This window comes from Pedobacter caeni (assembly GCF_900129215.1).
Lineage (GTDB): Bacteria > Bacteroidota > Bacteroidia > Sphingobacteriales > Sphingobacteriaceae > Pedobacter > Pedobacter caeni.
Map to the genome: position 1 here is coordinate 1,613,540 of NZ_FQUQ01000001.1, position 93,916 is coordinate 1,707,455.

The following is a 93,916-nucleotide window of genomic DNA, read 5'->3' on the forward strand; positions in this document are numbered from 1 at the left end:
AGTTTAAATTCAGGCTGCTGAAGAAGTCGTTTATTTGACAGCGTATTTCGCTGTTTCAGGAGTCCTAAAAAATCTAAGGCTATGCTTTTATATTTAGGGTCTTCATCAGTTCTCGCGATTTTAGCAAAAAGTACTGCCGACTGATAATTTTGTTCATCATTCATCCCTCCTGCTATCGTTGAAGCGGTATTACCCGCATCATATGCCTTAGAAAACTGTCCTTCTCTGAACATTAACCATGCACTATCCAATAGTTTTTTCGTTCGCTTCAGATCTGAAATATCATTCGCTGCGCTAAGTTTTTTCGTCAGAGGTTTATAATCAAATCCATAGGTAAGCGCATAAATATATAAGGGCGGCAAGCCAAGCAATTTCCTTCTTTGATCTACCTCAGATTCTCCGGCAATCCGCCTGAAACCAGCAGCTTTCCCATTGCCGCTCCAGTTTACCTGGGTACCATAGCTTTGTTTATAGTTAAGATTGCATTTCACCCGATCGTACAGAAAAGCATAATTCTCCATAGTAAGTTGTCCTGAATGCTTAATCTGCTCCATCAGCCCCAATGCATATTGCTGAAAACTGACGTCATGATCAGCATGCTGTACCATCAGCCAGAGGTTATTTTGACCATCCCGGCCTATATCCGATAACTTCGGCCATCCGTATTCCTTTAATATCTTTTTTACTTCTTCCAGATTGTCCCTATCAGACTGATGGATCTGCTCATCAATAGTACGCTGCTCTTCTTTGTTTGTTGCCTGAATACGTGCGTATCTCAACCGCTGATCGTTTAAAGTCAGGAGATTAATCTTTTTTCGGAGCTGTGGATGCTTAAGCGATCCTTCATAATTACGTTCTCCTTCATAAGCCGCTTTGATCACCAAATCCCAATCTTTCCGGAATTTACTTCGCAGGTTTTCAAAATAAGGATCAGATGCTAACCAGTCGGCCTCCGTCCAACCCTTTTTTATTGAAATGTCCAGATAGTGAAATGCTTTCTCCTGTTGTCGAGCCAATGCATAAACACCCGCCGCTTTATAAGCGTTCAACTCATCAGGTTGTTCCAATTCAAATGCCCTTTCAAAATACAGAATCGCTTGTTTGTAGTCTTTCTGAAGATGGCATAAGCTTGCTCTGGCCACCAGTTCCTGATACTGAAGTCCCGGCTGTGCCTTTAAAAAAAGGCTACAACCCACCAATAGTACTATAAAAGCAAATCTCTTTTTCATTGTTCCGGCTTATTCAAATATACAGATAAGATTTTTTTACACTACCACGTAGGGGTAAACCTTCATTTCGTTGTCACACTTTAAAATAAGACAAAAATGAACATATTCTACAACACGAAAACGAAACCTTCTATTCCTTCTAACCGCTTTAAAACAGCTATTAAAGCATTCGGATTGGCCGGACTTTTAATAGCAGGCGGAAATAGTTTTGCCCAGGATGCCAAGCCTGGAAAGATCCATATTGGATTTGTATATCCACTCAGTACCAACGGAACACATGCTCCTTTAGATACCAACCGACTTTCTTTCCACCTTCTTGCTGGTGTCTCCTCAGTAGAAACAGGATTTTCCTTTGCAGGATTTTCTAATATCGTACGCAATGAAGCGAAGGGAATTCAATTTGCCGCATTCTCTAATCATATTGGTAAAAAAGCAGAAGGCGTACAAATCGGCGGTTTCGCAAATACCTATGGCGAAGGCCAGGGGGCTGCCTTTGCTGGATTCGGAAATATTTCCAGAGGAAATGTTAAAGGAGCTCAGTTTGCAGGATTCGGAAATATTGCAAAAGCAGTAGATGGCGCTCAGTTTGCAGGATTCTTCAACCAGGCGACTTCAGTTAAGGGTTCACAATTTGCGGGTTTCATGAACCATAGCAACAAAGATGTTTCCTGTTCTCAATTGGCCGGTTTCATCAATAAAGCCGAAAATGTGAACGGATCTCAGTTTGCAGGTTTCATCAACATCGCCAAAAAAGTAAAAGGAATCCAGGGTGCAGGCTTTATCAATATTGCAGACAGCAGCGACTACCCTATCGGCATCATTAACCTCATCAAAAAAGGAGAAAAAGGAATCAGTGTGACCACTGATGAAACCACGAGCACGATGCTATCTTTCAGATCTGGCGGAAAAGTATTGTACGGAATCATTGGTATCGGTTACAACTTCAAAAACAAAGATGAAGTCTATGCAATGGAAGCCGGTTTCGGTGCACATTGGTTCCAGGGTAAATCTTTCAGACTAAACACCGAATTAACGGGAATGTCAGTAGAAAGCTTTAAAGCCGGAGAATACTTCAAATCCTCTTTAAAAGTATTGCCTGCATTCAGAATCGGAAAACACTTCGAAGTCTTCGGAGGCCCTTCACTTAACTTCATCAGCACCAATACTGCTGAAGGCAGGGACTTACATACAAAGTTCATCCATACCTGGGGTAATAAATGGGGAAACAGTCTTCAGGCCTTATACATCGGTTATGGAGGTGGTATTCAGTTTATCCTTTAAAAATTCATTCAATGAATGGCTGTTCGCTTCTGCACAGAAAACGTACGGAAACGAACAGCAAAAAACCTAAAAAATACGCTTTAGAAAGCGGCAAATAACAAAAATCACTAAGGCATTTAATTTGGTTCAGACCATTACACACACAAAACATCAAACTATGAAAACAATCATTAGCGCCATGTTCATCGGTATCTTCCTGATGTCATGCTCAAAAGAAAAACTGACGGCAAATGGGGATAAAATCACTGAAACCAGAACCCCAGGAAACTTCAGCGGCGTAAACCTCAGCGGTTCAAAGAACATTCAGGTGACCTACGGAACTGACTATAAAGTGGATATCAAAGGTTCTTCCAACCTGATTCCCTATTTCAAAACGAAAATCATTGATGATAACCTTTACCTCTCTTATGATAAGGTGAGTGTACAACACGATGACCTGGAAGTTTTGGTCACCCTACCTCAGCTAAGAAATGCCTCCCTCAGTGGAAGCGGTAAAATCCAGGTTTCAGGTGCTTTTCCATTGATTGATAAATTGAAAACATCTGTTAGCGGTTCAGGGGAAGTCATTGCACAATCTGTTTTTGAGGTAAAAGAACTGTTAATGAACATTTCCGGTTCCGGAGCAATCAATCTGGAAAAAATCCTTGCACAGGAAGCTGATGTGGACATTTCAGGAAGTGGTGATGGTAAAATTAATGTTCGGGAAGAGCTAAAAGCCAGAATCAGCGGAAGTGGCACTCTTTACTATACCGGAAGCCCGGAAGTAGATTCAAAGATCAGCGGATCAGGGAAAGTCATTAAATTTTAACCCTTAGCGTCATGGCAACAATTACTTCCACCTGGCCAGACATCAGCTCCCTGTTCGGAGCAGCCAGAATCAATATATCAGATATTTACCATATCCAGGCAAAAGCGCCAAACATCGTGGCCTATGCCCTGCCGGCAGTCTTTTTACTCACTACCATTGAATTTGTCGTTTCCTATTTCGGGGAACACAAAACCTATGAAAGAAAAGAAACCATTGGTTCTTTGCTGGTTGGACTGGGAAATCTTGCCGTAAATATTGCCATGAAGGCTGTCCTTATATATGGAGCCATCTGGATTTATAATTTGTTGCCATGGCGAATGGAGATGAACTGGTGGACCTTAATCCCCTGCTTCATCCTGTATGATTGCTGTAGCTATTGGTCGCACCGCATCTCGCATTTCAACCGCTTTTTCTGGGCCACACATGTGGTACATCATTCTGCAGAACATTACAACCTGACAGTTGCGTTCAGACAAAGTTGGGTACAACACTTTAAAACGGTATTTTTTATTCCGGTAGCGATGATGGGTTTTCATCCGGTTATCTTCCTTGTGGCCAGTCAGCTGAGCACTTTATATCAATTCTGGGTGCATACTGAGGCGATCGGAAAATTGCACCCTTTTATAGAAAAGTATTTCGGCACCCCTTCCAATCACAGGGTTCATCATGGCAGTCAGGAGAAGTATCTGGATAAGAATTTTGGGGCGACTTTTATGATCTGGGATCAGATGTTCGGTACTTTTCAATACGAAGAAGAACAACCGATCTATGGCCTCACCACCCCTCTGGAGAACAAAACGAATCCTTTTGTCCTGAATTTCCATGAGTACCGGGACATGCTGGAAGATGTCCGCAGCAGTGATGGCATCCGCGAATGCTTGTTTTTCATCTTCGCCAGTCCGGGAAAGGTTTACAGACATAAACTACAACGTGATTCACAAAAAAACCTGGAAAAAGACAGGAACAATCATGCAAAAACAACAGCCATAGTATTGATGATTATGCTTTTATTAAATCAGGTGATCAGCGCTCAGCCAATTGTGGCAAATCCACCACTTCCCACCCCGACAGGCAAAAACCTGTTGTTCTTTCTGCAAAGGACTCCGGACACCAATACAGTGATCTATGAGCTCAACTTTAAAGATGACGGCACATTGGATCCGGAAGCCCCGGTTAAGGGCTCCTGGATCAGATATGAAGAGCAGGCACAGCTCAAAGAGCTGACTACAATAGAGAAAAATTTTGCCTATGGGGTAAAATGTAAAGCACTGGGTAATGACCAGTATGAGATCCGCCTGATGGCCTATAAAAAAATGCCATTGTATCTGCTTAAATCCGATCAGGACAACAAGTATCATATCTATATCAAAGATGAAGGCAAACACCTCCTGCTGAAAAGGGTTTTTGTAAAGGTAAACGGGGGGTCTTTCTGGTTTCCTAAAGTGACTTACATTGACCTGATTACTGCAAATTCAGAAAGTGGAAAAGAGATCTTAAAAAGAATTAATATTTAAAAGAACGGATCAGTATAGTAAAGGAAACCAATATATTTGAAGAAGAATCAGACAAGTGAAATTAACCGATCCCGTTTCCGGAGCCATACCGCAGATTTATGATGATGAAGCTTTTGAGCAGATGTTCAAAACGCATTATAAGGCCTTGCATGCTTATGCCAATGTAATGCTTAAAGATGATGACCTGGCAGAGGAAATCGTACAGGGCATGTTTTTAAAATTCTGGGAAAAGAGGGAGTTGTTAAACATCCAGACTTCCCTGAAAGCATACCTCTACAAATGCGTTTACCATGACAGCTTAAACCATCTTAAACACGAGAAAATAAAATTTAAACACCAGGAATTTAGTTACCATACCATGGATACACATCATGAATCCGCTTCGGCGAAAGTAGAGCTTACGGAACTGGAAGTTAACCTGAAAAGAGCATTAAATGAACTGCCGGAACAATGCCGGACGATATTTCAAATGAGCAGATTTGAAGAATTGAAATACCGCGAGATCGCAGATCAGTTAGGTCTGTCGATAAAAACAGTAGAAAACCAGATGGGCAAAGCCCTGAGGGTGTTGCGACTGAAACTCGCTGATTTCTTAACCCTCATTTTATTGGGGATCATGTATTATAAAGATTTTTTGAATTAAGCAAGAACAGCAATGACTGATGAATTATTGATAAAGTTTCTATTGAAGGAAACAAGTGAGGAAGAAAATACGGCCATTCAGGAATGGCTGGCTGCTGAGCCTGCGAACATTTCTCAGTTTATCGAATTCGAAAAAATCTGGGAAGCAAGTAAAACCCTCGCGCCAGCAAGTAAAGTGGACGAAGAACAGGCCTGGAATACTTTCAAAGAGAAAACGAAAAAACTGAATAAAAAGGAAGAAGCAGTAGTTCTTCCCCTGAAGAAAAATTATACCTGGCTAAAAGTTGCCGCAGTATTTGTTTTGGCCATTGGTGCATGGACACTTTATCAGCTGATGGCACCTGTTGCCTATACGGAACTAACTGCCAATAATGAAGTGCTCCTGAAAACCCTGCCCGATGGATCAGAGCTTACGATCAACAAAAAGTCACAACTGAGTTATGCCAGTGATTTTAAAAATGACCGGAGTGTACGCCTGGATTCAGGAGAGGTTTTCTTTAGCGTTGCACATGATAAAACACGTCCCTTTGTGATCAAGGCAGATCAGGTATCTGTTGAGGTAGTCGGTACTTCATTCAATGTAAAACACGACAAGAACCAGACGCAGGTTATCGTAGAAACAGGAATTGTAAAGGTCAGGTTAGGAAATGAAGAAATCAGGCTCATTAAAGGAGAAAGGGTTTCCATCAGTAATGTCACTAAAAAACTGATCAAAGAACAAAGTGAAGATCAGTTGTACAATTATTACCGCAGCAAACAATTTATCTGCACCGGAAATACATTAGCGGAAGTTGCACAGGTATTGAGCGAGGCCTACGGTGTAAAAATCACTGTTGATCCTGCAGCCCAACACCACACCTTTTACACCACTCTAAAATTAACCTCAATAGATGAGAATCTAAAAGTTATTTGTGACGCTTTAAATTTAACCCGCTCAGGTAACGAACAGGAAATTCTGTTGTCTAATAAAAAGTAATGAAGATCAAACTGACTATTCTGTGCCTTTTCTTATATGGAGCCGCCCATGCCCAAACTTCTGTTGTCAACTACCAGCAGAACCTTTCCAAACGCCTCAGCTTTGACATCAAACAGGAAAAGGTAAGTACGGTATTGGCTAAAATGAGTAAAGCGGGAGATTTCTACTTTGCCTATAACGGCGCTTTATTTTCGCAGGATAGTCTGGTAAACCTGAGTGTGAAAAATGCACCGGTAAGAGATGTGCTCGACAAAATCTTCAATGGAAAGGTCGATTATAAAGAAAATTCAGAATATATCATTCTCCGATATGCCGTAAACCACCTGACGATTGAACCGGAAAACATCACTACCGCCGAAAACCTGTACATGATCAGTGGATATGTAATTGATACTCAGACAGGAAAAAAGGTAAAACAAGCCAGTGTCTATGAAAAACGATTGTTACAGTCGACCTTAACAGACAATGATGGCTATTTCAGGTTACGTTTCAAAGGGGAACACAAAGAAGTGATCCTCAACGCAAGTAAGGAAACTTACAGAGATACTGCACTGGTCTTTCTTGCAGATATCACCATTAAACCGGAATCTTATGATGATCCGGACAAAGAAAAAGGCAGCATGTTTTCCAATGCGATTGAAGAGCTGGGAATTGGCCGGTTTTTCATTTCTTCTAAACAGCGGTTTCAGAACATGAACATTTCGGGTTTCTTCGCCAACACTCCATTTCAAACTTCTCTCACCCCCGGATTAAGCTCCCATGGGATGATGAGCTCTCAGGTGATCAACAAAGTCTCTCTTAATATCTTAGGTGGTTATACTGCAGGGGTAAATGGTTTCGAAATGGCAGGTTTGTTTAACCTCACCAAGGGAGATGTCAATAAATTTCAGGCTGCAGGTCTTTTCAATGCAGTTGGAGGAGCGGTGGATGGAATCCAGATTGCCGGACTGCATAACGATGTACGAAAGACGCTAAATGGCGTACAAGCTGGCGGATTGCTCAACCTCGTTAAAGGTGATGCAAAAGGGGTTCAGATTGCCGGGGCAATGAATATTGTCAGCGGAAATATGAAAGGTGTTCAGGCCGCAGGTCTGGTCAATATCGTGAGTAAAGAACACCATGGGGTACAGATTTCAGGTTTAGGAAATATCAATTCCAGAAGCTCGCATGGCGTATCCATCGGCGGTTTGGGGAACCTGACCTCAGGAACTTCTTCCGGAGTACAACTTGCAGGTTTGTTCAATTATGCCAAAAACAATACCGGGTTTCAACTTGCCCTGATCAACTTTTCCGATTCCTCTTCAGGAACAAGCCTTGGTCTTCTTAATTTTGTGGGAAATGGGTATCACAAAGTAAGCCTCTATGCTAATGAGCTGACCAATACCAACGTAGCATATAAAAGCGGAAATGCAAACTTATATAATGTCATCTTTGCGGGTAAAAACTTTTCAGATTCTGCAAGGGTAGAAACCTTAGGTCTTGGTTTCGGTCATGATTTTATCTTCAATAAAACATTATCTGTTGCTCCGGAACTGAGTTTTCAATATTTATACCTTGGCAACTGGAAATACAGCAATACGTTAACGAAGTTCCAGGTCAACCTTCAGATTCAACTCTTTAAAGGCTTTACCATATTTGGCGGTCCCTCCTATTCCTATTATAACAGCGATGCTCCTCCGGGATCAAGTGCCAAAGGTTACCGGCAGGAAGTTCCTCCCCGAAAACACCATACTTTTAGTGGAAATAACCAGGGATGGTATGGCTGGAATGCCGGAATCACGATTTTTTAAGTTCAGGAATCTCTATTCGTCAAGCACATTTCAGGTCAGCAGCTGAAGTAACTCTTTCAATCCTTCTGTAGCTTTCTTTTCAATTCTGATCACCTTTTTGCGGTCCCTTACCTCAGGAATCTTAGGATCAATGATATATCTCGGGCTTCCCGGAGGGACAAAATTGATCAGGCCTGCTGCCGGATATACGGCAAGGGAACTCCCAACCAGGACAAAAATATCTGCGGATTCACAGATTTCAGAAGCGGTTTCAATCATAGGTACCGATTCCCCAAACCAGACTACATGTGCACGCAGCTGAGATCCAAGTTCACATTGCTCCCCCATCTTTATTTCCCATCCGTTGATGGGATAAGTGAGCCTGTGATGCATGTCGGATTGAGAGCGGGTAATGACTCCATGTAAATGGATCACATTTGAAGAACCTGCCCTTTCGTGCAAATCGTCTATATTCTGGGTAATGATCTGAACATCATAGTGTTTCTCCAGTTCTACCAGGCCACGATGCGCATCATTAGGCTGAGCAGCCAGGACCTGTTTCCTCCGTTGGTTATAGAAATCCTGTACCACTTCCGGATTTCTCTTCCAGGCTTCAGGGGTGGCCACATCATAAACGTTAAACCCCTCCCATAATCCATCGGTATCCCTAAAGGTTTTTAATCCGCTCTCGGCACTAATTCCTGCACCCGTTAAGACGACTAATTTCTTCTTCATAAATTGTGTTCTTCCGATCAAATATAGCTAAAAAGCGCCAATTTGGGTTACGGAATAAGAGGGCACCAAAGGCACTGAGGTCGAATACAATCATGATCCAGGCGAACATTTGTAAGCCCATAACTGCTCCGATAAAGACGTGCATGAGCAAGACGGAGATCAATAATACGACCTGCATTTTGGGCCACCTGATCCAGATGAGCAAGGGGAAACCCAACTCTATAAACAAGGTACCCCAGGTCAATCCTGCCGAAACCCAGGAATAACTGGCCAGTGATTTCAGAAAGGGAGTTAGTCCGGTATAAAACTGCGGTTGGTTGATCGCCTGCCAGATGGCGGTTCCATTCATCCACTCCGCCCCTCCCAGCTTGGAATACCCTGCAGTAAAATAGACAATACACAAATGGACCTGTAACACCCGCAGGTAAAAGTTGAGCTGTTGGGGGTTGATGCTTTGTTTTTCTTTCCGGATGAGCTGATCGATCGAGCAGACCTTTTCAACAGGAAAAATTAAGGTATAAAAGAGTAAGGTAAAAAGAAATCCATCGAAGCCGAAAGCCAATAAGTTATAGCCGTTAAAAATCATCAGATGGATGAGCAAACAGATAAATGCACTGATCTTTGTCTTGAAACCAAACAATAAAAAACAAGCCGAAACTCCAAATATGACATACAGGATCGTCAGGAAAACGGATTCATTCCCGATGCCAAAAAACTCAATTACCTTGGGTAACGATAAAGTATAAGATACATCCAGCGGTTTCGTCAGCACATCCTGAATGATGCCATGCTGACTGAACAACATATCCAGCTGACCAAATTCTACAAATATTTTAGCAAGAATAGTGAGGGCAACACCAATACGCAAAACCGCGAGTTGTATGGCATGATTAAAGGTTACAGGTTTCATGATCTGAAGTTTATTTATAGGTGTAAGTTCCATTACAAATTTCCCGGAAACGGTTCGCTTTCCTAGACTTGCGGTACTCTGCCATGGTTGGAGGCATATATTCCCCAACGGATATATAAGTTGGCCCTGCATTGGGATATTTGGCAAAAATATAAGAAGCAACTACCCTGGACATTAATTCGTAGGCTTTGTGGTTCCTGAAGGTATGGAGCACCGAAGAAAACCGGCAGTCCAGAATATTTGTCCCTGTTCCGAAAGCATCTTGTTTCAGTTCTTTGCCGTCAATCAGGGTATAAGTTTTAACCACAGTCTGGTTGCCTACGTTGGGCGAAAAGAAACTGTAACCAAAACCGCCACCAGTCCAGGAGGAATACCTCAGCATCATCCCGTCGAACACCTGATTATCGCATACATTAGCCAATCCCGATCCCAATAGAACCACACAAAGGTGGAAGTAGAGGAAGCCTTTAAGTAATCTGTTTCGCATGATTATAGGATTTAAAAAAGGGAGCGGACCGAAGTCCGCCCCCCAATAGGGATGATACCGTTTATTTTCCGCCGCCTCTGGCTGCATTTAATTTAACAGACTGAACCGCCTTTTTAGTCAGATTGCTGTTCAATTGAGAAATCACGGCATTCTGAAGCTCTTTTCCGTTGGTAATCACTTTTACGGCAACGATCACATCAGAAGCTGATAAACCACCTTTAGCTCCGATTTTAGAGCCGCTTAATTTACCAATGGTTCCAATTGGGGCAGTACCAAACACTTTAGAACTGGAACGGCCACCTTTTGAAGTTGTGACCGTTAAACGGTAGGTAGAAGGATCTTCATTTTTAAGGGTGGCCAACACTTTATCTACTTCAGCTTGTGAGCTGGTGTTGATGATGATACCTTTAGCAGTTTCCTGAGCGTTTGCTGCTGTAGCTCCAAGCATCAGGAACAAACTTGCACAGATAGGGATAAGTAATTTTTTCATGGTTTTGGTTTTTAATGGTTAAATAAATTGATGAATTGATCTATAGATTCAACACATTAGTCGCAAAGCCGGAACAAAGGGAAACACGTTTAGGAATATTTTTTAAAATATTTTAGAAAAGGTCACTTAACAGCGATTAAGGCTGTTTTTTTTATCAAAAATAAATCCAGCAAAGTCAGGCCTGCGAACAAAATCAAGGCGATGCCCAGGCTTAAATACCAGCAATTTGATGAATTTTCAATACCATCGGTATTGCCGAGAACAATGGTTGCAGCCCAGAAATAAGGCAGCTGATACAACTGATCATTCTCCAGAAGAAAATCAAGTTTAGCCCGGTTTAAGGCTACGTCTTTAGGAATTCCCTCCTGCAGGTATTTATAGAACCGCTCGGTGAGCTGATAGGTAGTTTTATTGTCAACCTGCCATAGGTTGGTGAGCGTAGATGGCACACCGGCAGTCATAAATGCCCTGGCCAGACTAAACACGCCCTCTCCTTCGGCATGATAGCCAACCCCGGTATTACAGGCCGAGAGCACCAGGAGTGAAGTATGCGGGAAGCTCATCTTTTGAATATCTGAAAGGGAAACCGTAGAATCGGCCATATACAATACCGGATCCTTCCTGCTGCTGTCGGCAGCAGCATGGGCATAAATCTGTACAATCTCATACCTGCTCAGGTGATTTAGGAATCCGGCTCTTGTGGCAGCCCGGTTAATGATCAGCTTAGCGGATTTAAAATAGAGAACGATATTTTTAAGCGATTGATCTGCCCCGGGAAGAGCGGCCAGATTAAAGTTCTGGTTGTAAGCAGAAGGGGCAATTCCCAAAAAGTGATGCTCATCAACGGTCTGAATATTGATCTTTTTCATCATCACCCGCATGGAATGCACATAACTAAAGATATATTTCTTAGCCAGAAAGCTGCTCTTGTCTGAAGAATCCGATAACAAGGCATCAAAAGGGATAAACTGATCATCCAAAGACACGATCACCCGTCCTTCTGGCACTTTCAGCGGTGCAATCAGTTGCTGATATAAACGAAAGGCCACTTTTTCATAGGATCCGTAATATTGGTTCAGCAATGATTTATTGGAACACAGGTTGAGTAAGCTCTTGACGTCCTTCCCATAAGCCTGGTACGGAATCTTCAGCAGTTTCTGCTTTTCAGGAGATAAGAGCAAGGCATACTGGACAGAATCACCTGTAAAATACGCAATCAGGGATTGTTTCTGCTCCCGAAGCTTATTCTTTACCGAAGGGTAAGGGTATACAGAGTTGTCGTACTTGTATTGATAATATGTAGGATACTGCTCTTCCAATCCCCTGATAAATGACTCCCATTTGTCCTGTGAGTGCTGCCATTTATCCAATACCTGTTTATAAAGTGCATCATTTTTATTCATAGACAGGAGCTTCGTGCTCAATGTATATGTTTTTACCCGCAGCTGTCTTTCGACATTCCGGTCTTTTTCTGCCAGGTAATTCTCCGCAAAAAGTGCACAGAGTTTGTCGTTGAGCAATACAGCCCTGCTTTTTTCAAAAAAATAATACGCTTTTTCTATGTTTTGAAGCAGGTAGCACACTTCGATCGCTTCCTCATACATCTCTTTGGTTTTTTTACGCCAGATGAGTTTGGATTGCTCCCCATCCTGTTTCCACCTCATAATGTCTACCGCCTGATCTGCGATTTCGTAAGTCTTCAGCGCCATCATCAGTGTCTTCCTGTTTTTCTCTTTTCGATATAGTCCAAGCAGGGCTGCTCCCTTATTGGCCAATATGGTCGATACGAAGTAATCATTAGCGACCAACTTTAACATATCCTTAGTCAGATTGCTGTTAATGGCAGTATCACTGAAATTTAAAGGGAGGACATTCAATGCTTTCTGATAGCATTTCAATGCCTGATGAAAGTCATTATTCTTCCAGTATACCACCCCGATATTGGAATACAAACCTGCAATCTGGTAACTATCGCCAACTTTTTGAGCCATTTTCAGTCCTTCATTGTAATAGTAAACCGCCTTTTTCTTCTGGTTTAAACGGTGCAGGTAAACACGGCCAATTTCCAGCAGATCCCTGGAACATTGCTCCCAGTTCTCCTGGCTTTTATTCAATTCCAGCGACTGATGATAGAAGCTCAGGGCATCAGCGATTTTTCCGGATTTCTGAAGAAGATCTGCATATACGGAATAACTTGTTGCCAGATGCTCCGGGCTTGCCTCCTTCCCCTCCAATAAGGAGATTGCCTTTCTGACACAAACTTCAGCATCAGCAAACATCCCCATTTCAACTTCAGACTGTGCCTTTTGTGCCAATAATGGAGCCATGGCCATCCGGTCTTTGCGTTCTGCGGCAAAGAATAAGCCTTCATCCGCCTGCTCAATACTTTTCTCATAATCTCCGGTTTGGAAAAAAGAATAGGCCGTCTGTTCATAGGCCATAAAAACGATAAAATGCTTATCCGGATAATTGCGTCCCGATTCAATGCAGCGTCCAAAATAGTGATGAGACTCCTTTAGGAAATGAAGCTTTTTATAAAAAATGCCCAGGTTAAAGTAATTGTTGGTTAAAGAGGAAGGATCTCCCCCTTTTCCCATGTTTACCTTAACCGCTTCCTTAGTATAAATAATAGCGCGTTCCAAATCACCCGCCTTGTTATAAATATCCCCTATGCGGTGCACAATCTGGGCATATACCCCATTTTTTAAAGGATGACATTTGATAAATTCGTGCTGCAGTTCTTTTAAGTGCCCGATCTTTTGAGCATAACTATCGCTGGTATTTGTTTGGATGTCCACTATTTTATTGAGGATGTCCTGATCCGGAAGACATTGGCCGTTTAAGGCTAAAATTCCATAAAACATCAGCAACAACAACAAGGCACCCTTCCATAAAAAGCGTTTCATAAAAAGCCGGCTGTTTTATTTGATACAAGCGCCGTTGTGGATGTCTTTTTTCGCAAGGGCGGCATGGTTGACCAGAATCTGACCCGTATGATCGTCATTACTCATCACTTTAAGTGCGGCCAGAAAATCTGCTTTTTTGATATTCGGGATGTAGAGGCTTTTCTTACAATTCGCCCCGATGAGTCCTGTCGCAATGGCGGTCGCAAAAGAAGAGCCACTGATCAGGGTTGTTACCCGTCCCAGCTCCTCAAAAGGGAGTTTAAACTTCATTCCTTCTTTGGAAACCTCATCGGCAAGAACTCCAAGATCTACGTAATCCTTTGAGTAATTCTGGCTAAAACATACCGTACGCCCATCTGTGGTGGTCACAGTCACTACGCTATTGCTAACAGTACTGAGATGAGCAGGATAGAAATTATGGATGGCCAGGTTCCTCAGCTGTGAATCTGTTAACATCAGGCCATGTTCCAGAAAGTACAGCTGCTTTGCAATGGCATCATCTGCATCAATCTTATTCCCTGAGGCGGTGACAAAAAGAATCCCCTGTTTTCTGAGCACATTGCTGATCAGCTTTTTCAAATAAGGAACAGGAAGTTCATAGTAATAATAAAACCCCCAGCTGGCATTGATGAGCTGTGCACCTTTGGCGATTGCGAAATGAATGGCACAGATGATCCCAAAAAGATCTCCTTGTCCGTTTTTATCATGGGTTTTAAGGGGCATAATCTTTACCCTGTTCTCTTTGGCATGTTTAAACTCATTGATGATCAACTGACTGACCACCGTTCCATGCCTGCCGGCATGATCGTCCTTAAAATTTCCATTATCAGACACAAAATTCCAGCCTGTTTTTTGCGCTTTATAACAATCCCCCACAGCAGTTCCATCTTTTTCCTGCCATAAATAACCGGGATCTACAAGATCAGTATCTATTCCAGTGTCCAATACGGCAACGATGATTTCTTCTTTACGTTCATTGTTCCGCTCCTCAACAGCTTTCTTCAGCCCTTCCCGCTCCCTCGAAGATTCAGGAATGGTATTGAAAAAATTAAGGGAATATGATTCCCCGACGGTGGTTGACTTTGGCCCTGAGCCTGCCCTTACCGAATCGGTATTGACCAGGGTATGAATTCCTTTTGCCGACCATAACTGCACCGGAATCTTACAGTTTCCACAAGAACTGATCTTAATCCCATCGGGATTAAAACCGCTATCCCTAAAGGAAACTTTAATGATGTTGATGTCTGCCTGGGTGGGTACCTTTTTGAAATACAGTAAAATCTGATCCTTCCGGTAACTGCCGGCCAATAACCGCTCGGTCTTACTATTGGTCTTTTTAATCCAGACAGGATGATCTTTCCGCCTGGATGGTTCTTGTTGTTTAGTCATAAATAGGGATGTTTATAATTTTTGTAACCAAAATTTTGCTTCTTTACTTCCTGCCAGATTGCGGCGAACCACTTCCTGCAAGATCTTTTTCGCTGCTTCCCGATCTGTAGCCTTCCCTCTTTTCATTAAGGCTAAAGCCTGATAGAAAAGTCCGGGGTTGCTGTATAAACTGAAGGTCGATAAACGTTCAAATTGCTCAATCGCGGCGTCATACTTCTGGGTAACGAGATAGGTAATCCCTAAGTTTTTAACTGCCTCCGGCTCTGGCTGTGCTCCTCTGCTGAGGGATATAAAGATCTGCTCTGCTGCTTCATACTTTTTGGCGTTGAAAGCAGCAATCCCTTTCTGTAACTGATCTGCGCTTTCTTTTCCACCCATATTCAGTCCGAGTGTGCTAAAGTTGGCAGCAATATAGTTTTCAGACAATTGTTTTGCATTTTCTGCCGGCCGCCACAGGAACCAGCCAAGCACCAACAACACACAGGCCGCAGCGAGGTAAAATGAAAGTTTTTTAATCGAAATGCCGGATTTTAGCGGCAACGGAGGATGAGGTTCATCAGGAGCCGCTCCGGCCGACAGTTCCGCATAAAGCAGGGCAAATTCGGATCTTTTTTGCTTCTGCAGTTCCGTTCTGAGGGCTTCTCTCATCGCAATATATTCCGCAACCTCCTCTGCAAAGGCAGGGTCATCTACGCAGCGTTCCTCAAAGGATTGTTGCTCCTCCTTAGCAAGCGTTCCTTCAAAATAGGCTGCGATGAGATCTAATGAATTGTTCATTTTACGGTTTGTTCTATATTAACTTTCTTTTTCAATTTTTCCAGACACCTCAGCCGACTGGTCTTTACGACATCGGCAGAATTGTATTCCATAAATCCGGCAATATCCTTGTCGCTATACCCATCTTCAAAAAACAGCAGGATCTGCCTGCATTTCTCCCCAAGAGCAATCAACCTTTCCATCAGATAGTTTCGTTCTTCCTTCATCAACAGCTGTTGAATCGCTGTTCTTGCCTGATCAGGAAGTTCAAACACGAGACTATCTATAGGTATCGCCTGATTTACCTTCCCTTTATTAGTCGTATCTTTCCTTAAAAGGTCAACACATTTATTAGAAAATATTTTATAGCCATAAGATTTAAGGGCAGAACGCCCTTCAAAGCTACCTTTGATGATGTTATTGATGACACTGATGATGGTATCCGAGTATGCACTGGATGCATCTTCTTCGGAAATCCCATATTTTCTTACCCCTTGCCGGATAAAATAAAAGAAGCTTTTATACAGGTTCCCTTCAAAAATTCTTCGCTGTCCCCCACCTGCTTTCAAGCCCTCCACAATTGCCATATCTGAGTCTGCCCCCATAGTTCAGGATATAAAGCTTAATGTAAATAACTGGTTACACTATTGAAGTTAAGAAAAATAATCAGTGTAAAAAACAATAATAAAAGGAAGCTACATTCACTGATCATCAGACATTTAACAAATCAACAAAAGAACATTGCTAAATCGAAAAATCTTTTTGTAAAAATACCTGCATGTGCTCAGGTTGAGCAGATTGCAGGAAGTTGGGCAGATTGCAGGAATATGTCAATTGGTAGCCGGCGAGGAATTGATCAAAAAAAATCCCGGCTTCTCATGATTGCTCATGGGAATCCCGGGATTCAATAAGGTAGTATAAATTAAGCTACCCTTGTATTTGTTAAGCTCAAATAAGGATATCTGGCTTTAAGCATTTCAAAAGCACCAAACATTACTGATCCATAGACTAAAGTTCCATAAAGGAATTTCAGTTCAAAAGGAATAGCCGCTACCAAACAAGAGATATAACCTGCTACAGTTGGCGGATATAAGTTGGGAATATACATCGCACTGATATCGCTAACAATCCAGTGAACCACAACCGCAGCTACCGAAGAAGTAAGGAAAGTTAATGCAGTCACTTTATTCAACATCACTTTGCCCACAACCACCATCAGGATGAATGCAATATAAGTCCAGTACCATCCGTCATAGAAAAATCCATAACCGGAAGTTTTCGCGATAAAGAGATCACTCAATAATAAAACCGCTAATGGAAAAGCGAATGCCTTCACATTGTTGTTGAAATATGCCCCTCCGAATAAAGCAATAGCCCCTACTGCAGAGAAATTAGCGATCACTTTAAAGTCACCGGAAAATGGAGCTGCAACACGGATAATGCTGACAAAAATGATAATCAATAACAAGATTATCGTACGCGGATTGAATTTAGATTCAGACATGTTCATTTATAAATATACAACAAAGTTATATTTTTTCCACCGGATAATAAAACGGGTAAATTAATGAAATACAAACATTGCCGGGAAATAGTATTCCCCATAGGTAATGGTTTTATTCAATACTCCTGTCTTCGCATTATGGAAATACAGTTTATTAACCAGATAGTTTGCTCCGAAACCATCCTGAACGGTTCCTGTAACCAGCTCATCTGTCTTCGCATAATAGCCCAGGTTATTTTTATAAAACGACTGTTTATCCGGAGTGGTCACAAAAGGCTGATCCAGGGAAGCCTTATTTCCAGAGATATAGCGGTATAAGGTTTTTCCTCCACCCCAACTGTTAGCCTTAACCAGAAATACAGTATTTTCTGTGCTGGAAGCAGTAATCGGTGAAGCGTACCAGGTAGACCAGGTGGTATTTGGTGTGAATGGAAGTTCCACACTGTCGGTCGCTAAAGTTTTAGGGTCAGACTGGTAAAGGTATTTACCAGCGGTGTACCAAACGTTACCGTTTGGAGTCCTGGCAAAACCAAGAGTCACCCCTTTGATCTTTTTTGCTACCGAATAATCAGATACGTTGTAAATGATTGCGCCGTCAGACTGGGATAAGGCATACACATAATTTTCTGCCTTTAACATATCTCCGGTTTGTCCTTTAGCCCCCAGCAAACGCATGGTAGGTTTGTATGTTTTAAGGTTGATCAGGTAAATTCCATCACTACTGCTCAAAAGGCCATTGTTGTCATCTATCCCAACAAATGCACGCCAATCGTACTCTGAAGAGCCTGGAATTCTTCCCACTTCTTTCATCGTTTTCGCATCGGCAACCACCACAGGCCCTTTAGCTTTACTCACGACGTATAAATTATTTTTGAACATCGTACCAAACTGTACGGTAGAGGTCAGCGACTCAAATCCTTTTCCCGGATTTTCTTTCTGGAAAATGCTATCCTTTAAACTTGCAGACGCGGCATCAAAAAAGCTGACAGATCCGGTACCATGACCAAACCATCCTTCATTGATGATAAAAAATCCATCTTCATATTTCCCTTTTACCGGGTTTACTTCCGGTTCTGCCACAGCAGCGCTATCTTTCTTACATGAAAATAGTACAGCAGATAAAATTACTGCTGCTGCTATTTCCTTAAATCCTGTTATTCTCATTTATTATTGTAGTGTATTTGTTTATTTCGCTTTTATAAGGTTTATTTCGCTTTTACCAGGCTCAGGTCCTGAACACCGATCACTTCTGTAGACAGTTCACCTAACCAGCCCATATTTGCTTGTATTCCAGTCTGGATCTTGATGAAATCAATTCCACCCAATGCTACCGTTTTCTTGTCTTTATCCACTGCTTTTGCAATGTCAATCTTATCTCCACCCATGGTATTGTCCGCATAACCCCATGCAAACGGAGCGCTGGTGATATAAGTTGGAACGGTCATATTAATCCCTGTTGAAGGCAACAGAGAGCCTTTCAATGTATATTCATTTCCTGTTACCCATTCCGGAAAATAAGACTGTGTATGGTAGGTATTGGTTTTAACGACCCCTGATTTACCTTCGCTGTCTGTCCATGGTACATCTGCAGTAGCTGGTACTGGTCTTTTATAGGTCACGGAGTAATCACGTTTATAACCTGTCTTGTTAAACTCGCTGCCGGGAATTTCATACCAGGTATCATCTGCCAATCCGTTTCCGTTCTCATCCTGCATCACCCAGATAATTCCTGGCTCAGCAAAGTTGGGCATTGGATTTCCGTAAACGATGATGTCGTCTTTATCCACTTCGTTGATGACGGTATGGTCAAAACCAAGGACGATATAGCCACCCCAGGCGCCAAGGGTTACCATGCCTTTTTTACCCAATATCCCCTTAGCACTTTCCAGGTTTCCCGGTGCTTTGTTGATAAACTGTCCCGGTGCAGGAGAATATTCCAATAACCTGGTCACAAAACTATTACTGCCTGGTGAGGCCGGCACTGTTGGCACACCTACATTCACTGTATAAGAATAACTGAATACCGCCCCTTCTGCTGTTGCTGTATAATCAATTTTATAAATTCCGGACTTAGGTGGCGTAAATTCAAATGAACGTTCTGAGGTTTTAATTACCCCATCCAATTTCCAGCTGTGGGCAACCGTCACCCCGTTTTCTATACTGGCAGAGAATGAAGTTTTTTCGTTCACTTTTCCATTGATCGCCTTATCGGCAATGCTCATTTTTACGTTTGGAACGGGTTTTTCATCTTTGTCCTTCTTACATGCTGATAAAACGCTGAGGCTTAGCAGGGCAAGAACCAGGTAATGGTTAATTTTCATTAGTTTTTGCTTGTATTGATAATTGTTTTGTTCTGTTTGAAGAACTATTTTGATTGATTAAACGATTAATAACCGTATCTGAATGCAGCGAGTTTAGGCATAAGTCCTGCGTCAAAAGAGAATTTCTTTTTACCATCAGCGCTAAAGCAGAAGAATTGAGAAGCTTTGGAATCACCAATAAAAACATCCTGAGTTAATGGATTTACAGTTAATCCGTACGCTGCCCCAAGCTTGGTGTCATCTTTAATGAAATCTGATCCCACATCATTCGTAGCAAGGCTAAACTCCTTAAGGAAATAATTTGGCCAAGTGCTGATCGAGTAGGCTTTAGTACCATTAACCGCCAAAAACTCCAGGCTAGCCTTATCGTTTGAAGTGACTTTAGTATCAGTAACACTGCTTATTTTATCTACACTAGCTTTGATATCAGCGTAATTTCCTTTTGTAATCACAAACAGTTCTCCCGTTTTTGTAGCAGTAATATTAGTAGGGTTATATCCCACAGGAATGGATTTCGACTTAGTAAATGTATTCAAATCTACCACCGAGACAGAAGAATTGTCGGCAGTTCCATATTGAAAATGAGCAGAATTTACAACATATAGTTTATTATTGACAACAGCCATTTGCTCCAGGGCGCCACCAACGAGGACTCTGGATTCAATAGCCAGACTTGCCGTATCAATTTTAGTGATCTTGCCATCGTAGGAAGAAACATAAGCCTTATCTTTATTGAAGACCACATACCTTGGTAAGAAACCTTCTGTTGCATCCGAAAAAGGAATCCGTTTAATGGATTTTCCTGTAGCAATACTCATCACCTCCAGATAGGAGTCCTTTGCTGCCTTAGTAGTACCTAAAACCACACAATACAATTTGCTTCCATATTGCTGCAAATCATTGGCATTTGCACCAAGCGAAGTCGAATTCTGCTTTTTAAAATAATCCTTTTCCACTGTTTTCGTGGCAATATCATAATAACTGATGCTACTGTTATTGGTTCCGGGAAGATCCGAAAAGTAAGCTTCGTTCAGGACATAAACGCCGATGGTAGAAATAGGTCCAGGTACGATATCAGGCATTTTATCCTTCTTACAGGATGAAAATCCGGCCATAAGTACAGCGGCAAATGAAATCGATTTTAGAGTATTGTTTAGTTTCATGGTCTATATTTTTAATGTTTAGGTTTTATGATGTTTGTTATAATAATGATTTGCTTGTCTATGCTTATTTAACGAGACTCAGATCTGAGACGCTACTGATTTCTGTAGAAATTTCTCCTACCGCCTTCAGGTTTGCCTGAATACCAGTTTGGATTTTTATAAAATCTATGCCCGTTAAAACCACATTTTTTCCATCCTTATCTACTGCATTTGAAATGTCTATCGCATCTCCGGTAACCTGGTTATCTGCGTATCCTGATGTAAATGGCATACTTACAATCAGTCCGGGATTGGTCATGTTTACATTAGTAGATGGAAGTAATGAACCTTTTAAAGTGTATTGGCTGGTACTGATCCAATCCGGATAATAAGATTGTGTATGGGAAGCATTTATGCCAACCACACCCGAATTGCCTTTATTATCTTTCCAGGCCACATCGCCATTAGCTGGTGTAGGTTTGGTATAGGTGACTTCATAATCCCGGATATATCCGGTTTTACCGGATTCACTCCCTGCAATCTCATACCAGGTATCATCAGGTTTACCATTTTTGTTGTCGTCTTTCATCACCCATACCACTCCTGGTTCAGCAAAATTTGATTGAGCATTTCCTTTTATCATAATGTCCGCAAGATCTTTCCGGTTCGTCACCGTATGGTCAAAGCCAAGAACAATGTACCCACCCCAGGCACCAAGGCTTACCAACCCCTCTTTCTTCAAGATACCTTTAGCGGCTTCCATCGTGCCAAAAGACATATTTATAAACTGTCCTGGTGCGGGAACATAATCGAACAGGCTGGTCACAAACTGATTACTTTCAGGAACAACAGGAACCTCAATTTCAGTATTCCGGTCCTTTTTACATCCGAACAAAAAAGCGCTGACCATAAGTCCTGCAACCAGATATTTTTTAGTATTCATTTTGTTGAATTTAGTATAGGTTCAATTGAATTCAGTATTAATTTAATGGTTAATGAGTTGCGTTATGTTTTAAATGATGGCCTGCAATCCGCGCTGATATAAATGAAATACGCTAAAAAAGTATTACTTATAAACAAATGCAAAATGAGCGGGAATATCTCCTGTAGTTGCCGACCATTGCTTTACTCCTGCCGGACTAAAACAATACAGCGTTCCCGGCGAAACATAATCCTTTGCATCGGTTACATATACTTCTTTCGTAGAGGGATCAACAGCAATACCATAAGGAATTACAATATTTTTATCGGTTCCGTCGGTAATAAATCTGGTGCCCAGTATTTTTTCGTTGATCACATCCAGCATGCCATAGGTAACGGTCATCTTTCCTGTATGATGACTCCATTCGGTACTATAGAAATAGGCAATATCATTGCTGATGGTTAAATTACTGACTGCTACATCAAACTGTTTTTTCACCTGATCTGTTTTTGTATCGATCACAAACATTTTGGACTTAATGTCCAGATAATCCCCTCTTGAAGTCACGTATAAGTCGCCAGATTTATCCGCCTTCAAGCGGTGAAGGTTGATGGCCACATCGATTCTCTTTGTTTCTGTAAAGGAGTTTAAATCAACAACTGAAACGGTACGTTCATAATTCTGCGGACTGTAACCTCCGGAGTTGGCAACATATAATTTATCGTTAATGATGGCCATTTCTTCCGGCTGGCGCCCTACTTTGACCCTTCTGATTTCCTTCAATGTGGTGGTATCAATTTCTGCAACAATCCCGTTTGGCTCTGCGGGATTTCCCACCTGCCCAAGGTAGGCACTCACATAGGCTTTCCCTTTATTAAAGGTAATGTAACGACAATTGGTAATGTCGATTTGATTGATGCGCTTACCCGTTTTCACGTCCAGCACTTCCACTTTATTAGAAATATTAACTACAATATATAGTTTTGAGCCGAATACCGCCGCGTCATTGCCTACATCTCCAAGTCCTTTCACTTGTGAGGGATTGGCCTCATTATAAATATTCCTACGATATTGTCCGAGACCAAAATCCACATAATCCAGGGAAGCTTTGTTCATTCCCATATTGCCTTCATTGACGAGATAAAATCCTTTCATCTTATGATCAGGTTTTGGTGGAAATAAATACTCCCGTACTTCCTTAATGACCTGCGGATCCTTACGGCATGCACTGGTCAGCATTACTGCCAGTAATAAAACCGTAAGTATTTTTGAGGAGATCGATTTAATTGTATTCATATTAATAATCATAAGTTAGGGTAAAACGATAGGAACGACCAGGCATTGGGTAATTGGTAACCACTTCAAATGGTTGATTAAGGAGGTTATTCACCTCTGCTGTAAGCCGGACTTTCCGATTGTGAATCAATGTATTGTAATGTATGGCCATATCATGGGTATAAAAAGGCTGTACATAATTCTCGAGACTATTGAATGCCTGGTTATAGCGTTGTCCCGTATAAAGATAACTATAGTTCATCGAAAACTGCCGGTACGTTGCACTGGCCAGAATTGAAATGTTATGTACAGGGATATATGGAATCTGATGGTGATAAGACGAGGTCTTTTCTACATTTATCGCTTTCTGATATGTATAATTCAGGCCAGCATTCAGGCTTAAATCCTTATTCAGCTGCCATGCAGATTGCATATTTACATCCAGACCTTTAATCTCTACCATCCCCATGTTCATCATGATCCATATGGCCTGTGAAGTTCCCGGCACTGCCACAATTTTATCTTTCACTTTGTTATAGTAAGCATCTGCCTGTATAGAGAACTGAGTTAAGGCCTGATCTTCATATCCTTTTATATAAGTAAAACCAAGATCATATTGTTTGGTATACTCCGGCTTAATCGACCGGGGCTGAAAAAAGGTAAAGTATAAATCATTAAATGTTGGCATCCGGAAAATGCTCTTATAAAAAGAACGTATCCTGAATTCCTTTTGTCCGAATGGCTGCCAGGAAACCAAAACCGATGGAGTGAGTTCATTCCTGTTGTCCGGCTGTGGTCCGGTCTCCACCTTTTCAGACACGATGGTACTCAATACATTTGCCTGAATATCCAGTCTGTCAAAATGAAACTGCGTAGCGAATGCGTTTAAAAAGGTATATCTTCTGGGATAAGCAAAACGATACAGATTGGCATTCATATCACCCATCTGATAATCCGAAGACAAGACCAGGTCCCAGAACTTATTTACTTTAAACTTATTTGCCAGGGAAAAGTATACTTCCTGCTGATAATACCTGTTGTCTAAAAGGCCATCCACCGACACAATATCCGGGTTCAGGTAACGCTGGTAGTCATTGGTATATTTTCCGACAGCCATCAGGCTATATCTTCCTATATTTTTTTCAAAAGACGATTGCGCAAATAAATTCCGGTTCCACTGCCGCTGAGAAAAATGCCATACATTGGCCACAATAGCACCGGGCAGACCATGTTCGTCATTATAGCCATACAGCTTCACACTCCATTTACTACTGTCCCGAAGGATTCCGTTGAGCCCCAGTTCCAATCTCATCGTTTGGATATCCCCATCAGTTCTTACTCCTGTGGTGTCCCATCCTCCACTGAAAGAGCGAAACTTATAACGTCCATGGGCGTTCTTAAATTCTGCGCTGAGGGTACTGTAAGTATGATCTGTAATTTTAGACTGCCATAGTAAGGAAGGATTAACCAGGCCAAAAGAGCCCGTCTTAAATGTTCCTTTAAAGCGGTTACTGCGTCCATCCTCAAAATTTGGCTGTCTGGATTTCAGGTATAAAGAACTTGATGAAGCAAAGCCCCTGGCAGATTGAAAAATCGCACTCTTCTGTCCGTTATACAATTCGATCTCTTCAATATTATCCAAAGAAAATTTGCCCAGATCTACCTGTCCGTTCTGTGCATTCCCAATCTGTGCGCCATCATAAAATACTGCGGTATGGGTACTGCCCATACTGCGGACATTGATGGTTTTTAAGCCGCCAATCCCGCCATAGTCTTTCAGCTGTACTCCGGAAAAGAAACGTACCGCATCTGCCACAGAAAGGCTGTTCAGCTTTTCCAGTTCTGCACCGGAAAGAATTTGTAAGGGGGTTGAGGAGGTTTGTCGCCTGGTGATTTTTATCCTTCTGATCTGGACTTCTTTCAGGTCATTGACCTTATTCAGTGAATCCTTCCTGGATAACTTTACCGAATCGGTCTGTGCCTGTAAATTTAAAGGCATAATTCCTCCAAGCCAGCTAATGGCAAGGAAAGTAAAAAAACAAGGATTTATACCTTTAATGGTAAAATTGTTTCTTCTCATTTTTGTTGTGAGTTATTTACCCACAGCAAACAGTTGGATCAAGGAAATGAAATACAAAAAACAAGCACTCACTCCAAGCTTCAATCCCCGAAAGCTATGAAATATTACACCTAATGGCAGGTCTTCTGACTTACTCCCGGACATTCTGCCTTCCCAATCAATAACTCTAAACAATTAAGAGTCAGACAAGTGGCTTCGATTTGAATACCGTTATGGAGCTTACAGCTGCGGGACAGTTACGGAATCACACCGTATTCCCTTTTAATCCCGATGCAACACCGGGAACCAAAAAGCGAGGCAAAGGTACTCAAATATCCTGCTAACAACAAACTTTTACAATTGACCTGCTATTTAGCATTTCCTTGCTATCTTAGGAGTACTGTTATTTTAATAAGAAGACAATTAATCCTGCAACAACGATGAAGACGAAAATTCCTACCCTACTCATCCTGATGTTCAGCCTGAATACCATGGCACAACAAACTGATACTGTTCTTATTGAGCAACTGATGCGCAACAACCCGGAACTCTTCTCCAACGTACTAAACCACCCGCAAAAAAATCAGGTTCAATTATTATATACACAGGTAAACCGGAACAATAAAAATATCCCCAGCTTCAAAAGCTATAGCTATAACCTCGATAACCACAGGTACTTCTACCCTGCGAGCACCGTAAAACTTGCTGCAGTCATCTTTGCCCTCGAGAAAATTAATGAATTAAAGATAAAAGGACTGAGTGCAAAAAGTACCATGCTCACAGATTCGGCCTATGCCGGACAAACAAAGGTATCCAAAGACAGTACTTCCGGTGATGGCCTCCCTTCAGTAGAACATTACATCAAAAAGATCCTGTTAACGAGTGATAACGATGCCTTTAACCGGCTCTTCGAATTTATTGGACGTGCAGAAATCAATGCCAAACTAAAAAAATACGGATTTAATGACAGCAGGATATTAAACAGGCTGGCCATAGGCGACTCAGGAGAAACGGCAAAGCATACCAATCCCATCAGATTCTACAATAAAAATACATTGATCTATACCCAGACCGAACAATACGACCCCAAAGAATATCCCCTTCAGCTGAGCAATACCAGTATGGGGAAAGGTTATCTAGACAGTACCGATCAGCTGGTCAATAAACCTTTCAGCCTGGAAAATAAAAATGCCTTCAGCATCTCCGATCAGCAAGCCATGATGCGTAAACTCATCAGCCCCGAAGCATTTCCGGAAAACGAAAGGTTTAAGCTGAGTGCAGAAGACTACAAACTTATCTACACCCAAATGAGTAAATTACCTACAGAAAGCATTTATCCCTCTTATAACCCCACAGAATTCTGGCCTGCCTATGCAAAAATGCTCTATTATGGCAGAGAAAAGGATGCGGTCATTGAGCCCAACATCAGAATATTCAATAAATACGGAGACTCTTACGGCTTCATCATCGACAATGCCTATTTCGTAGATTTAAAGAACAAGGTCGAATTCTTCCTTACTGCCGTTGTACAATCAAATGAAGATGGCATTTATAATGACGATAAATACGAATATGAGACAGTTTGCTATCCTTTCATGGGAAATATAGGGCGTATTATTTATCAATATGAGTTAGAAAGGAAACGGGAAAGAACTCCTGATTTAAGCAAATTTAAGTTAGTGTACTAGTCTGAGTCTGGTGCATTCAATTCGCCTATTTAGGAAAAAAAGAAGCATTTTATTCAAAGGCTGAAATCTTAGCCCTGAAGGGGGCAAATCTTTCTATGCCTTTTCATAAGACGCATCTTTTTTTTAAAACCCACAAGCTATCTGTCCAAAGGTTATCCGGCAAAGTTATGCTATCATAAGGTGCAGATCCTTCTATTCCACCATACTATCTCCACCATGCCATTCAACAAAAAGAAGTTTTCTGTGAGAGGGCATAGAAATTTTTGCCCCCTTCAGGGCAAAAGGTTTCAGCCGTCGAATAGAATGCTTCTTTTTACTTTTAATCCTGAAGAAGGGCCTCCTTTATTTCAGCAAGCTTTTTCGCTTCTTCTTCAGCAAGCACAGGAAACTTAAGATTCAATCGTGTAAAATGTTCTTCAAGGATCTGGCTGATTGCCAATCTTGCATGCCATTTTTTATCAGCAGGAATGATATACCATGGTGCCTGTTCGGTTGAAGTTTCTTCTATAGCCCTTTCATAGGCTTCCATATATTCCTTCCACCTTCCCCGCTCTGTAATATCTGCGGAGGAGAACTTCCAGTTTTTTGCAGGGTCATTGATTCTATCCAGGAAGCGGGATTTTTGTTCATCTTTTGAGACGTTCAGGAATATTTTAATGATTACTGTTCCGTTATTGGAAATATGTTTCTCAAAGTTACGGATGCTCTCGTACCTGTTTTCCCAGAATTTATCGTCTATATTTTTGACATCCTGATAACCTGGAATATTTTCACTCAGTACATATTCCGGGTGGACTTTACAAACGAGCACGTTTTCATAATGCGACCTGTTGTGTATACCAATCCTGCCTCTCTCAGGTAATGCTTTATAGTGTCTCCAAAGAAAGTCATGTTCATATTCTTCGGATGTAGGAGTTTTAAAACTATAGACCTGACATCCCTGGGGATTTAATCCCGACATAACGTGTGAGATCGCACTGTCTTTTCCAGCGGCATCCATCGCCTGAAACAGGATAAGTATAGAATGGGCATTTGCAGCGTATAAGGTTTCCTGTAATTTGCTCAACCTTTCTTTAATTTCTTCCAGCTCCTCCTTCCCCTCCTCCTTTTCCTGATCTCCATTATAGGTGGTGTCGTAATCTTTCAATGAAACTTTCTTTCCCGGTGTAGCAAGGTATTTTTCGATCTCTTTTTTCATGTATGCAATTGTTTTTAAAGGGTTATGAAGCGATCCTCAACATCTCTCAGTGAGTACCATTCCTTGACATCCTCTTCATTAAATATAGAGATAGTCTTATACATTTTAGCATATACCGTTCCAATAATGCCTTTATTTCCTTTGTCTTTCAAAAAAGGCGAAATAAAATCCGATAATATTTTAGTCTGCATCATCAGGGATAAATGTGCAGTATTGGGAACTGTCGCTGGTTGAAATTTTGGTTGTTCGGTTGAAGCTTATTTACCGGATTAATCCAGAGCTATGGTGACTTTTTCAGGAGCTGAAAAAGACAAATACGAAACAGGTAAGAAGTTAAAATTAATAGATATTGGAAGCTGAGGTGTGCGGATTATTAAGATAGATAAGAATTCCTACCACTACAAAAACGGTACAAACAATTCCAACTACCAGCCTTTTGCTAATGGTTACTTCGGATTCCGGCCGTGTAAAGCCTATTACCAGTTCGAAAATTACCCAAAGTACTTCTGCCATATTCGGTTAAGTTATTTATACTAAAGTAAATATAAAAAATTAAATATTACTATTTTGTCTCTCTCCATTTTCCAGCCACAAAGTTCCCGAAAATAACGAAAGCAATTCCAATCATGATATCGACCACAAGCCATTCCCAAAAGAAACCAAATTCAGCTTTAAGACCAGCATCAGTAAGTTTACCACCTGTAACCAGATAAAAGGGAAAGGGAAAACCCAACTTTGTGAATCCGTCAGCGGCGGCATTGTCTTCATACGTAAACAAAGTGAATAAGGCAAAAATCAGGAAAAGAATCCCTGATCTGATCAGCTTAATTTTCATAGGCCCAAATCATCCGGTTTTTATCAAAATCATCAGCATCACTGAGCGTTACTCTTTAAGCTTTAGACCGTTGTCAAAATACTTTACAGCGGTCATTTAACACCTATAATTTGTAGTTTACAGTCTGATCTCTTTAATTTAAATATAGAATAAAATTTAAGTAAATTAATTACGTTAATTTGTACTGCAAGTTTTAACACAATTTAACACTAACTGTTTTACGTTTTTTTGATCTTTATCCCATGTTTAAAGAAATTCGCAATAAGTATATCCGTTATCCAAGCATATTCCTATTCTGTATTATCATCTTCTTTTGCGCGTTGCAACTCAACTTTTTATGGTTATTTGGCTATTCGCCATCCTATAAAGACATTAAAGCCCCTACCCTTCGTGTGGGATCTGAATTGTACACAGCTGATGGTAAGCTGATTGGCCGCTATTACAAAGAGAACCGGACCCCTGTAAGCTTCAACGAGATTGCACCAAGTGTGATCAAAGCATTGGTAGCCACAGAAGATGTCCGTTTCTATAGCCATATGGGAATAGATTTCCGCTCTTTACTTTCCAGCGGACTCTCCACTGCAACCGGCGACAAGCGTGGGGCAAGTACCATCACACAACAGCTGGCCAAGAACCTTTACCGCACCCGGTATAACAAATCACAAGGTTTCATCAAACACATTCCGGTAGTACGTACCATCGTTTCCAAATTAAAGGAATGGATGACTGCCGTGAAGTTAGAGTCTAACTATCCGAAAGACGACATCATCACCATGTACCTCAATACCGTATCCTTTGGAAACAATGCTTATGGTATTAAAACTGCGGCAAGGATTTATTTTGATAAGGAAACCAATGAACTGGATGTTCCGGAATCCGCATTGCTTGTGGGCATGCTGAAAGGTACCAGCCTTTACAACCCGATAAAGAATCCTGTTAAAGCCCTCGAACGCAGAAATGTTGCCCTGGCTCAGATGAACAAATACAACTACATCACTGCTGCAGAGCTGAACACCTATAAAAGCACCCCGATAAAACTCAAGGAAGGTCGTATCGATGAAGGTAGTGATGGTGATTCTTATCTCAGAGCAGCGGTTGATAAATACCTGGAAAAATGGGCGAACGACAATGATTACGACCTTTACGAAGATGGTTTGAAGATCTATACCACCATCGATTCCAAGCTTCAGAAATATGCAGAAGAAGCGGTAGCCGAACAAATGAAAACCATACAGAGAAGGTTCTACAGTGTTTGGGGCAAAGAAGATCCATGGGAAGATTCTGAAAAGAAAAAAGTAGATTATCCGGACCGCGCCATGCGCAAGCTGCCGATCTACGCCATGCTCGAAAAAAAATACAGCAACACTCCGGATTCTGTGAAGGCCTATTTCGAAAAAAAGAAAAAGATGAAAATCTTTACCTGGAAAGGTGACCGTGATACGCTCTTCTCTACTATGGATTCTATCCGTTATTACGGAAAAATTATGAATACCGGAATGATGACGATGGATCCCTTCAGCGGAAAAATCAAAGTATGGGTGGGCGGAATCGACCATAAATTTTTCAAATACGACCACGTTAACCAGAGCAAAAGACAGGCAGGCTCTACATTTAAACCTTTCGCTTACCTGGCCGCATTGCAGGATGGCATGAGCCCTTGCGATAAATTCACGGATAAACCGGTTAAAATCAAATACGAAGAAAACGGAAAAACAGAATATTGGGAGCCTAAAAATGCAGACTGGAACTATAGCTACCGCGAAATGTCTTTGCGCTGGGCAATGGGTAAATCAGTAAATACCATTACCGCACAGGTTACAGAAGCCGTGGGTGCAGAAAACGTAGTGAAATGGGCCCATGAATGTGGAATCGAAAGTCCGCTTAAGTCAGTACCATCTGTGAGTTTAGGTCCAAATGATGTGACGGTATTTGAAATGGTCAGGGCCTACAGTACCTTCCTTAACGAAGGCGTAAGAACTGAACCTATCCTCGTTGAAAAGATCACAGATCAGGACAACAATATCATTGAAGAGTTCAAAGCAAAAACAAAAAGGGTACTTTCTGAAGAAATTGCATGGCTGATGCTGTATATGCTCAGAGGTGGAATGGAAGAGCCTGGAGGAACCTCTCAGGCACTTTGGGAATGGGATCTCTGGAAAAACAACAACCAGATTGGTGGAAAAACAGGGACTTCATCTGATTATGTGGATGCCTGGTATATGGGGGTTACCAAAGACCTGGTTACTGGTGTCTGGGTAGGCTGTGATGAGCGTACTGCTCACTTCAAAAACGGAGAAACCGGTGAAGGATCCAGAACAGCCTTACCGATCTTTGCCAAGTTCATGGAAAAAGTTTACCATGATCCAAGTACGGGTTATACCTATGGTGCTTTCCCTAAATCAAAAGTAAAGATCACCAGGGAGATCAATTGTCCGAGTCCGAGGATTCGGGTAGATACTTCCAGCTCGGATAGTCTTTCGGTAGATTCTACCGCCTTTACCCCTCCTGTAGTGGAAGAACAACAGCCGGTGTTAAAAGAGGAAGACATCATCAAAACCGAAGAAAAGAAAATTCCGGAGCCTGTCAAACAGCCTGCGACTGAAGTTCCCTTAACCAGAAAAGAAAAAAGAGAACTGAGAAGAAAACAGCGCGAAGAGGAGAAGGAAAAAGAACGGATCAAAAAAGAACAGGAAAAGAATAATCAATAAAACTCATAGGAATGTCGATGCCCCGCCCCAAAAGGTCCGGGGCATTTACTCGAAGCTTCCTCCTGAAATTTTGGTTTGCCTGTAGCGTATTGCAGTCGCCTGTCGTTCTCTTTGAAATAACTGCGGCTGCTCTGTAAACTTAATAAGACAATTTTGCGTAAATTTAAACACAACAAAATATAATCACACTATGAATCTGAGCTCTACTCTCTTTAGACGATTACTCCCTGTTCTGATTATTCTCCTGGTGTCTGCTGCTTCCGTCCGGGCACAGGTTTTCGGACAAAACATAGTCAGGTATAAAAATGAGAAATTCAAAGTCCTGCAAACACCCCATTTTGAGATCTATTATTACCTCAAAAATGAGAAGATGATCAAGAAATTTGCACAGGATGCAGAGACCTGGTATAAAATGCACCAGGAAGTATTCAGAGACACCTTCTTAAAGAAAAATCCCATCATTTTATACAACAACCATCCGGATTTCCAGACAACTACCGCATTAAACGGTGAAATCGGAATCGGTACAGGCGGGGTAACAGAAGCCTTTAAAAACAGGGTGATCATGCCTGTAATGGAGCTGAACAACCAAACCCGACATGTATTGGGCCATGAGCTTGTGCATGCTTTTCAATACCACCTATTACTGGAAAAGGATTCTATCCCACTGGAGAATGTAGGCCAGACACCATTATGGATGGTGGAAGGGATGGCAGAGTACCTTTCCATCGGGAAAACAGATGCCTTTACCTCCATGTGGATGAGGGATGCTTTGTTAAACAGGGATATCCCCTCTTTAAAAGACCTGACCAACTCCAACAAATATTTCCCTTACCGCTACGGACAGGCGTTCTGGACCTTTGTAGGATCAGTTTATGGAGATACCACCATCGTTCCTTTGTTTAAGGCGACCGCGAAATATGGTTATGAAAACGGATTAAGGTATACTTTCGGATATGACGACCGTACGCTTTCAGGTTTATGGAAAAACGCCATTGAAGCGCATTACCGCCCGATGTTAAAATCTGACAGTTCCCAGGTAAAAATCACCGGGACAAAAATTATAGACAATAAGAATGCGGGAAACATGAATGTGGCCCCGGCAATCAGTCCGGATGGCAAGTACCTGGCATTTTTATCCGAAAAAGACCTTTTTGGAATTGACCTCTTTCTGGCAGATGCAAAGACGGGAAAGATCATCCGAAAACTCAGCAGTCAGATTTCCAATTCGCATATTGACGACTTTAACTTCCTGGAATCTGCAGGAACCTGGTCGCCGGACAGTAAGCAGTTTGCATTCAGTATCTTCAGTAAAGGCAGAAATCAATTGATGATCATTGATGTGGCTTCGGGAAGCGTAAAACTACGTGCCCCAATGGGAGAAGTATTGCAATTTGGGAACTTATCCTGGTCTGCCAATGGCGATGACATTGCTTTCTCAGGGATGGTAGAAGGTCAGAGTGACATTTTCTCTTATAACCTGAAAACCAAACAGGTTACCCAAATCACCAACGATACCTATTCTGATTATGCACCAAATTATGCACCTGATGGAAAGAAGATCGTCTTTTCTTCCGATAGGGCTTCTATGTCTGCAAATAAGAATACAGCCGTTCATGCACTCAACCTGACAGTCTATGATATCGAAACCAAAACCCTGACCGACATTCCGGTCTTCCCGGGTGCAAACAATTTGAATGCGCAGTTTTCCGGGGATAGCAACAGGATTTTCTTCCTGTCTAACAGGGATGGTTTCAGAAATATGTATGAGTACAACCTTTCCGATAAAAAGGTAAAACAGCTGACCGACTATTTTACAGGAATCAGTGGAATCACAGAATTCTCTCCTGCAATGTCAGTTTCCAGAAATGATGATATTGTATATAGCTATTACCGTTCACAACGCTATACGTTATACAACTCACCACTTAGCAATTTCAGGTCGAAACCGGTAGATGCAAATGAAGTGAATTTCGATGCGGCAGTCCTCCCTCCTATGGAGAACCTGGGTGTGGACATCGTAAATTCTAATCTGGCTAACTTTGAACGTTTCGAAAAAACAACCACAGACTCCATGAGACTGGTGCCTTACAGACCTAAATTTAAGCTGGATTACCTGGCGAACAGTGGTGGTGTAGGTGTATCAACGAGTCGCTTTGGAACAGGTTTACAGGGTGGTATTTCTGGTCGTTTCAGTGATATTCTTGGTAGAAATCAAATCATAGCTAACCTTGCTGTAAATGGAGAGATCTATGATTTCGGGGGCTTGGTAGGATACATTAACCAGTCGAGCAGAATCAACTGGGGTGGTGCGATTTCCCACTCTCCATATGTAACGGGCTTCCGGGACATTGCTGCTGAACAACTGGATGGACGTGATGGGAAAGTCAATGTATATAACGACCGGACCAATATCATCCGTACTTTTGAAGAACAGGCTCAGCTATTTGGTGCCTATCCATTCAACAAAGTACACCGCTTTGAACTGGGAGGAGCTTTCTCCCGATATACCTATCGCGTAGACCGCTTCAGTAACTATTATCAGGATCTCGGTGGAGGGATTATCGGAGGTTATCTGGGCTCAGATAAAAATAAAATCCCTACAGATCAGGCTTCCAGAGAGCTGGGCATCTCCCTGAATTCATTTACTATTTTGCAGGCGAATGCCTCTTTTGTGGGAGACAATACCATTATGGGAATGACTTCTCCTCTGGAGGGATTCAGATACCGGGTAGGTGCAGAACAATATTTCGGAGATTATAAATTTTATGCCTTATCCCTGGATGCCAGAAAATATGTACGTCTGAAGCCTTTTACCATTGCCGCAAGAACCTTTAACTACTTTAGAATTGGAGAAGATGGAAAAAGACTTTATCCATTATTTATAGGATATCCTTATTTCATCAGAGGTTATGAGGCCAATTCATTCTACAAAAGCCGCAACTCTACCAGCGGAGATTTCGACATCAACCAATTATCAGGAAATAAAATTGCGGTCTTCAACTTCGAAGTACGCCTGCCACTTACAGGACCTAAAAAGTTAGCACAGATTCCTTCAAAATTCCTGTTCACTGACCTGAACTTTTTCTTTGATGCAGGTTTAGCCTGGAATCAAGGCAATAAGGTGGTATTCAAGGATCAACCTACATACACCACTCAACCTGCCAGAGATGCACAAGGAAACATCAGACTGGATGCTGCTGGTCAGCCCATCATGACTCAAGTTACCAATGAGCGCGTACCTGCCATCAGTTTTGGTGTATCCTTAAGGGTGAATGTATTTGGTTATTTTGTATTAGAACCTTATTACGCGTTTCCACTACAACGTAAAGACGTTAAAGCCGGTGTATTTGGGTTAACCTTTGCCCCAGGCTGGTAAAATCATTTGAACGGAACACCCCGGCAAACGGTTGGGGTGTCCCGGTTCAAAATCTATGATAGAATAAAGGGAAGATTCACCTGGTTCATCATCTTCTTACTGCTGATGATGTGTTCAAAGTCCAATCCGATCGTCAGATCAATCCAATCCGGATTACAAGCCCTTACCATCCGCTCTTTCTGCATTCTGGTAAACCTGCTGATTACTTTAAACCTGCTCAATGCCTGAGCTTCAGTTTTAAACTCTTCGAAATAAACCAATCTCGTCAGCTGCTCGCCGCAATCAAAAAATAAACTAGGCATCTGCTTATAAAAATCAAGCGTCTTAATTAAATCAGAACTCATTCCAACATGTAAACTCTTGCGGTTTCTATCAGTTACGATATATACAAATTTCTTCATGACTAAAGGATTAAATGATATAAACTAATTTAGTTAGTACAGCTATTTGGTATTCGAATAAATATTACTAACTTTATTGGTACAATAATACTAACAATATTAGTAAAAACAAATAAATATTAAACTTTTATTTTATGTCAAATATATCCTCCAACCTGAAGTACCTTAGAAAGAAAAAAAGCCACACACAGCAGCAATTCGCTGATGCTATGGGCATTAAGAGATCGCTCATTGGAGCGTACGAAGAAGACCGGGCGGAACCTAAATATGATTTGCTAAAAAAAATAGCAGAGTATTTTGACCTGACCATAGACGAGTTTATTAACGAAAACATCAATGATAACTGGAAACCGAAGCCAAAAAGCCAGGGTTCAAACCTGAGAATTCTCAGCATCTCCGTAGATAAGGACGATAAAGAGAACATAGAAATGGTCCCGGTGAAAGCAAGTGCAGGTTACCTGAACGGATTCTCAGATCCGGAATACATCAAGGACCTTCCTAAATTTCAACTCCCCCTCCCTTTCTTAAAACAAGGAACATTCAGGGCTTTTGAAATCTTAGGGGATTCGATGTTGCCCATCCAGTCGGGAAGTATCATCCTTGCAGAATACCTGGACAACTGGAATGATGTAAAAGCCGGAGAAACGTATATCATCATCAGCAAAAATGAAGGTGTAGTTTATAAAAGAGCAGGAAATCGCTTTAAAGAAAACAAAGAACTGAAACTGATCTCAGACAACAAGATCTATGATCCTTATACCATTGCTTCAGATGAAATTCTGGAAATATGGAAAGCCAAGGCCTTCATTTCTTCTACGCTTCCTGATCCTACACCAGAACCTACAATTGAAACACTGAGCAGCATGATGGCACAAATGCAGAAATCAATTTCACAGCTCAACAAAAACTAAATAATAGTCAATGCTCAACCGTTCAGGAACGGTCATTTGTCATAAAATCAAAATAAAGAAAGCAGGTTCCTCCTGCTTTCTTTATTTTTGGACCATATGAACAAAACCGGGCAGTTTATACAAGACAGGTTACAAGCCAGAGCAGACAACGGATCGTTAAGGAAACTATCCAGACTCCATCTGCCTGTCGACTTTTGCTCTAACGATTATCTGGGTTTCTCCAGATCAGTGATATTGAAAGATCGGATCGAAACCCTGCTCCTGCAAATCCCAGACCTGCGCAGCGGATCCGGTGGTTCCAGGTTACTGAGTGGCAACCATGCCTTTACAGAAGAAACCGAATCGCTCATCGCTCAATTTCACCAGGCAGAAAGCGGATTGATCTTCAATTCCGGTTACGATGCCAATATTGGCCTGATCTCCAGTTTAGCGCAGCGTACAGACACGATCATCTCTGATGAGCTCATTCATGCAAGCCTCATAGACGGAGCCCGTCTGAGCCATGCCAGCAGGTATACCTTTAAACACAATGACCTTGATGCCCTGGAAGCAAAACTGAAACTGGCCACCGGAAATATTTATGTGCTGGTAGAAAGTGTGTATTCCATGGATGGCGACCTCGCCCCTTTAACAGAAATCAATGCCTGCTGCAAAAGATATGGTGCAAACCTCATTGTAGATGAGGCACATGCCCTGGGAATTTTTGGAAGCCATGGCACAGGAAGGGTTCAGGAACTTGGCCTGGAAAAAGAGGTATTTGCAAGGGTGGTCACCTTTGGCAAAGCTTTAGGTTGTCATGGGGCCATTGTACTGGGAAGCCCATCTCTCCGTCAATACCTCATTAATTTTGCAAGGTCTTTCATCTATACCACCGCTGCCCCCCTTCATGCCATTGCCAGTGTCCATGCCGCCTATCAGTTACTTGCAGAAAGGGATTATACCCCAATCATTACGGAAAGAATTGAGGAATACAGCAGTCGGATTGAAATGGCAGGAATCCCCGGCAAATCGGGCAAAAGCAACATTTCAGGTAAAAGCAGCATTCAAACCATTCTTTACCATAGCAGTGAAAAAGCAAAATTTGCAGCAGAAAGCCTGCAGCAACAAGGACTCGATGTCCGGGCCATCTTAAGCCCCACCGTCCCGAAAGGAAGCGAGCGGCTAAGAATATGTTTGCATACCTATAATAATAACGAAGAAATTCAAACACTGATCAGTCAGCTGGTCTTATTAAAACAACATGAGTAAAACTTATTTCATTACCGGAATCGGAACAGGTATCGGAAAAACCATAGTCAGTGCCATCCTGACGGAAAAACTACAGGCAGATTACTGGAAACCCATCCAGTCCGGTGACCTGGATCATAGCGACAGCTTATCTATCGCCGCGTTAATCAGTAATCAAAAAACAACCATCCATCCGGAACAGTTCAAACTCACCCAGCCCCTTTCCCCGCATTTATCGGCAAGGATAGATGGCATTCAGATCACAGCTGCAGCCATAACAGCTCCCGCGACCAGCAACAACCTCGTGATAGAAGGCGCAGGTGGCTTAATGGTCCCCATCAATGAACAGGAACTGATCCTTGACCTTATTAAAAGCTTAAATGCAAAAGTGATTGTTGTTTCACAAAACTATCTGGGCAGCATCAACCATACCCTCCTCACCCTGGAAGTATTGAAATTAAACAAAGTTGAAGTAGAAGGGCTCATTTTCAATGGTCCTGCCAATGAGGAATCTGAGCGTTACATCAGTACCTATTCCGGCATCCCTATTCTGGGAAGAATTCCTCAGCTGGAAAACCTGGATCAGGAAAGTGTGTTAAAAGCGGGAGAACACATCGCTTTCTAACAAAAAGACATCTATAAAAATAAAATACCGTGCATAAAAAAGGGAGCTAATTGCTCCCTTTTCCTTTATTAAAATGACCTTACGATCTATTTTACTGCATCAATAACAGCTTTGAAAGCTTCAGGATGGTTCATTGCTAAATCAGCTAAAACCTTACGGTTAAGACCGATGTTTTTAGTAGCTAATTTACCGATCAGTTGAGAGTAAGAAATACCATGTTGACGTGCTCCAGCGTTGATACGTTGAATCCATAATCCACGGAATTCTCTTTTCTTAACTTTACGGTCACGGTATGCATATTGCAAACCTTTTTCTACCGTATTTTTAGCAATGGTGAAAACCTTACTTCTTGATCCCCAATAGCCTTTGGCCATATTAAGGACTTTTTTCCTTCTTCTTCTCGAAGCTACTGCGTTTACCGAACGTGGCATAGTGTGTTGTTTTTTGATAAACGGTGTTGCGTATTACAGCAAACTTACTACCGGGTACCTGGTTAAAAATTTAATTATTTACCGATGGCAAGCATACGCTTAACGTTGCCCATATCAGCTGCGGACACCATTGAAGTGTGACCCAAATTACGCTTACGTTTAGTCGACATCTTGGTTAAGATGTGGCTTTTGTAGGCATTCTTCCTTGCGATTTTACCTGTTCCAGTAAGCGAAAAACGCTTTTTAGCACTGGAATTGGTTTTCATTTTTGGCATAACCTGTGTTTATTTATGTAATTTATTTATTTTTTAGCAACTTTTGGAGCCAGCGTTAAAAACATACGCTTGCCCTCTAACTTAGGTAATAACTCCACTTTACCGATATCTTCAAGCGCCTGTGCAAATTTCAGTAAGAGAATCTCTCCCTGCTCTTTGTAAACAATTGCTCTACCTTTAAAGTGTACGTAAGCCCTAACCTTCTCCCCGTTCTCCAGGAAGCTAACCGCGTGTTTCAGCTTGAACTGAAAATCGTGATCGTTGGTATTAGGACCGAAACGGATCTCCTTAATTACGGTCTGTTTTGCGTTTGCTTTAATCTCTTTCTGCTTTTTCTTCTGCTCGTAAACAAACTTACTGTAATCAATGATCCTACATACCGGAGGCACTGCATTTGGAGAGATCTCAACCAGATCCAATTCCAATTCGTCGGCAAGGGCTAAAGCTTTTGCCAAAGGATAGATCCCCGGTTCAACATTATCTCCAGCTAATCTAACCTCCTGAGCTCTGATAAACTGATTAATATTATGTTCTGCTTCTTTTTTCTTAAAAGGAGGACGTGGTCCCCTGTTAAATCCTGGTCTGCCTAATGCCAAATTTATATACTATTTAAATTGTTATTTCTTTAATTAATAATTCACTGAACTCCTGCTGAGTCATTTCACCTAAATCTCCCTCACCATGTTTACGTACTGAAACCTTTCCTTCTGCCATCTCCTTCTCACCGATAATCAGCATATAAGGTATTTTCTTAACCTCAGCGTCTCTGATTTTCCGTCCGATTTTTTCATCCCGAAAGTCAATCAAACCGCGAATATCGGAATTATTTAATTCATCTGAAACTTTTTTTGCATAATCTTCATACTTTTCAGAGATCGGAAGAATGATAAACTGTTCAGGAGAAAGCCATAATGGGAAATTACCAGCGCAATGTTCGATCAATACTGCGATGAAACGCTCCAGGGAACCAAACGGAGCCCTATGGATCATCACCGGACGGTGTTTCTGATTATCGCTTCCAGTATACTCCAGTTCAAAACGTTCCGGTAAATTGTAATCTACCTGAATTGTTCCCAACTGCCATTTTCTTCCCAAAGCATCTTTTACCATGAAATCCAGCTTCGGACCATAGAATGCTGCTTCACCATATTCCACTACAGTAGGTAAACCTTTTTCTGCGGCAGCCTCAATGATCGCAGATTCTGCCAGATGCCAGTTCTCATCAGAGCCAATGTATTTCGACCTGTTTTCCGCATCTCTTAAAGATACCTGTGCAATGTAATCGTTGAAACCTAAAGATTTAAACACATACAATACCAGATCAATTACTTTTTTAAACTCTTCTTTTACCTGGTCCGGGCGACAGAATAAATGGGCATCATCCTGAGTAAAGCCACGAACTCTTGTTAAGCCGTGAAGCTCTCCGCTCTGCTCATAACGATATACTGTTCCGAACTCTGCAAAACGCAAAGGAAGGTCTTTATAAGAACGTGGTTTAACTTTATAAATCTCACAATGGTGAGGGCAGTTCATCGGCTTAAGGAAAAACTCCTCTCCTTCCTGCGGAGTTTTAATCGGCTGAAAAGCATCTTTACCATATTTTTCATAGTGACCTGAAGTAATGTACAGGTTCTTATGACCAATATGAGGAGTAACTACCTGCTCGTATCCCGCTTTACCTTGTGCTTTAGTTAAAAACTGAACCAGACGTTCGCGCAATGCCGCACCTTTAGGCAACCACAACGGCAAGCCCATTCCTACCTTCTCAGAGAAAGCAAATAATTCCAGTTCCTTACCCAATTTACGGTGATCTCTTTTCTTCGCCTCTTCAATCATGTGAAGGTACTCAGTCAGCTCACTTGCTTTAGGAAAAGTAACCCCATAAATACGGGTCAATTGTTTTTTTGTTTCATCACCACGCCAGTAAGCACCAGCCACATTCATCAATTTTACCGCTTTTACAAAACCGGTATTTGGAATGTGTGGCCCACGACAAAGGTCAGTAAACTGTCCCTGGTTATAGAAAGTGATTTTTCCATCTTCCAGACCTTCTAAAAGGTCCAGCTTGTACTCATCTCCCTTTTCAGTAAAATACTTAATCGCATCTGCTTTAGAAACGCTTTCCCTCACAAAAACTTCTTTCTGTTTGGCCAGCTCTAAAATCTTGGCTTCAATTGCCTTGAAATCATCTGAAGAAAACTCCCTGTCGCCGAAATCTACGTCATAATAGAAACCGGTTTCAATGGCAGGACCTATCCCGAATTTTGTACCCGGGTAAAGGGCTTCCAATGCTTCGGCCATAATGTGGGCAGAAGAATGCCAGAAGGTAGATTTACCGGCAGCATCATTCCAGGTCAGCAACTTTACAGATGCATCTCCTTCAATTGCTCTTGAAGAATCCCAGATCTCACCGTTAACTTCGGCTGCTAAAACGTTGCGCGCTAATCCCTCTGAAATAGAGAGCGCGATCTGATGGGCAGTTGTGCCCTTTTCGTACTGACGACTGGAGCCGTCAGGTAATGTAATGTTAATCATCTACAACTATGATTTTAGTGAATTAATTGATTTATAAACATTTACAATAATTTCTATTTTACGTGTAATAAAACATTATTGCAAACAACTTGAGATATTCTCATCGTCTAAGAGCAAATATAAGGTTTATAATTTGATTTTTCTTATCCTGACCTACTTCCTACACCCGATACAACAACTTTAGAGAGGCGGACAACCGATATCCACACAGAATTAGCACGGGAACATAAGACGACGAAATAAAACACATCTGCGATGATTCGTTTTTACAATAATTATCATAAAACCATCCTTATATTTATTTTCACTAAAAACATCTACATTTGCATAAAATTTTAGTTGCCACATCGAAATATGCAAACGCTATAAAAGATACCACAACTGATATCCAGACCATTCAACAATAAAGCAACCCGCATTCTCATACAGCAGACTGCTAAGGCCATATTTAAAACTATATATCCAAGTAACAATGAAAAAACAGCTATTAACACTTGCCGCAATTCCCCTTCTTTTTATTGCCTGCAGTAAATCCTCCACGGCCCCTGAAACTACTCCTGAGGTAATTCCTGAAAAAAAACTGGTTAAAGTTGAAGCAAAAATGACCCCCATTAAAGCCGGAGTCCCTGTTTCTGCTGACACCTTTACCTGGTCAAGAAAGGAATTTGATCAGGATGGTAATATCACATTGTCAATGATTCGTGTGGGAATGAATGGGCCTCTAAGCTATGAAGAAGAAATCACCTACAAGTACGAAAACAAGAAAGTAACAGAGGTAAAAGAAGGCAATTACAGAAATGCATATGCTTACATTGGTAATACTACTGTAGAGATAAAAAAATATAAGCTCTCCGATTTATATGAGACAGAGACACGGGAGATTGGTGCAAATGGAAAAGTTTCCAAAATATATTATTATCAGGCCCAGGGTGAAGAGCGCAAATTATTCCAAACCACCATATTCAGCTACGACGCCAACCAAAGAAACACCACTAAAGAATTTCTGACTCCACCTGATTTAAATGGTGATCAGACCATTTACACCTATGATGCGAAAGGCAACGTACTTACCGAATCATCTTTTAACAGAAAGACAAATACAATTATCCGGGAACTGAAATTTGGTTACAACTATAATGAGAAGGGTCAGCTACAGGAATACATTGATGGATCTGGTTCTGATTACAAAAAATTCAAAAACACATACGGAGCAGACGGGATGCTTACCATTCAGGAGCTATCTAAATCCAGTAATTTCGACGGCCCATTTGAACAAGTTGGCCAGATCAATTACACCTATACTTACAAATAAAGAGGAGAATGGTTCCCCGGATGATCAGCATGAACCGGGGAACCGTTATTTAAATAGTGGATGATTAATATTCCAACCATCCGTTCGCTAAAACATCGGCCAAATGCATTGTTTTTAAAGGAATGTTGTTCTTATCGATATATCCCTGCAAATGCATCAGACAGGAAAGGTCTGTAGAAATCACGTATTCTGCTCCCTGTTCCAGGGCATTGTTCACTTTCTGCTCTGCCATAGCAGAAGAAATCGCATCAAATTTTACAGAAAAGGTTCCGCCGAAACCGCAGCACATATCGGTATCTTTCATTTCCACCATTTCCAGACCATGAACCTTGGACAACAACAACCTTGGCTCCTCTTTGATCTTGCATTCGCGCAATCCGCTGCAGGAATCATGATACACTGCTTTTCCATCCAGTTCTGCACCGAAATAATCCCTTTTCAGCACATTCACCAGGAAATCTGAAAGTTCAAATATATTAGACTGTATATTTCTGCATTTATTATGGACGATCGTATTGGTAAACAGGTCGCTGAATCCATTCTTCACCATCCCTACGCAGGAGGCTGAGGGGGCTACGATATAGTCAGTTTCTGAAAAATCACTCAGAAATTTAGTTCCTGTTTCTTTCGCCTGCTCCCAATAACCTGCATTGTATGCCGGTTGCCCGCAGCAAGTCTGGGCAGAATTATAAAACACCTCACAACCCGCTTTCTCTAATAGCTTTATCGTATTAAATGCTGTCTCAGGATATAACTGATCAACAAAGCAAGGAACAAATAATTCTATCTTCATGTGTATCTATTGTTCTTATTAAAAATGTATGATGGTTAACCTTTAACCATTTTTGGTGCCACTTTCCTAAGCAGTAGCAAAAATATCAATCCTAAAATAAAAAACGAGGCCAATGCAAAAATGGAATTCCGGATACTTCCTGTCAGCTCCTCAATATAGGCAAAAGTAAAAAGTCCGATCACCACTGCCAGTTTCTCCGTTACATCGTAAAAACTAAAAAAGGAGGTGGTATCGGGTGAGTTTTCCGGAATAAATTTAGAATAAGTAGACCTGGATAAGGACTGAACCCCACCCATAATCAGGCCGACGACAGCTGCCAATGCATAAAACTGATATTCGTTGGTGATGAAATAGGCCCCAATACAAGTCAGCACCCAGATGATGACCACCAGGATCAGCACCGTCACATTCCCGATTCTTTTAGCCAGTTTAGACATCCAGACAGCCCCAATAATGGCCACCAGCTGAATGATCAGGATCACCGCTATTAGTTTTGAAGTTCCCAGGTGTAATGTTTTCTCCCCAAATCCAGCTGCTGCCAGCATGATCGTCTGCACCCCCATAGAATAAAAGAAAAAGGCAAGCAGAAAGCGTTTCATCACTTTCATGCTTTTCAATTGCCGCCATACTTTTATCAATTCCTGGAAGCCACTGTGCACCAGATTTTTATTGATTGACTGATAATTAGGACTACCTGCCGGTAATTTATTAAAAGGAATCTGTGCAAAAGCAATCCACCAGATGCCCACCAGCAGGAAAGACAACCTTGCAGGTAAGGAAGCATCGGTAATACCGAAAAGCTCAGGCTTCAATACAAACACAAAACAGATGATCTGCAGCAATACACTCCCTACATAACCATAGGCATAACCTTGTGCGCTCACCCGGTCCTGCTGGTCTTTTGTCGCAATTTCAGGGAGGTAAGAATTGTTAAACAATACCCCTCCGATATACCCCATTGCTGCAATAATGAAACAGATGATTCCCAGCTCCAGTGTTTCCAGCTTAAAGAAAAACAAGCCCATACAGGCAATCCCACCAATGTAAGTAAAGATCTTCATGAAAATCTTCTTATTCCCACGGTAATCTGCCGTTGCCGATAAAATGGGCAGCAGGATCACCATGATCAGGTAAGCCAGGGAAAGCGCATAATTGGACAGCGCCGTATTGGTAAACGTACGCCCAAAGAAAGTCACTTTATCTCCATGTTCCGAAGTGGTGGTGATGATCGTATAATAAGCAGGAAAAATAGTAGAGGTGATGACTAAGTTATAAGCAGAATTTGCCCAGTCGAAGAAAGCCCATGACCGGATAACTGTCTTATCGTTTTTCTGTTCCATGTATTAAATAAGGCAACTAAAGTAGCTAAAAAACAGCAATACGGCTAATTTACTTTCTCCAGCTTAGCAGCACCAGATTTTTTCTCGTCTACGTTCTTTGGGTTTCCTTTATAATAAATTTCACTCGATCCTGAGGTCTTCACTTTTAAATCATTCAGTACGTTGATATTGGCTTTCCCTTTTCCATCCACTGTGATGTCATAAATTCCGGCAACAAAATCAAAAGCATCTACTGAAGAGGTTCCGCTTGTTTTTAACACATGCGTTCCTGTCTGGCCAGTCAGGCTCAGTTTACCTATCCCATCAATTTTCGTGGTCACCTTACTCGCGCTGATGTTCAATTTCACATCGGAACTTCCGCTAAGGTCCATTTTCAGGTCTTTCACATACACAGGTCCTTCTCCGATTACCCTCACCATCCCGCTGGTATTCAACTCTGTCAGCTCCCCGATCCCTGCAAATACCACTACTGAATCCGTTCCGCAGTAGCTGCCATCTTCCAGTTTAAGCTCCAGTTCACTTCCGCTCACCCGCGACCTGATATGGCTCATCAAATTGGAATCCGCCTGAATCTTCACGTTATAAGTGCTATCCTGCGTCATCACCAACTTAATTGTTCCGCTCACTTTGATTTTATTATAACTTTTCAGTTCCACGACCTTACTGATCTGAAGTCCTGAATCTTCTATACATTTATCGGTACATCCTGCTAAAAATACGGGGATAGCTAGTGCAATAAGGCTTAATTTCTTCATGGGTATATAGGTTTGTTGCAATTTAAAGATAATAGTTTTTACCATCAGTTTTTATTTTTCCCGCATCCAGCAATTCGCGGATCCGTTCTAACTTTTCATTTTCGCTGCCGCTTTTAATCTCCGTCAGCAGCTCTTCTATCGTTTGGGTTTGCGTTTGCAACAGTTTGATCAGTTCAAAATCGATCCTGTCCGATAGCTGATCCAGCTCATCCTCCTTCTTTTCAGCCAGGCAAACATCACAAACACCACATTTATCGGCATTGGGCTCATCGAAATACCTCAACAGCTGCACATTCCTGCATTCTGCATTTCCGGTATAAGCCAATACTGCATTGATCTGGTCCAGCTGAATCTTTTTCCTCAGCTTGATGTATTTCACATCGATATCCATATGGACAAAATCAACCCTCGGACGGATGTATTGCAGCTGAGGCTGATCAGACTGAGGCAAATAAGACAACAGTCCCTGCTCTTCCAGGTTGCTGATCATCTTCTTTGCAGTGCTAAAAGACAAGCCTACTTTCTTGGCGATTTCATTTTCTTCAATTTTCACATATTGATCAAACGCGCCTCCATAAGACCTTAAAATGGCTTTGATCAAAGGATCATAACCTGCATTTTCAATCTGAAAGCGGTATACATCTTCATGCGAAGCGGTAAACAAAACCCGCGAGGGTAAAAATATGTTTTCCGACAAAGTCAGGTAACCATCATGTTCCAGGAATTTCAGGGCTGCCATGGTCTTAATCACCCCCACATTGAACCGCTTGCAAAAATCGGCAAGATCAAAGTTAAAGGTCAGCCCCTCTCCTGCACCAAAAGCCAGCTGGAAATAATTACCTAAATAATGGTATGTTTTTTTTATGTCATCTACTGAGGGAAAATGATCCGAATATTTGGCTTTTAAGGCCATCTGATCAGATTTATTGGCCAGTAAAACCGCATACGCTTTTTGCTCGTCCCTTCCGGCGCGTCCTGCTTCCTGATAGTAAGCCTCCAGGCTTTCCGGTAAATCCAGGTGCACCACAAAACGGACATCCGCTTTATCAATTCCCATTCCGAAGGCATTTGTGGCCACCATCACCCTGATCTTATTCTTTTTCCAGTCTTCCTGCTTCCGGAAACGTTCTGCTCTTTCTATTCCGGCATGATAAAAATCAGCGGCAATCTGGTTCCTGACCAGGAAAGAAGCAACTTCTGAGGTTTCCCTCCTGTTGCGCACATAAACCAATCCGCTCCCCTTCACATTCCTGACGATATCGATCAGTTTTTTATATTTATCTTCTTTATCCAGCACCACATAACTCAGGTTTTTCCGTTCAAAACTCTGAACAAAGACCTTAGGTGCGGTAAATTTTAGTTTTTCAATAATGTCTGCCCTTACAAACTGAGTTGCAGTAGCCGTTAGCGCCAATACCGGCACCTTGGGATGAATCTCCCTGATTTCAGCGATCTGCTGATATGGAGGCCTGAAATCATAACCCCATTGAGAGATACAATGTGCTTCATCTACTGCAATCAGGTTCACATTCATATAAGAAATCCTAACCCGCACAATTTCTGATAATAAACGTTCCGGAGAAAGGTACAGGAACTTGATTTTCCCGTAAATGCAGTTGTCGAGCAGGATGTCAATTTCTCTTTTCCCCATTCCTGCATAGATCGCGACGGCCTCAATTCCTTTCGCTTTCAGGTTTTCTACCTGATCTTTCATCAGGGCAATCAAGGGGGAAATGACAATGCATATTCCTTCCTTCACCAATGCAGGTATCTGAAAGCAAAGGGATTTACCTCCTCCTGTTGGCAATAATGCCAGGGTATCATGGCCATTTAAAACGGAACTGATGATGTCTGACTGTAGTGGTCTGAATGAATCAAATCCCCAGTATCTTTTTAATATCTCTGCTTCACTCATAAAAAGGTTACTCATCAAAACTATAAAAATGAACTGATATTATTAAATTGCGGGCTAATTTATACCATACGCCAAATGAAGAAAACCATACTTTCCCTCTGTTTCCTGTCCATTTTTCAGTCGTCATTTTCCCAGGAAAAGAAATGGGACATCGAAAAATTCCAGGGACCGACAAAAACCTTTAGCATCGACACTGATGAAGGTACCTGGATGAACCTCGACGTGAGTGCAGATGGTAAAGATATCGTTTTTGATTTGCTGGGTGATATTTACAGCATGCCCATTACCGGTGGCTCAGCAACGCTGCTGAGCGGAGGTGTAGCATGGGATATACAGCCCCGTTTTAGCCCAAATGGCAAATACATTTCTTATACCAGTGATAAAAATGGTGCAGACAACATCTGGATCATGAACCGCGACGGTTCCAATAAAAGGGCAGTCACCAAAGAAACTTTCAGGTTATTGAATAATGCCACATGGACACCAAACAGTGAATACCTCGTGGCCAGAAAACATTTCACCGGATCACGTTCCATGGGCGCAGGAGAAATGTGGATGTACAGTATTTATGGTGGTGAAGGGGTACAGCTGACCAAAAGAAAAAATGACCAGCAGGATGCCGGAGAGCCTAATATCAGTCCAAATGGAAGGTATCTTTACTTCAGTGAAGACATGACACCGGGTCCTGATTTCGAATACAGTAAAGACCCGAATGGTTTAATCTATGCCATTCGTCAGCTGGATATGACCACCGGAAAGTTCAGCAACCTGATCGCACAACCGGGTGGTGCTGCAAGGCCGCAAGTCTCGCCAGATGGCAAAATGATGGCCTACGTGAAACGAGTGCGCTTGAAATCAGTGATGTACATTCAAAATTTGCGTACAGGCGAAGAATGGCCGGTATATGAAGACCTTTCCCATGACCAGCAGGAAACCTGGGCGCTCTTTGGCGTTTATCCCAACTATGCCTGGACACCAGATGCAAAAAGCCTTGTCTTTTACGCAAAAGGGAAAATTAAAAGAATTGACCTGGCTACACTCGTATCTGCAGATATTCCCTTCCGTGTAAACAGCAAACAAACCGTTCAGGAGGCCCTGCATTTCCCGCATGGGGTTTTCAGCAATGAGTTCAATGTAAAAATGATCCGTCAGCTGACCACCTCTGCAGATGGTAAAATGGTTGTTTTTAACGCGGCCGGATTTCTTTACAAAAAAGAACTCCCTAACGGAACACCAGAAAGGGTAACCAATGGTATCGACTTTGAATTCGAGCCAAAAATCAGCAACGACGGTAAATATGTAATTTACAGCACCTGGAATGATGAACTGAAAGGTGCGATTAAAAGAACAGACCTGAAATCAGGAAAAACCGTTACCCTGACTGATGAAAAAGGTTTTTACTACTCCCCTTCTTATTCCAATAAAGGAGATAAAATCATTTTCAGAAAAGGCATCGGAAACGATGTACTGGGTTATGCTTATGGCAGAGGAACCGGAATCTTTATCATGTCGGCCAATGGCGGACCGAAAACACTGGTTTCTGACAACGGCATTAAACCTCAGTTCAATAGCGATGATACCCGCATTTATTTCCAGGGAAATGAAGGAGGAAAAAAAGCGTTTAAAAGCGTTGACCTCAATGGTGGCAACGAAAGGACACACTATACCTCCACTTATGTAACTCAGTTCACACCTAGCCCCGACGGCAAATGGATGGCCTTTACAGAATTGTTTAACGTATACATCACACCAATGGTGACTGTTGGAACCCCTCTGGAGCTTTCATCCACCAATAAATCCATTCCATTGACCAGGGTAACTGCAGATGGAGGAACTTATATCCACTGGAGCAATGACAGTCAGAAGCTCTTCTGGACCTTAGGAGAACAATATTTTAGCAGAGAGATCAATACCGCTTTTAACTTCTCAGATTCCGGAAACAGTACACCTGTCCATAAACCAGACACCACTGGCATTGCGATCGGACTAAAACTTAAAAGCGATGCACCTACCGGATTACTTGCTCTAAAAGGAGCCAGAATCGTAACCATGAAAGGTGATGAAGTGATTGAAGAAGGAACCATCCTGATAGAAAACAATAAAATCATCTCCATCGGAAAAGCAGCAGAGCTCTCCATCCCTGATCAGGCAAGGGTAATTGATGTAACGGGCAAAACCATTATGCCAGGCATAGTGGATGTACACGCGCATTTAAGAACAAGTCCGGACGGGATCTCCCCTCAGCAGGACTGGTCTTATATGGCTAACCTTGCTTTTGGGGTAACGACTTCGCACGATCCATCATCCAACACAGAAATGGTGTTCAGTCAGTCGGAGATGCTCAAGGCCGGAAGAATGGTAGGTCCACGTTTGTACTCTACAGGGTCTATTTTATACGGAGCAGATGGAGATTTCAAAGTAGTGATCAACAGCCTTGATGATGCCCTATCCCACCTGAAAAGATTAAAAGCAGTAGGTGCATTCTCCGTAAAATCATACAATCAGCCGAGAAGAGATCAGCGTCAGCAGGTGCTTGAAGCGGCCAGACAATTAAAAATGGAAGTCGTACCGGAAGGTGGATCTACTTTTTTCAGTAATATGAATATGGTTGCTGATGGACATACGGGAATCGAACACAGCATTCCTGTAGCACCGGTATATAAAGATGTAACCTCATTCTGGAACAACACCAATGTAGCTTATACGCCTACTTTGATTGTAAGTTATGGCAGTCAGTGGGGCGAAAACTACTGGTATGACAGGACCAATGTATGGGAAAATGAAAGACTAATGGCCTTTACCCCACGTCCGATTATTGACTCACGCGCCAGAAGAAGGACGACTTCAGAATATGGAGATTACGGCCATATAGAAGTTGCAAAAGCGGTTAAACAGATTGCAGAAGGTGGTACAAAAGTAAACCTTGGTGCTCATGGACAAATTCAGGGATTGGGTGCACACTGGGAATTATGGATGTTGGTACAAGGAGGAATGACTCCTTTACAAGCCATCCGCAGCGCAACGTTAAACGGTGCAGCTTACCTTGGAATGGACAAAGAAATCGGTTCTCTGGAAACAGGCAAACTAGCCGACCTGATTATCATGGATGCGAATCCTCTAAATGACATCAGAAATTCTGAAAAGATCAAATATGTGGTGATCAATGGCAGAATCTATGATAGCCTTTCCATGAATGAAATTGGCAGTCGTGAGAAACTACGTGGTAAGCTTTGGTTTGAAATGGGTAAAGGGATGATTTATAGCTTCCCAACCGGGATTGCAGAGACATGGACTTATACTGTTCCTAATTGCGATTAACCTCAACTTGAAGAGTGCTCTTTGAGGGGGTGGTTTTTGAAGAGCACACTTTAAGGAGCACATTTTAAAGAGCACATTTTAAGGAGTTTAACTATATTAAGTTGTTCTTTAAAAAAAGAGCATATTCTTCAAAGACTGAAATCTTTTGCACGCTGAAGGGCGGCAAAATTTTCTAGGTCTTTTCAGAACATGCTCTTTTTTTTATTAAATACTGCATGATATATTGCTGTCTGCATGAGCGAGCCTTGCACTGTACCCGTTTAAATTCATCCTCTTCTGCTTTCTTTAAGAAGGTCTTTTAACATCATGCGATGGTGCAATCATTGTTTTAAAGAAAAAATATCCTTCTGCTTTGAAGACATTCGAATATTTGCCCTTCAGCAAAGATTCGGGGATGAAAAGGAGAGGGATATTTTTCTTTATTACCTTTCAGAGCAAAATTAAATTCAGATGCCATATAAAAAATGAATTTAAACGCCAGATAGAAATGGTTGATAAACTCAATAGCAAATTAAAACTAATGAGCGATTAATAAAGATCATTCGAATAAGGAACAAAGTCTTTTAACTTCGGCAAAGGGCTAATCCTGATGATTTTTCGGCGCTTATTGTCTTTTTTCTCTGAGTCATCGTATTTCTCTGTTTCAAGATAAACACCTGTAGACAAATTAAAATCGACAGCACTCATTCCAAGGGGATCTGACGTTTTGGAGCTGTATCCTATCAATTCGAAATTTCCATTTTGATAACGAAATTTATGACGAAAGTGACCTCTTAAAAGCTGACAGAAAATATCAATCACACCCGCTTTGATCGTTACCTCGGAAAACCCATATCCATCTCTGTATCCGTCTTTTCCATTAGGATGTTGTTCATTAATCGCTTGATCAGTCAGGATGTTTAGTTGATACCCTCCACCCTTTTTGGCGAAAAAGATCTCCAGACGATAAGGGGAAGTATCGGCGATCGTATCCTGAGTAACGACTACAGAATCTAACAGTAAATCTTTGTTCAGATCTCCTTTAGCTATAGATACGATCACATTAAAATTCTCCTGTGCGCTAAGCCGGGCAGAAGAAACAATTAAAAGAATTGGAGTAAGCAACAATAACAGACCAACAGTGTTGATCATTTTAGTATACCTATTCATCGTGTGCATTGTTTTTATTTACCGATATGTTTGATCTGTTAAATGTTTTGAGCAATCACATAACCATTTGCCCAGGCCCACTGAAAATTATATCCACCAAGCCAGCCGGTTACATCAACACATTCCCCGCCAAAAAATAAGCCAGGGATGCGTTTACATTCCAGTGTTTTGGAAGACAGCTCATTGGTATCAATTCCACCACGCATGACTTCTGCTTTATCATAACCTTTATCACCTGCAGGTTTTACTTTAAACAGGTGAATGGTTTTCTGAATCGTTTCCAGTTCAGTTTTAGTCAGCGAGGCGACCTGTTTTTCTACAGGCAGGAATTTCCCCATGGCATCGGTGAATTTCTTCGGGTAAATCCGGTTGAATAAGGTGGAGAGCATCAACTTGCCATTGGATTTACGCTCTGTTTCAATCAGTTCAAGGATGTCCTGTCTCGGTAATAAATCAATATTGATCTCCTCTCCTCTTTTCCAGTAGGAAGAAATTTGCAGGATCGCCGGACCACTTAGCCCCCAGTGGGTAAACAGGATGTTCTCTTCAAAAGAGATGCGGTCGTTGCTCACCTCACAGAAAACGGAGTTTCCGGATAGCTGTGCATACCAGTCTTCGTCTTTGCCTGTGATCGTTAAAGGAACCAATGCAGGTGCTGTTTCAATGATTTTCAGGTCGTGCTTTCTGGCAAAACGCAAGGCGAAATCGGTAGCTCCCATTTTAGGAATCGGCAATCCTCCGGTCGTGATGACCAGCTTTGGTGCTTTTAAACTGCGCGATTTATTTCCTTTCTCAAAACGGACCTCAAATCCTGCTGCTGTTTGTTCGATATCCATCACCTGTGCATCACAGATGATCTGTTGGCCGAAGTCTTCACAAATATTGGTAAAGGCAGCGACAATGTCTTTTGCATTCTTTCCATCAGGAAAAAGTTGCCCTAATGTTTTCTCTTTTCCGGAGATGCCATAAGTTTCAAAAAAGCTGATCGTATCTTCTACTGTCCATTGCGTAAATGCCGATTTGGAAAAGTGTTTGTTATTGGAAATGAACTGTTCATCAGTGGCAAACAGATTGGTATAATTGCACCTGCCTCCTCCGGAGATCAGGATTTTTGCTCCCGGTTTATCACTTTTCTCCAACAAAATTACCCTTTTCCCCAGGTACCCTGCCTGAACCGCACACATCAAACCGCAAGCTCCGGCGCCAATAATTATAGCATCTACATCCATCAATCCGTTTATATTGTTATTTTTGTGCAAAATAAGCATTACTTTTTCATATCGATATGGCAAAACAAATAAGTGATTTAAAATTAGGCATATTAGGTGGCGGTCAATTGGGCAGGATGTTGATACAGGAGGCCATCAATTATAATTTAACCACTTTAATTTTAGATCCGGATACAGACGCTCCATGTAAACACCTTGCAAACTACTTTGAATGTGGTTCCATCACTGATTTCGACACCGTATACAACTTCGGAAAAAAGGCAGATATCATTACTATTGAAATAGAAAAGGTAAATATTGAAGCGCTGGAACAGCTGGAAAAAGAAGGCAAGCACGTTTATCCACAGTCAAGGGTAATCCGTTTGATTCAGGATAAAGGCGTTCAAAAACAATTTTTCAAAGAAAACAACATCCCTACTGCACCATTTCAGCTGGTGAATACCAAAGAAGACATGCGCAACAGTCAGTTTCCATTTCCTTATATGCTGAAACAGCGTAAAGATGGTTATGATGGTAAAGGGGTCATGAAAATAAACAACCTGGCGGAAATCGAAAATGCTTTTGATGCCCCATGTTTAATTGAACAACTGGTAGATTTCGAGAAAGAGGTGGCTGTGATTGTTTCCAGAAACCCTAACGGTGATGTCAAAACATTCCCAATGGTGGAAATGGAGTTCAATGCAGAGGCAAACCTGGTAGAATTTCTGATCTCTCCTTCTACTTACCCTGTTGCCATTCAGAATAAAGCAGAGACCATTGCCAAGAACATCGCCTCCTCACTGAACATTACCGGACTACTAGCGGTAGAAATGTTCATCACCAAAAACGGAGATATCCTGGTAAATGAATTGGCACCGCGTCCACACAATAGCGGACACCATACCATTGAAGGGAATTATGTTTCTCAGTTTGACCAGCATTTACGTGCGATCTTTAACCTTCCATTGGGTGATACCCGCACGATCAGCAATGCGGTAATGATCAATCTTTTGGGAGAAAAGAACCACAATGGCGTGGCTAAATATCAGGGATTAGAAAAGATCATGGCCATTGAAGGGGTCTATGTCCACCTTTATGGTAAAAAATACACCAAACCTTTCCGCAAAATGGGACACATTACCATTGTAGACCAAAACCGCGAGAAAGCAATTGAAAAGGCCAATTATATTAAAAACACACTAAAAGTTATTTCCTAATGAGCATACAAGTAGGCATTATTATGGGCAGCAAGTCTGACCTTCCTATCATGAAAGACGCAGCCGATATCCTCAAAGAATTCGATATCCAATTTGAAATGACCGTAGTGTCTGCTCACCGGACTCCGGAAAGAATGTTTGAATACGCGAAAAATGCAGCATCTAGAGGGTTAAAAGTGATCATCGCCGGTGCAGGTGGTGCAGCACATTTACCTGGTATGGTTGCTTCGATCACTACCCTGCCCGTAATCGGTGTTCCTGTAAAATCGTCGAACTCTATTGATGGATGGGATTCTATTCTGTCTATTCTGCAAATGCCAAATGGCATTCCTGTTGCTACTGTCGCTTTAAATGCGGCAAAAAATGCAGGTTTACTGGCTGCACAGATACTGGCTACTGCAAGTCCGGAGCTTTCTGCTAAAATGCAGGCCTACAAAGACGACCTGAAGAAAAAGATTGAAGAAAGCGCGATAGATCTTGAAAATTATTAATTGAGGTTAGGATCCTGAGGGAAATTACTCACATGGGCGTATTTAGGTCCAAGGTTGATGATCACTTCCTTCCAGAGTTCCTCTTCATTGTTAGAGAATACCACATCAGCATGAAACTGATCGGACACAATCCAGGTATTCTCTTTCATTTCATTCTTTAGCTGGGCTCCCGACCAACCGGAATAACCGATAAAGAATTTAATGTCAGCCGGCTGAATGAGACGGTTGTTGATCAGCACCTTTAAAGTCTCAAAATTACCGCCCCAACATACCCCTTTGGCAATTTCCTCTCCATCTGTAATCAGGTCATGCCTTCTGTGGATAAAATGAATGGTGTCAATCGCCACCGGCCCTCCCAGGTAAACCGGAAAATCAGCACCCGCAAAATCGGGCACTAAATCGTTGAGCAGCAAAGTGCTGCGCTGATTCAGAATAAAACCTACCGTTCCTTCCTCCTGATGCTCAGTAAGAAAAACTACAGAGCGTTTAAAATTAGGATCCATTAAGAATGGTTCTGAAATTAATAATTTACCTGCTGATGGCTCTAATCGACTTAACATTTCGGAAATTTAGCGATAAAATTAAATAAACTAAAACCTATTTTTGTACATGGAGCTGAATAAAGAAAATCTACAGAATTTAAGACAGGAATACCGATCAGCAGAACTAGCCGAAACTGATGTGGAAAGCAATCCCATCCTGCAATTTAAAAAATGGTTTACAGAAGCCGTAGACTCACAAATCTATGAGCCGAATGTCATGACACTGGCCACCGCAAATTCCGACAGCAAGCCCTCAGCGCGTATTGTATTGCTGAAAGGTTTTGATGAAGACGGCTTTGTATTCTTCACCAATTACGACAGTGACAAGGGAAAAGACCTGGCAGAAAATCCACAGGCATCGCTCGTGTTTTTCTGGGCAGAACTGGAAAGACAGGTTCGTATTGATGGAGTGGTGAGTAAAATCGATGAGGAGGCTTCTTCTGCCTATTTTCATTCCCGTCCGGCCGGAAGTCAGATTGGTGCTTCCGCTTCTCCACAAAGCAGGGTCATTCCCAACAGGGAATCTCTGGAAGAGAAAGTTGAAAAACTAACAGCCGAATATAAAGATAAAGAAATTCCACGCCCGCTGCATTGGGGAGGATATCTGGTAGAACCCACACATATTGAATTCTGGCAAGGCAGACCGAGCAGGTTGCACGACCGTTTAAACTACCAGTTGGTGGATGGTTCATGGATTATCAATAGATTAGCACCATAATTACTTATTACCATAAAAAAACTTAAATGAAGAACATCGCAGTGATTGGCTCAGGAACAATGGGCAATGGAATCGCACATACTTTTGCGCAATTTGGCTATCAGGTAAACTTAATTGATGTAAACAATGAGGCTTTGGATCGTGCCATCAGCACCATCGGTAAAAATCTGGACCGCCAGGTAACCAAAGGAACGATTACTGAAACGGATAAGGCGAATACCCTGAAAAACATAACTAATTTCACACAGATTGCAGAAGGTGTAGCCAATGCAGACCTCATTGTGGAAGCAGCAACGGAAAACCTGGAGCTGAAGCTTAAAATCTTTAAAGACCTGGATACCTATGCCAAACCGGAAGCGATCCTGGCCAGCAATACTTCATCGATCTCGATCACCAAAATTGCATCTGTGACCAGCAGAGGAGATAAAGTGATCGGAATGCACTTTATGAACCCTGTTCCGGTAATGAAACTGGTAGAGGTGATCAGAGGTTATGCCACAAGTGATGAAACTACCGCAATTGTAATGGACCTTTCCACTAAACTGAGCAAAGCTCCGGTTGAAGTAAACGACTACCCTGGTTTTGTGGCCAACAGAATTCTGATGCCCATGATCAATGAAGCCATCTATACTTTATACGAAAGTGTGGCTGGTGTGGAAGAGATCGATACGGTGATGAAACTGGGAATGGCGCATCCGATGGGACCGCTTCAACTGGCAGATTTCATAGGCCTGGATGTTTGTCTGGCCATCTTAAATGTACTTCATGATGGATTTGGAAACCCTAAATATGCACCATGTCCTTTATTGGTCAATATGGTGACGGCAGGGAACAAAGGAGTGAAATCCGGAGAAGGATTTTACAACTATGCCAAAGGCGTTAAGGAAGCAGTTGTAGCCTCCAAATTCAGCAAATAATATCAATTACAAGCCTTTTATACTAACTTTACCCCATGAACGAAAATCTTGATCCCAACTCAGAAAGCTTAACTCCCTTTGAACGTGATATTGAAAAAGTATTGCGCCCGCAGGAATTTGAAGACTTTACGGGACAGGAAAAGATCATGGAGAACCTGAAGATCTTTGTAAAGGCTGCAAAGTTACGCGGAGAACCTTTGGACCATGTTTTACTGCATGGTCCTCCGGGACTTGGCAAGACCACCCTTTCCTATATCATTGCCAATGAAATGGGCGTTGGGATCAAAGTCACATCCGGACCAGTATTAGATAAACCCGGAGACCTTGCCGGATTGCTCACCAATCTGGAACCTGGCGATATCTTGTTTATTGATGAGATTCACCGCCTGAGTCCCCTGGTAGAAGAATACCTGTATTCTGCAATGGAAGATTTCAAGATCGACATCATGCTGGAAAGCGGCCCGAATGCCCGTTCCGTACAGATTAGCCTCAACCCTTTCACCCTGGTTGGTGCAACCACCAGGTCAGGATTGTTAACCGCACCATTGAGGGCAAGGTTCGGGATCAACTCCCGCCTGGCTTATTATGATGCGAAACTGTTAACTACCATCGTTTTAAGATCATCAGATATTCTGAAAACCCCGATCACAGAAGAAGGTGCTTATGAAATTGCCCGCCGGAGCAGGGGAACTCCCCGTATCGCCAATGCGCTGCTGAGAAGGACCCGCGATTTTGCACAGATCAAAGGAAACGGACAAATTGATACCGAGATCGCCAGATACGCTTTAAGGGCTTTAAATGTGGACGAACATGGCCTGGATGAAATGGACAATAAAATCCTGGTGACCATCATCGATAAGTTCAAAGGAGGTCCTGTAGGATTGAAAACCATTGCTACCGCTGTTGGTGAAGATGAAGGCACGATTGAAGAGGTTTATGAACCGTTTTTAATTCAGGAAGGCTTTCTGATGCGCACTTCGCGCGGAAGGGAAGTGACCGAAGCTGCTTATAAACACCTGCAAAAGAACTTCCCCGGACAAACAGGAAAACTATTTTAATGTTTCTGCTCATTTAGGCATCATTTCTGTTCTTATTAGCTAAATTAACTGATATGAACATAGAAACGAGAAAACTTACCTTAGCGGATTACAATGATTTGAAAGAATCAATGCAACAGGCCTATGATACCCTGGGTGGACAGATATGGAGCAAAAGCAGCATTGAAAGATTACTTAAATTATTTCCCGAAGGTCAGCTCTGCATCGCAGTAGACGACAAAGTGGTGGCTTGTTCTTTATCAATCATCGTAGACTATGATGAATATGGTGATAAACATACCTATAAAAATATTACCGGAGACTACTCCTTTTCTACCCACGACTCTGAGGGGGATGTATTGTATGGCATAGAAATCTTTGTAAGCCCTGAATTCAGGGGTTTAAGACTGGGCAGAAGGCTATATGAAGCGAGAAAAGAACTGTGTGAAAGCCTGAACCTGAAAAGTATCATTGCCGGAGGAAGAATCCCCCGTTACCATGAGTACGCAGCAACCCTTAGCCCGAGACAATATATTGATAAGGTAAAGGCAAAAGAAATCTTCGATCCTACCCTTACTTTCCAGATCTCTAACGATTTTCACGTGAGGAAGGTGCTTAAAAATTATCTGCCAGGTGATCATGAATCCAAGGATTATGCGACCCTGCTGGAATGGAACAACATCTACTATCAGGGAATAGATGCTTCGGCACGCTCGGCAAAAACCATCAGGATTGGTCTGGTGCAATGGCAAATGAGGCTCTTCCCGGATATTGAAGCTTTTTATGAACAGGTGGAGTTCTTTGTAGACGCAGTGAGTGGCTACAAATCAGATTTCATCATGTTCCCTGAGTTTTTTAATACACCTTTATTACAACCCTATAACCATTTACCGGAAATGGAAGCCATGCGTAAGCTGGCCGAACTGACCGAAGAGATCGTGCAGAAAATTCAGGAATATGCAGTTTCCTACAATGTAAATGTGATTTCCGGAAGCATGCCTATTTTAGAGAATAACAAGCTTTATAATGCGACCTATTTATGCCATAGAAGTGGCAAGACCGAAGAATACCGTAAAATCCATATCACTCCAAACGAACAGAAATATTATGGAATGGTGGGTGGAGATAAAATCCAGGTATTTGATACCGATTGCGGAAAAATCGGAATCCTGATCTGTTATGACGTAGAATTTCCGGAATTGAGCAGAATTTATGCAGATCAGGGCATGCAAATTCTTTTTGTGCCTTTTCTAACCGATACCCAAAATGGGTACACCAGGGTAAGAAGGTGTGCGCAGGCCAGAGCCATTGAAAACGAATGTTATGTGGCCATAGCAGGATGTGTGGGCAATTTGCCAAAGGTGAACAACATGGACATACAGTTTGCGCAGTCTGCTGTCTTTACTCCTTCCGATTTTGCCTTCCCAACCAATGCCGTAAAAGCAGAAACGACACCGAATACAGAAATGATGCTCGTAGTAGACGTAGACCTTCACCTTTTAGATGAGCTCCATCATTTTGGAACCGTAAAAATCCTGAAAGATCGTCGTACAGATCTTTATGAAGTGAGGTTACTCAAATAAAATTTGCCGGAATGCTGAGGTTATTCCCAAAGCATTCCGGCAAACTTCCTCATGAGGCTGTTTTCTTAACTAATGTCTGAAAAACAACCAGTAAATCAGTAATGCAATTACCAATATGGGTATGATCCATTTCAGTACCGGTCCGGCACCATTCTTATCGTATTCATTTACGGCCTGCGGAGAAGGCCCGGGATCCTCTTTATGTTTATTGTAATTCGTTTCTATTGGTACATGTGGTTTTAGTGGTGGATCCTCTTTGTGTTGTGGATTGTTGTGTTCCATGATTTCAATGTTTAAGTCCAGTTTAATAACAACACCCCATCTTCTAAAAGGTTTTCCCGCGAAATCTTATCTTTGTAGCCGATGTTGAACAATTCCGCAAAATACAGCAAGATGATTAAAGCCGAAGCCTTAAGGCTGGGCTTCATGCAATGCGGAATTGCCAAAGCAGGATTTCTGGAAGAGGAAGCACCCAGACTGGAGCAATGGCTGGCAAATAACCACCATGGTGAGATGGGGTATATGGAAAATCATTTTGATAAAAGGCTGGATCCAAGGCTTCTTGTGGACGATTCAAAATCAGTCATATCGCTCACACTGAACTATTTTCCTGAAGAAAGACAGCAGGATCCTGATGCGCCTAAAATATCTAAATATGCCTATGGTACCGATTACCACACCGTGATCAAGGACAAACTCTTTCAATTGCTTAATTTCATTTCAGAGGAAATCGGGGAAGTCAGCGGACGGGCTTTTGTGGATTCGGCTCCCGTGATGGACCGGGCATGGGCGAAACGTGCCGGTATAGGCTGGATTGGTAAAAACAGCAACCTGATCAATAAAAAGAGTGGTTCATTCTTTTTCCTTGCAGAGCTGATTGTAGACCTCGACCTGGAATACGACACCCCTTTTGAGACCGATCATTGCGGCACCTGCACCAAATGTATCGATGCCTGTCCTACTGACGCGATCTTATCGCCCTTCATCATAGATGCAAAAAAATGTATTTCTTACCTGACCATAGAGTTAAGGGAAGAAATACCGCAATCCTTTAATGATAAGATGGAAAACTGGATGTTTGGCTGCGATATTTGTCAGGATGTCTGTCCATGGAACAGGTTTTCAGTTCCTCATTCAGAACCTAAGTTTCAACCCAATGAAAACCTGTTACAGATGAAACGGGAAGATTGGCTGGACATTACCGAAGATGTTTTTAAGACGATCTTTAAAAACTCTGCGGTGAAGCGGACGAAGTTTAAAGGCTTGACCAGAAATATAGATTTCATTAAAACATTACCCAAATAAAAAAGGTGCCTGTATTTGATTACGGACACCTTTATATAGTTTGTATTTCTATACTTTATTTTAATAGTTTATCTATGAATCCGATAATTTCAGGATCGCTGTAATCTGCTGCACCCAAATGATGGAAGGCCAGTTTGCCTGCTTTATCAAGGATCACGGTAGTTGGCATTGAACCTGCAAAATATTCCTTTGGAACTTCGCTTTCCGGTAGATAAACAGGAAGCGTATAGCCATTCTTTTTCATAAAATCATTGGCCTGCTGGTATTTTCCGTCTACATCAACCATGATAAACACCACCTGATCGTTCTCTTTATACTTAGTATATAAAGCCTGAATAGATGGCATCTCAGCGATGCATGGAGGACACCAGGTTGCCCAGAAATTAACAAAAACAACTTTTCCTTTTAGTTCAGCAAGGCTGATGGATTTTCCTTTACCATCTGCAAAGGTCACTTGCTCCCCACCAGGTACTGCCACGGCAGTATCTGTTTCCGGCTCTGAGCTTTTTGGTATCGCCGGTTCCTGAACCAAACCTATTTTCATCAGGTTTTGGATGACCCAGCCTTTGGCTTCCGGGCTGAATATAATCGTGAGTACAAATAGTATGGCTATCGCCATCCCGATATTGGAAAAGGTAAACCAGTTCTTTTTTGGTGTATGATGTTGATCTTTTATTGAGGTCATGGTATGTGTTTTAAAATTGCAATACTGATTAATTTAAGAAATGTTAAAAATCAGAATCCTATATCAGCAATAATCGGTTTTGCAGGAAAATCGCAGTTTTTGGCGAACGAATCCGGGAGTATGGGATTGGAATGCGACTCAGCTTTTTATCGGTTACCAGAAGGGAAATCAGAAACCCTGGCAAGATCAAAAACAAGAAAGGCAACAAGTTAGCCGTGCTTGCCTGAGCTCTGGATGTCAGTTGAACCGATGCTTTTACGCAGGTTTTCATTTTACAGTCAGATATTCCGGATTCAAGCTTTACTTTTGGAAGCGCAATGGCCTTAACCGCTTTTACAGAGGCCGACTTTTCCGAAACCGAAGTAGAAAAAAAGAAGATGATGCCTTGTTTCAACGCACATGAAGAAGGCAGGCATAAAGTAAGCAATAAAAAGAAAGCCAGAACCTGACGGCCTTTAACAATTAATTGATCAGGAATATGGCTGCATAATCTCTTCATCCGGCACAAAAATAACGATTTAAACTAAAGGTTATTCATTTATTCCATAATACAAAAAAAGGAGCCTTTTCAGACTCCTTTTATTAAAATATTCCGATTACGACAAACGCCCTGATCACTACAAACTCAATACATTATCCGATTTGTCTTTATCCGGTACATGGGCACTTCCCATTTCTACTCTTTTCAATTTTTTATCTCCCGGAACCTTGATGCTCACCTTCTGATCTCCTTTTTCCCAGACACCGATACTCTGATGAACCTGTTTCGTAGAACCATCCTCGTAGGTCAGTAAAAGATCTACCGGCATTGGCTTATTGCTTTTGTTTTCAATGATCAGCACATATTCCTCTCCCACTTTATCAGCAGAAACAATCCCCATATCTGTGACTCCTTCTTCAAAAAACCAGCGTTTCCAGAACCAGTCCATATTTTTACCTGATCCTTCGTTCATGCTGTAAAAGAAATCGAAAGGCATCGGGTGTTTTCCCTGCCATTGCGTGATATAATGGTGTAAAGCTTTGTGAAACAATTCATCTCCAAGATAATCCTTAACAAAAAGATACCCCAATCCTGGCTTAGGATAAGAGTTCGTGAATGAACCTGCCCCCTGAAGTTCTGTGCTTAAGGTCACGATCGGCACATCATCCTTAGAACCTGAAGACATTGCTGTCGGTGCTACCCCATACTCATCAACCATAGTGGTATCAATCATAGGTCCGATCAGCCATTCACCGATGGTTGCCCAACCTTCATCCATCCAGGCATATTTCGTTTCATTCGTTCCCATATAAAAAGGGAACATGGTATGAAAAATTTCATGAACCGTTAATGTAATGGCGTCCTGCCTTTTTTCTACCGGGTTATCGTTTACCATCATCGGGTACTCCATCTGATCCAGACCATCAAAGATCGTCTCGTGTGCGTATGGATAAGGCCATTTAGGGAAAGTGTAACTCATGGCATGAACCGTTTGACGGGCAAAGTCAATTACCTCATAATAATCCTTATGTATCGGGTTAAAGGCTGCATCAACCCGGGTCCTTCTTCCTGTCTGAGGATCAACCACCAGACTCGTAGACTTCCACAGGTAATGGTCACTTGTGGCAAACACAAAGTCAGTTACATTCTTTGCTTCAAACTTCCAGGTATTGAAAGCCTGATCTGCAGTGACTGCTTTGTTTTCTAAATCTTTATCATCAATCACATCGATTACTGCGTCTTCTTTTTCTGCTTTCGCCAGACGTTCTGCGATGTCTTTTTTAAGCACCTGTTTGGCATTCAGCAAATCTCCTGTCGCCCAGACTACAAAGTTTTTAGGAACGGTAATCTCTCCTTTGAAATTGCAGAAATCGTTGTAAAACTCTACATCTCCGGTATAAGGAAATTTGTTCCATCCATCGATATCGTCATAAACAGCAATACGGGGAAAGAAATAAGCCACAAAATGAGAACCTTCATCTACCTGTCCGGTGCGCATATGTGAGCCCTTATTGAGGTCATATTTATATTCAATCTTTAATTTGATGTGTTTTCCGGGAGCCAATGCCGCAATTGCAGTCTGCATATTTGTTCCTTCAATTCGCATTGCTTTATCCTCCAGCTTATGGCCATCGGCCTGCATGGAAAGGATACTTACCCCTTCATTCAGGTCACGGTCATTGAACTTGGTTTTCCTTTCCACCCCTTTCTTGTACAGATTTGGATAAAGCTTAAACCACAACTGTTTCAAGGTATCAGGGCTATTGTTATAATACACCACGTCTACGATTCCTTTCAGTTCACGGCTCGTCGGATTAAAATTAACTTTCAGGTCGTAATTAGCGGTGTTCTGCCAGTATTTAGCTCCGGGTTTTCCAGTTGCAGCCCGCGTTCCTTTGGCATAAGCGGCCTGAATTTCTGCCGGCACAGGCAAACTTTGCTGTGCTGAAACCAAACCGGAAAGGCATAACGATACCAGCAAAAGTGAGATTTTCTTCATAACGATCAATTGTTTTTAACAAAAAAAGAGGATGCCGGAAATTAAACCAGACAACCTCTTTATATTTTCTAATATTTCTTTCTATTTTCCAAACTTCATCTTCAGTTGCTCTAACATGTCATTAGTTACCTCTACTGCCGGTTTTGGCTTTTTAGGTGGCGCAGCTGATGGGTTGGGTTTAACATTAGGATTTGGCTTAGGCTTATTTGCCACCACTTGCTGCTGTTGCTTTTCCTGCTTCAGCTGCTCCTTTTTTTTGTTCCAGCGGGTCCAGATCTCTTCCAGTTTCTTCTTGGTATAAAGCGGGAAATCACCCTGTTTCATCCAGGCATAATAACTAGGCTCTGTATCAAACACCTGTTCTACGGTTTTACCTTTATGTTTACCAAAATTGAAGATTTCCTGATCCTGCTCATTGAAGACCATTCTTCCGGCAAAATCTACCGGTTTATTCATATTGGTAAAAGTATGAAGGGCATCTACATCATTTTTTACCGGCTTGGAGATCTTACCTTGTTTATCTTCAAACTCAGTGTCACTATAGCGCTCAATCTGCGCAAGCAATACATGGTAAGTAGCGGTAATATCTGCTTCGGCAGAATGTGCGTTAACAATGTCTTTATTGCAATAAAACTTATATGCAGCACGTAAAGTGCGTTGTTCCATCTGGTGAAAAATGTTCTGAACATCGACAAATTTCCTGTCAGACATTTCAAAATCTACTCCTGCTCTTAAAAATTCTTCCAGCAATACCGGAATATCGAATCTGTTGGAATTGTACCCTGCAAGGTCTGCATCACCGATAAACTCAGCAAGTTCAGCAGCTACAGCTTTGAAGGTCGGCTCATTGGCAATGTCCTTATCGTAGATTCCATGAATCAGCGATGATGCCAAAGGAATCGGCATTTCAGGATTTATGAGCAAGGTTTTGATCAGCTCAGATCCATCAGGCATTGCTTTTAAAATGGCAATTTCAACAATACGATCTGCACCTACATTTACACCTGTAGTTTCAAGATCAAAAAAAGCAAGAGGGCGGTTTAAATTTAATTTCATTAGTATATATTGCTATTTTTAAAGGTTTGAATCCTCAGGAATTCATTTTCTAACTCTTTGGTAGCTTTTCAAAAGTCGTAAAAATCATCCATTAAACCTGAACTTATTTAGTTTTGTACAAAATAGCAGCAGTTCTTTTATTTTTTCCGGAAGTACCTTACCTTGGCCTTTAATTAGTTACGCTCTTATGAAATACATTTACCTCCTGTTACTTCTGATTATTTGTTCGGTGAAATCCAGCGCCCAGGACTTCAAATTTGCGGGGATCAGTCATGAAGACATCGAATTGAAAAATACGGTCCTCGACAGCAATGCCAATGCCATGGTACTCCGTGAATTTGGAACAGCGAGGATGGACCATGACGAAGCTTATGGGAAATTAATGATTGATTACACCTATCATGTCCGGATCAAGATCTTTAACAAGCAAGGTTTTGAGGCAGGAAATGTAGCTATTCCGCAGCGGCTTTACAGTGACGATGAAGACCAGGTACTCGACATCCGCGCGGTTACCATCAATTATATTGACGGCCAGTTTAAGCAAAGCGAACTGGATCCGAAGAAGATATTCAAGGAAAAAAGGAACAAATACAGTGGGGTTACCAAGTTCACCATGCCCAACCTTATGGATGGCAGCATTATTGAATACAGTTACCGCATCAGAATTCCCAGAATTTTCAATTTCAGGTCATGGGAATTTCAATCCGGCATTCCTAAACTTTACAGTGAATATGTGGCTTGCATCCCCGGGCTCTACAACTATAATGTATCCCTCAGAGGCGCACAAAAATTAAGCTCCAGTAATGCAGAACTTCAGAAGGAATGCCTGAGGCTCAATGGAACGCCTGTTGACTGTTCAAAGATGACCTATATCATGAAAAATATTCCTGCATTTATCGAGGAAGATTACATGACCGCTGCCAGCAATTTTAAATCGGCCATTAACTTTGAGTTGTCCGATTACCATCTTCTGAACGGCGGGAAGAAAAGCGTGACCAAAACATGGAAGGATGTCGATTACGAGCTCGTTTCAGAAAATTCATTTGGATCTCAGATGAAGAAAAAAGATGCGTTTAAAGAGCTCATGCCAGAGATCCTTAAAAATACGACTGATGAGTTGAGCAAGGCTCAGGCAGTATACGATTTCATCAGAAAAAACATCAAATCAAATGGCTTTATCGGTATTTATAGTGAAACCGCGGTTAAAAAAGCATTGGAAACCCATGTTGGCAATACCGGAGACATCAACCTTTCCCTTATTGCGGCACTTTCTGCAGCGAATCTGGATGCGGAAGCAGTAATCCTTTCTACCCGTGAATACGGAGAGGTAAACAACCTTTTTCCGGTGATCACCGATTTTAACTATGTAGTAGCCAAAGTCAATATCGGAACAGAAAGCTACCTGTTGGATGCTTCTACCCCACTCCTCCCTTTTGGCCTGCTCCCTTTGCACTGTATCAATGGCAAAGGAAGGGTCATCAACCTTAAAAAACCTTCTTACTGGTACGACCTTAAGGCCAGTCAGAAAGACTATACCCGTTACAATTTTGTCGCCACCCTGACTAAAGACGGTAAGATCAAAGGAGAGCTGCTCAGCTATTCCTCCGGATATGCAGGATTGAAAAAAAGAAGGAGTATTCTTGAGGCCAGTTCCATAGAGGAATATGTAGAAAAATTCGATGAAAAGATGACGGGAATCAGCATCAGTAAACATGAGATTCAGAATGTGGATAGCCTGAACCTGCCATTGATAGAAAAATATGAAATAGAGATGAGCGGCTACAATAGCAACTCAGCAGTACAGGTATTCTTTAACCCTTTCTTTATTGACAACATCAGCAAAAACCCTTTCAACCTGAACGAAAGGACTTATCCGGTAGATCTGGGCACAAGCAGGGAAACCCGCTGCAGCATTCAGCTCAGGGTACCAGAGGACTTCGTGATTGCCGACCAGCCAAAAGACCTCAGCATAGGCTTGGCAGAGAATGGTGGCAGGTACCTGAGCAATACTTCCTTTAATGACCATGTCATTAATTTCAACCAGCTTTTACAGCTCAACAAACCTATTTACCATCCGGAAGAATACCTTTCCCTGAAAGAGTTTTACAGCAGGATCATTCAAACACAAAAGACAAATATCGTCTTCAAAAAAGCGAAATAATTATGATCAGAAACCTGCTCTTACTGTTATTGGTATCTGTTGCAACTCCGGGATTTTCCCAGCTGGAATATGCAGCAGAGAATGTTCCTTCAAATCTGAGGAGCAGGGCCAATTCTGTGATCCGGGAAATGGAAACGATGGTGGATATGCGGGCTACCGATCAGGTCATCATGACCGTGAAAAAGGTGGTTACGGTATTGAACAAAAATGGGGATTCTGATGCGGGCCTGACCTTGTATTATGACAAAAGCAGCAGCATTCAACGCATCAGGGGACAGATACTGGATGCCGCTGGAAATGTAAATACTAAATTTACCCAAAGCAATTTTAGTGACCACAGCGCCGTTAGCGATGGAAGTCTCTTTATTGATTTCCGCTTAAAACATTACTCCCCGGTAGTTACGGTTTATCCGTATACCATCATCTATGAATACGAAATCAAAAATAAACAGAACCTGATCATCCCCGATTGGTATCCCAGCACCTCTACTGATCAATCCGTAGAAAAAAGCAAATATACCTTTATCTCCAAACCGACTGATGAAATCAGAATCAGGGAGTACAATTACCAGGGCAAACCGGAAATACAGAAAACTGAAAAAACGGTCAGTTATACCTGGCAGGTCAGCAGCAAGCCTGCTTTTAAATCAGAACCTTATGCCCCGGATCCTGATCAGTACCTGACCTATGTAAAGGTTGCCGCCAGACAGTTCAGCTATTATGGGTATAAAGGCAGTTATCAGAATTGGGAGGAACTTGGAAAATGGGTATACAACGACCTCCTGAAAAGCAGACAAGCCCTTCCGGAAAGTACCGTTCAGGAAATAAAAGAACTCACCAAAGGCATAGAAAGCGATCGGGAGAAAGCCAAAAGGATCTATGAATATGTTCAAAAGAAAACCCGGTATATCAGTGTACAGATTGGGATAGGTGGCTTTCAGCCCATGCAGGCTACGGAAGTCCAGCAGCTCAGCTATGGAGATTGCAAAGCATTGGTCAATTATACACAGAGTTTGCTGAAGGCTGCAGATATTCCTTCCATCTACTGTCAGGTGAATGCCGGAAGACTTAAAAAGAGTATGGATCCTGATTTTGCAGGCATGGACCAGGGCAACCACATCATTCTGGCGGTGCCTCTGAAAACAGATACGGTATGGCTGGAATGCACCAGTTCTGACAGTCCCTTTGGTTTTCTTGGTGGTTTTACCGACGACCGGACCGTGCTGGCCTGTACTGCAGAAGGTGGGAAATTACTAAAAACCCCAAAGCTGAGCACCGACATGAATTTATTGCACAGAAAAGTCTCCATGAAAGTCGATGCTCAGGGAACGGTTACCGGAAAGCTAAACACCACTTTCAGTGGTGCTCAGTACGACAATTACCAGAACATCATCTCAGAGCCTCATACAGAACAGCTAAAATTGCTAAAAGAGAAATATGATGTCGATAACATCAATTTCAAAGATTTCAAACTCCTTCAGGATAAGGGGGATCAGCCGAACATAAAGGAATCTTTTACTCTCGACATTCAGAAGTATGCTGCCAAAAGTAATGATCTTTTTTACCTGGAATTAAATGCATTTAATAAAACCCGCAGCATTCCGGAACTCAGGAAAAGAACTTTACCTGTCTATATCAACAGAGGGTATACCGATGAAGACGAACTCAGCTATGAACTCCCTGAAGGGTTCAAAGTAGAAGCTAAACCGGAAAATGAACTGATCAGCAGCATTTTTGGCACCTACAGCTCCAGTGTTAAAATAGAAGGGAAAACATTGGTTTATAAGCGCAGATTACAACTGAAGGACGGAAACTATCCGGCAGAGAAATACGGGGAATTCAGTACGTTTATGAGCAATGTCCATATCGCAGACCGCGCTAAACTCGTTTATAAATTAAACCAGGCTGCAAACTGAACAAACTTGTGTAAACCAATCAGGCTACAAACTAAACTAGCTCAGGATAATCAGCCCCAGGCCAATTCCGATGATCATGATCAGGTACATCAGGATCTCTGTGGTAGCAAATTTTTTATACTTTTTCCAGAAGGAATCTTCTTGTTTTGGTAATGACATTCTTTAATTTTTTATGGAACCAGCTTTCACCATTGCCCTTTGATAGGCTGGCAAACTCAGGTCGTCTACCACTACACCACGTGTAGTTGAAGCATGAACAAAGTAATTGTTATTGAGGTAAATCCCTACATGGTCTACCGCTCCGCCACCAAAAGAGAAAAAGATCAGGTCACCTTCTTTGAGCTGACCTATGCTTTTGGTCCTGATCACCGTTGCCTGATCGCTTGACCTTCTTGGCAAGTCATTTCCATAAATGTTCTTTTGCAGTAAAAAGGCAAAGCCGGAGCAATCAATACCACGTTTATCCAATCCTCCAAGACGGTACTTCACCCCTGTCCAGTCATTGATAAAGCGGTACAAAGGTTTACTCTTCAGGTTGGACATCGCCACAGCTGTTCTTGCTGCAGTAGTTGTACTCACTGTTTTTCTTCTGGAACTACAGGCTACCAATACCATCAGCACCATTAAAAAAAGTAACGATTTAAATCTTCCTTTGAGAACGGTGTGATTGGTTGCCATCATAATTTATTCTTTAATTATTCTTTGGATCTCATCCAGTTTCAGCAAAGCTTCTACGGGAGTCAATACATTTACATCCAGGTTATTCAGGGTATCCCTTATTTTTAACAATACAGGATCATCGATGGCAAACATGTGCAACTGGTAAGCCTGATTCTGTACTTTCTTAATGCTGTCTTTAATGCTTTGTCCTTCGGTTCTGTCGATCTCCAGTTTTTTGAGGATCTCGTTGGCCCTGTTGATCAGCTTAGGCGGCATTCCGGCCATCTTGGCCACATGGATACCGAAACTATGCTCACTACCGCCGGGAACCAGCTTTCTGAGGAAGATCACCTTATTTCCCACTTCCTTGATCGACACATTAAAGTTCTTGATGCGGCTCATGGTATTCGCCAGCTCATTCAGCTCATGGTAATGCGTTGCAAAAAGTGTTTTCGGCTTTGCTGTAGGATGGGTATGCAGGAATTCTGCAATGGCCCAGGCTATGGAAATCCCGTCATAGGTACTCGTTCCACGTCCAATCTCATCCAGCAGGATCAGACTGTTATCAGAAATGTTATTCAGGATACTTGCCGTTTCGTTCATTTCGACCATGAATGTACTTTCCCCTGAAGAGAGGTTATCCGAAGCACCTACACGGGTAAATATTTTATCTACCAGACCTAACGTAGCGGCCTTTGCAGGAACAAAACAACCCATTTGTGCCATCAATACAATCAATCCTGTTTGTCTCAATATGGCCGATTTACCCGACATATTGGGACCGGTAATGATGATGATCTGCTGGGTTTCATTATCCAGGAACACATCATTCGTGATGTACTCTTCCCCTACCGGCAACCTCTTTTCGATCACCGGGTGTCTTCCCCCTTTGATGTCCAGGTTTTTGGTTTTATTGACTACCGGTTTTACATAATGGTTTTTCACCGCCAGCTGGGCAAAACACAGCAATACATCCAGTTGTGCAATTGTAAAGGCATTCAACTGAATTTGTTTGATATAAGCGCTCACCAGGAACATCAGTTCTCCGTACAGGCGGATTTCGATCTGCATGATCTTTTCTTCTGCACCCAGGATCTGTTCCTCATATTCTTTCAGCTCAGGCGTGATGTAACGCTCTGCACTAACCAGCGTCTGCTTCCTGATCCAGTCGGCAGGCACTTTATCTTTATGCGTATGGGTCACTTCCAGATAATATCCGAAAACATTATTGAAGGCCACTTTAAGGGAAGGGATGCCGGTAATGGCTGCTTCTCTTTTTTGAATTTCTATTAAATAGTCTTTTCCACCGAAGGAGATCTTACGCAACCTGTCCAGCTCTTCGTCTATTCCGTCAGCGATCACATTTCCTTTGATCAGCAATGCAGGTGGATCCTGTTGCAGTTCTCTTTCCAGCTTTTCCCTGATGCTTAAGCAAGGATCCAGCTGCTCGGCCAATGCCATCAGGAAAGGATTATTTGAAGCGGTCGCAATCTCTTTTACAGACTCAATATGGTACAATGCTTTTTTAAGCTGGCACAATTCTCTTGGCCCGACTTTCAGTAAGCCCACCTTAGAGATCAGGCGTTCCAGATCACCGATCTGTTTGATGTGGTTTAAAAACTCCTCTACCAAAGCTTCATCTTTCACCAGGAATTCTACCATTCCAAGACGTTCCTGAATTGGCTTCAGTTCTTTTAGTGGCATGATGATCCAGCGGTGCAGCAAACGTGCGCCCATTGGTGTAGAAGTATGGTCCAGCACCTGAAACAAAGTGATGGCATTGTCGTTCGCAGAACTTACCAATTCCAGGTTGCGGATGGTAAAACGGTCCAGCCACATGTATTTATCTTCCTCTAAGCGGGAGATGGCAGTGATGTGCTTTAAGTTGCGGTGTTCTGTTTCATTCAGGTAATGAAGTACCACTCCTGCGGCGATGATTCCGATTTGCAGCTTATCCACTCCGAAACCTTTCAAAGAGTTTACTTCAAAATGTTTGGTCAGTGTTTCTGTGGCATAGTCGGTCGTAAAAGCCCAGTCGTCCAGATGGAAAGTATAAAATTTATCTCCGAAAAGCTCCAGGAACTCTTTCCTTTTGCTCTTTTGAAAAACCACTTCATTCGGTTTAAAACCTTGCAGCAGTTTGTCAATATATTCCGCATTTCCCTGAGCTACGTAAAATTCACCGGTAGAGATGTCCAGGAAGGAAACGCCCATTCCTGCTTTATCAAAATAAACAGCCGCCAGATAGTTGTTTGACTTCTGGCTCAGGATATTGTCATTGTAGGCCACACCTGGGGTTACCAATTCCGTTACACCACGTTTTACAATGGTTTTAGTGGTTTTGGGATCTTCCAGCTGGTCACAGATCGCCACTCTTTGTCCGGCGCGAACCAGTTTCGACAAGTAATTGTCTAGAGAATGATGAGGGAATCCTGCCAGTTCGATGTGCCCTCCAGGCCCATTTCCCCTTCTTGTAAGTACAATCCCCAGAATCTGGGAAGTTTTCACCGCATCTTCACCAAATGTTTCATAGAAGTCGCCCACTCTGAACAATAGTAATGCACCCGGGTACTTTGCTTTAATCGCATTGTACTGTTGCATTAAAGGTGTTTCTTTAGTCTTATCTTTAGCCAAAATGTATTTTAATTTACAAAACCGTAAAGATAGCATCTGAATGCTTATTCCATACGGTTTGTGGAAAATTTTAAAAAAAATCTATAACTGCTCAATATAGGACAAGAACAGCTTTAAAGCTTCGCGCTTTTTATCCGTCAGTTCAAAATCCAGTTTATGCATCAGATAGTCGTCGAGATCAAAATCTGCGATTGCCGGCAAATCTTTCAGCAATTCCTTGCGGTGTGAAAGTCCAAAGGACAAGGCTTCATTAAATTCTGTGATAAATGCTTCAGGAATTGTTTTATTCGCTACCCATGCAGCATATACAAAAGGCAATCCTGTAAATTTCATCCACTCCTCTCCCATATCATAGGCATAAGGATAGTCTGCTTTTTTACCGAAAGTGCGGTCGCCAATCAGAACGATAGCCTCTGTTTTTGCATCCGGATCGGTGGTATAGCTGACTTCCTGTTTCCAGTGAAATTTCAACAACACCTTCGCCAGGTTATTTGAAGTGCGGGAATGACTGTCCAGTCTTACTGTTCTGATCTCTCCGAAAGGAACCTGACTAAACACAAACACTGAATTTACTGCGCCTACAGAACCAATACAATAATCAGCAACGATATTGGCATTGGGCACCATTGGAATTGCAGCTACAGGAATGAGGCCAATATCCACCTGATTACTGATCAATTTGGCTGCACAATCTGTCGGGATATCTAAACTTAAATCTATTTTACTCCTCAGCTCCGAATGCTCAATCCCATAAATAAAAGGTTTGGTATTGGTATAGGAGACTGCTGAAATCTTAATCTTACTCAAAAGGGAACTACTTTAAATGATCCGTATTATTAAACTCGGCGATGATATACTCATCTCCGGTCATTTCAATTTTATAAAGGGTGGTATTCTGATGAGGAAATTCAGTCATTTCGCTCAAAGGCCTTCCTGTTAATAAACACAGGAATAAGCGCATGGCACGTCCATGCATACAGATTAATACTGTTTTTTCGTCTTTAGCCGCCCGGATCACTTCCAAAGCCTGTTTCTGACGCACAATTACTTCTGCAGGGCTTTCACCTCCTTCAAAACTGGCATCATAATCTCCTGACTGCCATTTTTCCATAATGCTTTTGAAAGCAGCCATGGCATTTTCATCGTTAGGTTTACCCTCCCAGGCACCCCAGGCCAGCTCATCGAGCCCCGACAATTGTTCCCATGGGAATCCGGCATCAATAAAGCCTTTCACCGTTTGGTGGGTACGTTTTAATTCAGAAGTGTATACTTTATCAAAAGCAACGTCTTTATATTTCGCATAAAATGCTGCTGCCTGTGCTCTTCCTGTATCATTCAGGTCACTATTGATTCCCCTTCCCTGTACGATACCCTGTTTGTTTAGTTCTGTTTCACCATGTCTGATGATATATAGTTCTTTATCCATTAATTGATGACGGGCAGTTTATAATATTGTGGTTTTACCGATCCTTCGAATACGAAATCCGTATAATCGGTTACCACATTGTAAAGTGTATCTCTTTCTATTGGTTTGCGGTTAACCTGTTTGATCAGGTTGACCAGTTCTTCCGTATTCATTGCAGGATGTTGTTCCTCTGCACCAGCCATGGAATAGATTTTCGTAGTATCATCTAAAGTACCATCAATATCATCCACTCCAAAGTTTAAGGAAAGCTGTGCGGTTTGTCTGCTGATCATTGCCCAATAGGCTTTGATATGGTCGAAATTGTCCAGGTAAATACGGGCAATGGCATAATTTCTCAGATCTTCAATCACGGAAACCTCCGGCACATGGTCCATCTGGTTGTTTTGATTCCTGAACTTCAACGGAATAAAAGCCTGGAAACCACCTGATTTATCCTGTTGCTGACGCAGGCGTTCCATATGATCTACACGGTGCCAGAATTGTTCGATATGACCATAGAGCATCGTTGCATTGGTTTTCATTCCTAACTTATGTGCCTGTTCATGAATGTCCAGCCATTGTTCGGCATTACATTTATCGTGGGCAATTTTCTCCCTTACTTCAGGATGGAAAATTTCTGCACCACCTCCCGGCATGGAATCCAGTCCGGCTTCCTGCAGGTATTTCATGCCATCATAATGGCTGAGTTTTGCCTTTTTGAAGATATAGTAGTACTCTACCGGTGTTAATGCTTTGATATGTAATTCAGGGCGGTGTGCTTTTGCACGTCTGAAGAAATCGCTGTAGAAGTCCAGGTTTTGTTTAGGGACTACCCCTCCGGTAATGTGCACCTCTGTAACCGGCTCATTGTCGTACTTTTTAAGCACATCCATCATTCCGTCTACGCTCATCTCCCAACCTTCTTCGCGCTGTTTGATCATGCGGGAATAGGAACAGAACTTGCAATCGTACACACATACGTTGGTCGGTTCAATATGGAAATTGCGGTTAAAATAGGTTTTATCACCGTGTTTTTGCTCCCTGATGTAGTTCGCTAACACGCCCAGGTAGCCCAGTTCGGCATGTTCATAAAGGTAAACCCCTTCGTCGAAGGTAATCCTTTCCTGGTTCTGAACTTTATTTGCGATGGCTTTAAGTTCGGCAGACAGATTCGTGTCGTTTAAAAGTAAAGCCAGCTTTGAATTAGCATCCATGTAGTATGATATAATGATGAACAAAAGTAGTATAAAATCAGCAGATACCCGTTTTTTTCGCAGGTTTTAGCTGTCAGCATTATGTAAAAGAGCGTTAAGCCCAAAAAATGAAGGCAGATAAGGAAAGCGGATAAATTTTGATTATTTTAGGGTATGCCATATTTATGGTCCATTATAAGATACGCCATGGAAAAATACGACCCTAGAGTAGATGCTTATATTGAGCAAGCTGCCCCATTTGCCCAACCCATCTTAAGACACATCCGGAATCTTGTTCATCAGGCTTGTCCGGAATTGATAGAAACGATGAAATGGAGTTTCCCTCATTTCGATTATAAGGGAACGGTTTGCAGCATGGCCTCCTTTAAAAGCCACTGCACCTTTGGCTTTTGGAAAAGCAAGCTCCTCCCTGATCCCCATCACTTACTGGGAGAAAGCCAGGACCAGGCCATGGGACAGCTGGGCCGGATCAGTTCCATTGCCGATCTGCCGGAGGAAAGTGTTTTCATCACTTATGTTCAAAATGCCGTTATCCTGAATAAAGAAGGAATTAAGATGGAGAAAAAGCCGCTTGCGGCAAAGATCGAGCTCGTGATCCCTGATTATTTTGCCCGTAGTCTGGCCGAAGCGCCGGCAGCCCAGGAGCATTTTGACCGCTTCAGCTATTCTCAAAAAAAGGAATACCTGGAATGGATTGTAGAGGCGAAAACCGAAGAAACCCGTCAGAAAAGACTTACTACAGCACTCGAATGGATTGCTGAGGGGAAATCCAGAAACTGGAAATACCAACGTTAATTCTTAGCAAACACCAAAGCTTTATCCAATACTTCGTCGCGGCCTGTCTTCAAACCAGAGGGAGTAGACCGTACAACAATATCAGGTATTATTCCCTTATAATGGCTTTTAGTACCGTCCGCATTTGTCACTTTTGTTCCTGTAAAAAAGACACGGAAGTCATCGAACAGATTAATGGTCTGCACATCTCCATTCGTACCAGAGGTTGCTTTGCCAATAATTGTTCCCAGTTTCAATCCCTTAACATAACCTAGAATACTCTCCGACTGACTCTGTGCGCAGGCATCTGAGAGGAAGATGATCTTGCCATTGAAGTAGGGAAGCTTAGGCCCCAGATTCCATCCCATACTTTCGAAATCTTTACTGTTGTTAGCCGGGCTTAGTTTTGGAACATGCATCCATTTTGTGTGTTCTGAACATTGAAGCAAATGACCAAAAATTGCACTGACATTTTCTTTTGGATAGCCTCTCATATCAAAGATGATTGACTTAGCGTGTTCTAACCGGGATAAGGAGGCGTTGATGTTTTTCATTACGGAATCGCCGGTGAGGTTGAAATAATAGACATTGTCTGAAAGTTGACCGTCTTTTGGAACATATCCTGGCATCGCTACCGGACGATACTCCTCGGCTGAACTCAACCTGGGAATTTTGAAAGCACTGCGAATACCGTTATTATTGATGACCAGCTTCGTTGAATCAGACAAACCGTCAAATAACCCCAGAAGAGATTTGTAGCTTCGCCATTGCGGGGAACCTGAAACAAGCCTGAATCTGGAGTAAAATATTTTCTGAGCTGATTCACCATCAATCGAATCAATGACGCTACCTACTGGTATATATTTTAACGAGGAATCTAAAACACGTTTGACATAGATTTTGTCGTCAATCATTTCTGATTCTATACTAACCGATTTCTCTTCCACCCTATCTGAACCGGAATAACTAATTCCCATATGGCCGTCGTTTAATTTTGCGGACATCAGTCTTAGTGATTCTAAAAAATCCTGACTATTGTTATCTTTTATAGTTCTCGCAAATAAGAAGGAAAATAACTTTTCAGGATTAGTCTTCGTATCCTCCCAATAGGGAAAAGCAAATTTCAGGACCGATAAGGTGATGACCAGATTCGCAAGTCGGGCCTCCTGAGCATATTCCTTTGGCTTTTTTGACCAATAATCTTTTATCCTTTTTTGGAACGCGACTAGTAACATGGAGTCCACTTTAGGATAAGTCGCTATTTCCGTGGCATAAAGAGTACCTGGAATGGAGGCATATATTTTTCTACCCAGTTTTACTGAAGTGATCTCTGAAATTGAGGCAGGACTGGTAAAATAAAACCTTTTATCCTCTGCAATACTTAAAACGATATTCAAAGGGGCATTGCTGGCTTCCAGTGGTGCTTTAAAGTCAAACGTTATCTTGCCCCTTCTGGAAAAAACCTGAATGTTTGGTTTGTTTATTTTAACGATTCTATATTTTGGAACTCTAAGTGTAAAATTGATACTCTTTTCGCCCTCAGGTAGATTTCCCTGGAATCTGTATCGGATCGTTTTTCCAGTGATGCGATTCGTATTAGATTTATTCTTCAGTTTTTCAGCACCATCAAAAGCGGCAATAAATAAATTGTTCTGCTTACAATCGGTTATATCTCCCGTAACCTCCACCGTCAATTCATAACGACCATTAATTGTTTCGTCTAATTTTAGGGTAGACAGAGGATAGTCGGTATAGTTCAGCTCTACAGCATCTCTATTATTTCTTTGACTTTTATAGAATGGCGAGCCATTAGGTAAAGCTAAACCACGATGTATCCAGTTTACCAGCTTATATTCCGATGGCTTTTCCGGTATAATTTCACTTAACGCCCTATCTTTTAGTATGGGAATGCTATCAATAATGACTGAAGGGGCAATTGGTAGCATCAATGCCTTTAATTCGCGAATAAGCTCTTGATCATTCTGAGCAGACATGACCTGATGAACACCATATAATGAAAAGAAAAACCAGTTCAGCTTTGTTACTTCATCCGAAGGATGAAAGAAACGAACATAACCGTAAAGTTCCGAAAATGCTTTTAAATTTCTTTCTTTTTGTTTAAGCGTTTGCGCTGACCCAATACTATAAGTCAAAATTAGTAATAGGACAAAGAAAGGCTTAAGTCTATTTGGGTTCATGCAAATGAAATTAGGTATTGTATGAGCAGCACAAATATTTTTTAACCTTATTTAACAAAAATGGAATAGCTAAGCGAACTAAAACGACGGTTAAAATGTAACAAATCAGGCCATATAGCTGATTTATACCAAAATAAAATTGATTTATCTTTACCTTCGCCCCGGGATATATGGGGGTTTACGTTAATTTTTCTGATCAGAAACTGCTGGGCGAGCTCCGTCTGGGCAATAGAGTTGCGTTTACGGAACTCTTTAACCGTTATTGGAAGAAACTGCTGGCCATCTCCTATACCTATACCAAAGACCGTTCTTCATCAGAAGAAATTGTGCAGGAGGTTTTCATCGGCCTCTGGAACAGAAAAAATCAGCTGGACATTAAAAGCCTGGAAGCCTACCTCGCTACCGCCGTTAAATTTTCCGTTTTTAAGAGCATCCATCAGCAAAAAAGAAGAGAAGAACTCGCCATGTTAAACTATCAGACTGAGCTTGTTGCACTCGATGAGGAAAAGATCCATGCTAAATTTCTACAGGAATACATTGATGGGATTGTGGAACAACTTCCTGAAAAATGCAGGCTCGTGTTTAAATACAGCCGGAATGATGGATTGTCTATTCCCGAGATTGCAAAGGAAATGGACATTGCCGAAAAAACCGTAGAGGCCCACCTCACCAAGGCATTGAAGACCTTAAAGAAAGACCTGAACAACTCCGGAACCTTTCTTATTGCCCTTTCTTTACTAATCAAATAGGGATTTCCATCTTTTTTAAATTTATTTCAATTCCCACTAAGGGTAAAGCCTCTTCTCGATGTACATCCTGGTAATTAGCCCGGTGCTCCTTACTATGAAGAACGAAAATCTACCCTTATTAATCGAAAAATACATCAATGGCACTGCGAGTCCACAGGAACGCGAGCAGTTATTGGACTGGTACCGGTCGCAACAACCCGAACAGGTCGAATGGCCTGCAGCAACGGAAACCGAAGAGACAGAAACCTACAACCGTATGCTTTCCGGAATTGATCAACAAATTGACCAGCAAATTGACCGTACTTACAAAGCACCTGTGCCTCAGACAAAGTGGTATTATATGGCTGCTGCCGCTGCAGTTTTTCTCGTTGGTTCTTTAGCGGTATACTTTTACAATGACCAACCTGCAGCTGCTCCTATGCCTGCACTTAGCTTCAAAAACGAGGTGAAACCGGGTGGAAATAAAGCGATACTAACACTTGCCGATGGATCTGAAGTCGTTTTAGACGGCGCAACAAAAGAAAGTTTTGCCCATCAGCAGGAAGTAAATATAGCCAGGGTTGGTGAGGGTCAGTTGTCTTTCGACCGGCAATCAGACACACAAATCCCAGCTTCAACAGCAGTAAAATACAATGTGATCAGCACGCCAAAAGGTGGCCAATACCGTGTGGTTCTTCCTGATGGCACTAAGGTATGGCTCAATGCTGTTTCCTCTATCCGTTTCCCAAGCTATTTCAGTGCGGGAGAAAGAAAGGTGGAAATTAGCGGGGAAGTCTATTTTGAAGTCACGAAAAATAAAACCATGCCTTTTCGTGTGATTTCCGGAGATCAGGCACTGGAAGTACTGGGAACTAAATTTAACGTCAATGCTTATGCAAATGAAGGACAGATCAGCACCACATTGGCTGAAGGAAGTGTCCGGTTAAAAAGAAGCAGTTCAGCAGCATCAAGCATTCTTAAACCCGGCGAGCAATCACAATTGAAGACTGGTAAGAGTAAACTGGCCCCAAAAATTGTAACTGCCGATCTTGAAGAGGTCCTGGCCTGGAAAAACGAAACTTTTATATTCAACGATACGCCCATCACAGAGGTGATGCAGCAAATAGAACGATGGTATGATGTAGAATTAGTTTACAGCGGCCATAAACCGGATCTCCTCTTTACCGGGATCATTCCAAGAAACAGCAATTTATCCACCTTCCTGAAAGTACTGGAAGGAACCGGAGGATTAAAATTTGGTATTGACCATCAAAAGGTCATCATCCAAAGCATCAGATAAACAAGAACAAATGACCACCACAAAATCAACAAACCACATGAAACCAAGTCAATAAACCCGCATTGCAGGTAAGCAGGAAAATAACCAACCCGGTTCGCGGCCGGGAAGGTCAATGCTCAGGCTTGCCCCAAAGAAAATCCGGTAATTACCGGGATTGCATATCCTTCATCTTAAACCCAAACATTTCAAATTTATGAAAGTACGACTACATTCTAAAGTCAGAAAAAAAGTATTCATCATCATGAAACTAACCACCATTATCCTGATCACCCTAGGTATTCAGGTAAGTTCAGCTTCTTTTGCCCAGAGAGTAACCATCTCGAGGCAAAACAGCACACTAAAAACCATTCTGCAAGACCTGAGAAAACAGACCGGTTATTACTTTATGTTCAACAATGAGGTCATCAAAAATTCGAGATCCCTCTCACTCGACCTTAAAAACGTGACCTTGAATGAGGCCCTGACTGAAATTTTCAAATATCAGCCATTGACTTACAGCATTGAAAAGAACATTATTGTCGTAAAGCAAAGGATTGAAAATTTGCAGTCCGGAGCTGTTGCCGCAAAAGTCATCACCATTGAAGGCCGGGTAACAGATGACAAAAACCTTCCTTTACCGGGAGTGACCATCGTCGTGAGAGAAGGTAAAGCGGTAGCGATTACCAACAGCGATGGTTTTTATAAGATCAAAGCGGAAGAAAACCATACCCTGCTCTTCTCCTATCTGGGTTTCAAAAGAGAAGAAGTTCCGATTAACAAAAGGACACAGATCAATGTCATCATGACGGTGAGCTCCAATGAACTCAATGAAATGGTCGTGGTTGGATATGGCTCCCAGCAAAAGAAACTGGTAACCGGTGCAATTGGAGTGGTCAAAGGAGAAGAACTGGCTCAATCCCCTGCGGTAAACCTGTCCAACACTTTAATGGGTCGGGTAACTGGTTTATCGACCTCACCAAGCAGTTCCGGTGCCCCTGACCGGGACCGTTCCACAATTAAGATCCGTGGTCTGGGTGAGGCACTCATAGTAATCGATGGAGTAGCCAGAGAAGGTATGGGTATTTTGGGAATGGAGATCGATAAACTTGATCCCAATTCCATAGAAACGATCAGTGTACTTAAGGACGCATCAGCAGCTGTATATGGTGCAAGGGGCGCAAACGGAGTTGTCCTGATTACCACCAAACGCGGTAAAACAAACGGTAAAGTTTCTTTGAATTACAGTGGTAATTATGGGTTCCAGCAATCCACACAATTGCCGAAGTTCCTGGATTCTTACAACTATGCCCTGTTGAACAATGAAATGTTCGACAATGACAAAGCCGAGAAAGGCAGTTCAACAAGAACTAAATATACGGAAGAAGAGATTCAGAAATTCAAAGACGGTTCGGATCCCGACCGCTATCCGAACACCAACTGGTATAAGGAAGTATTGAAAAGTTCTGCGGTTGCGATCAAACATAACCTCAGCTTAACGGGCGGCGGAACCAATTCCCGTTATTTCCTTAGCGGGACTTATACCGGTCAGGATGGACTGATCAGTACTTCCGGAATGAAGAGATACGGAATCGTCAGCAATGTGGACCTTGATGTGAGCCCAACTACTTTGGTTTCTGTTGGCTTAAATTATGTCACTGAAACAGGAAAAAATCCCGCCAGCTTCGGAGAAGGTGTGTTCAGCCGGATGGCGGTATTGGGATCTGTTGCCCCTGCCCGTTTTTCGAACGGATTGTATGCTTATTCCGGATTTTCGGGAAACCCCTTAGCCGATGCCCTTGAAGGGAGCGGGTACAATAAGGCGTATAGAAATATTTTCACGGGAAGCTTAAAACTAACACAACAAATTCCCTTTGTAAAAGGACTTTCTGCTACTGGTTTAGTAACCGTAGATAGAAACAACGGCAAAACCAAAGCCTTTACCGTTCCTTTTCCGGTCTACTCCCTAAATGCTTTAAAAGATGAATACAAATTGGAAAATGGTACAGAAAGGGCTTCATTAAGCGAGAACATTTCTCAGAACAACAACGTAAACATCCAGGTTTCCATGAACTACAAAAGACTGTTTGGCAAACATTCGATCAGTGCATTGGCCTTATATGAGCAAAATGAGCTCAAAGGGGAAACCATCACAGCAGAAAGAAGCAATTTCCCAATATCCAGTGTAGACCAATTGTTCCTTGGTGATCCCAATTCACAGAAAAGCTCTGGAAATGCGATGGAAAGTGCCCGTCAAAGTGCAGTTGCCCGTTTGGTTTATAACTACAACAGCCGTTACATCGTAGAAAGCAATTTCAGGTATGACGGTTCCCCATTTTATCCGAAAGGTAAAAGAAGGGCCTTATTTCCTTCTTTGGCAGTAGCATGGATCCTATCTGAGGAAAATTTCATTAAAGACAACTATCCATTTATTGATGAATTGAAAATCCGTTCTTCTTACGGAAAACTGGGAAATGACGGAGGTGCATTGTATTCTTATTTCTATAATTATACTTTACTTCCTGTCGGTTATGTATTTGGGACTAATAATGCGCTTGCCCCTATGGCAAGAATTTCCAATAGCTCAGTTCCCAACACCAATATCACCTGGGAAAAGGTAAACTCCTTTGATATCGGAATAGATGCAACATTATGGAAAGGCCTGTTGGGTGTAGAAGTAGATTACTATAACAAATATAAATATGACATCCTTCGTAACAAAGGCTATGATGTTCCTTCGACTTTTGGCTTACTTGCACCATTGGAGAATTTCGGTAAAGAGCGTTATTACGGGTTTGAATTTGCCCTATCTCATCGAAATAAAATCGGACAGGTAAGTTATTCTGCAAGGTTAAACATGACCTTTACCAAAAGCAAGGTAATTGATTACGGAGAGAACGAAAACATGCTACCTGGTTTACGTCAGGAAGGCCTGCCGGTAGGTACTGCCCGTATTCTTAAAGCAGATGGAATTTTCAGGGATCAGCAGGATGTAGACAGCTGGCCAAAATACCTGATCAGTCCCGGAGGAACCCCGGTAAGCGGAAAACCAGGTGACATCAGGTATTCTGACCTGAATGGCGATGGCGTGGTAGAACTTTATGCCGGTAGCCCGGACAGAAACGTACTCACCAAATACATCGTTCCACCAACAATTTACGGTTTATCCCTTGGATTTAAATGGAAAAACTTTGCTGCTGATGCCTTCTTTCAGGCTTCTACAGGAGTGTATATCAATTATGCCCCGGCAGCAGACTTAACGAATTTCTATCAGTTACACCTCGACAGGTGGACACCCGGGCGTCAGGATGCCAGTTATCCGAGATTGCTATCAAACTATGAAGCCAACAGATACCCTTCTACTTTCTATGTAAAGAATGGAAATTACCTCAAGCTCAGGACTGCACAACTGTCTTATACCCTGCCACAGGAATTACTTAAAAAAGTAGGAATTTCTTCGCTTACCCTTACCGGACAAGGACAGAATTTATTCACCATTACCAGTAACAAAAGGTTTGATCCGGAATCTTCGGGGACATTTGCCAACTCTTATCCTCCCCAAAGAATCTTCTCTTTTGGTCTTCGTTTAGGCCTTTAATTTATTCATCAAAAGATCAAAGAAAATGAATCGTCACACTACTAAATATACCATCGCAATTTTATTTGCAGGCCTGATCAGTTTCAGTTCCTGCCAGAAAGACTTCCTTGACCGGAAACCTCTGCAACTTATTTCAGAAGAAACGTTATGGCAAGACCCGAAATTAATAGAACTGTCTCTAAATGAGTTTTACAACTTTCAGAACACGGGTTTTGCAACAGCTTACCTGCCCGCTACCAATACAGATGATCTTCAGGTGATTGGTGCTGAGGAAAGCAAAATTTCCGGTTACCTGACCGGCAATTTCCTCGTGGAAACCTTTCCTCAGAGAAACCTTTGGAAAGACAGTTATGGGCAGATCAGAAAAATGAACTATTTTATAGAAAGGGCCGCTACAGCTCCGGTACTTAGCGAACAACAGCGCAAAGAATTCGTTGCCCAGGCGAGGTTCTGCAGGGCTTTTGTCTATTTCCAGCTGTTCAGCAATTTCAAAGATGTGCCTCTGGTACTTAAGGCACAACTGATAGATGAAGCTCAGGATAAACCCCTGAAAATGAACCACAATGAAGGCATTTCCTTTATCAGCACTGAGCTTGATCTGGCTGCTGAAACACTACCAGCTGCTTACCCGACTGCAGAAATCGGCCGCATTACCAGCGCTGCAGCGCAAGCTTTTAAATCAAGGGTATTGTTATGGGCTGCAAGTCCCCTAAACAATGTATCAAATGATCTTTCGGCATGGCAAAAAGCTGCAGAAAGTGCAAAAAAGGTAATGGATGCCAATGCTTTTTCCTTACAGGCAGATTACAACGATCCCTTCCTTAAAAAGAATGTGCTGATTAAACCGGAAGTAATTCTGGAATACCGTTACAATGGACAAAAATCAGAAAAACAACATGGTTACGATAAAAATAACAGTCCGGCGGGATACGGAGGAAGAGGTGTTAACGGGCCTACGCAGGAGCTGGTGAACGAATATGAAATGAAAAACGGAAAGCTATATAACGAAACAGGATCAGGATATGACCCGGCAAATCCTTACGCAGGCCGTGACCCACGTTTCGAAAAATCCATCCTTTTCAATACCGCCCCATTTAAAGGCCGTCCGGTAGAAACCTTTACTAAAGGGAAAGACATGCCAACCACCAATGCATCACCAACCGGTTTTTACACCAGGAAGTTTATTGCAGAAGATTTTGACTACAACAAAGATCCCAATACAACCAGCAGCAGCAACTGGGTGATCCTTCGTTACGCAGAGATTTTATTGAACTATGCAGAAGCACAGAACGAATTCAGCGGACCAGACGGAACAGTATACCAGGCCATCAATGACATCCGGAAAAGAGCTAAAATGCCGGAACTGCCAACAGGCTTATCTCAGGAAGAGATGAGGGTAAAAATCCGTCATGAAAGAAGGATTGAGCTTGCTTTTGAAGATCAGATCAGATACAATGACCTTCGTCGCTGGAAACTGGCAACAGCGTTACTGAACAAGTCAGTAAATGGCGTTACCATCACCAAAGCAGTCAACGGAACCTTTACCTATGCGCCAAAAATCGCCGGCGGCAGGGTATTTACCGAGAAGAACTACTGGTTACCGATTCCATTGGTTGAAATCGGAGTAAACCCGAATTTAAAACCACAAAACCCGGGTTGGTAATTTTCCTTTTTAACATACATATATCAAATATCAATTTAATCCTTTAATGAATTTCAGATCCACATTAACCCCAAAAACCAGTGTCCTGACAAAGGCCGCTGCACTGATGATGCTTTCTGCACTGACCATCGCCAATGGTTATGCCCAGAAAACAAAATGGCCAGGCAGCATTGCCGGAAAGTCAAAACAAGATACTGTAGCAAAAACAGCGGAAATCAAGAAAAGTACGATCAAAAAGTTTTCAGAAGTAATCCCTTCCGGCACTAAAGCGGATGGCGGATTATTCAATATTTATAAAGTAGATCAGAAATATTACTACGAGATCCCCGACTCCCTGTTGGGCAGAGAAATGCTTGTGGTAACCCGCTTTACCCAGACTCCTGTAGCTTTAAAAGAATCAAGATCCCAATATGGTGGAGAGATGATCAACAACCAGGTCTGGAAATGGGAAAAACGAGATAAACAGATCTTTATCAGGGTACCAAGTTATACCTATGTAGCAGATGCAGCTTCAGACCTTCATCAGGCATTGGAAAACTCAAACGCCTTGCCCATCCTTGCTGTTTTTGACATCAAGGCTTTCAGCAGCAATGGAAAAGGCGTGTTGATTGACATCACGGATTTTTACAATGGAGATATCCCTGGAATGTCCCTTCCTGAAGGTTTGAAAAAGACCTATAAAATCTCCGGAATAGACAATACGAGGTCTTATGTAGATACCGTAAAAAGCTTCCCTCAAAATGTGGAAGTAAAAACAGTAAAGACCTACAGAAGTCCTGAACTTCCGGCCGACAAAACCGTTGGCGCCATGACTTTCGGACTCAACACTTCGATGGTACTATTGCCTAAAGAAGCAATGAAAGCCCGTACCGAAAACAAAAGGATCGGTTACTTTACGGAAAGACAGCTGGATTTCAGTGTGAGCGATAAACACGTTACCCCTACTGCCTATATCCAAAGATGGAGATTGGAGCCCAAAGATGAAGCGGCCTACAGTCGTGGAGAACTGGTGGAACCGAAAAAGCAAATTGTTTATTATATCGACCCTGCAACTCCAAAAAAATGGGTACCCTTCCTGATTCAGGGAGTGAACGACTGGAATACTGCTTTTGAAGCCGCAGGTTTTAAAAATGCAATTGTAGCCAAAGAAGCACCCACTGCACAGGAAGATCCCGAATTCAGTACCGAAGATGCCCGTTATTCAGTGATCCGCTATTTTGCATCTTCTACAGAAAATGCCTATGGACCAAGGATTGCTGACCCAAGGTCAGGCGAGATCATCGAGAGCCATATCGGATGGTATCACAATGTGATGTCTTTGTTGAGAAGCTGGTTCTTTGTACAAACCGCAGCCATCAACCCGGCAGCAAGAGGAGCTGAAATCAGTGATACACAGATGGGCCAGCTGGTTCGTTTTGTTTCTTCTCATGAAGTAGGACATACCCTGGGATTATTGCACAATTTTGGTTCAAGTGCAGCATTCCCGGTAGATTCCTTACGTTCTAAAACCTTTACCGCAAAGTATGGCACTGCCCCTTCCATCATGGATTATGCACGTTTCAATTACATTGCCCAACCTGGTGATGGCATTACTGATATCTATCCTAAAATTGGTGCTTATGACCAGTTCGCGATTAAATTCGGTTATACTTATTTCCCTGCTTCGCAATCTGCCAAAGAAGAGAAAAAGGTATTGGATGCCATGATCATGAAGAAATCAAAAGATCCGGTATATTTTTACGGAAAGCAAGGTTCCATCGATCCGCGTGCACAAAGCGAAGACCTGGGCGACAATGCCATGAAAGCAAGTGCTTATGGAATTGAGAACCTGAAGAGGATCCTTCCGAACATCGAAAAATGGACTTATGAGCCAGGAAAAGAACTGGAAGATGCAAATGATTTGTATTATGAAGTGATCCGTCAATACAGACGTTATGTAAACCATGTGGTCGCTAATGTGAGCGGATTGCAGGAAGATGTAAAAACTGTAGATGAGCCCGGAGCAGTTTATACGTATACCTCTAAAGCCAAACAACAGCAGGCCATTGCTTTCCTGAACAAACAGGTATTTGCTACACCAAACTGGTTACTGAACAAATCGATGATGTCCAGAATTGATTTTGGAGTAGTGAACAACCGCATTATGGAAATGCAAAACCAGGTATTAACTTCCCTGCTGGAGACTTATGGTTTTGCCAGAATGATCGACGACGAAATCAAAAACGGAAATAACGCCTATACGGTAACAAACCTACTAACTGATCTTCGTGTTGCCATCTTCTCTAATGAAACACCAGATGTATTCAAAAGGGCATTACAAAGAGCATATGCAGATCGTTTAGGTGTATTGCTGAAACTGGATAAACCGGTAGTAGAGTCTTCGTATGCGATCATGGGCATCACTCCATACAATCCAAACAGCTCTGATATGCGGTTATTGGTTCGCGCGGAATTGAAAAAACTGAACGCAAATGTAAAAGCACTTCAGGTAACCGCAGGTAATCCATTGACGAAAAGTCATTATGAAGACCTTGCGGATAGAATCAACAAGATACTGAACCCAAAGATCTAATCGAATCTGATCAAATGCGATCTATATAATTATGGATGGTAAAAAGAGAGGATGCATCATTGTTAAAATGATCATCCTCTTTTTTTATTGTTTTTATTCGTCCCTCCCTATAGGGATATTTTCTAATACTCAATCCTCAGAAACCGCATCTCATTTATGACAATTCCTCTTTGGATAGGTATCATGTATTTTACCTTGTTGTGTAACCACCATTTGCAAAAATGGTCTGTCCGGTAACCCACCATCCATCGGTTACTAAAAACTCTACCAATGGTGCAATGTCTCTAATGTTTGTCAATCCGCCCAGCGCTGAGGCAGACTTGTGATAAGCTACGGCTTCTGGTGCTTCCTGGCCATAGAAGAAAGGAGTATCCATAGGGCCCGGTGCAACCGCAGTAACAGAAATACCACGATCTCCAAATTCTTTGGATGCCATTCTTGTAAAATGTTCTACAGGTGCTTTTGCACCTGCATAAGTAGAATACAGGCCGGTATATGCAGCCAGCAAAGAAGTTACGATTGTATTTATCTTGCCATTGTCATTCAAGTGTTTTCCTGCTTCCTGAATAAAGAAGTATGCTACTTTTGAATTGATGTCGAACATAGTATCATAATCAGCTTCGGTAGTTTCTAAAAAAGGTTTTTTTAATACCATTCCCACAGTGTTGACCGCAATGTCAATGCCACCAAACCTTTCTTTTGTAGCTTTAAAAAGTTTAGCAATATTTTCTACCTTGGTTAAGTCTGCTTGAAATAAGAAAGCTTCTCCACCTGCATTTGAGATGTCTGACAATGTTTGTTCGGCATCTGATTTTGTGTGATCACTGTTGTAGTGTACAGCTACTTTTGCCCCTTTTGAGGCAAAATTACGGCTCAATAATCCGCCTAAATTTTTTGCGCCGCCTGCAACCAGGACAACTTTTCCTTTTAAATCGTTTCTTGCCATTGTATGAGTATTTAAAATTTTTGTTATAATTTCTCCGCGATATTTTATAAATCCATTAACGCTATCGATGGCACACTAAAGACATTCCAGATGTGATCTTAAATATTCTTCTCCTATAGTATCCAATAGCTCCGTCATACCATAATATTTAATGGCAGTAATAATATCAATTTGGGTTAGTACACCGTCAACTTCGACTCCGTTAACGTCAATATCAAAACGATAAGGTTTTGAGGCCGGGCTAACATCTATAGCCTCGATATTTTTTATAGTCAAACGCATTTTATAAAAATCAATTAAATTTCAAATCAAAATTCTTTAATAATCAGTGCCGTTCAAATTCTTTTAGCATTTCCGGACATCCAACTTGCATCAGGCATGACCGGTGTTCCGGTTACATTTTTAAAATCTTAAACTCGGTGCGTCTGTTGGTCTGGTGCGCTGCAGCAGAGCATTTAGCTCCATTTACACAACGGTTCAGCAATTGTGTTTCACCGTATCCTTTGGCAGTTAAGCGGCTTCTTGAAATGCCACGGCTAACCAGGTAATTTACCACGGAATGTGCACGACGCTGGGAAAGGTCCAGGTTGTAGATGTCTATCCCACGGCTGTCGGTATGTGAACCCAATTCAATTTCAAGTGTGGGGTTATCCCGCAGGGTGCGTACCAGTTCGTCCAGAATTTTTGCAGCATCCTTGCGGATGTTATCCTTATCAAAATCATAATGGATATTTTGAATGGCAATGGTTTTATCAATTTCAAATAAAGGTTCCAGGCGCAGAGTTACACTTAAGGTGTCTGATTTTGTTAAACCTTTGGTGCTTACCGTTGCAGAGTCGCTGTAAAACTTCTCTTTTTGACCAAGTACGCTATAGTCGGTTCCTTTGGCCAGCTCAAAAAAAACAGTGCCATCAGCTTTGCTGCTTTGTTTAGCAATAATCTGACGGCCATTGGCATATAAAGTGACCGTTGCAGCTTCCAATATCTCTCCATTTTTTTTATTTACGGTGAGGCCTTTCAACGCCAGGATCATTTTAGGCTTGATTTTGCTGAAACTATAGATGTCATCACTTCCTACCCCACCTTTACGGTTAGAAGAAAGATAACCCATCGTTGTATCTTTATTTACGATATTGGTAATGAAAGCAAAATCATCACCGGCAGAGTTGACCGGGTATCTCAGGTTTGCAGGTTTAGACCAATTGTTCTTTTCACCCTTTGCTACAAAGATGTCTAATCCCCCCATTCCCGGCAAGCCATTACTGGAGTAATATAAAGTATCATCCGCCCCGATATTGGGAAACATTTCATCCTCACTGGTATTGATTGCCTGACCTGCATTTTGAGGTTTCCCCCAACTGCCATCACTTTGCAATTCACAATACCAGATGTCTGTACCGCCTAAACCACCAGCCATATCAGACACAAAGTACAATGTTTTTTCATCCTGACTTAATGCAGCATGGCCAACAGAATATTTTTTAACATCATTATATGGAAAGGGAACAACGTCATATTCGCTGTTATTTGCGGTATAAATATACAATTCCAGGTTATTGGTTCTGAATTTCTTTTTGTTTTCTTTACTAATTTCTCCGGACTGCCCAGGGTATGTACGCGTCACGTACAATACATTTCCTTTCTGATTGCGAATGATCGGACCGACGTGATACTTCTCCTCATTATAGACAGACTTATTAATCAGCTTTGAACTTAAGCTATTGTCTGTCGATCGGTCGGCAGTGTAGATTCGTAAAAAAGGATTGCCGGTTCGGCCATCTTTCTGTTTTAACAACCTTTGTTCAGGTTCGCCGGTATAGTAAATTTTATTGTCCATTGGGAACACGCCAAAATCAGCAAATGCAGTATTGACTTGCGCTTCATTTTTAATTTTATGCGCCGTAGGCTTAGCCATCCATATCAGAGCCGAATCACATCCTGCAATTTCATTAGTTACCCTTTTGGTATCGCCACTTTTGTTTGCATAGCTCTGCAATACTTTTTTTGCTTCCGAATAACGGGAGTTGGATTTAAGTATAGTGCCATAAGTAATCAGGTGCTCTGCTTTGCTTTCCGGATCCTGTACAACCCTTGCATACCAATTCTCGGCGGCTTCATAGTCGTTCATTTTCTGGAAACAATCGGCCAGGCGTTCCAGATCAGTTAGCTTTGGTTTCCTGGTATCCGCCAGCTTCAGGTATATAGAAGCTGCATTGGCATATTTATACTGTGCATACAGTTGGTCTGCCCTTTGGCGCAAGGAAGGTTGCTCTTGTGCCGAAGCAACACGAAAAGCACATCCCAGGCCTAAAAGGAAAATGTATCTGGTAAATTTTTTATTCATCATGTTCATCAGTTTAAACGATATATCGACTATTGATCTTAAAAGAATCTGGGACTAAGTAAACGTTTGTTTTTTCCAGGAAATGTGATACCAATGGTAATTTCATGGGTGCCATTTTGTATGCTGCTGAGCTTGCTCAGGATGTGATCATAAGAATACCCGACTCTAAAGGTATTTGTTACATAAAACTGGGCAATTGCAGATATGGAATTGAGGCTGCTCAGGTCCTGGCCTTTGGCATAATCCTTTTTCCAAAGATTGACACCTGTTCTGTAAGAACCACCGATCCAGAATTTCTCAGCAAAGATGAACATGCTACTGATGTCTAAACTTGAAGGCCCTTTAAGGTCTTCCTTATACAATAGACTTGGACGAAGTTTAGTGTCTTCAGATAAATTAAGTATAGTACCTGCGATCAGGTAATAGTGTCGCTTACGTTTCAGGTTCGCCACATTATTCTTATCCCAGTTGAAAATGCTGTTTGATTTATCTCCGGAAAGTAAATCCATTGCGGAAGCTCCGATATAGAAGTTTGGGTTGTAGTAATAAACCCCAAAACGAAGATCCGGAATGGTAGTGCTGATTTTACCTGCCGGCAAATTCGGATCGTCAAAATCAACGGGATTTAACTTATTTCCATCTAATCCATATTGGGTAATACCTGCCCCAATTCCAAAACTTAACCGTTGGGTATCCTCATCGTTAAGTCTTAAGCGATAGGCGTAATTGGCGTAAACTGAAGTAGCCGATTGCGGCCCCAATCTGTCGTCTGTAATCTGCAAACCAAGACCTACATTTTTATTGGCATCAGCTACACCATCAATGGATAGCTGACCAGTTCTCGGTGCGCCACTAAGACCAGTCCACTGGCTTCTCAGGGCGAGTTGTGCAAACCATTCTTCTTTGTATCCCGCATAAGCCGGGTTCACACTTAAAGAATTGAAAATATACTGAGAGAACTGAATATTCTGCTGTGCCTTTGCCGGTATCAGACCAGCAACAGTTAACCCCAATACTAGTATGACTTTTTTTATGATATGTTTGTTCATAATCTGTTTGTATATGGCCGGCTTTCGCCGGCCTTATCAATTATCTTTTTATTAATACCCAACCTTTATAAACTTCCTGTTTACCGCTGCTATTCAATCTGATCAGGTAATAGTAGGTTCCTTCATTCAGTCCCTCACCAGTCCAGGTATTTTTGTAATTGTTATTGCGGTATACTTCATTGCCCCAACGGTTGAAGATGGTGACATCTGCATTGTTATAGTTTTCCAGCCCCACTATGACGAAGCTGTCATTCTTACCATCTCCATTTGGTGTAATCACATTTGGAATGAAGAAACCTTTAACAGTTATGGTTGCTGTAGCGATATCGGTCCAGTTTCCATACTCATCTTTAACACGATATTTAAAGGTGTCTGTTCCGGTATATCCACTATTTGGCAGATAGGTAACTGTTCCGTCAGGATTAACTTTTACTGTACCATGTTTAGGTTGTTCTGTGATTTCAAGCGTGCCTTTATCAAATGCTGCAGCATCGGTTTTATCGTTACCCAATACCGGGATTTTAACCTCCGTATTCCATTGGATTTCTGCAGTATCATCAATTGCTACGGGTTTGGTTGGAACAACAGTCAATGTAACCTTAGCCGGATTGGAAATCTGACCATTTTTATCCGTTACAGTATAGGTAAACTCATCCGTTCCGGTATAACCTGGGTTTGGTGTATAAGTTACCGTACCGTCTGTATTAACTTTAACTGTTCCGTTTTTAGGTTGTGTAATGATGGTTGTACTACCAGGTACAATGTCACTGTTACCAGGTTCATCATTTTTCTGTACATCAATCATCACTGGCTTATTCTGCTGTGTTTCCTTGGTATCGTCTTTTACAACCGGTGGTTTAGCAATGGTGATGACCGTAGGATTGTCATTATTCGCATCGGTACCTGACTGATCTTTTACATTTGCCCCTTTAGGATCCGTAGCGTTAATTACAGCCTGGTTGGTTACTTTACCAGCGGCTATATCTACTGCGGTAATCGTGTATTTCTCAACGTGGCTTACAGATTTGCCAGGTGCAAGGATACCAGGGATACTGATTGCTGCTTTATTCAATAATGGATCGCTTAATACCAGGTCTTTAAGGCTTACATTTCCAATATTGGTAACTGTAAACGTGTATTCAATCTGGTTGCCTAATACAAAGGCTCCATTTTCGCCTGTTCCGGCATTGGTTACTGTTTTCACTAAAGCTACCGCTCCTTTTTGGTCTATCGGTGTTATGGTACATTTTGGACAAGCCGGATCCACTGGTGCACCTGGAATTGGTGTCGGATCAGTTGACTCGGCATGAACGTTTCCACCTTTTGGATCTTTACCATCAGCTTTGGCAATATTGGTTACATAACCACGGTCTAAATCAGCCTGGGTTACGGTATGTTTAGCCGTAATGTTTGCGGTAGCATTTGGTGCAAGGCTGGCAATTGATGCCGGACTGATACTGCCTGCGTCTGCATTGGCATCAGTAATTGCAATTGCGGTAACCGTTACATTTCCAGTGTTCTTAACTACCAAATTGTAATTGATGATGTCTCCTATTTTATTGTGTACGCCAACAACTGCTGTTTTGGTTAAGCTCAATGCAGAAGTCTGATCAATTGGGGTTACCGTAC

76 protein-coding genes and 1 riboswitch (1 of these 77 only partly in view) are annotated in these 93,916 nt (G+C 41.9%); of the genes, 29 read left to right on the forward strand and 47 right to left on the reverse strand.

Annotation, left to right across the window (positions count from 1 at the left end):
- Positions 1-1,229, reverse strand: the 5' portion of a protein-coding gene (locus BUC20_RS06990; RefSeq protein WP_073229090.1) for a DUF6624 domain-containing protein. 58 nt of this gene lie to the left of the window's left edge; only the first 1,229 of its 1,287 coding nucleotides appear in the window; it begins with the start codon at positions 1,227-1,229; its stop codon lies beyond the left edge, outside the window.
- Positions 1,230-1,325: 96 nt separating this feature from the next.
- Between BUC20_RS06990 and BUC20_RS06995 the strand changes: the two genes are divergently transcribed.
- The 6 genes from BUC20_RS06995 (at position 1,326) to BUC20_RS07020 (ending at position 8,240) form a co-directional block, all read left to right on the forward strand.
- Complete coding sequence (locus BUC20_RS06995; RefSeq protein ID WP_084528604.1) at positions 1,326-2,510, forward strand: hypothetical protein; 1,185 nt, start codon at positions 1,326-1,328, stop codon at positions 2,508-2,510.
- A gap of 157 nt (positions 2,511-2,667) precedes the next feature.
- Positions 2,668-3,318, forward strand: coding sequence for a head GIN domain-containing protein (locus BUC20_RS07000; protein WP_073229093.1), 651 nt, complete (start codon positions 2,668-2,670; stop codon positions 3,316-3,318).
- Positions 3,319-3,329: 11 nt separating this feature from the next.
- The gene (locus BUC20_RS07005) at positions 3,330-4,832 is read left to right on the forward strand and encodes a DUF4833 domain-containing protein (protein WP_073229095.1); all 1,503 of its coding nucleotides are present in this window, start codon (positions 3,330-3,332) and stop codon (positions 4,830-4,832) included.
- A 55-nt stretch (positions 4,833-4,887) separates the two neighbouring features.
- Positions 4,888-5,475, forward strand: coding sequence for an RNA polymerase sigma-70 factor (locus BUC20_RS07010; protein ID WP_073229098.1), 588 nt, complete (start codon positions 4,888-4,890; stop codon positions 5,473-5,475).
- 12 nt (positions 5,476-5,487) lie between these two features.
- The gene (locus BUC20_RS07015) at positions 5,488-6,450 is read left to right on the forward strand and encodes a FecR family protein (RefSeq protein WP_073229101.1); all 963 of its coding nucleotides are present in this window, start codon (positions 5,488-5,490) and stop codon (positions 6,448-6,450) included.
- Positions 6,450-8,240 (forward strand): peptidase associated/transthyretin-like domain-containing protein, encoded by a 1,791-nt coding sequence (locus tag BUC20_RS07020; protein WP_073229104.1) that lies wholly within the window; start codon positions 6,450-6,452, stop codon positions 8,238-8,240. Before BUC20_RS07015 ends, BUC20_RS07020 begins: the two co-directional genes overlap by 1 nt.
- 30 nt (positions 8,241-8,270) lie before the next feature.
- Here the strand turns inward: BUC20_RS07020 and BUC20_RS07025 are convergent, their stop codons facing one another.
- From BUC20_RS07025 to BUC20_RS07100, 15 genes are all read right to left on the reverse strand, one after another.
- Positions 8,271-8,954 carry an SIR2 family NAD-dependent protein deacylase gene (locus BUC20_RS07025; protein WP_073229107.1) on the reverse strand — a complete coding sequence of 228 codons (684 nt, stop codon included), beginning with the start codon at positions 8,952-8,954 and terminating at the stop codon, positions 8,271-8,273.
- Positions 8,914-9,864 carry an HTTM domain-containing protein gene (locus tag BUC20_RS07030; protein ID WP_159441064.1) on the reverse strand — a complete coding sequence of 317 codons (951 nt, stop codon included), beginning with the start codon at positions 9,862-9,864 and terminating at the stop codon, positions 8,914-8,916. Before BUC20_RS07030 ends, BUC20_RS07025 begins: the two co-directional genes overlap by 41 nt.
- A 10-nt stretch (positions 9,865-9,874) precedes the next feature.
- Positions 9,875-10,351, reverse strand: coding sequence for a hypothetical protein (locus BUC20_RS33885; protein ID WP_159441065.1), 477 nt, complete (start codon positions 10,349-10,351; stop codon positions 9,875-9,877).
- 61 nt (positions 10,352-10,412) lie between these two features.
- Positions 10,413-10,841: a hypothetical protein gene (locus BUC20_RS07040; RefSeq protein WP_073229116.1), complete on the reverse strand. Its 429-nt coding sequence runs from the start codon at positions 10,839-10,841 to the stop codon at positions 10,413-10,415.
- A 122-nt stretch (positions 10,842-10,963) separates the two neighbouring features.
- Positions 10,964-13,747 (reverse strand): CHAT domain-containing protein, encoded by a 2,784-nt coding sequence (locus BUC20_RS07045; protein ID WP_073229119.1) that lies wholly within the window; start codon positions 13,745-13,747, stop codon positions 10,964-10,966.
- Between the two features lie 15 nt (positions 13,748-13,762).
- A complete protein-coding gene (locus tag BUC20_RS07050; RefSeq protein ID WP_073229121.1) occupies positions 13,763-15,136 on the reverse strand; it encodes a S8 family serine peptidase in 1,374 nt (457 codons plus the stop codon).
- Positions 15,137-15,148: 12 nt separating this feature from the next.
- Complete coding sequence (locus tag BUC20_RS07055) at positions 15,149-15,913, reverse strand: hypothetical protein (RefSeq protein ID WP_073229124.1); 765 nt, start codon at positions 15,911-15,913, stop codon at positions 15,149-15,151.
- Positions 15,910-16,497, reverse strand: coding sequence for an RNA polymerase sigma factor (locus BUC20_RS07060; RefSeq protein WP_073229126.1), 588 nt, complete (start codon positions 16,495-16,497; stop codon positions 15,910-15,912). The genes BUC20_RS07055 and BUC20_RS07060 overlap by 4 nt, the downstream gene beginning before the upstream one ends.
- A 317-nt stretch (positions 16,498-16,814) precedes the next feature.
- On the reverse strand, positions 16,815-17,396 hold the full coding sequence (locus BUC20_RS07070) for a DUF6580 family putative transport protein (protein ID WP_073229130.1): 582 nt from the start codon (positions 17,394-17,396) through the stop codon (positions 16,815-16,817).
- 60 nt (positions 17,397-17,456) lie between these two features.
- Complete coding sequence (locus BUC20_RS07075) at positions 17,457-18,560, reverse strand: DUF5074 domain-containing protein (RefSeq protein WP_073229133.1); 1,104 nt, start codon at positions 18,558-18,560, stop codon at positions 17,457-17,459.
- Between the two features lie 41 nt (positions 18,561-18,601).
- Positions 18,602-19,717 (reverse strand): cell surface protein, encoded by a 1,116-nt coding sequence (locus tag BUC20_RS07080; protein ID WP_073229136.1) that lies wholly within the window; start codon positions 19,715-19,717, stop codon positions 18,602-18,604.
- A gap of 65 nt (positions 19,718-19,782) precedes the next feature.
- Positions 19,783-20,880: a YncE family protein gene (locus BUC20_RS07085; protein WP_073229138.1), complete on the reverse strand. Its 1,098-nt coding sequence runs from the start codon at positions 20,878-20,880 to the stop codon at positions 19,783-19,785.
- A 64-nt stretch (positions 20,881-20,944) separates the two neighbouring features.
- Complete coding sequence (locus tag BUC20_RS07090) at positions 20,945-21,802, reverse strand: cell surface protein (RefSeq protein WP_073229141.1); 858 nt, start codon at positions 21,800-21,802, stop codon at positions 20,945-20,947.
- 123 nt (positions 21,803-21,925) lie between these two features.
- A complete protein-coding gene (locus BUC20_RS07095) occupies positions 21,926-23,077 on the reverse strand; it encodes a YncE family protein (RefSeq protein ID WP_073229585.1) in 1,152 nt (383 codons plus the stop codon).
- Position 23,078: 1 nt separating this feature from the next.
- Positions 23,079-25,136, reverse strand: coding sequence for a TonB-dependent receptor plug domain-containing protein (locus BUC20_RS07100; RefSeq protein ID WP_073229143.1), 2,058 nt, complete (start codon positions 25,134-25,136; stop codon positions 23,079-23,081).
- A 98-nt stretch (positions 25,137-25,234) separates the two neighbouring features.
- Positions 25,235-25,441, reverse strand: a riboswitch (cobalamin riboswitch).
- A gap of 114 nt (positions 25,442-25,555) precedes the next feature.
- Here BUC20_RS07100 and BUC20_RS07105 point away from each other — a divergent pair.
- A complete protein-coding gene (locus BUC20_RS07105) occupies positions 25,556-26,803 on the forward strand; it encodes a serine hydrolase (protein ID WP_073229146.1) in 1,248 nt (415 codons plus the stop codon).
- Positions 26,804-27,122: 319 nt separating this feature from the next.
- Here BUC20_RS07105 and BUC20_RS07110 read toward each other — a convergent pair whose 3' ends face one another.
- From BUC20_RS07110 to BUC20_RS07120, 3 genes are all read right to left on the reverse strand, one after another.
- Entirely contained in the window at positions 27,123-28,001 is an 879-nt protein-coding gene (locus BUC20_RS07110; protein WP_073229149.1) for a polyphosphate kinase 2 family protein, read from the reverse strand.
- A 339-nt stretch (positions 28,002-28,340) separates the two neighbouring features.
- The gene (locus BUC20_RS33890; protein WP_159441066.1) at positions 28,341-28,514 is read right to left on the reverse strand and encodes a hypothetical protein; all 174 of its coding nucleotides are present in this window, start codon (positions 28,512-28,514) and stop codon (positions 28,341-28,343) included.
- A gap of 49 nt (positions 28,515-28,563) precedes the next feature.
- The gene (locus BUC20_RS07120) at positions 28,564-28,836 is read right to left on the reverse strand and encodes a hypothetical protein (RefSeq protein WP_073229154.1); all 273 of its coding nucleotides are present in this window, start codon (positions 28,834-28,836) and stop codon (positions 28,564-28,566) included.
- A gap of 242 nt (positions 28,837-29,078) precedes the next feature.
- Here BUC20_RS07120 and BUC20_RS07125 point away from each other — a divergent pair, with 242 nt between their 5' ends.
- Together BUC20_RS07125 and BUC20_RS07130 are read left to right on the forward strand one after the other, a co-directional pair.
- Positions 29,079-31,544, forward strand: a complete 2,466-nt coding sequence (locus BUC20_RS07125) for a penicillin-binding protein 1A (protein WP_073229157.1) — start codon at positions 29,079-29,081, stop codon at positions 31,542-31,544.
- Between the two features lie 190 nt (positions 31,545-31,734).
- Positions 31,735-34,923 carry a basic secretory protein-like protein gene (locus BUC20_RS07130; RefSeq protein WP_073229159.1) on the forward strand — a complete coding sequence of 1,063 codons (3,189 nt, stop codon included), beginning with the start codon at positions 31,735-31,737 and terminating at the stop codon, positions 34,921-34,923.
- A 53-nt stretch (positions 34,924-34,976) separates the two neighbouring features.
- Here the strand turns inward: BUC20_RS07130 and BUC20_RS07135 are convergent, their stop codons facing one another.
- Complete coding sequence (locus tag BUC20_RS07135) at positions 34,977-35,324, reverse strand: GIY-YIG nuclease family protein (RefSeq protein WP_073229163.1); 348 nt, start codon at positions 35,322-35,324, stop codon at positions 34,977-34,979.
- 134 nt (positions 35,325-35,458) lie between these two features.
- On the opposite strand from BUC20_RS07135, the gene BUC20_RS07140 reads away from it, so the two are divergent.
- The 3 genes from BUC20_RS07140 to bioD all read left to right on the forward strand — a co-directional run bounded on the left by BUC20_RS07140 (position 35,459) and on the right by bioD (position 38,087).
- Positions 35,459-36,235 carry an XRE family transcriptional regulator gene (locus tag BUC20_RS07140; RefSeq protein ID WP_073229166.1) on the forward strand — a complete coding sequence of 259 codons (777 nt, stop codon included), beginning with the start codon at positions 35,459-35,461 and terminating at the stop codon, positions 36,233-36,235.
- A gap of 96 nt (positions 36,236-36,331) precedes the next feature.
- On the forward strand, positions 36,332-37,483 hold the full coding sequence (locus BUC20_RS07145; protein ID WP_073229169.1) for an aminotransferase class I/II-fold pyridoxal phosphate-dependent enzyme: 1,152 nt from the start codon (positions 36,332-36,334) through the stop codon (positions 37,481-37,483).
- The gene (gene bioD / locus BUC20_RS07150) at positions 37,476-38,087 is read left to right on the forward strand and encodes a dethiobiotin synthase (RefSeq protein ID WP_073229171.1); all 612 of its coding nucleotides are present in this window, start codon (positions 37,476-37,478) and stop codon (positions 38,085-38,087) included. The genes BUC20_RS07145 and bioD overlap by 8 nt, the downstream gene beginning before the upstream one ends.
- An 86-nt stretch (positions 38,088-38,173) precedes the next feature.
- Here bioD and rplT read toward each other — a convergent pair whose 3' ends face one another.
- The 4 genes from rplT to thrS form a co-directional block, all read right to left on the reverse strand.
- Positions 38,174-38,518 (reverse strand): 50S ribosomal protein L20, encoded by a 345-nt coding sequence (gene rplT, locus BUC20_RS07155; RefSeq protein WP_073229174.1) that lies wholly within the window; start codon positions 38,516-38,518, stop codon positions 38,174-38,176.
- A 74-nt stretch (positions 38,519-38,592) separates the two neighbouring features.
- Entirely contained in the window at positions 38,593-38,793 is a 201-nt protein-coding gene (rpmI, locus tag BUC20_RS07160; RefSeq protein WP_041887185.1) for a 50S ribosomal protein L35, read from the reverse strand.
- Between the two features lie 26 nt (positions 38,794-38,819).
- The gene (infC, locus tag BUC20_RS07165) at positions 38,820-39,389 is read right to left on the reverse strand and encodes a translation initiation factor IF-3 (RefSeq protein WP_008238148.1); all 570 of its coding nucleotides are present in this window, start codon (positions 39,387-39,389) and stop codon (positions 38,820-38,822) included.
- Positions 39,390-39,402: 13 nt separating this feature from the next.
- On the reverse strand, positions 39,403-41,328 hold the full coding sequence (thrS, locus tag BUC20_RS07170; protein WP_073229176.1) for a threonine--tRNA ligase: 1,926 nt from the start codon (positions 41,326-41,328) through the stop codon (positions 39,403-39,405).
- A gap of 472 nt (positions 41,329-41,800) precedes the next feature.
- On the opposite strand from thrS, the gene BUC20_RS07175 reads away from it, so the two are divergent.
- Positions 41,801-42,640, forward strand: coding sequence for a hypothetical protein (locus BUC20_RS07175; RefSeq protein WP_073229178.1), 840 nt, complete (start codon positions 41,801-41,803; stop codon positions 42,638-42,640).
- 64 nt (positions 42,641-42,704) lie between these two features.
- Here BUC20_RS07175 and BUC20_RS07180 read toward each other — a convergent pair whose 3' ends face one another.
- Genes BUC20_RS07180 through BUC20_RS07195 form a run of 4 tightly spaced genes read right to left on the reverse strand, consistent with a single transcriptional unit; the run spans position 42,705 to position 47,443 of the window.
- Positions 42,705-43,433, reverse strand: coding sequence for a (Fe-S)-binding protein (locus BUC20_RS07180; protein WP_073229182.1), 729 nt, complete (start codon positions 43,431-43,433; stop codon positions 42,705-42,707).
- A gap of 35 nt (positions 43,434-43,468) precedes the next feature.
- Entirely contained in the window at positions 43,469-44,773 is a 1,305-nt protein-coding gene (locus BUC20_RS07185; protein ID WP_073229185.1) for an MFS transporter, read from the reverse strand.
- A 44-nt stretch (positions 44,774-44,817) separates the two neighbouring features.
- A complete protein-coding gene (locus tag BUC20_RS07190; RefSeq protein WP_073229588.1) occupies positions 44,818-45,528 on the reverse strand; it encodes a head GIN domain-containing protein in 711 nt (236 codons plus the stop codon).
- A 22-nt stretch (positions 45,529-45,550) separates the two neighbouring features.
- Entirely contained in the window at positions 45,551-47,443 is a 1,893-nt protein-coding gene (locus tag BUC20_RS07195) for a RecQ family ATP-dependent DNA helicase (RefSeq protein ID WP_073229590.1), read from the reverse strand.
- 75 nt (positions 47,444-47,518) lie between these two features.
- Between BUC20_RS07195 and BUC20_RS07200 the strand changes: the two genes are divergently transcribed.
- On the forward strand, positions 47,519-50,761 hold the full coding sequence (locus BUC20_RS07200) for an amidohydrolase family protein (RefSeq protein ID WP_073229187.1): 3,243 nt from the start codon (positions 47,519-47,521) through the stop codon (positions 50,759-50,761).
- A gap of 528 nt (positions 50,762-51,289) precedes the next feature.
- Here the strand turns inward: BUC20_RS07200 and BUC20_RS07205 are convergent.
- The gene (locus BUC20_RS07205) at positions 51,290-51,910 is read right to left on the reverse strand and encodes a hypothetical protein (protein WP_143166727.1); all 621 of its coding nucleotides are present in this window, start codon (positions 51,908-51,910) and stop codon (positions 51,290-51,292) included.
- Positions 51,911-51,948: 38 nt separating this feature from the next.
- Positions 51,949-53,178 (reverse strand): BaiN/RdsA family NAD(P)/FAD-dependent oxidoreductase, encoded by a 1,230-nt coding sequence (locus BUC20_RS07210; RefSeq protein WP_234994463.1) that lies wholly within the window; start codon positions 53,176-53,178, stop codon positions 51,949-51,951.
- A 17-nt stretch (positions 53,179-53,195) separates the two neighbouring features.
- Here BUC20_RS07210 and BUC20_RS07215 point away from each other — a divergent pair, with 17 nt between their 5' ends.
- On the forward strand, positions 53,196-54,335 hold the full coding sequence (locus tag BUC20_RS07215; protein ID WP_073229190.1) for a 5-(carboxyamino)imidazole ribonucleotide synthase: 1,140 nt from the start codon (positions 53,196-53,198) through the stop codon (positions 54,333-54,335).
- Entirely contained in the window at positions 54,335-54,826 is a 492-nt protein-coding gene (gene purE, locus BUC20_RS07220; protein WP_073229193.1) for a 5-(carboxyamino)imidazole ribonucleotide mutase, read from the forward strand. Before BUC20_RS07215 ends, purE begins: the two co-directional genes overlap by 1 nt.
- On the opposite strand, the gene BUC20_RS07225 is transcribed toward purE, so the two are convergent.
- On the reverse strand, positions 54,823-55,386 hold the full coding sequence (locus BUC20_RS07225) for a YqgE/AlgH family protein (RefSeq protein ID WP_073229195.1): 564 nt from the start codon (positions 55,384-55,386) through the stop codon (positions 54,823-54,825). The two genes, purE and BUC20_RS07225, sit on opposite strands and share 4 nt — an antisense overlap.
- Before the next feature lie 49 nt (positions 55,387-55,435).
- Between BUC20_RS07225 and pdxH the strand changes: the two genes are divergently transcribed.
- Genes pdxH through BUC20_RS07245 form a run of 4 tightly spaced genes read left to right on the forward strand, consistent with a single transcriptional unit; the run spans position 55,436 to position 59,623 of the window.
- Positions 55,436-56,086, forward strand: coding sequence for a pyridoxamine 5'-phosphate oxidase (gene pdxH, locus BUC20_RS07230; protein ID WP_073229197.1), 651 nt, complete (start codon positions 55,436-55,438; stop codon positions 56,084-56,086).
- A gap of 26 nt (positions 56,087-56,112) precedes the next feature.
- The gene (locus tag BUC20_RS07235) at positions 56,113-57,003 is read left to right on the forward strand and encodes a 3-hydroxybutyryl-CoA dehydrogenase (RefSeq protein WP_073229200.1); all 891 of its coding nucleotides are present in this window, start codon (positions 56,113-56,115) and stop codon (positions 57,001-57,003) included.
- 35 nt (positions 57,004-57,038) lie between these two features.
- Positions 57,039-58,061: a Holliday junction branch migration DNA helicase RuvB gene (ruvB, locus tag BUC20_RS07240; RefSeq protein WP_073229203.1), complete on the forward strand. Its 1,023-nt coding sequence runs from the start codon at positions 57,039-57,041 to the stop codon at positions 58,059-58,061.
- A 53-nt stretch (positions 58,062-58,114) separates the two neighbouring features.
- Complete coding sequence (locus BUC20_RS07245; protein ID WP_073229206.1) at positions 58,115-59,623, forward strand: bifunctional GNAT family N-acetyltransferase/carbon-nitrogen hydrolase family protein; 1,509 nt, start codon at positions 58,115-58,117, stop codon at positions 59,621-59,623.
- Positions 59,624-59,692: 69 nt separating this feature from the next.
- Here the strand turns inward: BUC20_RS07245 and BUC20_RS07250 are convergent, their stop codons facing one another.
- Entirely contained in the window at positions 59,693-59,905 is a 213-nt protein-coding gene (locus BUC20_RS07250) for a hypothetical protein (RefSeq protein ID WP_073229209.1), read from the reverse strand.
- Positions 59,906-59,986: 81 nt separating this feature from the next.
- Between BUC20_RS07250 and queG the strand changes: the two genes are divergently transcribed.
- Positions 59,987-60,928 (forward strand): tRNA epoxyqueuosine(34) reductase QueG, encoded by a 942-nt coding sequence (gene queG / locus BUC20_RS07255; RefSeq protein WP_073229211.1) that lies wholly within the window; start codon positions 59,987-59,989, stop codon positions 60,926-60,928.
- A 55-nt stretch (positions 60,929-60,983) separates the two neighbouring features.
- Here queG and BUC20_RS07260 read toward each other — a convergent pair whose 3' ends face one another.
- The 4 genes from BUC20_RS07260 to BUC20_RS07275 form a co-directional block, all read right to left on the reverse strand.
- Positions 60,984-61,613: a TlpA family protein disulfide reductase gene (locus tag BUC20_RS07260; RefSeq protein WP_073229214.1), complete on the reverse strand. Its 630-nt coding sequence runs from the start codon at positions 61,611-61,613 to the stop codon at positions 60,984-60,986.
- 58 nt (positions 61,614-61,671) lie between these two features.
- On the reverse strand, positions 61,672-62,112 hold the full coding sequence (locus BUC20_RS07265) for a hypothetical protein (protein ID WP_073229217.1): 441 nt from the start codon (positions 62,110-62,112) through the stop codon (positions 61,672-61,674).
- Positions 62,113-62,230: 118 nt separating this feature from the next.
- The gene (locus BUC20_RS07270; RefSeq protein ID WP_073229220.1) at positions 62,231-64,093 is read right to left on the reverse strand and encodes a M1 family metallopeptidase; all 1,863 of its coding nucleotides are present in this window, start codon (positions 64,091-64,093) and stop codon (positions 62,231-62,233) included.
- A gap of 81 nt (positions 64,094-64,174) precedes the next feature.
- Positions 64,175-65,149, reverse strand: coding sequence for a 3'-5' exonuclease (locus tag BUC20_RS07275; protein WP_073229223.1), 975 nt, complete (start codon positions 65,147-65,149; stop codon positions 64,175-64,177).
- Between the two features lie 187 nt (positions 65,150-65,336).
- Between BUC20_RS07275 and BUC20_RS07280 the strand changes: the two genes are divergently transcribed.
- Together BUC20_RS07280 and BUC20_RS07285 are read left to right on the forward strand one after the other, a co-directional pair.
- A complete protein-coding gene (locus tag BUC20_RS07280) occupies positions 65,337-67,310 on the forward strand; it encodes a DUF3857 domain-containing protein (RefSeq protein WP_073229225.1) in 1,974 nt (657 codons plus the stop codon).
- 2 nt (positions 67,311-67,312) lie between these two features.
- The gene (locus tag BUC20_RS07285) at positions 67,313-69,226 is read left to right on the forward strand and encodes a DUF3857 domain-containing protein (RefSeq protein WP_073229228.1); all 1,914 of its coding nucleotides are present in this window, start codon (positions 67,313-67,315) and stop codon (positions 69,224-69,226) included.
- 36 nt (positions 69,227-69,262) lie between these two features.
- On the opposite strand, the gene BUC20_RS34270 is transcribed toward BUC20_RS07285, so the two are convergent.
- The 6 genes from BUC20_RS34270 to mqnE all read right to left on the reverse strand — a co-directional run bounded on the left by BUC20_RS34270 (position 69,263) and on the right by mqnE (position 75,139).
- Positions 69,263-69,385 carry a hypothetical protein gene (locus BUC20_RS34270; RefSeq protein ID WP_262497407.1) on the reverse strand — a complete coding sequence of 41 codons (123 nt, stop codon included), beginning with the start codon at positions 69,383-69,385 and terminating at the stop codon, positions 69,263-69,265.
- 3 nt (positions 69,386-69,388) lie between these two features.
- Positions 69,389-69,907 (reverse strand): C40 family peptidase, encoded by a 519-nt coding sequence (locus tag BUC20_RS07290; RefSeq protein ID WP_073229231.1) that lies wholly within the window; start codon positions 69,905-69,907, stop codon positions 69,389-69,391.
- A gap of 3 nt (positions 69,908-69,910) precedes the next feature.
- Positions 69,911-72,520 carry a DNA mismatch repair protein MutS gene (gene mutS / locus BUC20_RS07295; protein WP_073229598.1) on the reverse strand — a complete coding sequence of 870 codons (2,610 nt, stop codon included), beginning with the start codon at positions 72,518-72,520 and terminating at the stop codon, positions 69,911-69,913.
- Between the two features lie 81 nt (positions 72,521-72,601).
- Positions 72,602-73,327, reverse strand: coding sequence for a menaquinone biosynthetic enzyme MqnA/MqnD family protein (locus BUC20_RS07300; protein ID WP_073229234.1), 726 nt, complete (start codon positions 73,325-73,327; stop codon positions 72,602-72,604).
- 7 nt (positions 73,328-73,334) lie between these two features.
- Complete coding sequence (locus tag BUC20_RS07305; RefSeq protein WP_073229237.1) at positions 73,335-73,946, reverse strand: histidine phosphatase family protein; 612 nt, start codon at positions 73,944-73,946, stop codon at positions 73,335-73,337.
- Positions 73,946-75,139, reverse strand: a complete 1,194-nt coding sequence (gene mqnE / locus BUC20_RS07310) for an aminofutalosine synthase MqnE (protein WP_073229239.1) — start codon at positions 75,137-75,139, stop codon at positions 73,946-73,948. Before mqnE ends, BUC20_RS07305 begins: the two co-directional genes overlap by 1 nt.
- 186 nt (positions 75,140-75,325) lie before the next feature.
- Between mqnE and BUC20_RS07315 the strand changes: the two genes are divergently transcribed.
- Positions 75,326-75,934, forward strand: coding sequence for a YdeI/OmpD-associated family protein (locus BUC20_RS07315; RefSeq protein ID WP_073229241.1), 609 nt, complete (start codon positions 75,326-75,328; stop codon positions 75,932-75,934).
- Here BUC20_RS07315 and BUC20_RS07320 read toward each other — a convergent pair.
- A complete protein-coding gene (locus BUC20_RS07320) occupies positions 75,931-78,111 on the reverse strand; it encodes a S41 family peptidase (protein WP_073229244.1) in 2,181 nt (726 codons plus the stop codon). The two genes, BUC20_RS07315 and BUC20_RS07320, sit on opposite strands and share 4 nt — an antisense overlap.
- Positions 78,112-78,281: 170 nt before the next feature.
- On the opposite strand from BUC20_RS07320, the gene BUC20_RS07325 reads away from it, so the two are divergent.
- The 5 genes from BUC20_RS07325 to BUC20_RS07345 all read left to right on the forward strand — a co-directional run bounded on the left by BUC20_RS07325 (position 78,282) and on the right by BUC20_RS07345 (position 87,948).
- A complete protein-coding gene (locus BUC20_RS07325) occupies positions 78,282-78,860 on the forward strand; it encodes an RNA polymerase sigma-70 factor (protein ID WP_073229246.1) in 579 nt (192 codons plus the stop codon).
- Positions 78,861-78,954: 94 nt separating this feature from the next.
- Positions 78,955-80,139 carry a FecR family protein gene (locus BUC20_RS07330; RefSeq protein WP_159441067.1) on the forward strand — a complete coding sequence of 395 codons (1,185 nt, stop codon included), beginning with the start codon at positions 78,955-78,957 and terminating at the stop codon, positions 80,137-80,139.
- 193 nt (positions 80,140-80,332) lie between these two features.
- Complete coding sequence (locus BUC20_RS07335) at positions 80,333-83,713, forward strand: TonB-dependent receptor (protein ID WP_073229251.1); 3,381 nt, start codon at positions 80,333-80,335, stop codon at positions 83,711-83,713.
- A gap of 25 nt (positions 83,714-83,738) precedes the next feature.
- Entirely contained in the window at positions 83,739-85,376 is a 1,638-nt protein-coding gene (locus tag BUC20_RS07340) for a RagB/SusD family nutrient uptake outer membrane protein (RefSeq protein ID WP_073229254.1), read from the forward strand.
- Positions 85,377-85,422: 46 nt separating this feature from the next.
- Complete coding sequence (locus BUC20_RS07345) at positions 85,423-87,948, forward strand: zinc-dependent metalloprotease (protein ID WP_073229256.1); 2,526 nt, start codon at positions 85,423-85,425, stop codon at positions 87,946-87,948.
- A gap of 190 nt (positions 87,949-88,138) precedes the next feature.
- Here BUC20_RS07345 and BUC20_RS07350 read toward each other — a convergent pair whose 3' ends face one another.
- From BUC20_RS07350 to BUC20_RS07370, 4 genes are all read right to left on the reverse strand, one after another.
- A complete protein-coding gene (locus BUC20_RS07350) occupies positions 88,139-88,894 on the reverse strand; it encodes an SDR family oxidoreductase (protein WP_073229259.1) in 756 nt (251 codons plus the stop codon).
- 394 nt (positions 88,895-89,288) lie between these two features.
- Positions 89,289-91,241, reverse strand: coding sequence for an OmpA family protein (locus BUC20_RS07360; protein ID WP_073229601.1), 1,953 nt, complete (start codon positions 91,239-91,241; stop codon positions 89,289-89,291).
- 35 nt (positions 91,242-91,276) lie between these two features.
- On the reverse strand, positions 91,277-92,287 hold the full coding sequence (locus BUC20_RS07365) for a PorP/SprF family type IX secretion system membrane protein (protein ID WP_073229264.1): 1,011 nt from the start codon (positions 92,285-92,287) through the stop codon (positions 91,277-91,279).
- Positions 92,288-92,327: 40 nt separating this feature from the next.
- On the reverse strand, positions 92,328-93,916 hold a 1,589-nt coding region (locus tag BUC20_RS07370; RefSeq protein WP_143166728.1), incomplete at its 5' end, for a DUF7507 domain-containing protein.

Coding starts and splice junctions, on each gene's coding strand:
- BUC20_RS07180 (WP_073229182.1), bottom strand. CDS start 43,433: ATGAAGATAGAATTATTTGTTCCTTGCTTTGTTGATCAGTTATATCCT.
- BUC20_RS07340 (WP_073229254.1), top strand. CDS start 83,739: ATGAATCGTCACACTACTAAATATACCATCGCAATTTTATTTGCAGGC.
- BUC20_RS07055 (WP_073229124.1), bottom strand. CDS start 15,913: ATGAACAATTCATTAGATCTCATCGCAGCCTATTTTGAAGGAACGCTT.
- BUC20_RS07085 (WP_073229138.1), bottom strand. CDS start 20,880: ATGAAACTAAACAATACTCTAAAATCGATTTCATTTGCCGCTGTACTT.
- BUC20_RS07005 (WP_073229095.1), top strand. CDS start 3,330: ATGGCAACAATTACTTCCACCTGGCCAGACATCAGCTCCCTGTTCGGA.
- BUC20_RS07200 (WP_073229187.1), top strand. CDS start 47,519: ATGAAGAAAACCATACTTTCCCTCTGTTTCCTGTCCATTTTTCAGTCG.
- pdxH (WP_073229197.1), top strand. CDS start 55,436: ATGGAGCTGAATAAAGAAAATCTACAGAATTTAAGACAGGAATACCGA.
- rplT (WP_073229174.1), bottom strand. CDS start 38,518: ATGCCACGTTCGGTAAACGCAGTAGCTTCGAGAAGAAGAAGGAAAAAA.
- BUC20_RS07345 (WP_073229256.1), top strand. CDS start 85,423: ATGAATTTCAGATCCACATTAACCCCAAAAACCAGTGTCCTGACAAAG.
- queG (WP_073229211.1), top strand. CDS start 59,987: ATGTTGAACAATTCCGCAAAATACAGCAAGATGATTAAAGCCGAAGCC.
- BUC20_RS07350 (WP_073229259.1), bottom strand. CDS start 88,894: ATGGCAAGAAACGATTTAAAAGGAAAAGTTGTCCTGGTTGCAGGCGGC.
- bioD (WP_073229171.1), top strand. CDS start 37,476: ATGAGTAAAACTTATTTCATTACCGGAATCGGAACAGGTATCGGAAAA.
- BUC20_RS07120 (WP_073229154.1), bottom strand. CDS start 28,836: ATGAAAATTAAGCTGATCAGATCAGGGATTCTTTTCCTGATTTTTGCC.
- BUC20_RS06995 (WP_084528604.1), top strand. CDS start 1,326: ATGAACATATTCTACAACACGAAAACGAAACCTTCTATTCCTTCTAAC.
- BUC20_RS07175 (WP_073229178.1), top strand. CDS start 41,801: ATGAAAAAACAGCTATTAACACTTGCCGCAATTCCCCTTCTTTTTATT.
- BUC20_RS07330 (WP_159441067.1), top strand. CDS start 78,955: ATGAAGAACGAAAATCTACCCTTATTAATCGAAAAATACATCAATGGC.
- BUC20_RS07290 (WP_073229231.1), bottom strand. CDS start 69,907: ATGATGGCAACCAATCACACCGTTCTCAAAGGAAGATTTAAATCGTTA.
- BUC20_RS07030 (WP_159441064.1), bottom strand. CDS start 9,864: ATGAAACCTGTAACCTTTAATCATGCCATACAACTCGCGGTTTTGCGT.
- BUC20_RS07125 (WP_073229157.1), top strand. CDS start 29,079: ATGTTTAAAGAAATTCGCAATAAGTATATCCGTTATCCAAGCATATTC.
- BUC20_RS07090 (WP_073229141.1), bottom strand. CDS start 21,802: ATGAATACTAAAAAATATCTGGTTGCAGGACTTATGGTCAGCGCTTTT.
- BUC20_RS07015 (WP_073229101.1), top strand. CDS start 5,488: ATGACTGATGAATTATTGATAAAGTTTCTATTGAAGGAAACAAGTGAG.
- BUC20_RS07280 (WP_073229225.1), top strand. CDS start 65,337: ATGAAATACATTTACCTCCTGTTACTTCTGATTATTTGTTCGGTGAAA.
- BUC20_RS33890 (WP_159441066.1), bottom strand. CDS start 28,514: ATGGCAGAAGTACTTTGGGTAATTTTCGAACTGGTAATAGGCTTTACA.
- mqnE (WP_073229239.1), bottom strand. CDS start 75,139: ATGGATGCTAATTCAAAGCTGGCTTTACTTTTAAACGACACGAATCTG.
- BUC20_RS07130 (WP_073229159.1), top strand. CDS start 31,735: ATGAATCTGAGCTCTACTCTCTTTAGACGATTACTCCCTGTTCTGATT.
- BUC20_RS07225 (WP_073229195.1), bottom strand. CDS start 55,386: ATGTTAAGTCGATTAGAGCCATCAGCAGGTAAATTATTAATTTCAGAA.
- BUC20_RS07195 (WP_073229590.1), bottom strand. CDS start 47,443: ATGAGTGAAGCAGAGATATTAAAAAGATACTGGGGATTTGATTCATTC.
- BUC20_RS33885 (WP_159441065.1), bottom strand. CDS start 10,351: ATGCGAAACAGATTACTTAAAGGCTTCCTCTACTTCCACCTTTGTGTG.
- BUC20_RS07250 (WP_073229209.1), bottom strand. CDS start 59,905: ATGGAACACAACAATCCACAACACAAAGAGGATCCACCACTAAAACCA.
- BUC20_RS07045 (WP_073229119.1), bottom strand. CDS start 13,747: ATGAAACGCTTTTTATGGAAGGGTGCCTTGTTGTTGTTGCTGATGTTT.
- thrS (WP_073229176.1), bottom strand. CDS start 41,328: ATGATTAACATTACATTACCTGACGGCTCCAGTCGTCAGTACGAAAAG.
- BUC20_RS07040 (WP_073229116.1), bottom strand. CDS start 10,841: ATGAAAAAATTACTTATCCCTATCTGTGCAAGTTTGTTCCTGATGCTT.
- BUC20_RS07270 (WP_073229220.1), bottom strand. CDS start 64,093: ATGAAGAAAATCTCACTTTTGCTGGTATCGTTATGCCTTTCCGGTTTG.
- BUC20_RS07365 (WP_073229264.1), bottom strand. CDS start 92,287: ATGAACAAACATATCATAAAAAAAGTCATACTAGTATTGGGGTTAACT.
- BUC20_RS07360 (WP_073229601.1), bottom strand. CDS start 91,241: ATGATGAATAAAAAATTTACCAGATACATTTTCCTTTTAGGCCTGGGA.
- BUC20_RS07235 (WP_073229200.1), top strand. CDS start 56,113: ATGAAGAACATCGCAGTGATTGGCTCAGGAACAATGGGCAATGGAATC.
- BUC20_RS07110 (WP_073229149.1), bottom strand. CDS start 28,001: ATGAAAAAAGAGATCGAAAAATACCTTGCTACACCGGGAAAGAAAGTT.
- rpmI (WP_041887185.1), bottom strand. CDS start 38,793: ATGCCAAAAATGAAAACCAATTCCAGTGCTAAAAAGCGTTTTTCGCTT.
- BUC20_RS07145 (WP_073229169.1), top strand. CDS start 36,332: ATGAACAAAACCGGGCAGTTTATACAAGACAGGTTACAAGCCAGAGCA.
- BUC20_RS07075 (WP_073229133.1), bottom strand. CDS start 18,560: ATGAGAATAACAGGATTTAAGGAAATAGCAGCAGCAGTAATTTTATCT.
- BUC20_RS07335 (WP_073229251.1), top strand. CDS start 80,333: ATGAAAGTACGACTACATTCTAAAGTCAGAAAAAAAGTATTCATCATC.
- BUC20_RS07070 (WP_073229130.1), bottom strand. CDS start 17,396: ATGTCTGAATCTAAATTCAATCCGCGTACGATAATCTTGTTATTGATT.
- BUC20_RS07095 (WP_073229585.1), bottom strand. CDS start 23,077: ATGAATACAATTAAATCGATCTCCTCAAAAATACTTACGGTTTTATTA.
- BUC20_RS07100 (WP_073229143.1), bottom strand. CDS start 25,136: ATGAGAAGAAACAATTTTACCATTAAAGGTATAAATCCTTGTTTTTTT.
- BUC20_RS07205 (WP_143166727.1), bottom strand. CDS start 51,910: ATGAATAGGTATACTAAAATGATCAACACTGTTGGTCTGTTATTGTTG.
- BUC20_RS07305 (WP_073229237.1), bottom strand. CDS start 73,946: ATGGATAAAGAACTATATATCATCAGACATGGTGAAACAGAACTAAAC.
- ruvB (WP_073229203.1), top strand. CDS start 57,039: ATGAACGAAAATCTTGATCCCAACTCAGAAAGCTTAACTCCCTTTGAA.
- BUC20_RS07245 (WP_073229206.1), top strand. CDS start 58,115: ATGAACATAGAAACGAGAAAACTTACCTTAGCGGATTACAATGATTTG.
- purE (WP_073229193.1), top strand. CDS start 54,335: ATGAGCATACAAGTAGGCATTATTATGGGCAGCAAGTCTGACCTTCCT.
- BUC20_RS07140 (WP_073229166.1), top strand. CDS start 35,459: ATGTCAAATATATCCTCCAACCTGAAGTACCTTAGAAAGAAAAAAAGC.
- BUC20_RS07210 (WP_234994463.1), bottom strand. CDS start 53,178: ATGCTTATTTTGCACAAAAATAACAATATAAACGGATTGATGGATGTA.
- BUC20_RS07000 (WP_073229093.1), top strand. CDS start 2,668: ATGAAAACAATCATTAGCGCCATGTTCATCGGTATCTTCCTGATGTCA.
- BUC20_RS34270 (WP_262497407.1), bottom strand. CDS start 69,385: ATGTCATTACCAAAACAAGAAGATTCCTTCTGGAAAAAGTATAAAAAA.
- BUC20_RS07260 (WP_073229214.1), bottom strand. CDS start 61,613: ATGACCTCAATAAAAGATCAACATCATACACCAAAAAAGAACTGGTTT.
- BUC20_RS07265 (WP_073229217.1), bottom strand. CDS start 62,112: ATGAAGAGATTATGCAGCCATATTCCTGATCAATTAATTGTTAAAGGC.
- BUC20_RS07185 (WP_073229185.1), bottom strand. CDS start 44,773: ATGGAACAGAAAAACGATAAGACAGTTATCCGGTCATGGGCTTTCTTC.
- BUC20_RS07020 (WP_073229104.1), top strand. CDS start 6,450: ATGAAGATCAAACTGACTATTCTGTGCCTTTTCTTATATGGAGCCGCC.
- BUC20_RS07190 (WP_073229588.1), bottom strand. CDS start 45,528: ATGAAGAAATTAAGCCTTATTGCACTAGCTATCCCCGTATTTTTAGCA.
- BUC20_RS07105 (WP_073229146.1), top strand. CDS start 25,556: ATGAAGACGAAAATTCCTACCCTACTCATCCTGATGTTCAGCCTGAAT.
- BUC20_RS07025 (WP_073229107.1), bottom strand. CDS start 8,954: ATGAAGAAGAAATTAGTCGTCTTAACGGGTGCAGGAATTAGTGCCGAG.
- BUC20_RS07285 (WP_073229228.1), top strand. CDS start 67,313: ATGATCAGAAACCTGCTCTTACTGTTATTGGTATCTGTTGCAACTCCG.
- BUC20_RS07135 (WP_073229163.1), bottom strand. CDS start 35,324: ATGAAGAAATTTGTATATATCGTAACTGATAGAAACCGCAAGAGTTTA.
- BUC20_RS07320 (WP_073229244.1), bottom strand. CDS start 78,111: ATGAACCCAAATAGACTTAAGCCTTTCTTTGTCCTATTACTAATTTTG.
- BUC20_RS07325 (WP_073229246.1), top strand. CDS start 78,282: ATGGGGGTTTACGTTAATTTTTCTGATCAGAAACTGCTGGGCGAGCTC.
- BUC20_RS07215 (WP_073229190.1), top strand. CDS start 53,196: ATGGCAAAACAAATAAGTGATTTAAAATTAGGCATATTAGGTGGCGGT.
- BUC20_RS07315 (WP_073229241.1), top strand. CDS start 75,326: ATGGAAAAATACGACCCTAGAGTAGATGCTTATATTGAGCAAGCTGCC.
- BUC20_RS07060 (WP_073229126.1), bottom strand. CDS start 16,497: ATGGGGGCAGACTCAGATATGGCAATTGTGGAGGGCTTGAAAGCAGGT.
- BUC20_RS07275 (WP_073229223.1), bottom strand. CDS start 65,149: ATGAAATTAAATTTAAACCGCCCTCTTGCTTTTTTTGATCTTGAAACT.
- BUC20_RS07050 (WP_073229121.1), bottom strand. CDS start 15,136: ATGACTAAACAACAAGAACCATCCAGGCGGAAAGATCATCCTGTCTGG.
- BUC20_RS07080 (WP_073229136.1), bottom strand. CDS start 19,717: ATGAAAATTAACCATTACCTGGTTCTTGCCCTGCTAAGCCTCAGCGTT.